This is a genomic window from Thermoclostridium caenicola, from assembly GCF_900142095.1.
Classification (GTDB): Bacteria; Bacillota; Clostridia; order DSM-8532; family DSM-8532; genus Thermoclostridium_A; species Thermoclostridium_A caenicola.
This window is the reverse complement of record NZ_FQZP01000002.1, coordinates 1-115,343: the sequence shown is the minus strand read 5'-3', so window position 1 is coordinate 115,343 and position 115,343 is coordinate 1. Positions and strand designations below refer to the sequence as shown.

General features: G+C 52.3%; 101 protein-coding genes, 1 tRNA gene, 1 pseudogene and 2 other annotated features (1 of these 105 running past the window's edge). Of the genes and pseudogenes, 66 read left to right on the top strand and 37 right to left on the bottom strand.

All coding sequences use genetic code 11. The features are described 5' to 3' along the window. The 7 genes from F3H12_RS01185 to F3H12_RS01155 form a co-directional block, all read right to left on the bottom strand. Nucleotides 1-184 carry the start of a sensor histidine kinase gene (locus F3H12_RS01185; protein WP_188118303.1) on the bottom strand. 617 nt of this gene lie to the left of the window's left edge, so only the first 184 of its 801 coding nucleotides appear in the window; its start codon is at nucleotides 182-184; its stop codon lies off the left edge, out of view. After that, nucleotides 154-1,035, bottom strand: coding sequence for a PAS domain-containing protein (locus tag F3H12_RS01180; RefSeq protein WP_149677505.1), 882 nt, complete (start codon nucleotides 1,033-1,035; stop codon nucleotides 154-156). Before F3H12_RS01180 ends, F3H12_RS01185 begins: the two co-directional genes overlap by 31 nt. Nucleotides 1,036-1,565: 530 nt before the next feature. Beyond that, nucleotides 1,566-1,781, bottom strand: coding sequence for an FmdB family zinc ribbon protein (locus F3H12_RS01175; RefSeq protein WP_149677504.1), 216 nt, complete (start codon nucleotides 1,779-1,781; stop codon nucleotides 1,566-1,568). A 51-nt stretch (nucleotides 1,782-1,832) separates the two neighbouring features. Then, complete coding sequence (locus F3H12_RS01170) at nucleotides 1,833-3,317, bottom strand: DUF1846 domain-containing protein (RefSeq protein WP_149677503.1); 1,485 nt, start codon at nucleotides 3,315-3,317, stop codon at nucleotides 1,833-1,835. Between the two features lie 199 nt (nucleotides 3,318-3,516). Further along, complete coding sequence (locus F3H12_RS01165) at nucleotides 3,517-4,746, bottom strand: aminopeptidase (protein ID WP_149677502.1); 1,230 nt, start codon at nucleotides 4,744-4,746, stop codon at nucleotides 3,517-3,519. 80 nt (nucleotides 4,747-4,826) lie between these two features. After that, the gene (gene mscL, locus F3H12_RS01160) at nucleotides 4,827-5,237 is read right to left on the bottom strand and encodes a large conductance mechanosensitive channel protein MscL (protein ID WP_149677501.1); all 411 of its coding nucleotides are present in this window, start codon (nucleotides 5,235-5,237) and stop codon (nucleotides 4,827-4,829) included. A gap of 38 nt (nucleotides 5,238-5,275) precedes the next feature. Next, nucleotides 5,276-6,151, bottom strand: a complete 876-nt coding sequence (locus F3H12_RS01155) for a hypothetical protein (RefSeq protein WP_149677500.1) — start codon at nucleotides 6,149-6,151, stop codon at nucleotides 5,276-5,278. Between the two features lie 167 nt (nucleotides 6,152-6,318). Here F3H12_RS01155 and F3H12_RS01150 point away from each other — a divergent pair, with 167 nt between their 5' ends. Beyond that, the gene (locus F3H12_RS01150) at nucleotides 6,319-7,509 is read left to right on the top strand and encodes a cation:proton antiporter (RefSeq protein WP_149677499.1); all 1,191 of its coding nucleotides are present in this window, start codon (nucleotides 6,319-6,321) and stop codon (nucleotides 7,507-7,509) included. A gap of 80 nt (nucleotides 7,510-7,589) precedes the next feature. On the opposite strand, the gene F3H12_RS01145 is transcribed toward F3H12_RS01150, so the two are convergent. Further along, nucleotides 7,590-8,399: a C40 family peptidase gene (locus F3H12_RS01145; RefSeq protein WP_149677498.1), complete on the bottom strand. Its 810-nt coding sequence runs from the start codon at nucleotides 8,397-8,399 to the stop codon at nucleotides 7,590-7,592. A gap of 668 nt (nucleotides 8,400-9,067) precedes the next feature. On the opposite strand from F3H12_RS01145, the gene F3H12_RS01140 reads away from it, so the two are divergent. The 11 genes from F3H12_RS01140 to mmsB all read left to right on the top strand — a co-directional run bounded on the left by F3H12_RS01140 (nucleotide 9,068) and on the right by mmsB (nucleotide 20,587). Continuing rightward, nucleotides 9,068-9,496 carry a Fur family transcriptional regulator gene (locus tag F3H12_RS01140; RefSeq protein WP_149677497.1) on the top strand — a complete coding sequence of 143 codons (429 nt, stop codon included), beginning with the start codon at nucleotides 9,068-9,070 and terminating at the stop codon, nucleotides 9,494-9,496. A 37-nt stretch (nucleotides 9,497-9,533) separates the two neighbouring features. Further along, nucleotides 9,534-9,956 (top strand): DUF86 domain-containing protein, encoded by a 423-nt coding sequence (locus F3H12_RS01135; RefSeq protein WP_188118302.1) that lies wholly within the window; start codon nucleotides 9,534-9,536, stop codon nucleotides 9,954-9,956. A gap of 43 nt (nucleotides 9,957-9,999) precedes the next feature. After that, entirely contained in the window at nucleotides 10,000-11,004 is a 1,005-nt protein-coding gene (gene pdxA, locus F3H12_RS01130) for a 4-hydroxythreonine-4-phosphate dehydrogenase PdxA (protein ID WP_149677495.1), read from the top strand. 172 nt (nucleotides 11,005-11,176) lie between these two features. After that, nucleotides 11,177-12,211: a substrate-binding domain-containing protein gene (locus F3H12_RS01125; protein WP_149677494.1), complete on the top strand. Its 1,035-nt coding sequence runs from the start codon at nucleotides 11,177-11,179 to the stop codon at nucleotides 12,209-12,211. Further along, nucleotides 12,208-13,221, top strand: coding sequence for a sensor histidine kinase (locus F3H12_RS01120; protein ID WP_149677493.1), 1,014 nt, complete (start codon nucleotides 12,208-12,210; stop codon nucleotides 13,219-13,221). The genes F3H12_RS01125 and F3H12_RS01120 overlap by 4 nt, the downstream gene beginning before the upstream one ends. Continuing rightward, nucleotides 13,152-13,751 (top strand): sensor histidine kinase, encoded by a 600-nt coding sequence (locus tag F3H12_RS01115; protein ID WP_149677492.1) that lies wholly within the window; start codon nucleotides 13,152-13,154, stop codon nucleotides 13,749-13,751. The genes F3H12_RS01120 and F3H12_RS01115 overlap by 70 nt, the downstream gene beginning before the upstream one ends. Continuing rightward, on the top strand, nucleotides 13,729-15,315 hold the full coding sequence (locus F3H12_RS01110; RefSeq protein ID WP_149677491.1) for a response regulator: 1,587 nt from the start codon (nucleotides 13,729-13,731) through the stop codon (nucleotides 15,313-15,315). Before F3H12_RS01115 ends, F3H12_RS01110 begins: the two co-directional genes overlap by 23 nt. A 57-nt stretch (nucleotides 15,316-15,372) precedes the next feature. Next, nucleotides 15,373-16,446, top strand: a complete 1,074-nt coding sequence (locus F3H12_RS01105) for a sugar ABC transporter substrate-binding protein (RefSeq protein WP_243133156.1) — start codon at nucleotides 15,373-15,375, stop codon at nucleotides 16,444-16,446. A gap of 214 nt (nucleotides 16,447-16,660) precedes the next feature. Further along, the gene (gene chvE, locus F3H12_RS01100; RefSeq protein WP_149677490.1) at nucleotides 16,661-17,731 is read left to right on the top strand and encodes a multiple monosaccharide ABC transporter substrate-binding protein; all 1,071 of its coding nucleotides are present in this window, start codon (nucleotides 16,661-16,663) and stop codon (nucleotides 17,729-17,731) included. Nucleotides 17,732-17,890: 159 nt separating this feature from the next. Then, entirely contained in the window at nucleotides 17,891-19,408 is a 1,518-nt protein-coding gene (gene mmsA / locus F3H12_RS01095) for a multiple monosaccharide ABC transporter ATP-binding protein (RefSeq protein ID WP_149677548.1), read from the top strand. 3 nt (nucleotides 19,409-19,411) lie between these two features. After that, nucleotides 19,412-20,587 (top strand): multiple monosaccharide ABC transporter permease, encoded by a 1,176-nt coding sequence (mmsB, locus tag F3H12_RS01090; RefSeq protein WP_149677489.1) that lies wholly within the window; start codon nucleotides 19,412-19,414, stop codon nucleotides 20,585-20,587. Nucleotides 20,588-20,640: 53 nt separating this feature from the next. Here the strand turns inward: mmsB and F3H12_RS01085 are convergent, their stop codons facing one another. Then, nucleotides 20,641-21,531 carry a hypothetical protein gene (locus F3H12_RS01085; RefSeq protein WP_149677488.1) on the bottom strand — a complete coding sequence of 297 codons (891 nt, stop codon included), beginning with the start codon at nucleotides 21,529-21,531 and terminating at the stop codon, nucleotides 20,641-20,643. Between the two features lie 320 nt (nucleotides 21,532-21,851). Here F3H12_RS01085 and F3H12_RS01080 point away from each other — a divergent pair, with 320 nt between their 5' ends. Further along, nucleotides 21,852-22,643, top strand: a complete 792-nt coding sequence (locus tag F3H12_RS01080) for a hypothetical protein (protein ID WP_149677487.1) — start codon at nucleotides 21,852-21,854, stop codon at nucleotides 22,641-22,643. A 42-nt stretch (nucleotides 22,644-22,685) separates the two neighbouring features. On the opposite strand, the gene zwf is transcribed toward F3H12_RS01080, so the two are convergent. Beyond that, a complete protein-coding gene (gene zwf, locus F3H12_RS01075; RefSeq protein WP_207706779.1) occupies nucleotides 22,686-24,173 on the bottom strand; it encodes a glucose-6-phosphate dehydrogenase in 1,488 nt (495 codons plus the stop codon). A gap of 243 nt (nucleotides 24,174-24,416) precedes the next feature. On the opposite strand from zwf, the gene F3H12_RS01070 reads away from it, so the two are divergent. Beyond that, complete coding sequence (locus F3H12_RS01070) at nucleotides 24,417-28,703, top strand: 2-hydroxyacyl-CoA dehydratase (RefSeq protein ID WP_149677486.1); 4,287 nt, start codon at nucleotides 24,417-24,419, stop codon at nucleotides 28,701-28,703. A 49-nt stretch (nucleotides 28,704-28,752) separates the two neighbouring features. Here the strand turns inward: F3H12_RS01070 and F3H12_RS01065 are convergent, their stop codons facing one another. Continuing rightward, nucleotides 28,753-29,397, bottom strand: a complete 645-nt coding sequence (locus F3H12_RS01065) for a LysE family transporter (protein WP_243133153.1) — start codon at nucleotides 29,395-29,397, stop codon at nucleotides 28,753-28,755. 178 nt (nucleotides 29,398-29,575) lie between these two features. Here F3H12_RS01065 and F3H12_RS01060 point away from each other — a divergent pair, with 178 nt between their 5' ends. Beyond that, a complete protein-coding gene (locus F3H12_RS01060; RefSeq protein ID WP_188118301.1) occupies nucleotides 29,576-30,322 on the top strand; it encodes a nitroreductase family protein in 747 nt (248 codons plus the stop codon). 65 nt (nucleotides 30,323-30,387) lie between these two features. Beyond that, a complete protein-coding gene (locus F3H12_RS01055) occupies nucleotides 30,388-31,152 on the top strand; it encodes a MerR family transcriptional regulator (RefSeq protein WP_149677484.1) in 765 nt (254 codons plus the stop codon). A gap of 58 nt (nucleotides 31,153-31,210) precedes the next feature. On the opposite strand, the gene F3H12_RS01050 is transcribed toward F3H12_RS01055, so the two are convergent. Next, nucleotides 31,211-31,780, bottom strand: coding sequence for a hypothetical protein (locus F3H12_RS01050; RefSeq protein WP_149677483.1), 570 nt, complete (start codon nucleotides 31,778-31,780; stop codon nucleotides 31,211-31,213). A gap of 260 nt (nucleotides 31,781-32,040) precedes the next feature. On the opposite strand from F3H12_RS01050, the gene F3H12_RS01045 reads away from it, so the two are divergent. The 6 genes from F3H12_RS01045 to F3H12_RS01020 all read left to right on the top strand — a co-directional run bounded on the left by F3H12_RS01045 (nucleotide 32,041) and on the right by F3H12_RS01020 (nucleotide 38,650). Then, a complete protein-coding gene (locus tag F3H12_RS01045; protein ID WP_149677482.1) occupies nucleotides 32,041-32,322 on the top strand; it encodes a metal-sensitive transcriptional regulator in 282 nt (93 codons plus the stop codon). A gap of 171 nt (nucleotides 32,323-32,493) precedes the next feature. Next, nucleotides 32,494-32,724, top strand: coding sequence for a glutaredoxin family protein (locus F3H12_RS01040; protein ID WP_149677481.1), 231 nt, complete (start codon nucleotides 32,494-32,496; stop codon nucleotides 32,722-32,724). Nucleotides 32,725-32,851: 127 nt separating this feature from the next. Next, a complete protein-coding gene (locus tag F3H12_RS01035) occupies nucleotides 32,852-33,286 on the top strand; it encodes a metal-dependent transcriptional regulator (RefSeq protein ID WP_188118300.1) in 435 nt (144 codons plus the stop codon). A gap of 203 nt (nucleotides 33,287-33,489) precedes the next feature. Next, nucleotides 33,490-35,907 carry a beta-glucosidase gene (locus tag F3H12_RS01030; protein WP_149677479.1) on the top strand — a complete coding sequence of 806 codons (2,418 nt, stop codon included), beginning with the start codon at nucleotides 33,490-33,492 and terminating at the stop codon, nucleotides 35,905-35,907. 109 nt (nucleotides 35,908-36,016) lie between these two features. Further along, nucleotides 36,017-37,597, top strand: a complete 1,581-nt coding sequence (locus F3H12_RS01025; RefSeq protein ID WP_149677478.1) for a glycosyltransferase family 39 protein — start codon at nucleotides 36,017-36,019, stop codon at nucleotides 37,595-37,597. 141 nt (nucleotides 37,598-37,738) lie between these two features. Beyond that, entirely contained in the window at nucleotides 37,739-38,650 is a 912-nt protein-coding gene (locus F3H12_RS01020; RefSeq protein ID WP_149677477.1) for a ribonuclease Z, read from the top strand. 4 nt (nucleotides 38,651-38,654) lie between these two features. Here F3H12_RS01020 and F3H12_RS01015 read toward each other — a convergent pair whose 3' ends face one another. Both F3H12_RS01015 and F3H12_RS01010 read right to left on the bottom strand, forming a co-directional pair. Then, the gene (locus F3H12_RS01015) at nucleotides 38,655-39,278 is read right to left on the bottom strand and encodes a redoxin domain-containing protein (RefSeq protein WP_149677476.1); all 624 of its coding nucleotides are present in this window, start codon (nucleotides 39,276-39,278) and stop codon (nucleotides 38,655-38,657) included. A 67-nt stretch (nucleotides 39,279-39,345) separates the two neighbouring features. Then, nucleotides 39,346-40,011 (bottom strand): cytochrome c biogenesis CcdA family protein, encoded by a 666-nt coding sequence (locus F3H12_RS01010; protein WP_149677475.1) that lies wholly within the window; start codon nucleotides 40,009-40,011, stop codon nucleotides 39,346-39,348. A gap of 194 nt (nucleotides 40,012-40,205) precedes the next feature. Here F3H12_RS01010 and F3H12_RS01005 point away from each other — a divergent pair, with 194 nt between their 5' ends. Beyond that, entirely contained in the window at nucleotides 40,206-40,835 is a 630-nt protein-coding gene (locus F3H12_RS01005; RefSeq protein WP_149677474.1) for a cyclase family protein, read from the top strand. Between the two features lie 34 nt (nucleotides 40,836-40,869). On the opposite strand, the gene trxB is transcribed toward F3H12_RS01005, so the two are convergent. Next, on the bottom strand, nucleotides 40,870-42,153 hold the full coding sequence (trxB, locus tag F3H12_RS01000) for a thioredoxin-disulfide reductase (protein WP_243133152.1): 1,284 nt from the start codon (nucleotides 42,151-42,153) through the stop codon (nucleotides 40,870-40,872). Nucleotides 42,154-42,381: 228 nt separating this feature from the next. Here trxB and F3H12_RS00995 point away from each other — a divergent pair, with 228 nt between their 5' ends. From F3H12_RS00995 to F3H12_RS00960, 9 genes are all read left to right on the top strand, one after another. Beyond that, the gene (locus F3H12_RS00995; RefSeq protein ID WP_243133151.1) at nucleotides 42,382-43,491 is read left to right on the top strand and encodes a mechanosensitive ion channel family protein; all 1,110 of its coding nucleotides are present in this window, start codon (nucleotides 42,382-42,384) and stop codon (nucleotides 43,489-43,491) included. 88 nt (nucleotides 43,492-43,579) lie between these two features. Continuing rightward, nucleotides 43,580-44,101 carry a nitroreductase family protein gene (locus tag F3H12_RS00990; protein ID WP_149677473.1) on the top strand — a complete coding sequence of 174 codons (522 nt, stop codon included), beginning with the start codon at nucleotides 43,580-43,582 and terminating at the stop codon, nucleotides 44,099-44,101. Nucleotides 44,102-44,256: 155 nt separating this feature from the next. Next, nucleotides 44,257-44,832: a methyltransferase domain-containing protein gene (locus F3H12_RS00985; RefSeq protein ID WP_243133150.1), complete on the top strand. Its 576-nt coding sequence runs from the start codon at nucleotides 44,257-44,259 to the stop codon at nucleotides 44,830-44,832. A 20-nt stretch (nucleotides 44,833-44,852) separates the two neighbouring features. Beyond that, a complete protein-coding gene (locus tag F3H12_RS13440; RefSeq protein ID WP_243133149.1) occupies nucleotides 44,853-45,029 on the top strand; it encodes a hypothetical protein in 177 nt (58 codons plus the stop codon). A gap of 27 nt (nucleotides 45,030-45,056) precedes the next feature. Then, the gene (locus F3H12_RS00980) at nucleotides 45,057-45,746 is read left to right on the top strand and encodes a PHP domain-containing protein (RefSeq protein ID WP_149677472.1); all 690 of its coding nucleotides are present in this window, start codon (nucleotides 45,057-45,059) and stop codon (nucleotides 45,744-45,746) included. Between the two features lie 156 nt (nucleotides 45,747-45,902). Further along, nucleotides 45,903-46,430, top strand: a complete 528-nt coding sequence (locus tag F3H12_RS00975) for a cupin domain-containing protein (protein ID WP_149677471.1) — start codon at nucleotides 45,903-45,905, stop codon at nucleotides 46,428-46,430. 386 nt (nucleotides 46,431-46,816) lie between these two features. Further along, entirely contained in the window at nucleotides 46,817-47,398 is a 582-nt protein-coding gene (locus F3H12_RS00970; RefSeq protein WP_149677470.1) for a TetR/AcrR family transcriptional regulator, read from the top strand. Nucleotides 47,399-47,497: 99 nt separating this feature from the next. Continuing rightward, on the top strand, nucleotides 47,498-49,591 hold the full coding sequence (locus F3H12_RS00965; protein ID WP_149677469.1) for an efflux RND transporter permease subunit: 2,094 nt from the start codon (nucleotides 47,498-47,500) through the stop codon (nucleotides 49,589-49,591). Next, nucleotides 49,588-51,300, top strand: coding sequence for a hypothetical protein (locus F3H12_RS00960; RefSeq protein ID WP_149677468.1), 1,713 nt, complete (start codon nucleotides 49,588-49,590; stop codon nucleotides 51,298-51,300). Before F3H12_RS00965 ends, F3H12_RS00960 begins: the two co-directional genes overlap by 4 nt. Nucleotides 51,301-51,406: 106 nt before the next feature. On the opposite strand, the gene F3H12_RS00955 is transcribed toward F3H12_RS00960, so the two are convergent. Continuing rightward, nucleotides 51,407-52,993, bottom strand: coding sequence for a multicopper oxidase family protein (locus F3H12_RS00955; RefSeq protein ID WP_243133148.1), 1,587 nt, complete (start codon nucleotides 52,991-52,993; stop codon nucleotides 51,407-51,409). A gap of 206 nt (nucleotides 52,994-53,199) precedes the next feature. Here F3H12_RS00955 and F3H12_RS00950 point away from each other — a divergent pair, with 206 nt between their 5' ends. Both F3H12_RS00950 and F3H12_RS00945 read left to right on the top strand, forming a co-directional pair. Beyond that, nucleotides 53,200-53,919: a YetF domain-containing protein gene (locus tag F3H12_RS00950; protein ID WP_188118299.1), complete on the top strand. Its 720-nt coding sequence runs from the start codon at nucleotides 53,200-53,202 to the stop codon at nucleotides 53,917-53,919. Nucleotides 53,920-53,924: 5 nt separating this feature from the next. Next, nucleotides 53,925-54,284, top strand: coding sequence for a DUF4363 family protein (locus F3H12_RS00945; RefSeq protein ID WP_149677466.1), 360 nt, complete (start codon nucleotides 53,925-53,927; stop codon nucleotides 54,282-54,284). A gap of 26 nt (nucleotides 54,285-54,310) precedes the next feature. Here F3H12_RS00945 and F3H12_RS00940 read toward each other — a convergent pair whose 3' ends face one another. From F3H12_RS00940 to F3H12_RS00930, 3 genes are all read right to left on the bottom strand, one after another. After that, the gene (locus F3H12_RS00940; RefSeq protein WP_149677465.1) at nucleotides 54,311-54,865 is read right to left on the bottom strand and encodes a hypothetical protein; all 555 of its coding nucleotides are present in this window, start codon (nucleotides 54,863-54,865) and stop codon (nucleotides 54,311-54,313) included. 700 nt (nucleotides 54,866-55,565) lie between these two features. Then, nucleotides 55,566-56,999 carry an ABC transporter substrate-binding protein gene (locus tag F3H12_RS00935; RefSeq protein ID WP_149677464.1) on the bottom strand — a complete coding sequence of 478 codons (1,434 nt, stop codon included), beginning with the start codon at nucleotides 56,997-56,999 and terminating at the stop codon, nucleotides 55,566-55,568. 17 nt (nucleotides 57,000-57,016) lie between these two features. Then, the gene (locus tag F3H12_RS00930; RefSeq protein WP_188118298.1) at nucleotides 57,017-58,534 is read right to left on the bottom strand and encodes an extracellular solute-binding protein; all 1,518 of its coding nucleotides are present in this window, start codon (nucleotides 58,532-58,534) and stop codon (nucleotides 57,017-57,019) included. Between the two features lie 223 nt (nucleotides 58,535-58,757). Between F3H12_RS00930 and F3H12_RS00925 the strand changes: the two genes are divergently transcribed. From F3H12_RS00925 to F3H12_RS00910, 4 genes are all read left to right on the top strand, one after another. Beyond that, on the top strand, nucleotides 58,758-59,684 hold the full coding sequence (locus F3H12_RS00925; protein WP_149677462.1) for an NUDIX hydrolase: 927 nt from the start codon (nucleotides 58,758-58,760) through the stop codon (nucleotides 59,682-59,684). Between the two features lie 98 nt (nucleotides 59,685-59,782). After that, nucleotides 59,783-61,222: a nicotinate phosphoribosyltransferase gene (locus tag F3H12_RS00920; protein ID WP_149677461.1), complete on the top strand. Its 1,440-nt coding sequence runs from the start codon at nucleotides 59,783-59,785 to the stop codon at nucleotides 61,220-61,222. A 140-nt stretch (nucleotides 61,223-61,362) separates the two neighbouring features. Further along, a complete protein-coding gene (gene zupT, locus F3H12_RS00915; RefSeq protein WP_149677460.1) occupies nucleotides 61,363-62,181 on the top strand; it encodes a zinc transporter ZupT in 819 nt (272 codons plus the stop codon). Nucleotides 62,182-62,380: 199 nt separating this feature from the next. Then, entirely contained in the window at nucleotides 62,381-64,489 is a 2,109-nt protein-coding gene (locus tag F3H12_RS00910; RefSeq protein WP_188118297.1) for a methyl-accepting chemotaxis protein, read from the top strand. Between the two features lie 92 nt (nucleotides 64,490-64,581). Here F3H12_RS00910 and F3H12_RS00905 read toward each other — a convergent pair. The 5 genes from F3H12_RS00905 to uxuA all read right to left on the bottom strand — a co-directional run bounded on the left by F3H12_RS00905 (nucleotide 64,582) and on the right by uxuA (nucleotide 69,863). Further along, nucleotides 64,582-64,657 (bottom strand) — tRNA-Val (locus F3H12_RS00905). A 113-nt stretch (nucleotides 64,658-64,770) separates the two neighbouring features. Next, nucleotides 64,771-66,171: a glucuronate isomerase gene (gene uxaC / locus F3H12_RS00900; protein ID WP_149677458.1), complete on the bottom strand. Its 1,401-nt coding sequence runs from the start codon at nucleotides 66,169-66,171 to the stop codon at nucleotides 64,771-64,773. A 103-nt stretch (nucleotides 66,172-66,274) separates the two neighbouring features. After that, nucleotides 66,275-67,888 (bottom strand): mannitol dehydrogenase family protein, encoded by a 1,614-nt coding sequence (locus F3H12_RS00895; protein ID WP_149677457.1) that lies wholly within the window; start codon nucleotides 67,886-67,888, stop codon nucleotides 66,275-66,277. A 14-nt stretch (nucleotides 67,889-67,902) separates the two neighbouring features. Further along, nucleotides 67,903-68,640, bottom strand: a complete 738-nt coding sequence (locus tag F3H12_RS00890) for a GntR family transcriptional regulator (protein ID WP_149677456.1) — start codon at nucleotides 68,638-68,640, stop codon at nucleotides 67,903-67,905. Between the two features lie 125 nt (nucleotides 68,641-68,765). Further along, entirely contained in the window at nucleotides 68,766-69,863 is a 1,098-nt protein-coding gene (gene uxuA / locus F3H12_RS00885) for a mannonate dehydratase (protein WP_149677455.1), read from the bottom strand. 236 nt (nucleotides 69,864-70,099) lie between these two features. Between uxuA and nifJ the strand changes: the two genes are divergently transcribed. Continuing rightward, nucleotides 70,100-73,633, top strand: coding sequence for a pyruvate:ferredoxin (flavodoxin) oxidoreductase (nifJ, locus tag F3H12_RS00880; protein WP_149677454.1), 3,534 nt, complete (start codon nucleotides 70,100-70,102; stop codon nucleotides 73,631-73,633). A 199-nt stretch (nucleotides 73,634-73,832) separates the two neighbouring features. Here the strand turns inward: nifJ and F3H12_RS00875 are convergent, their stop codons facing one another. The 4 genes from F3H12_RS00875 to F3H12_RS00860 all read right to left on the bottom strand — a co-directional run bounded on the left by F3H12_RS00875 (nucleotide 73,833) and on the right by F3H12_RS00860 (nucleotide 76,843). Further along, on the bottom strand, nucleotides 73,833-74,000 hold the full coding sequence (locus F3H12_RS00875; RefSeq protein WP_149677453.1) for a CDIF630_02480 family spore surface protein: 168 nt from the start codon (nucleotides 73,998-74,000) through the stop codon (nucleotides 73,833-73,835). A gap of 23 nt (nucleotides 74,001-74,023) precedes the next feature. Then, on the bottom strand, nucleotides 74,024-74,236 hold the full coding sequence (locus tag F3H12_RS00870) for a DUF1328 domain-containing protein (protein ID WP_149677452.1): 213 nt from the start codon (nucleotides 74,234-74,236) through the stop codon (nucleotides 74,024-74,026). A gap of 193 nt (nucleotides 74,237-74,429) precedes the next feature. Next, nucleotides 74,430-76,580, bottom strand: a complete 2,151-nt coding sequence (gene feoB, locus F3H12_RS00865; protein ID WP_149677451.1) for a ferrous iron transport protein B — start codon at nucleotides 76,578-76,580, stop codon at nucleotides 74,430-74,432. 38 nt (nucleotides 76,581-76,618) lie between these two features. Next, nucleotides 76,619-76,843, bottom strand: a complete 225-nt coding sequence (locus tag F3H12_RS00860) for a FeoA family protein (RefSeq protein WP_479694060.1) — start codon at nucleotides 76,841-76,843, stop codon at nucleotides 76,619-76,621. A 249-nt stretch (nucleotides 76,844-77,092) separates the two neighbouring features. Between F3H12_RS00860 and mutY the strand changes: the two genes are divergently transcribed. The 3 genes from mutY to F3H12_RS00845 all read left to right on the top strand — a co-directional run bounded on the left by mutY (nucleotide 77,093) and on the right by F3H12_RS00845 (nucleotide 80,974). Next, on the top strand, nucleotides 77,093-78,130 hold the full coding sequence (mutY, locus tag F3H12_RS00855) for an A/G-specific adenine glycosylase (protein WP_149677449.1): 1,038 nt from the start codon (nucleotides 77,093-77,095) through the stop codon (nucleotides 78,128-78,130). A 137-nt stretch (nucleotides 78,131-78,267) separates the two neighbouring features. After that, nucleotides 78,268-78,891, top strand: coding sequence for an HD domain-containing protein (locus F3H12_RS00850; RefSeq protein ID WP_149677448.1), 624 nt, complete (start codon nucleotides 78,268-78,270; stop codon nucleotides 78,889-78,891). Nucleotides 78,892-79,060: 169 nt separating this feature from the next. Then, nucleotides 79,061-79,298, top strand: a binding site (T-box leader). Nucleotides 79,299-79,411: 113 nt separating this feature from the next. Beyond that, nucleotides 79,412-80,974 carry a 2-isopropylmalate synthase gene (locus F3H12_RS00845; RefSeq protein WP_243133147.1) on the top strand — a complete coding sequence of 521 codons (1,563 nt, stop codon included), beginning with the start codon at nucleotides 79,412-79,414 and terminating at the stop codon, nucleotides 80,972-80,974. Here F3H12_RS00845 and ligD (F3H12_RS00840) read toward each other — a convergent pair. The 3 genes from ligD (F3H12_RS00840) to ku all read right to left on the bottom strand — a co-directional run bounded on the left by ligD (F3H12_RS00840) (nucleotide 80,971) and on the right by ku (nucleotide 84,334). Next, on the bottom strand, nucleotides 80,971-81,876 hold the full coding sequence (ligD, locus tag F3H12_RS00840) for a non-homologous end-joining DNA ligase (protein WP_149677446.1): 906 nt from the start codon (nucleotides 81,874-81,876) through the stop codon (nucleotides 80,971-80,973). The two genes, F3H12_RS00845 and ligD (F3H12_RS00840), sit on opposite strands and share 4 nt — an antisense overlap. A gap of 663 nt (nucleotides 81,877-82,539) precedes the next feature. Beyond that, nucleotides 82,540-83,481 carry a non-homologous end-joining DNA ligase gene (gene ligD, locus F3H12_RS00835; RefSeq protein WP_149677445.1) on the bottom strand — a complete coding sequence of 314 codons (942 nt, stop codon included), beginning with the start codon at nucleotides 83,479-83,481 and terminating at the stop codon, nucleotides 82,540-82,542. 4 nt (nucleotides 83,482-83,485) lie between these two features. Next, nucleotides 83,486-84,334, bottom strand: a complete 849-nt coding sequence (ku, locus tag F3H12_RS00830; protein WP_149677444.1) for a non-homologous end joining protein Ku — start codon at nucleotides 84,332-84,334, stop codon at nucleotides 83,486-83,488. 256 nt (nucleotides 84,335-84,590) lie between these two features. Here ku and copZ point away from each other — a divergent pair, with 256 nt between their 5' ends. From copZ to F3H12_RS00790, 8 genes are all read left to right on the top strand, one after another. Next, nucleotides 84,591-84,800: a copper chaperone CopZ gene (gene copZ, locus F3H12_RS00825; RefSeq protein ID WP_422822190.1), complete on the top strand. Its 210-nt coding sequence runs from the start codon at nucleotides 84,591-84,593 to the stop codon at nucleotides 84,798-84,800. Between the two features lie 369 nt (nucleotides 84,801-85,169). After that, entirely contained in the window at nucleotides 85,170-86,396 is a 1,227-nt protein-coding gene (locus tag F3H12_RS00820; RefSeq protein WP_149677443.1) for a DUF438 domain-containing protein, read from the top strand. A gap of 100 nt (nucleotides 86,397-86,496) precedes the next feature. Beyond that, nucleotides 86,497-86,688 carry a DUF1858 domain-containing protein gene (locus tag F3H12_RS00815; RefSeq protein ID WP_149677442.1) on the top strand — a complete coding sequence of 64 codons (192 nt, stop codon included), beginning with the start codon at nucleotides 86,497-86,499 and terminating at the stop codon, nucleotides 86,686-86,688. Between the two features lie 201 nt (nucleotides 86,689-86,889). Then, a complete protein-coding gene (locus F3H12_RS00810) occupies nucleotides 86,890-87,831 on the top strand; it encodes a metal ABC transporter substrate-binding protein (RefSeq protein ID WP_207706778.1) in 942 nt (313 codons plus the stop codon). Next, entirely contained in the window at nucleotides 87,828-88,592 is a 765-nt protein-coding gene (locus F3H12_RS00805) for a metal ABC transporter ATP-binding protein (RefSeq protein ID WP_149677441.1), read from the top strand. The genes F3H12_RS00810 and F3H12_RS00805 overlap by 4 nt, the downstream gene beginning before the upstream one ends. 5 nt (nucleotides 88,593-88,597) lie before the next feature. Next, complete coding sequence (locus F3H12_RS00800; protein WP_149677440.1) at nucleotides 88,598-89,446, top strand: metal ABC transporter permease; 849 nt, start codon at nucleotides 88,598-88,600, stop codon at nucleotides 89,444-89,446. Nucleotides 89,447-89,485: 39 nt separating this feature from the next. After that, nucleotides 89,486-89,941, top strand: coding sequence for a Fur family transcriptional regulator (locus F3H12_RS00795; protein WP_149677439.1), 456 nt, complete (start codon nucleotides 89,486-89,488; stop codon nucleotides 89,939-89,941). Nucleotides 89,942-89,994: 53 nt separating this feature from the next. Further along, complete coding sequence (locus tag F3H12_RS00790) at nucleotides 89,995-90,696, top strand: Crp/Fnr family transcriptional regulator (RefSeq protein WP_243133146.1); 702 nt, start codon at nucleotides 89,995-89,997, stop codon at nucleotides 90,694-90,696. An 8-nt stretch (nucleotides 90,697-90,704) separates the two neighbouring features. On the opposite strand, the gene F3H12_RS00785 is transcribed toward F3H12_RS00790, so the two are convergent. Genes F3H12_RS00785 through F3H12_RS00770 form a run of 4 tightly spaced genes read right to left on the bottom strand, consistent with a single transcriptional unit; the run spans nucleotide 90,705 to nucleotide 95,087 of the window. Then, nucleotides 90,705-91,823 (bottom strand): GerAB/ArcD/ProY family transporter, encoded by a 1,119-nt coding sequence (locus tag F3H12_RS00785; protein WP_149677438.1) that lies wholly within the window; start codon nucleotides 91,821-91,823, stop codon nucleotides 90,705-90,707. 3 nt (nucleotides 91,824-91,826) lie between these two features. After that, nucleotides 91,827-92,006 carry a hypothetical protein gene (locus tag F3H12_RS00780; RefSeq protein WP_149677437.1) on the bottom strand — a complete coding sequence of 60 codons (180 nt, stop codon included), beginning with the start codon at nucleotides 92,004-92,006 and terminating at the stop codon, nucleotides 91,827-91,829. Then, the gene (locus tag F3H12_RS00775; RefSeq protein ID WP_188118295.1) at nucleotides 92,003-93,295 is read right to left on the bottom strand and encodes a Ger(x)C family spore germination protein; all 1,293 of its coding nucleotides are present in this window, start codon (nucleotides 93,293-93,295) and stop codon (nucleotides 92,003-92,005) included. Before F3H12_RS00775 ends, F3H12_RS00780 begins: the two co-directional genes overlap by 4 nt. Continuing rightward, nucleotides 93,288-95,087: a spore germination protein gene (locus F3H12_RS00770; RefSeq protein WP_243133145.1), complete on the bottom strand. Its 1,800-nt coding sequence runs from the start codon at nucleotides 95,085-95,087 to the stop codon at nucleotides 93,288-93,290. The genes F3H12_RS00775 and F3H12_RS00770 overlap by 8 nt, the downstream gene beginning before the upstream one ends. A gap of 265 nt (nucleotides 95,088-95,352) precedes the next feature. Here F3H12_RS00770 and F3H12_RS00765 point away from each other — a divergent pair, with 265 nt between their 5' ends. The 12 genes from F3H12_RS00765 to F3H12_RS00710 all read left to right on the top strand — a co-directional run bounded on the left by F3H12_RS00765 (nucleotide 95,353) and on the right by F3H12_RS00710 (nucleotide 109,377). Next, complete coding sequence (locus tag F3H12_RS00765; RefSeq protein WP_149677434.1) at nucleotides 95,353-95,580, top strand: hypothetical protein; 228 nt, start codon at nucleotides 95,353-95,355, stop codon at nucleotides 95,578-95,580. A gap of 94 nt (nucleotides 95,581-95,674) precedes the next feature. Next, nucleotides 95,675-96,955, top strand: a complete 1,281-nt coding sequence (locus tag F3H12_RS00760) for a glycoside hydrolase family 18 protein (RefSeq protein ID WP_149677433.1) — start codon at nucleotides 95,675-95,677, stop codon at nucleotides 96,953-96,955. Nucleotides 96,956-97,088: 133 nt separating this feature from the next. Further along, entirely contained in the window at nucleotides 97,089-98,219 is a 1,131-nt protein-coding gene (locus F3H12_RS00755) for a zinc-dependent alcohol dehydrogenase (protein ID WP_149677432.1), read from the top strand. A gap of 75 nt (nucleotides 98,220-98,294) precedes the next feature. Further along, entirely contained in the window at nucleotides 98,295-99,116 is an 822-nt protein-coding gene (locus F3H12_RS00750; RefSeq protein WP_149677431.1) for an MBL fold metallo-hydrolase, read from the top strand. Between the two features lie 325 nt (nucleotides 99,117-99,441). Further along, nucleotides 99,442-100,392, top strand: a complete 951-nt coding sequence (locus F3H12_RS00745; RefSeq protein ID WP_149677430.1) for an acyl-CoA dehydratase activase-related protein — start codon at nucleotides 99,442-99,444, stop codon at nucleotides 100,390-100,392. Continuing rightward, a complete protein-coding gene (locus F3H12_RS00740; RefSeq protein WP_149677429.1) occupies nucleotides 100,334-101,431 on the top strand; it encodes a 2-hydroxyacyl-CoA dehydratase in 1,098 nt (365 codons plus the stop codon). The genes F3H12_RS00745 and F3H12_RS00740 overlap by 59 nt, the downstream gene beginning before the upstream one ends. Further along, nucleotides 101,412-102,392: an acyl-CoA dehydratase activase gene (locus F3H12_RS00735; protein ID WP_149677428.1), complete on the top strand. Its 981-nt coding sequence runs from the start codon at nucleotides 101,412-101,414 to the stop codon at nucleotides 102,390-102,392. The genes F3H12_RS00740 and F3H12_RS00735 overlap by 20 nt, the downstream gene beginning before the upstream one ends. A 152-nt stretch (nucleotides 102,393-102,544) precedes the next feature. Then, nucleotides 102,545-102,748, top strand: a binding site (T-box leader). Between the two features lie 78 nt (nucleotides 102,749-102,826). Next, complete coding sequence (locus tag F3H12_RS00730; protein WP_149677427.1) at nucleotides 102,827-103,945, top strand: phosphoserine transaminase; 1,119 nt, start codon at nucleotides 102,827-102,829, stop codon at nucleotides 103,943-103,945. A gap of 392 nt (nucleotides 103,946-104,337) precedes the next feature. Continuing rightward, entirely contained in the window at nucleotides 104,338-105,792 is a 1,455-nt protein-coding gene (locus F3H12_RS00725; RefSeq protein WP_149677426.1) for an ABC transporter substrate-binding protein, read from the top strand. A 96-nt stretch (nucleotides 105,793-105,888) separates the two neighbouring features. Beyond that, entirely contained in the window at nucleotides 105,889-106,866 is a 978-nt protein-coding gene (locus F3H12_RS00720; protein WP_149677425.1) for a carbohydrate ABC transporter permease, read from the top strand. Then, the gene (locus F3H12_RS00715) at nucleotides 106,863-107,714 is read left to right on the top strand and encodes a carbohydrate ABC transporter permease (RefSeq protein ID WP_149677424.1); all 852 of its coding nucleotides are present in this window, start codon (nucleotides 106,863-106,865) and stop codon (nucleotides 107,712-107,714) included. The genes F3H12_RS00720 and F3H12_RS00715 overlap by 4 nt, the downstream gene beginning before the upstream one ends. Before the next feature lie 289 nt (nucleotides 107,715-108,003). After that, on the top strand, nucleotides 108,004-109,377 hold the full coding sequence (locus F3H12_RS00710; protein WP_149677423.1) for a sodium-dependent transporter: 1,374 nt from the start codon (nucleotides 108,004-108,006) through the stop codon (nucleotides 109,375-109,377). 66 nt (nucleotides 109,378-109,443) lie between these two features. Here F3H12_RS00710 and F3H12_RS00705 read toward each other — a convergent pair whose 3' ends face one another. Both F3H12_RS00705 and F3H12_RS00700 read right to left on the bottom strand, forming a co-directional pair. Beyond that, on the bottom strand, nucleotides 109,444-109,710 hold the full coding sequence (locus F3H12_RS00705; RefSeq protein ID WP_243133144.1) for a PepSY domain-containing protein: 267 nt from the start codon (nucleotides 109,708-109,710) through the stop codon (nucleotides 109,444-109,446). A 96-nt stretch (nucleotides 109,711-109,806) separates the two neighbouring features. Beyond that, nucleotides 109,807-110,547, bottom strand: coding sequence for a class I SAM-dependent methyltransferase (locus F3H12_RS00700; protein WP_149677422.1), 741 nt, complete (start codon nucleotides 110,545-110,547; stop codon nucleotides 109,807-109,809). 234 nt (nucleotides 110,548-110,781) lie between these two features. On the opposite strand from F3H12_RS00700, the gene F3H12_RS00695 reads away from it, so the two are divergent. From F3H12_RS00695 to F3H12_RS00675, 4 genes and pseudogenes are all read left to right on the top strand, one after another. Then, complete coding sequence (locus F3H12_RS00695; protein ID WP_243133143.1) at nucleotides 110,782-111,627, top strand: DUF368 domain-containing protein; 846 nt, start codon at nucleotides 110,782-110,784, stop codon at nucleotides 111,625-111,627. 75 nt (nucleotides 111,628-111,702) lie between these two features. Then, nucleotides 111,703-112,188 (top strand): annotated as a pseudogene (locus tag F3H12_RS00690) (M20/M25/M40 family metallo-hydrolase); the annotation flags it as partial. An 831-nt stretch (nucleotides 112,189-113,019) separates the two neighbouring features. Next, complete coding sequence (locus tag F3H12_RS00685; RefSeq protein WP_149677419.1) at nucleotides 113,020-113,337, top strand: hypothetical protein; 318 nt, start codon at nucleotides 113,020-113,022, stop codon at nucleotides 113,335-113,337. Between the two features lie 477 nt (nucleotides 113,338-113,814). Then, entirely contained in the window at nucleotides 113,815-115,194 is a 1,380-nt protein-coding gene (locus F3H12_RS00675) for a glycosyltransferase family 2 protein (protein WP_243133142.1), read from the top strand. Nucleotides 115,195-115,343 lie beyond the last annotated feature (149 nt).

Below are 115,343 nucleotides of genomic sequence, written 5' to 3'. Positions count from 1 at the left end.
GGTTATTGACCAGGCGAAGCTGCCGGTATGCGTTTTGCCGGATCCTCTGGATATAGTTTTTTATCCGCGTGTCGAGCTGTCCGCCGAATAGGGCTTCCATGGCCTGGACGGCCGCAATGATGACGCTGATAGGCGTTTTGAACTCATGGGAGATCAGGGAAAGGAACTCGTCCTTAAGTGCCATGGCCTTTCTGAGGGCTTCGTTTTTTTCCTGCTCAGCCCGAAACAATGCTTCCTGATGGGCCTTGACCATTTGATGACGTTGGCCTGGTTGTCGGTGATGATCAGGCCGTCATTCATGTTCTCAAGGATGAATTCGAGCTGTGTTTTTCTCTCCCTGCTCTTTTCCATCTCCAGAACAAATTCTGAGATATCCCTGATGACTCCAAGTATATACCTGTTCTTCCGGCTGTCGCTGATAGGGAACAGATCGATGCTGCAGTATTGGTTTCTGGACTTGCTGATCAGCTGAAATGAGCGCTGGGATTCATCCTTCCCGATGACCTTCGTCAGCTCGCTTTTTATGCCGGGCAGCAACTCTCTGTCGATGAGTTCATCCAAACGGCGACCCAAAACCTCGTGATGCTCCTGAACAGCTTCACATTCCAGGAGATTCAGGAAGGCATCATTTGCCCTCAGCAGAATCAGTTCGGGTGACGACAGCATACACACCCCAAGCTTGCTGTCTGCAAACAGCTTTTTCAGACCGCTGAATCTTCTGTCGAAACGGATGCCGGGTGTCTCCTCAATCCTGTAGTTTATGCATGCCGGATCGGAACCTATGCTTGCGGAGACGTTTACTTCCCTGGCCTCAAAGTCCCTGGTGAATATGAAACAGGTGACCGGATCGGCTCCCGGGCTGATCTGCTTGATTTCGACGGTCGCTTTCAATAGCTTTCTGAAAACAGGATCAAACCTTTTATTGAGGAAATCCTTCCTGGTAAAGCCCGTTATCTGATAAAAGGCGCCCCTTACGTCGGATATGGTTCCACGGCGGACCGTAAACTGCGCCTGATATACCTGAAAATGACCCATTCCATCAAGCCTCCCGGTTTTCGACAAATATCAACCAATTTTAATATAACTTTTATCTGATTACAATATTAATATAATATAACTGGATCAAAAATTAAATATTGGTGGCAAATTGGTAAAGCCTGTCCGGCTGGAATATTTTACTAAATTATGCAGGCTAACATGGAACGGAAGGCAACCGCTTCGGCAAATGCCGGCAAACGGCTATGCAGGCAGTGCCAGTTTTATGGTTTTGGAGTTGACTTTGCAAGGGGGATTGATATTTTTCAGGTGGGACGGCTGCTTAATGGGATACGCAGGGGGAGTGACCAAAAGCCGGTTGAATACGCATAGGTCTGGATGGCTCAGCGGATCCGATCGTCATATATCCTGCCGGAAGGCAAATGAATGGAGATTGTGTTTATGGCACGACAAAATGGATTTGCTGGCTGAAAAAAGGCAAGATTTTTCTTGTTTTGCGGATGTATCGGAAAAGTGACTGGCGGAAATGAGGCTCGTTCATGGCGATTTGAAATGGGAAAGGGGGTGTGTTACCCCCTGTGGCAGCATCCTCCGCAACGATCAATATGGGGGCATTCATTCCTGTTTGTCCCCCTTGATTGTATGACATTCACGTTGGAAAACACGGTTTCCAGTTCATTACTGCCGCATTTGGGGCATGTAATCCGCCTGTTTTCCTTATCGCTGATGGAGGCCATGATATTGAACACTTCACCGCATTTGCATCTCAAATCATAAAAAGGCATATGGATCACCTCGTGCATGTGCGCCAGGGGCTTGGGAGCCCCTGGGATAGTTCATTTATGGTACAGCTTCTTGGTCTGGTACTGGGGCTCGCATGTCAGACGGATCCCCAGCTTCTGGAAGACGTTTTCATCAACCTTGGACAGGATGACCGTTGAATGGGCTTCGCAGTCCCGGAGCTTGGGAAGCTGCTCCAAAGCCAGCGCCGCAGTGGGGTTGGTGGCGGCGCAGATGGACAGGGCGATCAGGATCTCATCGGTATGCAGACGGGGATTCCTGTTGCCCATGTGGTTGATTTTCAGAACCTGGATGGGCTCAATGACGATGGGCGAAATCAGATGGATATCATGATGGATACCGCCCAGTTCTTTCAGTGCATTGAGCAGGGCAGCCGCTGAAGCGCCCAGGAGCGAACTGGTCTTACCCGTGACGATGCGCCCGTCATGGAGCTGGATAGCCACCGCAGGGCCGCCGGTTTCCTCCGCACGCGCGAGTGCAGCGTCAACAACGGGCCTGTCCTTTGAGGATATGCCCAATTGCTTCATCAAAAGCTCAAGCTTATATACCTCGGCCTTATCGGCAAAACCCTGGCGCAGAGCGCAATAGGTATTGTAATAGCGACGTATGACTTCCTGCTCGGATGCCCGGCATACCACTTCATCGTCGATGATGCAATAGCCCGCCATGTTTACACCCATGTCGGTAGGGCTTTTATAGGGGGATTGCCCCTTGATTTTTTCCAGGATGGCGTTGAGAACCGGGAAAATATCCACATCCCTATTGTAGCTTACGGCTGTTGAGCCGTAGGCCTCAAGATAGAAAGGATCGATCATATTCACGTCGTTAAGATCGGTAGTTGCCGCCTCATAGGCCAGGTTGACCGGATGCTTCAATGGGAGGTTCCAGATGGGGAAGGTTTCAAACTTCGCGTATCCGGCCTCTATGCCACGCTTATGCTCATGGTACAGCTGGGAAAGGCAAACGGCCATCTTTCCGCTTCCCGGCCCCGGAGCGGTAACCACCACCAGGGAACGGGAGGTTTCAATATAGTCGTTTTTGCCGTAGCCGTTATCGCTGACAATCAGCGGAACATTGGACGGATAATCGGGTATGGGATAATGCCGGTATACCTTCATCCCCAGATTTTCAAGGCGCTTTTGGAACTGATCGGCCGAATACTGGGAACGGTATTGGGTGATGACCACGCTCCCCACGTAGAGCCCGATTTCACGAAAAGCATCGATCAGACGAAGCACGTCCATATCATAGGTGATTCCCAGGTCGCCGCGCCGCTTGTTTTTCTCTATATCATCGGCATTGATGGCAATGACGATCTCTGCCTGCTCCTTGAGCTGCAGGAGCATTTTGACCTTGCTGTCGGGCTTGAATCCCGGGAGGACTCTGGAAGCATGATAGTCGTCAAACAGTTTTCCGCCGAACTCAAGATAAAGCTTGCCGCCAAACAGAGCGATCCTCTCGCGTATCTTCTGTGATTGCAAACTTAGGTATTTCTCGTTATCAAATCCTACTCTTGTCATGATGGACCCCTAAAAATGCATATTAAATTAAATCAACAAAAAGGACTCTTTTTTTACCCTTACAAACAATAACATAATGGTTCCATCCGGTCAATCGCCTGGCCGGTGAAAACCATCTTGTTTCTCAAAACGTACTTTGCTGCCCGAGGAACGGCTGCCGCCATGGCTCTGCTCCCATCAGGGCGCAATATGCCCATGTTCAGAAAGCAAAGCGGCCGTTCCTGAAAACAGGGATTTCTCCGCCGTCAGGGAGAATGCCGGTGATATCCATGTCGGGCGTTCCGATCATGAAATCCTCATGGACAATGGAATCGTTTACGCCGGCTTCATCCAGCTCTTCCTGGCTCATTTGGATTCCGTTTCTGAGATTGGTGGGATAGGCCCGTCCGATGGCCAGGTGACAGGATGCGTTTTCGTCGAAGAGCGTATTCAGGAACAGAATGTTGGATTTTGCGATGGGTGAGTCTGCCGGAACCAGGGCTACCTCTCCCAGGTAGCGGGAGCCTTCATCAGTCTCAATCAGTGTTTTAAGGGAATCATAGCCTTCTCCGGCTTTGAAGTCGACGATCCTTCCCTCCTTAAAGGTCAATGAAAAGTCCTTGATCAGCCGGCCATTGTAGCTTAATGGCATGGAGGCCACTGCCGTGCCGTTGACTCCTGTCCGCAGAGGCAGTGTAAAGACCTCTTCCGTGGGCATATTGGCAATAAACTCCACACCCTCTGGAGTATAGTCGGCCCCGCCGGTCCAGAGATGCTCCTTTGGCAGTTCAATGGTCAGGTCGGTCCCGAGGGAATTATGGAACTTCAGGAACCTGAACCTGTGACCGTTGAGAAAATCCAGACGCTGCTTCAGGCTTTTCAGATGGTCTTTCCATACAGCAACCGGGTCGGCGGCATCAAGGCGCACGGCTTTGATGATGGCATCCCAGAGCTTTTCAATGGCCTTGTCGGGCGCATCCTCCGGGAACACCCGTGATGCCCATGACATGGTTGGTAAAGCGATGATGGACCAACTGTTTCTATTGCTCATGATCCTTTCGTAGTACTCTTTCAGAGCGGTGTTCTTGGCCTTGTTTGCCCTTGCCAGCCTTTCCGGGGATACTTCCCTCATCAATTCCGGATCGTCGGCATATATGCTCAGGAAAGCAGCCCCTTCCCTTGCGTGATCCACATAAAGCATCCGCCGCCATTCGGGAAAGCTGTCAAAGACCTGGTCAGGAGCGTTCAGATACCGGATTTTCTGGAAAAGCTCATCATACCAGTTGATTACAACATCCCCGGCACCCTCGCGATAGGCGGTTTCGGCTGCAATTCTTGCGAATTCGGCACAATCCAGGGGAGCGTTGATGACAACGATCTGTCCCGGTTGAATATTGATTCCTGTCTTAATGGCCAGCCTTGCGTATTTCTCCAGAATGCTGCGGTTCATTGACTGTACTCCTTTCTGCATACCAGGTCATGCTTCAGCACCGGTACAAGCCCGGTTCGTCCGATATATCCAATCCGTCCTCATGCCCTTAAGTCCTGCGTTTCGTCCAGCATGGAAGTGCAGTGGGGGCACCTGATGGCCTTGATGTCGATGTCGGAGCAGCAAAAACGGCATTTTTTGGTTGCGGGCTCTTCCTTCCTGTCCTTTCCGGTGATCCTGTTCATCCTTTTGATCACAAAATAGATGGAAAAGGAGATGATCAGAAAGTCCACCACATTGTTGAAGAAAAGACCATAGTTGATGGTGGCGTCACCGACCTGAATGGATAGGTTTGAAAAATCGATCTTCCCGAGAAACAGTCCGATAACGGGCATAATGATATCGTTGACCAGGGATGTTACGATTTTGCCGAAGGCTCCGCCTATGATAACACCTATGGCCAGATCGAGGACATTGCCCCTGATGGCAAATTTTCTAAAATCGTCCAGCATGATAAGACACCCCCCGCTCAGAAAACAGCTCAACCGGCTTATTGCCTGAGAGCTTTCCGGCATTTTTCCAGAAAGTCATCCGTCCAACGATGCAGATCCTGCGGGTTATCTATGCTCAGCACCTCATGCACCAGTTTTTCCGGTTTTTCGAGGTAGGCTTCGGCAACAAGCCCCCTCTCCCGGAACAGGGAAACGACATTGACCACGATCTCCAGTGTGAGATGGTACAACAGCCCAAATGTATCCTGTCCGCTTTCCGAAAGTGTTTTATAGGTATCCGCAAGCCATTTGCAGTGCAATCCGGCGTCATCGGCTTCCAGGCATTTCTTCAGGCGATCAAAGTTGAATTCAACGCCCAGGGGATATCTCTGTCTTCTGGAAACGATATCCGAATAGGCGATGATTTTGCCCTTGGGTTTGACATAGCGGTAATCCTGAAGACCGATGGCCGTTTTATAGGACCTCCGCCAGGCTGGCTCTCCCTCACGTACATACTCCTCGAGGGTACCAAGGGTGATGCAGAGGCTGTCCTCCGGCCATTTTTCTAGAAAAGCCTTCTTCAGGTCTTCCAGGATATCCCGGGCTTGCTCCTCCCAGATCGTATCCCTGAAAAACAGCAGGATAACCTGATTGCATCCGTCGCTGACGGGCAAAACCTCGTCGGAATCGCTGATCTCGGTACAGTATTTCAGCATCATATGCAATTTTTCCGGCTCGCATGCGATATCGCCTACACGGACCACAGCCACCTGGACAGGCCGCTTGGCTATTTCCAGATCGCAGGCGATTTCTATATCCTCGGTGGACGGCAGGTTTTCGACCCGCCCATACAGGAGTTGATAAAGATCAGCCGAAGGGATTACCTCTCTGGGCTGTTTCCAGCTTTTTATCTTTTCTCTGAGCTTTTCAAACACCTTGTCCACCTCTGTATATTGTTTCGCTTATCTTATTATTATACACGAAAGCAAATCGGCCTGAGCGGAAAAAATTTAAAATATTACCTGATGCAATCATGTTTTTTTTATGATACACTTGTCCATTGGTTATATTTATATACAAGGGTTCGCGGAGGACTAATGCAATGGGACACGACAACTTTTATGAGTTTCTTTTGGATTTGGCATTAATTTTGCTGTGTACCAAAATATTCGGAATTTTCTCGAAACGTGTCAGAATGCCGCAGGTGGTAGGGGCCCTGGTGGCCGGTGTCATCATGGGGCCGGCGGTTCTTGGCATCGTCAGCGAGTCTGAATTGATTAAAAAGCTGGCGGAACTTGGTGTCATTGTGCTCATGTTCTCTGCCGGTATGGAGATGGATTTGAAGGAACTGAAGCGAAGCGGAAAGTCGGGCATACTGGTGGCTTCCCTTGGTGTCATCATACCCCTGGCCGGTGGCTTCACATTGGCTGCCCTTTTCAACGGCGGGTTCTCGAATATGGACCAGAAGGCCTTCCTGCAGAATGTTTTTATGGGTACGGTTCTTACGGCAACCTCGGTCAGCATCACGGTTGAAACGCTTAAGGAACTGGGACATCTGAATTCAAAGAGCGGAACGATTATTGTCAGCGCCGCGCTCATCGACGATGTGCTTGGCATCATCCTCCTGACCATTGTATCCGGTACTGCCGATACCTCGGTAAATGTCTGGGTTATCCTCGGGAAGATCGTGGCCTTCTTCGTACTGGCTGTCGCCGCGGGGTTCGTCTTCTATGTCATTTTTGAAAGACTTACCGGCGGTCAGAAGGAGCGAAGACGCTATGTGCTCATAACATTTTCCTTCTGCCTGATTCTGGCCTATGTTGCCGAGCATTATTTCGGTGTGGCTGATATCACAGGCGCATTTATTGCAGGCGTGGTCCTGTCCAATACCAGGCAGGTGCATTTCATCAACAGGAGATTTGATATCCTGTCCTACATGCTGCTGGCCCCGGTGTTTTTTGCCAGTGTGGGAATATCCATCAGCAAAGTTAATCTGAACGGCACCATGCTGCTCATGACTTTGCTGCTTATAGTGGTGGCTGTTATCAGCAAAATCGTCGGCTGCGGCGTTGGAGCCAGGCTGTCGGGATGCGATGGCAGGGACTCTCTCAGGGTGGGAATTGGCATGGTTTCCCGTGGTGAAGTGGCGCTGATCGTTGCCAACAAAGGACTGGCGCTGGGGCTTATGCCGGAAGTTTTTGTCGCGCCCCTGGTGGTAACGGTTGTGGTCACGACCATCATTACGCCCATTCTGCTCAAGATTGTTTACCAGAACAAGCATTCCATTGCATAATGCGGTATGGTACCGATGCCTGATTGAATATGGGACAGATATGAATATGCTCCGTCCTGTGTGAGGACGGAGCTTTGCTGTTACGGCTGGTTCAGCACCCTTCGGGAACCGATGTAGTGCTCGGTATAATACGAGGAGGTCAGGTTTGACAGCATGACTTTACCGCTGCCGGAGCTGGCATGGATGAACTGGCTGTTACCCAGATAGATGCCTACATGGGACGGTCCGGGTTTGTAGGTTTCAAAAAAAACCAGGTCTCCCGGCTTCAGGTCGGCCTTGGAAATGGACTTGCCCGCTCCATACTGTTCCGCTGACGTCCTGGGCAGCGTAACGCCGTTCTGGGCGTAAACATACTGGATGAATCCCGAGCAGTCAAATCCGGAAGGTGAGGTGCCGCCCCAGACATAGGGAACCCCAAGATATTTTTTGGCCGTGATGATCACTTTCCCTGCCAATCCTTCGGAATTGGCCGGCGGTGTGGTGACAGTGCTGGTTGCTGTGCCTGGTTTGGGAGTGGAAGCAGGCGTGGACGCGGTTTTCTGAGTGGTCTTGGCCGTGTTCTTGGCTGTAACTTTGACCGTGGCATTGGCTGAAGCCTTGGGCGTCGCGCTGGGGGTCGGCTTTTCCGGTGCCTCCGGGGTGATTTCTGAAACTGTTGCCTCCGCGACTGATGCTGCTTTGAGCAGCTGATGCTCCGCCTGATGGTCTGCCACTGCCGGCGGGAAAGGCTTCAGGTTGGTGCCGGGACCTTCATGAACGGTTGCTTCAAACCTTACGCTGTCATCTGCCGTGAGCACTTTTCCTCCCGGGGAGGAACCCAGGGCCGCGACAATGTATATAAGGCCTGCACCCAACAGGGCGCAGGTTCCGATAATGATCTTCCTTTTCATGGTATACTCTCCTTTCGGTTTTCCGGGGGAATCACCGTGATGGGGCTTCCGCCCGGTGCCTGTCTGCGCCGGTCCGTCCGATTGGGATCCGTTACCTAATCGTGCCGTCAACAGTGCACGGTACCGTATGAAGCCGCCCCGAAGGCTCCACCATTTTAAGGGGCGGATGAAGGCCTGATCAACCTGTAAATTCTGGGGATGCAAATGTCCGGCAGCGTGGTTCAGGCCTGTCGGTCTTATGCCGTAAGGGTTCTGCAAGACCGTCCCCACCGTGAACCCTTGCAGAAATTGTCAGGAAAAATCGAGGGTGTGCATTGTCAAATATGCTCCATGAATGCGCGTTTTTATTCATCCATGCGGATTTTTTGCAAAATGGGACAAAAAGTATCTAAACCGATTACATTTACAGACAAAGATCACTATATTATAATAGGTGTATCTTATGCCCAGATGCTGTCGGCTGTAGGGGTACGGCGGCAGGGCGCACATCTTTGCAAGCGATTTCTGTTGGTATGAACTGAAAAAATTATGCTGTCCGGCAGCAATGGCTCGAAAGGGTATTGACAGAAGGACGGCGAGAGAATAGTATAAATGTAACTAAATTAAAATTGTAACTAATACAAGTGTGGTATAATGATATATATAAGAGTGCAAAGGATGTGAGTCAGGTGAGCAATAAGGTAGAGATCATCGGAGCTATGCTGCTGAAGGAGAACATCAAGCCGTCCTATGCCAGGATCAGGATCATGGAATACCTGCTGACCAAAAAGAGCCATCCAACAGTGGATGAGATCTATACCGCGCTGGTGAAAGAGATACCTACCCTGTCCAAAACAACGGTTTACAACACGCTGAACCTTTTTGTCAAATCCAAAATCGCAAGGGTCATTACCATCGAGGAAAATGAAACCCGCTATGATGCCGATATGAGTTACCATGGGCATTTCAAGTGCGATTCCTGCGGGATGATCCGAGATTTTGAACTGAAAGGTTCCGCCCATGACACCAGCGATCTGGATGGATTCCTGATCCACGACAAAAATGTTTACTATAACGGTATCTGCCCGGAATGCCTGGCAAACGGAACACAGGATTGATATCCGGGGTATTCGCCAGGAAGAGGAGTTGTTCAGTTTGGGATCCAAAGCTGAGATAGCGGAAAAACTCGATGAGATGGTTAAGCTTTTCGGCCGGTTCAGGAAGTTTGCTTCCGAGGTCACGCACAAGACCTACCGGGAGAGTCCGCCCATCAGGCATATCCTGAAGCAGGAAATCCGGCAGATCGTGGAGAGCGCCACAGAGATAAACAACCTGATACTGGCAGGCATCAGACCCAGCCCGGAGAGGGACTATTTCAACTCCTTCATGGAGCTTGCCGAGAACGGGATCATCGACAAGAGCTACGCCCTGCAGATTGCATCGTCCACCGGCATCAGGAATCTCCTGGCGCATGGCTATGACAAGGCGGACGATGAAGCCATTTACCGTTCGATACCCGACATGATAAGCAGTTATGAACGGTATTTCGAACAGATCGCAGCCTACCTCGGCCGTTGAAACGCCTAACCGAAAAGCGCTGTCGATGCAAGGAGAAAACAGCATGAACAGACCATGCATAGCGATACCGCTGGGGGATCCGGCGGGAATAGGACCAGAAATTGTGGTGAAAGCCCTGACCGACAAGGAACTTTATGATATCTGCAGGCCTCTCGTGATAGGCGATCGGGAGGTTGTCAGGCAGGCTATGGATTTTTGCGGCCTGAAGCTGGAGATCCACGGGATTGACGAACCGCAGGAAGGCCTTTACAAACCGGGTACAATCGATTTGATCGATCTGGCCAATGTGGATATCGGAAGACTTCAGATGGGCAGGGTTCAGGCCATGGGGGGAAGGGCGGCCTATGAATTCATCGGAAAATCCGTGCAGCTTGCGCTGGATCAGAAAGTGGATGCGATTGCCACAACCCCCATCAACAAGGAATCCCTGAAAGCCGCAGGGGTAGAATACATCGGGCATACCGAGATCCTGGCCGGGCTTACCGGAACACAGGATCCGCTCACACTGTTCGAGGTAAAAAACCTGAGGGTGTTTTTCCTGACGCGCCATGTTTCCCTGCGTAAAGCCTGCGACCTGATCACCAGGGAAAGGGTACTCGATTATATCAAAAGATGTACGGATGCGCTTCGCCGGCTGGGCATCACCCGTGGCACCCTGGCGGTGGCAGGTTTGAATCCCCACTGCGGGGAGCATGGCCTTTTTGGTGATGAAGAAGTGCGGCATATTGAACCGGCCATTGAGGAAGCCAGAAGGCTTGGCTATGATGTGGCCGGCCCGATTGGCGCCGATTCGGTGTTCCATCTGGCCCTGACAGGACGCTTCAGCGCCGTGCTGTCGCTGTACCATGATCAGGGCCACATCGCCACAAAAACCCTGGATTTCGAGCGGACCATTGCCCTGACCGTCGGATTACCTTTTCTGCGCACTTCTGTGGACCATGGAACGGCTTTTGATATCGCGGGAACGGGAAAGGCAAGCGCGGTCAGCATGGCGGAAGCGGTGAGGGTGGCGGCAAAATACGCGCCTCATTACAACAGGAGCATATAGCAACGGAAAACGCAGCCTCGGACAGAGGCTTTTTTTTATGTCTGCGGCGTTGGAAAAGCCTGGAGGCCGCCTGAAAGGGAAGATCAGGAAACAGGGCATCCGGTTTAAATCTTGTGTCAACTTTATGCTATAATTATTCTGACAAGCAACGTATCCGGCGGGAGAGGCTGCCATGAAAAAGGCTTTTGCCATAGGAATTATCATCATGCTCCTGGTTTCTGGGCTCCTGGTTATTTTTTTAGTCAGCTATTTCCAGAGCCAGGGATTCAACCTGCTCAATGTCAAGAACACGCTGCGGAATAATGGCTACAAACCGGAATACCATTTTGCCGTCATCGGACAGGCAGACGATACTTTCTGGCAATCTGTCAGGGAGGGCTGCCTTGCTGCCGCCGAAGAATACCATGTCGCCGTTGAATTCAACTTTCCGCCATTTACCAACCTGGAAGAGCAGATGATGTATCTGGATATCGCCATTGCATCCAAGGTGGACGGCATTGTGACCCATGTGCTGGACGAGGAGAAGTTTACGCCGCTCATCGACAAGGCCGTTGAGGCGGGCATCCCCGTCATTACGGTAGAAGCGGAGGCAAAGAACAGCAAGCGAAGCGCCTATGTGGGCACCAATACCTTCAATCTGGGCCGCGAATCGGGCAAGCTGGTGCTGGAAGCCAAGGGCGAGAAGGCCAATATTGCCATCATCCTCAGCGATTATGTGGACGGCACCGAGAACGTTCCCCAGAACCTCCGCATTGCCGGTACCAAGGATGCCCTGAAGGACATGCCCGGTATGACTATCAGGACCTTTTCGTCCAGCACGGGTTTCTTCAGCGCGGAAGAGGTAACAAGAAGAATTCTCATCAATTATCCCGAAGTGGATACCATTATCTGCACCAGCGCCAGGGACACCATCAGCGCAGCCCAGGTCATCGTTGATCTGAATAAGGTGGGAAAGATTACGGTTATTGGTTATGACGATGCACCCGAGATCCTCCGATACATTGAAAAGGGCGTCATATACGGTACCGTTGTGGCCAACCCGTATATGATCGGCTATGAAAGCATCCGTTCACTGGTTGAAATAAAGCAGAACAGGCTGACGTCCACCTATGTGGATACAGGGGCAAAGGTCATCACGTACGACAATATCCAGGACTATCTCCACACATTGCCGGAGAACATGGAAAAGGATCAGGCGGAGCGATGAAAAGGCTAATCAGGTTCCTGACATTGAATCGGATCAGAAGAAAACTGATTCTCTATTTTATGGTGACGACACTGCTCATGGCGGTAGCGTGCTTTTTTTCCTATTTCAATGCCCGGATGCTGGCCTCGGGCATGGATGCCATTTTTGAGAACAACCAATACCTGAGCGAAATCAGCGATAACGTGGCCAATGTTCAGAGCACCCTGGAAAGCTACCTGTCAACCAGCCATTCCGAAAGCCTCAAGAATTATTACCGCTATTCCGCCAGCCTCAGGGAGACCGGTGAGAATATCAGGGGGATGGCCTACGGTACCGAGAGCGGTTTATTGCTCCACGATATCGGCAATATGATAATCACTTACCTGGACTTCAGCGACAATGCGGTCAATGCCAAGCGCGGCCGGGATATTGAAGGGTACATACAGCATTATACCGAAGCCAGTCGTGTTTACGACTATATCAACCTCTATATCAACCGGCTGATGCATAACCAGTTCCAGGAAAACACCAAGGTCTATACCCTGATATCCGGACGGCTGGGATACATCTTCCTGATCAATCTGCTGCTCATCCTGGCCATCATCGTTTTCAACATCATCTTTATTCTGCGGATGACCTTCAAGACTACCCAGCCCATTATCAGCCTGGCCAGGGCGGCCGATGATATTTCGAAAGGGAATTATGATGTTGAGCCGGTATCGGTTCACAGCGACGATGAGATCGGCATCATGGCCGATGCTTTCAACCGCATGGCTCAGAGCATTAAGGAACAGGTTGCCGCCATCAGGGAAAAGGCTGAGCTGGAGAGCCGGCTGAAGGAACAGGAGATGCAAAACCTCCTGATGAAAAGCCACCTGAAGGAAACAGAGCTTCAGGCCCTGCAATCGCAGATCAACCTCCACTTCATCTTCAACACCCTCATGCCGGCGCGCAGCTGGCCATGTTCGAGGAAGCCGACAGGACCTATCTGTTCATCGAATGCTTTGCAAACCTGTTCCGCTACAATCTGAGAAGACTGGACTCCCCCGTAACCCTGAGGGATGAGATTGAGAACATCAATAACTATATTGCGCTTCTGAAGGTGCGGTTTGCGGACAGGATCCATTTTGTGCAGGAAGTGGACGAAAGCGTGGTGGGTATCCCGGTGCCCTGCATGGTGCTTCAGCCCCTGATTGAGAACGCGTTCATCCATGGCATCAGCGAGATGGAATCGGGCGGTACCATCAGCCTGAGGGTCCGGCAGGACAGCGACAATTACATCGTCGAAGTTGAGGATAACGGTGTGGGGATGAGCCAGGAAAAAATCCGGCAGATTCTTGGCGATGATGCCGAAGACAACAGACCGTCAGGTTCCGCGGGCCATACCACGGGAATCGGTACCAGGAACGTGATGCAGCGGCTCAGGAACTTCTTTGACTATGATCAGGTTATGGATATCCAAAGCAGCAAACCCGGCGGGACAAAAGTTGTGATCAGCATACCCAAAATCTGCGTGCAAAGAAAGAAGGAATGCATACATGCTTCGAATCCTGGTGGTTGATGACGAAAATATCGTGCTGGATTCCATCCGATATATTGTGGAAAAGCATTTCGACCAGGTTGAGGTTGAAACTGCCCGATCGGGGCGGGAGGCCATTGAAAAGGCCGAAACGGTCAAGCCGGATCTGATCTTCATGGATATTCGCATGCCGGGCATCAACGGCATCGACGCCATCCGCGAGATCAAGGCGGTCTATCCCCAGGTCCAGATCGTGATCCTGTCGGCCTGCGAGCAGTTTGAATTCGCGAAGGAAGCGGTCAACCTGGGCGTGGTGGAGTATCTGCTCAAGCCCGTCAACCGCATGAAGATCGTTGAGATCATCCAGCAGGCGGAGCAACGGATTGCCGAAGCCAGGGAAAAAAAGAAGCTGGAACTGGAGATGAAGGAAAAATTCGAAAAGGTTCTGCCCGTACTGGAGCATGGTTTCATCTATTCCATCCTCCTCTACGAGGACTATAACCAGGAACTGGAGAATTACAGGCGCCTGCTGGATCTGCCGGATGGCCCAGGCTATGTGATGACTCTGGAATTTGGGGAGGAAAGGCAGTCGGGAAGGCTGGGCAATGTGATCGGCTCCAATGTGCTGAGCCAGTCCTTTTATCCCCAGCTCAGGGACATCATCAAAAGCCGTCTGAACTGTGTCGTGGGCCCTGTCATGCTCAATCGCATCATCTGCTACGTTCCGGTTCCAGAGCAGCATGACGATTATGAAGAGAGGCTGGAGGCCGTGGAGGCCGGTCACTACATCATCGAAAAGATTACCCGGAAGGTTGCCGCATCCTTCCGCATGGGCATTGGCAGCATTCAGAGAAGCGAAAACATTCTGACATCCTATACAGAATCCATGCGGGCGATCAAGCATGCCAAGGAAAGCGAAATCGTTCATATACGCGATATCCCGGAGGAGGCAAGTTCCAGCCAGACCTTCTTCAATATCAGGGAAAAGCAGCTTCTGGAGAAGGCTGTCATGGGTGAGACGGCGGAATGCCTGACTCTCTTTTCGCAGATCTTCGATGAGCTTGCCGCAAACACCCAGTACACGATCGAGGATATCAGGGGAAGGCTTCTGGAACTGGTGGTACTGCTTCATAGGCAGGCCCTGGAATATGATATCGAGGATAGGGATGTCCTGCGTGGACGGAGCTACCTGAAGGAGTTTCTCAGCCTTGATGAACCCATGATACTGAAGAACTGGTGCAAGGAACTGATTGAAACCATCACCGCAGGCATCCGCGCTGTGCGGGCCAAGCGGTGCCATCATCTGATCAGCCTTGCCAAGAACTATATTGATGCCAATTATCACAGGGATCTCTCCCTGGAAGAGGTGTCCAGGGAAACAGGCTTAAGTCCACAGTATTTCAGTCGCTTTTTCAAGGAGGAAACCGGAGAGAACTTTATCGACTATCTTACCCGGATCCGCATCACGGAAGCCAAGAGGCTTCTCAGGGACCAGAAGCTCAGCGTCAAGGAAGTCTGCTACCAGGTTGGCTACAATGATCCCAATTATTTCAGCAAGCTGTTCAAGAAGGCGACCGGATTCAGCCCGTCCGAGTTCAGGGAATGACATGAATCATGGCGCGCATTGCGCTTCTTGAGGAATGAGGGGGTGACTTTATTGTTTGTGAAGCGGTTTATCAGGACTGCGCTGGCCATGCTTTGCCTGAGCCTGCTGGCGTTTTCCGGGTGTTCGGCGGAAAAGGGGATCCCATCGCCGCCATCCGGAAAGGAGCAGGGAGCATCCATCAAGATCGGCTACTCCATGGGATCGACCGTCCAGGAACGCTGGCTGAGGGACAGGGATATCTTTGTGGCACGGGCCAAGGAGCTCGGCGCCGAGGTGCTCATTCAGAACGCCAATAATGACAATGAAGAGCAGATGAAGCAGGTCAGATACCTGATCGAGCAGGGTATCGACATCCTGGTGATCACCCCCCATGATGCCGAGGCAAGCGCCGAATCGGTAAGACTGGCCAAAAGGGCCGGCATCAGGGTGATTTGCTATGATCGCCTGATCAGGAACGCCGGGGCGGATCTGTATATCTCCTTTGACAATGTAAAGGTCGGGGAGCTCAAGGCCAAAGCCCTTTTAGAAAAGGTTCCCAAGGGTAATTACATGATCATCAAGGGAGCGCCCACCGACTACAACAGCTTCATGTTATACCAGGGATATATGAACGTGCTTCGTGAACCTGTCAACAAGGGCGATATCAAAATAATCTACGAAACTTCTGCCCGCGACTGGGCATATGAAGAAGCCTTCAGCTATGTGGAGCAGATTCTGGAAGAAGGTGCCGATATCCACGCTATCATCGCGGCCAACGATACGCTGGCCCATGCAGCCATTGAGGCCCTTTCGGAAAAAAGGCTGGCAGGAGAAGTGGCCGTGGTTGGCCAGGATGCGGACCTTTCCGCCTGCCAGCGGGTTGTGGAAGGCACGCAGCTGATGACCGTCTACAAGCCCATAGACAAGATTGCCAAGGCAGCGGCTGAAGCGGCGATCAGGATGGTCCAGGGGGAAGACCTGAAGGTGGAGGAAACCATTTTTGACGGAACCTTTCAGGTGCCCTATCTCAGACTTGACCCAATCGCGGTGACAAAGGATAATATGATGGATACCATCATCAAGGACGGCTTTCACCGCCTGGAGGATATTTTTATCAATGTGCCAAGGGAGAAGTGGCCGCAAATCCCTTAGGACCTGAGCATAAGGGAAGGCGCTGCGTGTTGTCCCGGCAGTAATATAACAGGAAATTTTTAATCTTAAGATTTTACCCATTGCTCTGCAAAACCGAAAGACGGGTTTAAAAAGGTACAGCATTTCCTTAATTCAGTCCAGTGAGTTCGAAGGCTCCTCCATATACAATGTAAACAGGTTTAAGGCCTAATACATTGGAATGGAGGAGTCAATCATGAGAAGGAAACTGTCACTGGTTCTTATTCTGACCCTGCTTATCAGCATGTTCGCCATGACGGGTTGCGGTCAGGGCGGAGGCAATCTTATCGGCGTGGCCATGCCGACCCAGTCTCTCCAGAGATGGAATCAGGATGGCGAAAACATGAAGAAACAGCTGGAAGCAAAGGGCTACCAGGTAGATCTCCAGTATGCCAACAATGACGTCAATATGCAGATCCAGCAGATTGAGAACATGATCACCAAGGGCTGCAAGGTTCTCGTTATCGCTTCCATCGACGGTTCAGCCCTTACTGATGTGCTCAAGAAGGCTGCCGATGCCAAGGTTAAGGTTATCGCTTATGACCGCCTCATCATGCAGTCTGAACACGTGGACTACTATGCTACCTTTGACAACTTCAAGGTTGGTGTGCTTCAGGGATCATATATCGAAGAAGCCCTTGGCCTGAAGGACGGAAAAGGCCCCTACAACATCGAGCTGTTCGCCGGATCCCCCGATGACAACAACGCCTACTTCTTCAATGACGGTGCGATGAGCGTCCTTCAGAAGTACATAGACAATGGGCAGCTCAGAATTCCCAGTGGGCAGACCGAATTTACCAAGATCGCTATCCAGGGTTGGGACTCCGCTAAAGCGCAGGCCAGGATGGATAACCTGATCACGGCATTCTACTCCGGCGGAGAAAAACTGGATGCCGTCCTGTCTCCCAACGACAGCCTTGCCATCGGTATCATCGCTTCACTTGACAGCAACGGCTACGGCACAGCTGACAAGCCCTATCCCGTCATCACCGGTCAGGACTGTGACAAGCCCAATGTGAAGGCCATGATTGAAGGCAAGCAGTCCATGTCGGTCTTCAAGGATACCAGAACTCTTGCCGCAAAGGTTGTTGAGATGGTTGACGCACTGCTCCAGGGCAAGGAGGCTCCGGTCAACGACACCAAAACCTATAACAACGGCGTGAAGATTGTTCCCTCCTACCTTTGCGAGCCTGTTTTCGCGGACAAGAACAACTACAAGCAGCTCCTCATCGACAGCGGGTACTACACCGAGGCTGACATCCAATAACAGGCTTGCCGGGCACCCTGACGGGTGTCCGGTTTGGAGACGGCAGGACTTCGGTTTTGCCGCCTCCAAACCCGTTTTTCCTATTCGTAAAGAGTCGAAGGGACTTTTCTGATTTATAAAAGGACAGGGGGAGGAGAGGACTTGGGAACAATCCTGGAGATGCGGAATATCACGAAGGTCTTTCCCGGCGTCAAAGCCCTTGACAATGTGAATTTCAAGGTTGAAGCCGGCGAGATCCATGCCCTGGTCGGTGAGAACGGGGCAGGGAAATCCACTCTGATGAATGTCCTCAGCGGCATCTATCCACATGGCACTTACAGCGGTGAGATCATCTTTGAAGGAAAGGTTTGCGCCTTCAGGGATATCAAGGACAGCGAGAGAATGGGCATCGCCATCATCCATCAGGAACTGGCCCTTGAGCCCTACCTGTCTATCGGGGAAAACCTGTTCCTGGGAAATGAGCGCCATAAGCGTGGTTTTATCGACTGGAACAGGACCCACATGGAGGCCAGGGAACTACTCAAAAGGGTGAAGTTGAACGAAAGTTCCCACACCCTGATTAAGGATATCGGCGTGGGAAAACAGCAGCTGGTTGAAATCGCCAAGGCCCTGGCCAAAAAGGTCAAGCTCCTGATCCTGGACGAACCGACGGCTGCATTGAACGAGGAGGATTCCAACAACCTGCTGGAACTGATCCTGCAGCTGAAAAGCGATGGCATTACCTGCATCCTGATCTCCCACAAGCTCAACGAGGTCATGCGGGTGGCTGATTCCATCACCATCCTGAGGGACGGGGCAACCATTGAAACCCTCAAGGTCGGTACGGATGTCATTGACGAGGATCGGATTATCAAGGGTATGGTCGGACGAACCATGGTCAACCGTTTCCCAAAGAGGGAGCCGAAGGTCGGGGAAGTGGCCTTCGAGGTCAGGAACTGGACGGTATACCATCCGGTGATCCCCGACAGGAAAGTGATCAAGGACGTCAGCATCAAGGTTCGCAAAGGCGAGATTGTCGGCATATCCGGACTGATGGGAGCCGGAAGAACCGAGTTTGCCATGAGCGTTTTCGGCAAGGCTTACGGCAGCCGTATCTCGGGGCAGATCATCAAGGACGGAAAGCCGGTGGAGCTTAACTCGGTCCGCCAGGCCATCGAGCATGGCATAGCTTACCTTACCGAGGACCGGAAAAACGCCGGCCTTATCCTGATTGACGATATCCGGCACAATATCACGCTGCCCAGCCTGAAAAAGATCAGCAGGCGGATGTTTATTGATGAGAACAAGGAGATCATGGTGGCCGAGGAATACCGCTCCAAGCTGGCTATCAAATCGTCCAGCATTCTGCAGAAAACGGGCAATCTATCGGGCGGAAACCAGCAGAAGGTGGTCCTTAGCAAGTGGATATTTGCCCGGCCCGACGTCCTGATCCTGGACGAACCCACCAGGGGCATCGACGTGGGCGCCAAGTACGAGATCTACACCATCATCAACCAGCTGGCCGATGAAGGAAAATCCATTATCTTTATCTCATCCGAGCTCCCCGAAATCCTGGGCATGTGCGACAGGATCTATGTGATGAACGAGGGGCGCATCGTGGGAGAACTCAGCCGGGAGGAAGCCTCTTCGGAAAGCATTATGAAATGCATTATGCAGAGTAACAGGGAGGTAGTGTGACTCATGGAGAAAATAGGCACAACCATTAAGAACAACATGCGACAATATGCCATGCTTATCGCGCTCGTGGTCATCATGATCTTCTTCCAAATCGCCACCAACGGAGTGCTCCTCTACCCCATGAACGTGACGAACCTCGTTCTCCAGAACAGCTATGTGCTGATTCTGGCCATCGGTATGACGCTCTGCATCCTGACGGGAGGCAATATCGACCTTTCTGTGGGCTCTGTGTGTGCGTTTGTCGGCGCGATTTCGGGAACCCTGATGATCAATATGAAAATGCCCATGCTTCCGGCGCTTCTGATCACGCTGGGAATAGGGTTTATCATCGGGCTCTGGCAGGGATTCTGGATTGCCTATATCCGGATTCCGGCGTTCATCGTCACACTGGCCGGCATGCTGATATTCAGGGGGCTCACCAACACCATCCTGCAGGGACTCACTCTGGCGCCGTATCCCAAGGAATACCAGATGATCAGCGGCGGATTCATTCCGGACTTCCTGAATTTCTTCGGTGCAGGCTTCAATGTGACCACCATTGTGGTGGGTGTGGTCCTGTCCCTGCTGTATGTCTTCATGGCCCTCAAAAAGCGCAAGGAACGCGCCGGATATGGCTTTGAGAATACGCACTTCCTGTTCTTTATCATCCAGTGCGTCGTGGTTGTAGGCGGCATCATGCTTCTGGCTTACTGGCTGGCCGCATACAAAGGTATTCCCATTATCTTCGTCATCATCGGCACACTGGTGTTTGGCTATACCGTGTTTACGCAAAAAACCGTTCCCGGGCGCTATATCTATGCCATGGGCGGCAATGAGAAGGCTGCGCAGCTTTCGGGCATCAACACCAACAAGGTGCTGTTCTTCACCTATGTGAACATGTCCGTCCTGGCGGCAATTGCCGGAATCAGCTTCTCCTCGCGCATCAACTCGGCCTCTCCTGTGGCGGGCCAGAACTTTGAGCTGGATGCCATTGCAGCCTGCTTCATCGGCGGCGCATCCGCCTACGGCGGCGTGGGAACGGTAATCGGCGCCATTATCGGAGCCCTGGTCATGGGCGTACTGAACAACGGTATGAGCATCATGGGTGTGGGCATCGATATGCAGATGACCATTAAGGGCCTGGTACTCCTTGTCGCCGTTGCATTTGACGTTATCTCAAAGAGGAAATCCAGGACATAATCCATATGTAGCCCCAAATCCCCACTAAAGGCGGCCGGAAGTTTCCGGCGCCTTTATTTTTCTTCAAGGCTTTTTTCCAGTTCGGCGATATTCTGGAGGACGATAAGCCCTTTTATGGCTACCAGGTTCTGGTTTTGCTCAGCCACGACGCCCACAAGGTTTGAAACCGAAAGGTCCAGCATGGCGACAGCGTCCTTCTGCTCATCGCCATAAGCGGTCTTCTGAGTGTTCCAAAGTTCTTTCATCGCATTGGCGGCTGCGTCAGCGGTCTGCCAGTCCCCCAGCCTGGAGGCCAGCATGACCCGCCGTGCATGGAACAGGAGGAGTTTGGCAGGCGCTCTTTTGTCCTGGTGCAGGACAAAATAGTCGCAAATGGCCTTATGGAGGTTGTTGGCCTCATTCAGCACCTCGTTGTGGTTTCTGGTCTCAGCCATTTTGGTCAGCTGGTTGAGGGTATTGTTGGCGTTGACGCTTAGATCGGCGCTTGCCCCCAGCTTGGCCGCTACAGGGATGTATTCGTTGAACAAGGAATGAAGCTCAATGATATTCTTGTTGACTTCATCCCAAATCTTATCCTGGGGCTTTTCCATCTGTTTTTCATTGCCTTGTTGCTGACCCTGCTCCTGCGGCTGGCCTTGTTGACCGCTCTGCTGTTGTCCTTGCTGTTGACCCTGTGACTGCTGCTGACCTTGTTGCTGCCCCTGCTGTTGATCATGCTGCTTCTTGCCTTCACTCTTTCCCGGATTTGACGGGCCGTCCAAAAGCTGAATGATGGTTTCGTTCAGGGCCTCTATCTCTTCAAGGGCTTTTATGGCTTTCTCCTGTTCCTGCTGTTCCTTTTTCTTGCTTTCTTCCTCCTTATTGTTTCCGCATGACGTAAGGAACAGGCACAATGCTGCCGTTATCAGGATGGTTCTATGAAATAATCCATTGGATGGCTTCATGATGGTCACTCCTCCATGTCTGCCATGTACGGGGCATGGGCTGCAGGCAAGCATGCCGTGTCAATCGGGACATTTGTTAGTGTCACCTTGTTGATTGCATTTATGCATGAAGACGCCCTTTGAAAATGGACGGCCCGGAACGCTTGCGCAGTTTGCCGCATTGCAGGATTCGGTTTTCATATTAAAGACCTTTGGAAATTTGATAGAGTTATTGGTTCCCGATGGCAAACAGATGGATCAATATGGTAATATGTTAACAAGCGGCAGGATAACCACCGGCTGGGTTCAATGAAATGATTTGATTCCGGGAGGATCTGCTCATGAAAAAGTCTAAAAGGTTCATGACCATTCTGTCCGTTATACTGATGACTGCCATGCTCTCAGGGTGCATCGCTGTGGAAATGCGGGTCAACGGTAACGGTTCCTGCGATATCACCTACACGATTGATACGTCTGGCCTGTTGTCCAAAAGCGAAGTGGAAAAAACCATAAAGGAAATCGTTGAAAAGCAGAATCAGAGAGCAGGCAAGAACGTGGCCATACTGAAAAGCATAAAGGAAGATAAGGAAAAGGGGATCATAACGGCACTCCTTTCCATTTCCAATATCAACGACATGGGCGATGGCTCCTTCTTCGGGACGGTCCGGCATTACCGGATGAAGGATGGCATCGGGTTGGACGGCCTGGTTGACAAAAAGGGCAGGGCCGTGAACGAAAAAGATATCCCGGAAGATCTGTATGTGGTTTATACTCCCGGATTTGAACAGGAGTCATACGGCATTATTAAGCTGACCATCATCGTTCCGGGAGATATTCAATACCTCACCGGCGGCGCAGAGATCCAAAAAAGCAATGTGGCTTATTTCAGCGGCGAGACGGCGCTTGTGGTATTCAAGAAGGGTGGAGGCGGATTTCCATACTGGATCCTGCTCCTTGCGGGGGCCATCTTCATCATCTGCCTTATCATGAAGAGAAAGCCGACAATTGCTCCCGTTGTCAGCCCGCCGGTTACGACCCATGCCCCGGAGTCTGTGGCGAATTTCCCGACGGAACCCAAGACCGGAAGCGTATCGGCGGTGCCGGGCGTCCGTCGCTCTTCGGAAGAAGTATAAGTTGCAGGCCCTGAAGCATGCTCCAGGGCCTCTGAATACCTGTCATAAATTCCACCAATGATGCCCGTACCTGGCCAGAAGCTCGTCGGATGCGGGCGGCCCCCAGGTCCCGGGTGCGTAATTGGGAAAGTCAACCGCTTCCTTGTCCCAATACCTGGTGATATTATCCACAAAGCTCCAGGAGGCTTCGATCTCCTCCCAGCTTGCAAAAAGGGTCTGATCGTTGCGCAGCGCATCGGCTATCAGGCGCTCGTAACTCTCGGGCGAATTGCTTTCGTAGTCGCAGTTCTGGCAATAGTCCATCGTGACGGTGGTGATTTCATTTCCGGATCCTGGCTTTTTGGCATTGAACTGCAGGGAAATGCCTTCCTTGGGCTGTATGTGTATCTCAAGCAGGTTTGGCTGCATGCCTTTGTACTCCTTGAAGTACAGGATTTCCGGCATGGATTTGAACTCCATGACCACATAGGTTGATTTCTTGGGCATGCGCTTGCCTGTCCGGAGATAAAAAGGCATGCCTCCCCAGCGGAAATTGCCTGCCAGGATTCTCATGGCGATGAAGGTTTCGGTGTTGGATGCGGGATGGATTCCCTTTTCCTGCCGGTATCCCCTGACGGTCTGGCCGTTCATGATGCCTGGCCCATACTGCCCGCGGACAATATGGCTCCTGAGAAGCTCGTCGTCCATTTTCAGAAGGCTCCTTAAGAATTTCACCTTTTCATCCCTGATGGATTTGGCATCCAGGCTGATGGGAGGTTCCATGGCCACCAGGGCAAGAAGCTGGAGCAGGTGACTCTGCAGCATGTCCCTGAGGGCGCCGGAATGCTCATAGTAGCCTGCCCGGGTTTCCACCCCCACCGTCTCACCGGCGGTGATCTGGATATTCTCGATATAACGGCTGTTCCAAATGCTTTCAAACAGTGCGTTGCCGAAGCGTATCACCATCAGGTTCCTGAGCATTTCCTTGCCCAGGTAATGATCGATCCGGAAGATGTTCTCCGGCGGGAAAACGCTTTCAATGACCTGATTGAGATAGGCGGCAGATTTGAGATCTCTGCCGAAAGGCTTTTCGATCATGACCCGCTGCCAGGCACCCTGGTTGGTCACCATGCCGAACCTGTGCAGGTTCAGGACGATGGGCTCAAAGAGGGTGGGGGCTACCGACAGGTAGAACAGCCTGTTTCCCTGGGTGCCCGCTGTCCTGTCCAGTTCGTCCAGCCAGTTCTTCAGAGAGGAAAAATCCTCGGATTCGGACAGGTTCATTCTGAAATAATGGATCCTTTCCTTGAGCCTGTCCCAGATATCGGTCCTGAGGGGAAACCGGGAATGCTTCATGACCGACGCCAGGAGATTATCCCGGTACTCCTCTGTGCTCAGGGGTCGCCTTCCCACGCCCACAATCATCATCCCGGGATGCAGCAATCCTTCCAAGGTCAAGTTGTATATGGCCGGAATCAGCTTCCTGTGCGTCAGATCGCCGGTTCCGCCGAATATGGTGAAAATGCAGGGAATACGAATGCTTTCCATCATCTGCCAACCTCCTGCCAGCACTGGACAGTATGCCCGCAATATGCGGTCTTCATCCGTGATGGGAATACCTTAACCCCATTATATCACCCGGCAGGCAGGGAGACCATTTGCGTTATTTTTATAACATGGTTTGGGCAGAATGGGCCGGTTTTCCAAAAGGCTGGACTTCTTAAATACTTTTTTCGTTTGTATTATAATAGATGACGAATATGAATAGATATTACAGGTGAGGTCGGTTCGGTTATGTATCGTATAGGCGTTGATATTGGCTCGACCACCATCAAGGTGGTTATCCTTGACCACACCGGTGCAATGGTTTTCAGCCGATATGAGAGGCATTATGCCGACATAGGGAACAAGCTGAGGGATATCTTTACTGATATCAGCCGCCTGATTGGGAACGCCGAAGTGACCTTAAGCATAACCGGTTCGGGTGGAATGAACTGCGCCAGGCAGATGGAGGTCCCGTTTACCCAGGAAGTCATAGCCGCAGCCAGGGCTATCGAGGCCTTCCACCCTGAAACCGATGTAGCCATCGAACTTGGCGGAGAGGATGCCAAGATAACCTATTTCAGCGGAGGCCTGGAGCAGAGGATGAACGGTACCTGCGCCGGCGGGACGGGCGCATTCATCGATCAGATGGCCTCCCTGCTCAAGGTGGACGCAGCCGGGCTTAACGAGATGGCCCGGCATCATAAGGTGATTTATCCCATAGCGGCGCGGTGCGGCGTGTTTGCAAAAACCGATGTCCAGACGCTTCTGAACGAGGGTGCCGACAGGAACGATATTGCCGCTTCCATATTCCAGGCCGTTGTGATCCAGACCATCAGCGGCCTGGCATGCGGAAGGCCCATACGGGGCAGAATCGCTTTCCTGGGGGGACCTTTGCATTTCCTGCCCGAACTCAGGAAACGTTTTGTGGAGACTCTGGCACTGGCAGAGGAGCAGGTCGTCATCCCCGAGCATGCCCAGTTGTTTGTGGCCATCGGTGCCGCTCTTTCCGCTTCCAACCAGCAACCGGTAAGGTTTAAGGCTCTGTTGGACAGGCTTGACCGGAACGCAGGAAAGGTCTTTACGGAAACCAGCCGTCTGCCTGCCCTTTTCAAAAACAGGCAGGAATATGAGGCTTTCAAAAAACGCCATGACGCCCACAAGGTATTGAGGCGCAAGCCCGAAGATGCCGTCGGGAAATGGTTCCTGGGGATCGATGCGGGTTCCACCACCACAAAAATAGCCCTCATCGACGAGGATGGCGCGCTCCTGTACACCCATTACGGCAGCAATGAGGGTAGTCCGCTGGAATCCACCATAAAGGCTCTGAAAGCCATGTACCGCCAGCTCCCGGCCGGAAAGGAGATCGCCTGGTCGGCGGTTACCGGCTATGGGGAAGCGTTGCTGAAGGCTGCCCTCAGGATTGACACGGGCGAGATTGAAACCATTGCCCATTACAAGGCTGCGGAGCATTTCTGCCCCGGTGTTGATTTCATCCTGGATATCGGCGGGCAGGATATGAAATGCCTGAAGGTGAAGGATGGCAATATTGAGAGCATCCTGCTCAACGAAGCCTGCTCGTCGGGCTGCGGATCGTTTCTGGACACCTTTGCCGGATCCCTTGATATGGATGTCGATGCCTTCTCCAGGGAAGCGCTGCTGGCCGAGAGCCCGGTGGATCTGGGATCAAGGTGTACGGTCTTCATGAATTCCCGGGTCAAGCAGGCCCAGAAGGAAGGCGCAAGTCTCGGAGATATTTCGGCGGGCTTGTCCTATTCCATCATCAAAAATGCCCTGTTCAAGGTCATCAAGCTGAAGAACCCGGAGGAACTCGGGGAAAGGATAGTCGTTCAGGGCGGCACCTTCCATAATGATGCGGTGCTCAGATGCTTTGAACTGATTACGGGGAAAGAGGCCATACGCCCCGATATTGCCGGGATCATGGGCGCATACGGTGCGGCCCTCATCGCCAGGGAAAGGTATCGGGAAGGCGCCCGGTCGCAGATGGCAAAGGCCGGGGAACTGGATGCCTTCCATTTGTCCAGCCGCATCACGCGATGCCGGCATTGTGCCAACAGATGTCTTTTGACCATCCATGATTTCGGGAACGGCGAACGGTTCATATCCGGCAACCGGTGCGAGAGGGGTTCCGGAAAGGATGCCGGGGACAGCAAACTTCCCAACTTGTTTGCCTATAAGTACAACAGGCTTTTCAGCTACAAGCCCTTGCCCCTTTCCGAAGCGCGCCGGGGAGTGGTAGGCATTCCCAGGGCCCTGAACATCTATGAAAATTATCCCTTCTGGTTTACCTTCTTCACTGAACTGGGCTTCCGGGTGGAACTGTCGGAACGGTCAACACCTGAGCTGTACAATAAGGGGATGGAGACCATTCCGTCGGAGTCTGTATGCTATCCGGCCAAAATGGTCCACGGGCATATCATGGACCTGGTGGACAAGGGCGTCGGTTTCATCTTTTATCCTTGCATCGTGAAGGAAAACCGGGAGCAAAAGGATGCGGACAACCATTTCAACTGCCCCATAGTCTCTTCCTATCCTGAGGTCATCAAGAACAATGCGGATGCGCTGAGGGAAAGAAATATCCTTTATATGAAGCCCTTTTTGCCCTATGACAACAAGAGGAGGCTGATGAGGAGACTTTTCCGGGAACTCTCGCCTTTCGGCATCAGCAGGCAGGAGATCGCCAAAAGCGTGGAAAAGGCGTACCGTGAGCAGGAATCCTTCAGGAAAGAGATACGGAAGGCAGGGGAGGAAGCGCTTCAGCAGATCCGGGAAGCAGGCGTGAAGGGGATCGTACTTGCCGGCAGGCCCTATCACCTCGATCCCCAGATCAACCACGGGATTCCCGAGCTGATCAATGCATTGGGCATGGCGGTCTTCACCGAGGATTCGTTAGCTCATCTTGGCAGGGTAGAAAGGCCGCTGAGGGTGGTGGATCAGTGGGCGTATCATTCCAGGCTGTATGCGGCGGCATCCTTTGTAGCGACCCAAAAGGATCTGGAACTGGTGCAGCTGAATTCCTTCGGATGCGGACTGGACGCCGTCACCACCGACCAGGTTCAGGAGATCCTGAATGCCCACGGAAAGCTGTATACCGTGCTCAAGATCGATGAGGTCAACAACCTGGGAGCCGCAAGGATCAGGCTGCGTTCCCTGAAGGCCGCCATCCTGGAAAGGGAGAAGAGGCAGACCGCCAGGCCCGAAGGATCTGCCAGGTTCGTCAAGGTGCCGTTCCTGCCGGAACACAGGGAAAAGCATACCATCCTGGCTCCCGAAATGTCCCCGATTCATTTTCAGTTCCTGGAAGAAGCCTTCAACCTGTCGGGCTACAGGGTAGTGGTGCTCCCCGCCATTGACCACCAGGCCATCGATGAGGGTTTGAAATATGTCAATAACGATGCCTGCTATCCTTCCATCCTTGTCGTCGGCCAGATCATCAAAGCCCTGAAGTCGGGAGCCTATGATACGAGCAATACCAGCGTCATGATCACCCAGACCGGAGGATGCTGCCGGGCGACCAACTACATCGCATTTCTCAGGAAAGCCCTTAAGGATGCCGGTTTTGGTCATGTTCCCGTCATTTCCCTCAATGCCAACGGCATGGAGAAGAATCCCGGGCTCAAGCTTTCCTACGGGCTTCTGAAGCGGGCTGCCATGGGCCTTGTTTATGGTGATCTGCTGATGAATGTCCTGTACCGGGTAAGACCCTACGAGAAGATCAAGGGGTCGGCCAACGCCCTCTATGAAAAATGGACTGAAATCTGCAAGCGTTCATTGGCACGGGCTGATTATGCCGAATTCAGACGCAATATCGAAAGCATCGTGGAAGAGTTCGACCGGCTGGAGATCGTCAATGACGTCAAGCCCAAGGTGGGCCTGGTGGGTGAAATACTGGTCAAGTTCCATCCGACGGCCAACAACAACGTGGTCAGGACAGTGGAGGAAGAAGGAGCGGAGGCCGTCGTGCCGGGCCTGACGGATTTTCTCCTGTACTGCGCCTATAACCAGGATTACAAGTACAGGTACCTTTCCGGAAGAAAATCGGCGCAGCTTCTGGGCAAGGCCGCCATCCGGATCATCGAGCAGTTCAGGAAACCCTACCGGGAAGCGCTTGCCGCCAGCGAACGCTTCTATGAGCCTGAAACCATTGAGAACATCGCAAAGGGAGCTCAAACCGTGCTGGACATCGGGCATCAGGCGGGTGAAGGATGGCTTCTCACAGGCGAGATGGTGGAACTGATTCAAAAAGGGGTCAGGAATATTATCTGCATGCAGCCTTTTGCCTGCCTGCCCAACCACGTCACCGGCAAGGGCATGATCAAGGAACTCAGAAGGGTTTATCCCGGAACCAATATCGTGGCCGTGGACTACGATCCCGGCGCCAGCGAAGTGAACCAGCTCAACCGGATTAAGCTCATGCTGTCCCGGGCTTTTGAGGAATTGCAGCATGGCAAACCGGACAACCGCCCGGTCCAGGGCCCATACGGCCACAAGGCCAAAAAGGCGAGCGGCATGGTATAACGACGGCTTCCGGCAAAGGATACGGATGGGTCGCTGAGAAACCTAAGGTTCAGGAAACAGGCCCTAAAAGCATTTTCACCGACGAAACCAGGAAACCGGCGCCGAAAGCGATGAGCACAGCTCCCAGAACGACGATGATGATCCTGTAGATCTTCATGTTGATGAACTTCCGGGTCTTGCCGATGATAAAAGACACCAACGTGTACCAGGAAAAATCGGACAGGATATGGCCCGTGTAAAACAGCACAACACCGGCCACCCCCATAAGGTTATAGGCTTCCATCATGAGTCCCAGCCCGACGGCCGCCCACCATACTGCAAAATAGGGATTGGAAGCGCTGACCAGCATGCTTCCCAGGATAATCCCACCGCTTTTGGCGGCTGACGCGCTCTTCATGTCAATCTGGAGTTTCCCTTTCGCCGCATCCCTGATCATACTGCCGCCAAAAAAGATCAACACGGCGCCACCCAGGAATCCGATGATCATCTGGGCCAGGGGTGTTTCAAGATATTGGCCGACTCCGATGAACAGCAGGATGACCAGCACCAGTTCCAGGAGCGCATGGCCCAGGGAAACCAGCGGACCGGCCTTCGGACCGATCTTCAGACTTTTTTCGACGGTATAGGTGAGCAGGGAACCGGGCATCATGGCCCCGGAAAACCCGATGATAAAAGACCGTATAAAAGTATACAAGACGGATCACCCTTCTGGTATCCTGTGGTACCACAGGTTCGGTTTGGCATTGCCGATTGTCCCTTATTATCTCATATTTCTGGCGCCGTGTGAATCCGGGCACATAAACTTCATCGTCCGGATAAGACTTTCGGCGGCGTCAAACGTATATATGACGTACGGAAAAGGAGATGGGATTATGGATTTTGAAAGGCTCTACCAGTCTATTTTCAGGAGAAAATCGGTTAGGAAATATGAGATGACGCCCCTGGATGCTTCGGTGACGGATGAGGTATCCAGGCTCCTTCCTTCCCTGAAGCCGCTCTTTGATATCCGGACCGATATCAGCCTTGTACAGGGCGATACCATACGCGGTCTGCTGGCCCTCAAAGCTCCCCACTATCTCGTGATGTCATCGGAAAACAGGGAAGGGTACCTGGTTAATGCGGGTTTCATTCTGCAGCAGATGGACCTTGCCCTGTCTGCCATGGGGCTTGGCTCCTGCTGGGTGGGTTTAGCCAAGCCTTCGGGAAATATTGCCATCAAGCCCGGGATGGAGTTCGTCATCGCGATGGCTTTTGGGAAAGCTGCGGGTTCTTTGTATCGGGATAGTCTGTCGGAGTTTAAGAGAAAACCCCTCGGCAAGATAGCCAATGTCCCTGAGGATCCCTTGCTGGAAGCAGCCAGACTGGCTCCATCTTCGGTCAACAGCCAGCCCTGGTATTTCAAAAAGGAGGCCGATCGGATACATGCCTATTGTATCAGAACCGGCGGATTGAAAGCCCTGATCTATGAAAGGCTCAATCAAATCGATATGGGTATTGCGTTATGCCATGTTTGGCTGGCCGGGCTTCATCTTGGGAAGGACCCGGTTTTTGCCAGGCAGCCTGAGTTTCCGGAAGCACCTGCGGGCTATGAATATGTGATTTCTGTCTCCGGGATCTGATTTTACGAAAAAGCTGTTGACTTTGACGTTGCGTAAAGGTGTAAGGTGGTTTCGGAGGCGATATCATGGAATACACCGTTCAGCAGCTGGCACGTCTGGCAGGCGTGAGCCCCAGGACACTCCGGTATTATGACGAGATTGGTCTTCTGAAGCCGGCCAGAATCAATCCGTCGGGATATCGGATTTATGGAACAAGGGAAGTTGACAGGCTCCAGCAGATCCTCTTTTACAGGGAGCTGGGCGTCAGCCTGGAGAAGATCATGGCGATCCTCTCCTCACCCAACTTTGACAGGATGCAGGCGCTGATGGAACACCGTGAGAAGCTTCTGGAAAAACGGGCCCAATTGGATCTGCTCCTGGCCAATGTGGAGAAGACCATTGCGGCATGCGGAGGGAGAATGGAAATGAGCGATCAGGAAAAATTCATGGGTTTCAAACAGCAGCTTGTTGAGGAGAATGAGAGAAAATTCGGAAAGGAGGCCCGTGAGAAATACGGTGATGAAGCCGTGGACCAATCAGGCCGGAAAGTGCTGAACATGACCAGGGAGCAGCATGCGCAACTGGAGGCGCTGTCCAATGAGCTGACAGAGGTTCTGCGGGAAGCGTTCAAGAGCGGCGATCCGGCCAGTGAGCTTGCCCAGGAGGCTGCCGACCTGCACCGGCAGTGGCTGTGCTTCTTCTGGGACGATTACTCCAGGGAGGCCCATGCGGGATTGGCGGAGATGTATGTGGCTGATGAGAGGTTCAGAGCCCATTACGACAAGGAACAGCCGGGTATGGCCGCCTTCCTGCGAGATGCCATCCTGATATACACGGGCCAAAAAAGCTGAAAGAAAGAGGGCTGCTTTGCTGCAGCCCTCTCAATTTCTGCATAGCCAGCGGTCAGTCTTACTGAACCTTCTGTTCGCCGGTAATCTTGCTGGCTTCGTCCATCTTGAAGCTGTTCTTGATGGCATCCGAAGCGAAGTAAACATTACCCTCCACTGTGGTATCCACCAGCTGGAAGTTCTCAGCATTAACGTACAGATCGCCTTTGAATGTACCATGCTGGATGCTGGCGTTGGGGCTGTTGATGGTCAGCTTGGGAACGGCGAGTGTGTATCTGGCCGTGATGTTGCGGTTCTGATCCTGCTCATAGAGGGCGATCTTCCTCTGGATGATATCATTACCCTTGTCGTCCTTCTTGCCGTTGGTGAAGGTACCATCCAGAACAAGCTCCTTGTTGATGGTCAGGTCGTTCAGAAGGCAGATAATCCACACACCGTCCTTGCTGATGGCCTTTTCAAATCCTGCAGCGTCGGTTACCATGGATGGTGTTGAGTAGGCATCAGGGCTGCTGGTAGAACCACCGGTATTGGCAGGAGGAGTTGTGACATTGGGAGCGGGTTCTGCGCCGCATCCTGCCAAAACGAATGCGCAAAGCATGAGAATCATCAATGCAGCATATCTATGCTTCATTTGATTTCCTCCTTTTTTATTTTCAGATTCAAATATTATAATACCCATTTTCTTACCAATTATCAATCAGAAAATATTCAAATACTAAGATGGTTACAACATAATAGAAATATTCTTCCAGTATTATAACTGTTACATATATTGTAACAGGTATCAATCTTATTGGCAATAACGGATAAATCAAACCGGAAACGGCCGCACATTGAAGGAGCAGGCTGAATCCTATAAAATAATGACATCCTGGATCTGGAGGAAGGTTTATGCCGACTCGGCACAAAACGTCAGGGGAAGACCTTATCAAAAGGCTCAGCCGTATCGAAGGGCAGAACAGGGGCTTGCGGATGATCGCTGAAGATAAGCCCTGCATGGATATACTGACCCAGATTGCGGCAGCCAGGGCGGCGCTTCAAAAGGTGGGCAGCCTGATCCTGGAGCGGCATGCCGTATCATGCCTGGAGGACATGGTTTCGGCGCAGGACAGGGAAAAAGCGGCGGAAGAGCTGTCCAGAGCCATAAAAAGCCTTACGCACCTTACGGACTGATTTTTGCCTCTTTTGCGCATCCATGAATTGTCTGGATTGGACCGGCAGTATCAAGCCAAGATAGGTGGGGAACCAAAAAGATTTGTGGAAATTGTAGAATTTTGCTATAATATACCCATAGGGGGTATATCACGGCTGGGTTGTCACCGGATGTGCAAAGGAGGGAATGAGATGACTGTAAAGGTTTATTCCACGCCTACATGCCCGTGGTGTACCATGGCAAAAAACTATCTGGCCTCCAAAAACATCGCTTTCGAAGATATCGATGTATCCAGAAACCCCCGGAAAGCCATCGAAATGATCGAGAAATCCGGTCAGAGAGGAGTTCCGGTAATCGACATCAACGGGCAGATTATTGTCGGATTTGACCAGAAGAAGATCGACGAAATGATTGGGTCTTAAAAAAGAGGTACGGCATCGTACCTCTTTTTTGACAGCCTGATGACAGTCTGTGTCTTCCTGGCTTGACTTCTGGCAGGGTTGGGCTATAATGATAATGTTAGATAAAGCTAACATGAGAGGCCTAAGTATGGGGGTGGCTCACATTTCAGAACTGAAAAAGCTTTCCGCATCCATGCAGGACTACCTGGAAGCTATCCTGGAACTTGAGGAAAGCGGAGAAGCGGTTCGGGTAACCGATATAGCCAACAAGCTCCAGATCGCCAAGGCCAGCGTGAACCAAACGCTCAGCAAATTCAAGAAACAGGGCCTTGTGCGCCAGGAGATGTATGGGCCTGTGGAACTGACCAATGAGGGACGCCATATGGCTGAAAAAGTCAGGCAGATCCATCGGCAGATCAAGCGCTTTCTCATCGAGGTGCTGCAGGTGGATCCGGACATAGCGGAGGAAGATGCCTGCCGGATGGAGCATGCCGTCAGCGCGCATACCATGGAGCGTCTGACTGAGTTTCTGAGCCGGTATGGCTATTCCCAAAACCATAACGAACCGGCGGCAGAGGATTGATGGGTTCAAAGCGCTGTCATGCCTGTTCCCCGGTAACTGCGAATTTTTAAAGGCCTTGGCGGCCTTTTTCTTATGCCTGTCAGGGACATCCCTGCGCTTAAGACAGAGGCGTTCGGCTTACGGTGAGCGGCATGCTTCGTTGGCTATAAGGAAGGGTATGATATAATTGGAATAAAGACTTGGCTACAGATGAGGGGGTCGCTATGGAAGAACAGATCAGGGAGATTGTTAACAGGCTGACACTTCAGGAAAAAGCTTCGCTATGCTCTGGCGAGGACTATTGGCACACCAAGGCCATCGAGAGGTTGGGGTTGCCGTCCGTCATGCTTACCGACGGTCCCCATGGCTTGAGGAAGCAGAAGCAGTCGAAGGATTTTTCGGGTGGAAGCTATGAGGCAACCTGTTTCCCGACGGCATCATGCCTGGCCGCTTCCTGGGACAGGGATCTGCTGCGCCGGGTCGGAGAGGCCCTGGGTGAGGAATGCCTGCAGGAAGATGTGGGTGTGTTGCTGGGGCCGGGAGCCAATATCAAGCGTTCGCCCCTTTGCGGACGCAACTTTGAGTATTTCTCCGAGGATCCCTTTCTTTCCGGCGAACTGGCGGGCGCCTTGATCCAGGGTGTTCAGTCCAAAGGCGTTGGAACTTCGCTGAAGCATTTTGCCGTCAACAACCAGGAAAGCAATCGCATGACCATCGATGCCTTTGTGGATGAACGGGCCATGCGGGAGATTTACCTGGCCGGTTTTGAACGGGCTGTTAAAAAAGCCGGTCCGCGCACCGTCATGTGTGCCTATAACAAGGTCAATGGCACCTATGCCAGCCAGAATCGGCTGCTCCTGACCCAGATTCTCCGGGAAGAATGGGGCTATGACGGTGTCGTGGTGTCGGACTGGGGCGCTGTCAGCGACCGGGTGGCTGCCCTGAAGGCCGGGCTGGATCTGGAAATGCCTGGCGTATTTCCGGAGAACGACCAGGCCATCGTGGATGCCGTACGGTCAGGAGAACTTGATGAATCGGTTTTGGATGAAGCCGTGGCAAGGCTTATAAAGCTTATTCTCCAATATATGGCCAATAAAGCGGATGGCTACCGTTTTGACAGGGAGGCCCATCATCGGCTGGCCGTAGAAGCCGCATGTGAAGGCGCTGTCCTGCTTAAGAACGAGGATGGCATTCTTCCGCTGAAAAAGGGGATGCGCATCGCTTTGATCGGTGAGTTTGCCAAACATCCGCGCTACCAGGGGGCCGGAAGCTCCATGGTGAATCCGTGGCGGCTGGACAATGCCTATGATCAGGCCATGACGCTGCCCAATGCTTCCGATATCACCTATGCGCGGGGATATGACATCCGAACCGACGCACCTGACAGGCAACTCATTGAAGAAGCCTGCAATGCGGCCAAAGCAGCGGATGTGGCGGTGATCCTGGCCGGGCTCACCGATGACTATGAATCGGAAGGGTTTGACAGGATCCACATGCGGATGCCCCCTGCCCACAACGTGCTCATTGCGGAGGTGGCCAGGGCAAATCCCAATGTGGTCGTTGTCCTGTGCAACGGTGCACCGGTGGAGATGCCGTGGATAGGCAGCGCCAAGGCGGTGCTGGAGCTCTACCTTTCCGGTCAGGGGGGCGGAACTGCTCTCTGGAAGCTTCTTTACGGAAAAGCGAATCCCTGCGGGAAGCTGGCCGAGACCTTCCCTGAGAAGCTGGAGGATTGCCCGGCAACCGCCTGGTTCCCCATGGGCCCCAAGGGCGTTGAATACCGTGAAAGCATCTATGTGGGCTACCGTTTCTATGATAAGGCCGGTGTGAAACCGCTGTTCCCCTTTGGACACGGCCTGTCCTATACAAGCTTTGCGTACAGCGATCTGGTTATTGAACCTGAAAAAACGGACGAAAACGGTATCCTGAACATCAGCTTCCGGATCAGGAATACCGGCTCCATGGCCGGAAAGGAGATCGTCCAGGTTTATGTCCGCGATGTTGAAAGTACCATCTTCAGACCCGACAAGGAACTGAAGGAATTCGCCAAGATCAGCCTTGAGCCCGGAGAGGAGAAGGAAGTCCGTTTCCGGTTGGACAGGCGGGCCTTTGCCTTTTACGATACTCATTCAAAAAGCTGGCAGGTGGAGTCCGGAGAGTTTGAGATCCTGGTGGGCGCTTCTTCCCGGGATATCAGGCTGAGCGGCCGTGTCCGGATTGAAGGCACGGGTGAGGTGGATCCCGCCGTCTGGGACAAAAGGGAACCGCTGCCCTCCTACTATCATCCGAAGCCCGGCTGCAACATTCCCAAGCAAGAGTTTGACGCCCTGTACGGAAAACCCGTCGTGCATCCGCCGATCCACCGGAAAGGGACGTTTACCCCTGATTCCACCATCAACGAGATCCGTCAGGTGTTGGCCGGCAGGATCTTTTACAGGATTCTGGCAGCAGCGGCGAGAAGGATGAACCGGGATACCGATGAAAAGACCCTGCGCATGATCATGCAATCCCTTGATGAGGCGCCGCTCAGACAGCTCAATCAGAACACCGGCGGCCGGATCGGCAAAAAAATGATCGAGGGTCTGGTTCTGCTGTGCAATGGAAAGCGGCTTAAAGGCCTGGCGAAGATGCTGTCGCGCTGAAAGCGGGATGATTGCTGGCAACAACAGGCTGTATAGCGGAATCCGGCGAAAGCCAAATTAGGAACATGGCAGCTTTGTCAAGAATCATGCAGTGAAGAGGGATTCCGCATTGAAAGCCGGAGATGCCAGAAGAAAGCCTACTGTCATACACAGATTGCTCGTCATGCTCCTGACGCTGTTTCTGTTCGGCGTCCTTGCATGCACACTGATTAGTCGTGCCGAGTATTGCGCCTACAAACACGGGGACAACCCGGCCTGGATACGGCAGAACGTCCCGCTCCTGCTGTTCACCGCCGGGTTGTCTTTTGCTGTTTCGGTGCGGATATACAGGCTGGGTGCCGGTATGAGCCGCACGGGCAGAAAATATGTCACCGGAAACATCCTTTACCTTTCTCTGGCCGTGCAGGTGCTGTATATTTTGCTCCTTCCGGCCAACCAGTTTGCCGATCAGAGCATCGTCAACAGGATTGCGCAGGATCTCATCAATGGCAATTACAGGGCCTTCCAGAAAGGCGGCTACCTGTACCAGTATCCCAACAATATCGGCATATCCCTGGTGCTTTCTTGGGTGTACAGGCTTTTTCCGCAATCCATGCTGGTGCCCAAGTTCCTGAACGCCATATCCTCCACCATTACGACTTACCTCATCATGAGAATCTATGAGGAATCCAACCCGGGCAGACGAAACAGGAGCTATGGCATCCTGCTCTTCTCCGGGTTTTTTCTGCCCATGATCCTTCTGAACAACCTGGTCTACAATGACATTTTCGCCACAACCTTTTTTACGGCCGCAATTTACTGGGCCATCCGGTTTTCCAAAACGGGAAAATGGGGGCATTTGCTGTGGAGCGCAGTTTACATTTCGTTGGGACATTTCCTGAGGCACTTGGGTCCCATCTTCCTGATCGCGGTGGCCCTGTTCCTGGTGCTGAAAAGGGCGAACCTTCCCAAAATCCTTGTGTTCGTCGGGCTGACGGCGTTGCTGGCCTGGCTTCCGCTGCAACTGATCAACGGCTGGCTCCTTAACGAGCAGAAGATAAAGGAGCCCCTTGGGAAGAACGCCATACCCATACATATGTGGATCCACATGGGCATGAACGAGGAAAAGTTTGGCTACTGGGATGACGGTAAATCCTATAATATCTACCAGCGTGAAGGTTTCCAGAACAGGCAGAGGAGCATACAGATCTATTCCGAGCGCATCAGGGAAAAACTGAAGGGCGAGCGGCTGCTGAAAACAGCGGAGGTCTATCTCACCAAGAACCTCTGGCTCTGGTCGGAAGGCACCTTCCAGGCGGAGTATTACGGAATCGGCAGTTGGGGCTATCTTTATCCCACCTTTGCCACCGGCTTTTTTGAGAAGGATACCATTGTGAGGGACTGGGTGAGGTGGCTCATGCATGCCGCCAATTTTCTGATGCTCATCCTGGTGCTTTATGGGCTTGTATCCACGCTCAGGGAGAAAAAATCCTATCCGCTCATCCTGCCGGCCATTGTCCTGCTTGGTTTTATCGGTTTTTACACGCTGTGGGAGATCAAACCGCGTTATATCTATCCCACCTATCCCTGTCTGCTTCTCATGTCCTACTATGGTCTGAGCCGCCTGGTAAGCCGGTATCTGAAAAATACCGGACCATCGGAGGATCCGGTTTTCGAAAGGGAAGAGCAGCTTTTTGCAGGAGATGCATGACGCCTCCGGCCCGGTTTGGCCGGCTGGTGTGATCAAGAGGTCAGGATGCGCAGAAAAGTGATAAGATAGAAAAAGAGTAATTGCCGGGACCATAGCGGTTCGTTTACGCTCAGCCCGGCCGATTTATGGGTGGGAATTATCATGGTGGACGTATGCCTTCTGGGAACGGGCGGGATGATGCCCCTGCCGGAACGCTGGCTTTCATCCCTGCTTGTGCGGTGCAACGGACGAATGATGCTGATCGATTGCGGCGAGGGGACCCAGATCCCGATGAAAATGGCCGGCTGGGGGTTCAAAAACCTGGACGCTATCCTGATAACCCATTACCATGCCGACCATGTGGCCGGGCTTCCAGGCCTGCTTCTGACCCTGGCCAATTCCGGAAGACAGGAGCCTGTCCGTCTCATCGGACCTCCCGGCCTTGCGGAAGTGGTATCCGGGCTTTTGACCATAGCGCCTGGACTGCCGTATCCCATTTACCTGTATACCTGTCCTGCAGATGGTATTTCCCATCTGGAGATGGACGGGCTTCTCATCCGGTGCTTTCCGGTGGATCATTGGATTCCCTGTCTGGCCTACAGCATCGAGCTGAGAAGACCCGGACGTTTTGATGCGGAAAAAGCCAGGGAACTGGATATTCCCGTCCGGTATTGGAAGCAGCTCCAGAAGGGGGAGACCGTCGAATGGAAGGGCAGGAGTTTCCGTCCGGATCAGGTAATGGGTGAACCGCGCCGGGGCATTAAGATCTGCTACTGTACGGATACCCGGCCAGTGGATGGCTTGTGCGATTTTGTGAGGGAAGCCGATCTGCTGGTTTGCGAGGGCATGTATGGGGATGAAGGGGATGCCGAAAAAGCGATTCTCAAAAAGCATATGCTTTTTGCGGAAGCTGCCCGGGTGGCGCGGGAGGCAGGGGTCTGCGAGCTCTGGCTGACCCATTTCAGCCCGGCGCTTGCGTGTCCCGAAGACTGGCTGTCCCATGCAAAGGAGGTATTTGAACCCACGATTGCAGGTCATGATCTGATGAGAAAAACCCTGACTTTCCCATCGTGAGGGATTATTCCGATTCCAGTATCAAGGCGATGCCGCGCCTGAGGATTTCCTCCCTGAGCGCGCCTTCAACACCGGCAACGATATACCCGTCCTTATCGATGAACAGCGTGCTGGGGATGGAACGAATCCCGTAGGTATATGCCGCATCCTGGGTGGTGTCGTACAATACCCTGAAAGTGAAACCGTTCTCCTCGATATAGGCTCTGCCTGTTTCAACCGTTTCCCGCTGGCCGTCCACCAAATCCACCATCAGAAAAACGAGCTCATCCTCGCTATATTCCTGGGAAACCTTGTTGAAGGCGGGCATCTCCGACCGGCATGGTCCGCACCAGCTGGCCCAGAAATTGAGGACCACCGGTGTTCCCCGGAAGTCGGAGAGCCTGACCTCATTCCCCTCGTCGTCGACGGCGGTAAAGTCCGGCGCCTCCAGTCTGGCTTTTTCAGTGGTGCCTGGTTCCGGGCTTTCCGAAACCCCTTGCACCGGCGGTTCCTGTGTTCCCGGTTCGGGGGTGCCCAGTGGATTCTCGGCGGGATACCGCTCCGACAGGTTGTTGTAGAGGATGACCGCACCTGCCAGAAATACGGCGAATACCGCTATGGCAAGCAAAGTCTTTGTGGTTTTGGTCATAGAATGCCTCCTGAATTATGATATTTACTCCCCCCGTGCCGCATCAGGCCATAAAGAACCGGGAGCCTCATTGCAGGGAGAGATAGGCCAGAAGCCTGTTCAGCATTCCCGTCATCATGGCCAGGCCAACAAGCACAAGCAACAGGCCTGATACGGTGTTGATGGTGCCATGATGACGCCTGAGAAAATCGAAGGTTCCTTTCAGCCTGTCCAGCAGCCAGGCGGATATGATGAAAGGGATGCCCAGCCCTAAGGAGTAAAGCAGCAGCATCAGGATGCCCTTTGCAGCATTCCGGGAATTGGCCGCCAGCATGAGGGCCGAACCCAGGAATGTGCCGACGCAGGGTGTCCAACTGATGGAAAAGATCATGCCGAACAGTATGGATGAGAAAAAACCCGGATTTTTGGGCGTACTTCCAATCCCGGATACCTTGTTGAGCAGGGGGAGCCTCAGAAGCCCAAGGTAATTGAGGCCGAACAGCACGACCACTGCGCCGGTTACCAGGTTGATAGCCAGGGCATATTCCCTGAGAAGATGCCCGACCGATCCGGCAAAGGCTCCCAGCGACACAAACACCAGCGTAAAACCCAGCACAAAACCAAGGGCGCCGAGCATTCTCCTTTTGCTGTCCTGCCCTCCGGCAAAGTAGGAAACATAGATGGGCAGCATGGGCAGCAGGCAGGGCGACACAAATGTGACAATGCCTTCGATCAGGGCAAGAATATAATCCATAGTCCGCTCCTTTTCGCTAGTATAACCTGATTATAGTATAGCAAGCCATATCCTGCGCAGGATGTGACCAAGTCACAAATCCGGGAAACCGGTTGGCCTTTATGGGGAGCTTTGGCATGATTATATGATATAATGAAAGTCCGGTAAATGGTTTTGCGCATTGCCCGAAAAACTGTCCGACAGGAGGCCTCAGCATGAGAATCCTGGATATTTCCATGACCATTCATCCTGAAATGATGGTTTATAAGAACAGGGATGAAAACAGGCCTGTGTTTACCGTAACCAGGGATCATTCAGGCGGCTCCGCCTATGAAACCCGGGTAACCCTGAACCTGCATACGGGTACCCATCTGGATGCGCCGCTCCATATCCTGGAGAACGGGAGTACCATCGATCAAATGGCGTTGGACAGGCTGGTCACCAAATGCCGTGTGCTGGATCTGAGCCATGTGGAAGACCGAATCACGGAGCAGGACCTGGCGGGTCAGCCCATTGAAGCCGACGATTTCGTCCTCCTTAAGACCCGGAACTCACAGAGCGAGACTTTTGAATACGACTTCGTCTATCTGGAGGAATCCGGGGCCAGGTACCTGAGGGATTGCAAGGTCAGGGGTGTGGGCATCGACGCGCTGGGCATTGAGAGAGGGCAACCCGGACACCTGACCCATCGGATCCTGATGGAAGCAGGTATCATCATCCTGGAAGGGCTGCGCCTGGCCCATGCGGGTGCCGGCCAATACACCCTCATCGCGCTGCCTCTGAAGTTGAAAGGCCTGGAAGCCAGCCTGGTGCGGGCTGTGCTGATTCACCCGTGCCTTTTTTGACGTCGTCCGGAAGGAAAGTCTCATCCTTCCAGTTTCATTGCGCCTCTTTTGACGCATGGATGTATTTTTCCGCCATGATGCCAGCGATGGTACCGTCGCCCACAGCGGTTGCGATTTGGCGCACCTCTTTTTCACGCACATCCCCGGCGGCGAAAACCCCTGGTATGTTTGTGGCCATGTCCTCGCCGGTGATGATATAACCCCTGTCGGATAGGTTCAGCCAGGGCCTGAAAAGCTGCGTGTTCGGTTGGGAGCCGATATAGACAAAGATACCGTCCAATTTCATCTCTGAAGTCTCGCCGGTCTTTGTGTTCTCCAGTACGGCGCCATGGACGAAATCATCGCCCAGGACCTTCGTTATGACAGTATTAAAGCGTATCGCGATCCTGGGATTCTTCAGGGCATCCTCCACGTAGGAGCTGGGGGCCCTGGGGGTGTCGGAGCGGATCAGGATGGTCACCTTCCTGGCAAACCGGGTCAGGAATACGGCCTCCTCAAACGCGGCAACGCCGCCCCCCACTACGGCCAGTTCCGCGTTCTGGTAGAAAGCGCCGTCGCAGGAGGCGCAATAGTGGATGCCGCGGCCCCTGAATACGCTTTCCTGGGCGACAGGAAGCTTTTTCGGCTCAGCCCCGGTGGCAATGATGACGGCCTTGGCATAATAATCGCACGCTTTGGTCCTCACATGCTTTTCGTTTCCCTCAAGCCGGACTTCCTCGATCTCCTGCATGTCGTCGATCCGGGCCCCGAATTCCCGTGCCTGCCTGATCATGTTTTCCATCAGGTCAAAGCCGCTGATGGCGCCGCTGGTTCCGGGATAGTTTTCCACCTGGTAGGTAGTGATGACCTGCCCACCCGGGACACCTGATTCAAGAACCACGGTAAACAATTTGCTCCTGGCGGCATAGATGGCAGCCGTCAGCCCGGCCGGGCCTGCCCCTATGATGAGCACGTCGCAATGAACCACGGCCCTGTCATCAGGCGGGCAAATCCGGGCATCCAGCATATCCACAGCTTCCCTGAATTCCTGATAGCTGATATATCCGGTCAAACGCCGGCAAACCTCTTTTCCGTCGCTGAAGAACAGGAGGGTAGGAAAGGATTTGATCCCATACTGCTCGGCCAGTTGCCGGTTTTCGGGTGTGAATATCTTCACAAAGCGGATCGACTCCCTGGAAGGCGCGACCCGCTCGAAAATGCCGTCAAATGTTATGCACGGCAGGCAATCATCGGACCGGAAATAGACCACAACCGGACAGGTAGATTTCAATACCTGTTGCTCAAAATGTTTGCTGTCAACGGACAGGATATTCATCATCAGGGCACCTCCAACTCCCCGCTGTTCCTGCACGGGTTAAGTTCATTCCCTTGCTGTCTGGGCGGGTTCCTTGTAGTTTTATTCGACAGAACTATTTTACCACTTGCCGGTAAAAAACACATCCTGAGCGCACAGGCATGCTTTTTAACGGTGGTTTGCCTGCTGTAGTATGTGATCCCGGGTATGGCAATAATATGGTACAATAAGCCAATGGAGGTGTTTGGTGCATTGGAAGATATCAGAATCCTGTGGGGGCAGTTTACGGCCATCTTTACCCATACTTTTCTGGAGGTTGAAGTCTGGAGGATTGTGGCTGCGTGCGTCGTTATTGTCTTCACCATTTTGCTGCGCAGATTTTTTGTCAATCTCATTATAGCCCTTCTGAAGAAAATTACCCGGAGGACAAAAACGACATTGGATGATGCGCTGGTCCAGGTCATTGCTCCGCCGGTCAGGTTATTGGTGGTTTCATTCGGTTTTTTCATCGCCCTGCTGCTCATCCGCATCCCCGTTACCGGCCAGTTCTTTGCCGGGCATATTCTTCGGAGCGTGGTAGCTTTTTCAGTGTTTTGGGCCCTTTACAGGGCGGGGGATATCCTGGCCAGGATTTTTGAAAAGGTTGCCAACAGGACGCGCACCACGCTGGACGAGCTGCTGGTTCCGTATATTGCCAAGGGTATTAAGCTGATAGTTGTCATTGTCGGTATCAGCGTGATTGCCAGGGAATGGAATTATGATCTTGGCGCCCTGCTGACCGGACTTGGACTGGGAGGTCTTGCGTTTGCCCTGGCGGCCCAGGAAACCCTGGCCAATTTCTTCGGCGGGCTGACCATTATGGTGGATAAACCCTTTCAGCTCGGCGACTGGATCCAGACGCCTGACATCGAAGGTACAGTGGAAGACATAGGCTTTCGAAGCACCCGAATCCGCACCTTTGCCCAGGCTCTGGTGACCGTGCCCAACGCCGGTTTGGCCAAGTCCAACATCACCAACTGGTCCAAAATGGGGAAGAGAAGAGTAGACTTCTCCCTCAGCGTTACCTATGACACAAAGGCTGAACAGCTGGAAGAACTGCTTGCCAGGGTAAGAAGTATGCTGGGAAACCATCCAGGGATCCACCCTGAGACCATCTTTGTCAATTTTGATTCATTTGGCCAAAACGGGTTTGAGATCATTTTTTACTTCTTCACCAGGGACACCGATCGAAAGAAATACCTGGAGGTTAAGGAGGATGTCCTTCTCAAACTCATGCATATACTGGATGAGTTGGGTGTAAAACCGGCCTATCCGTCCATGAGCGTTTATATGGAAAAACTGCCGGATAAAGAAAAAGGATGATATCGGTGTTTTCTTGTGGGCCTGGAAAAATCTGTACCTGTTCAGGATACTAATAGAGATATCAATACAGAAAGGGAGGATGATTCACATGGATGTTATGGAAGCTCTGTTTACGCGAAGAAGCATCAGAAGATATACGGGTGAGCCGGTGAGTGAGGAAAACCTGAAGCTCCTGCTGAAGGCCGGGTTCTGTGCGCCCTCGGCCCACAACAAGCAGCCCTGGCAATTTGTGGTGGTACGTAATCGGGATACCCTGGAGGAGATAGCCAGGCTTCATCCTTATGCCAAGATGCTCCCGCAGGCGGGATGCGGCATCATTGTCTGTGGGGACACCGACAGGGAGAGTAATATTGGCTATCTGGTGGAAGACTGCTCGGCTGCCATAGAGAACATTCTTCTGGCCGCCCATGGCCTGGGTCTGGGTTCCGTCTGGTGCGGTTTGTATCCTGTACAGGAACGGGTTGACGCTGTGGCAAAGCTGTTGAGTATGCCGTCCGATATGATTCCCATCGGCCTGGTTGTGGTGGGACACGGCCAGGATAAGGGCAGAGAAGTGGACCGTTTTGACGAGTCAAGGGTTCATTATGAGAAATGGCGCTCGGATGGCTGATATCGCCGGCATTGGTTTGATTTTTTAGCATGATTGCCGGGAGTGATCCTATGGATAACAGCAATCTTGCCGGAAGGAATTTCCACCTGGTTTGATTTTTTCGGTAAAAAAGGTTAGAATGAGGAATATTACTGAACCTGAAGGAGTGAGAGCACATGCCCAGCTGGGCTGCGTCACAGTATCTGAAATTTCAGAGCCAGCGAACTCAGCCGGCCATCGATCTGGTCAACCGCATCAGGCTTTCCAACCCGGAAAGGATCCTGGATGTGGGGTGCGGGCCGGGCAATAGCACGCGGGTGCTGAAAGATCGGTTCAGCCATGCCAGGGTTATCGGCATAGACAATTCCGAGAATATGATTGAAAAGGCAAAAGCAGATCACCCCGACATGGAATTCAGACTTTGCGATGTCAGCGGTGATCTGGCTGAACTGGAAGGCGACTACGATATCGTGTTTTCCAATGCCTGCCTCCAGTGGGTTCCCAACCATCACCAGCTGCTGAAAAAGCTGATGGAGCTTTTGAGGAAGAATGGCGTGCTGGCTGTTCAGATTCCCTATAACATGAGGGAACCCATCCATCGCATCCTGGAAGAACTCAGCGCCTCTGCCGGGTGGAGGGCATACTTCCCCCAGGAGCGCGTGTACAATACCCTGACGCAGAGGAATATTTCGATATCCTGGCCGATATCACGCCTGAATTTGATATTTGGGAGACGACGTATTATCACGTGATGCAATCCCATGAAAGCATCATGGATTGGTACCGGGGTACCGGGCTGCGCCCGTATCTGGATGCGCTTCCTGAGGAAAAAAAGGCCGACTTTGAACAGGAAGTACTGCAACGGGTGATGGCAGCCTATCCGAAACAGAAGAACGGGGAGATCATATTCAGGTTCCCAAGGCTGTTTTTCACAGCTGTTGCACGATAAAACAACATGGGTTGAGACGGAATAGTTATGAGAGAGTACCTTTATGAAACACACATGCATACTGCCGAAGCCAGCGCCTGCGCCACGGGGAGCGGCGCGGAGATGGTACGGGCTTACAAGGCCCTGGGCTATTCAGGTGTCATCGTTACCGACCATTTCTTTAACGGCAATACGGCAATCCCCGGGTATCTTCCCTGGAAGGAGCGGGTGGAGCTCTTTTGCCGCGGATACGAAAACGCGCTGGAAGAAGGGAAAAAATGCGGCTTCCATGTTTTCTTCGGATGGGAGAGTACATACGACGGAACGGACTTTCTCACCTATGGCCTGGGCAAGGATTTCCTTCTGAAACATCCGGATATGCTTGAATGGCCTCTTGAGAAATATCTTAGAGTTGTGCGCGGGCATGGCGGATTCGTCGTCCATGCCCATCCTTTCAGGGAGGCGTACTACATACCCGAAATACGCCTGTATCCGCAGGAAGTGGATGCGGTGGAGGTCTTCAATGCCAGCCACCGGAACCCCAGGTTCAACGAAAGGGCCAGGGAATATGCTGAAAAACATGGCCTTTTGATGCTGTCCGGCTCGGATGCCCATCATACCGACTCAATTTACCGGGGTGGCATGGCCTTCGACCGGGAGATCCGCACCATCCAGGAGTTTATTGAAACTGTGAAAAGCAAAAAAGGATACCGGTTGCTGCCGGGGATCTTCGGATAAAGTCCTGGGGCGCAAACAGTTTCAATGTTCACGACGATCATCGCCATATACTGCTCCATCGCCCGTTCGCCGGCAAATTTGCCCTGTCCGCCGACAGCAACAGGACAGACCGTAAAGTGTTAACAAGTCCATTCGTAAATAAGGGAGGGCTGCAAGATGCCAAACGTGTTTAATCTGAAGGATTTACCGCTTATGCAATTGCGATCACCCATTCCTGAATATGTGTGGCACACAAGCCCCAATTTATCCAAGATCGCAAACGCACAGCATATCCAGTTCCATGTCAGGTCCCTGGACAGCGGCAAATTCTCATTTCCCTATCATTTTCACAGAAATGCGGAGGAACTGTTCATTATTATTTCCGGCAGCGCCATGCTCCGCACGCCGGAAGGATTCAGGGAACTGGTTGAAGGGGATATCGTATTCTTTGAAATGGGAAGCAGCGGCGCCCACCAGCTCTACAACCATACGGATAAACCCTGTGTCTTTATCGACATACGGACAACCGTGGGCATAGATGTCTGCGAGTATCCGGATTCCGGGAAGATCAATATTTTACCGTACCGGGAGATTTACCGGAGTCAGGATCAGGTGGAGTATCATTTGAATGAAGATAAGGTAACGGATAAATGGCCACCGGAGATCATCCGGAATAACACTGAAGAGGATGTTGAAGGAAGCTGACAGCATGGGACGGTTCAAATGCAGGTAAACTGAATAGGTAGGAGGATATTGCGTTGAGTAATACCAACTTAACCAGGGATTTGGCGGTGAAACTCATTAAATCGCAAAAAGTCATCTGTCCCAAGTGCAACCAAAGCTGCTGGTTTCAAGGTACACTTACAAAGACCAGAATGTGGAATACAAATGCCCTGCCTGCAAAGAGATCTATCATCCGTACAAATTGATTTAGCCAGGGCGTAAAGGAACCTGACAGGGGCAATGTGATTGTTTTGATTTTCCGAAGGCACCACGGTGCCTTTCGTATATAGGGGAATTCTTTACCGGATTGTTGACGGTATATATTGGAAGGCGTTATAATATAATTAATAATAAACAGGGGTTTATTAATGCAGTACCTGAAGGATGAAGTTAAGGCCGCCATCAAGCAAGCGGCGCTGGAGGAGTTCAGCAAAAAGAGCTACAATGAGGCATCCATGCGTGCCATAGCCATGAAGGCCCATATCACCGTGGGCAATATCTACAGGTATTTCCCGAGCAAGGATGCCTTGTTCAATGAGCTCATGGACCCGGTTTGGAAGGCTGTTACCCAGGCAATATTTGACCAATACAATGAGGCGGAGGACCCGCTCCTCATATCGGGCATCATCACGGCCATCATGGGGATCTACAGAAAGTACAGCACGGAGCTGTACATCCTGTTCCACAACAGCAAGGGATCCAAGTACGAGAACATCAGGAACGGATTGGTTGAGCTGATTGCCGGGCGCATTGAAAAGGAAATGCTCGTCCAGCTGGCGCAAAACGGAAGGAAGGTAAAAGACCCTTTTATTTTTCAGATAATTGCAAATGCTATTGTTGACAGCATCTACATGATCATCCGGGAGGTAGGGGATGATTTCGACAGGGTGGAGAACCTGATGGAAAAGACCATGACAGTATTCGTAAAGGACCTGCCTAAGCGGCTGTAAAAGGGAACGACGTGGTAAGCTATTATGGTTTCATAATAGCTTGTCTTTAAGGAGAAAAATGAACGATTGTTTATTAATGTTCAGTTTTTGGAGGAGGTTATGGACAGATTAGCTGATGTCATTGTCAAGAAAAGAAGACTCATTTTTTGGATATTTGTCCTGCTGACTGTGCTCAGCGCCTGCTTTATCCCCGAGGTGGATATCAACTACAATCTGGCCAAATACCTTCCTTCTGAAATGAGAACAAGCAAGGCGCTGGAAATCATGGAGAAGGAATTTTCCCTGACCGGATCGGCGCGTGTCATGGTGGAGAATATCTCCCTCCCTGAAGCCGTTGCCATCAAACAGCGTCTGGCAGGGGTGGATGGCGTTAAGTCGGTTATATGGCTGGATGATGTGGCAGATATCCATAAGCCCCTGGAATATCTGGATTCCAAAACGGTTGAGAGCTATTACAAGGATGGGGCAGCGCTTTTCATGGTTGAATTTGATGAGGGTGACTACAGCCTGAACACCGGAAAAGCTGTGTCCGATATACAGGCCATTATTGGAGAGAAGGGAGCTGTCGGAGGTTCGGCTGTAACCACCAAATTCATGAGGGAAAGCACCATCAGGGAGGTTGTTTCGGCTGCCATCATCGCAGCGCCCATCATTTTCATCATTCTGCTCCTGACCTCCCATTCCTGGTTTGAACCATTCATTTATGTTGTGGTCATGGGGGTTTCTGTTGTCATCAATATGGGCACCAACGTGGTGTTCGGCAGCATCTCATTCATCACCCAGGCCAGTGCCGCCCTCCTGCAGTTCGCCATATCCATGGATTATGCCATCTTTCTGCTCCATCGATACAGGGAGGAAAAGGCGCGAGGCGTGGAACCCGAAACAGCCATGAAAAAAGCCATAATCAGCTCGTTTTCTTCCATTGGGGCAAGCTGCCTGACCACAGTCGCGGGGTTTGTGGCGCTTATGTTCATGCGCTACAAAATCGGTTTTGATATGGGTGCGGTCCTTTCAAAAGGGGTGCTGATAAGCCTGCTGACGGTCATCTTCCTGCTGCCCGGCATAACCCTTTTTACGGACGGACTGCTGGAACGGACACAACATAAGCCTTTGCTGCCGTCACTTTCAAAACTCGGGAGCGGGATAGTGCGTTATGGAGCCGTGGTGATTGTCCTGCTTGCCATAATCATTGTGCCGGCCTATCGTGCCCAGGCGTCCAATGCGTTCCTTTACGGGGAGAACGCCATGATTTCGGTTGAGGACTCCGAATTTGGTAAGAAGGTTGAACGGATAGATGAAAGGTTTGGCATCTACAATCCGCTGGTCCTGCTTGTGCCCAGGGGGAGCATTCCCGATGAGATCAGCCTTGCCGATGCTCTGATGGAAAAGGATTATGTTTCATCGGTCCAGACCATTGTTACCCTGGCAGATCCGGCCATTCCCAGGGAAATTCTGCCTGAGGCATTACTTGAGAACTTTACCTCACCAAACTATACCCGCATGATCATCAATCTGGACCTGCCGGTGGAAAGCGCAGCCACCCTCCGGGCGGTGGAGGAAATCGGACGGATGTCGTATGGGCATTATGGCGATGCATATTTCCTTTTGGGTTCATCCAGCAGCGTGTCCGATGTCAAGCAGGTGGTGGACCGGGACTATTCAACGGTCAGCCTGATATCCATCTGTGCCGTTGGGCTCATCATCCTCCTGACTTTCCGATCACTGACCATCCCTGTGCTGCTGGTTCTGGTCATCGAGACTTCCATATGGATGAATATGGCAGTTCCTTATTTCATGGATGAAAACTTGTCGTTTATCGGTTACCTGGTGGTCAGTGCCATCCAGCTGGGAGCTACGGTTGATTACGCCATTCTGATGACCAGCCGGTACATGGAAAACAGAAAGGCTTACAGCAAGAAGGAAGCAGCCATTAAAGCCCTGACCGATTCCGGATGGTCAGTCATCACATCGGCCATGATCCTGTTCGTGGCCTGCATGGGGGTTGGCGTGGCATCTTCCATCCGGGCGGTTTCAGAAATGATCCTGCTGCTGGGCAGAGGTGCCGCCATCAGCTGCGTGCTCGTACTCGTGCTGCTTCCGCAGCTTCTGATAATATTTGACGGCGTGATCGGGAAAACAACCCTGAAGGCAAAGGAGCGGGATAAGTCTGTAAAGGAGGGGACATCCCTATGAGAACCAGAAGCAGAATTATGATTGTGACGGCAGTCATCATGGTTTTCATCATGCTTGCCGGTTTGAAGTCATCCGGCATTCGTGATGGCAGTGACCTTACGATTAACGCAGCGGGCGTTTCAGGGAATGCGGCCGTCGCGGGAGACATGATTGAGACCATAAGCAAGGATGAAACCGTGTATGCCCTTCTGAATGAGGACGGCTCGGTACGTTCCATCTATGTGGTCAACCATGTTAAGGTGCCCAGGGATGGGCTATATGTTGATTTCGGTGATTACGAGAAAATTGAGAGCCTGACTGAAGATATCCGACCCCAGGTTGAGGGCGACAGGATTCTCTGGGACCTCAAGGCATCCTACGGTGATTTCTTTTACCAGGGCAAACTGCGCGGGGGAGAACTACCCTGGACCTTCCGGATCCAATACTATCTTGACGGCAATCGCATCGAGGCCGGCGATTTGGCGGGCAGGAGCGGAAGAGTGGAGATGGAACTTCTGGCCATTCCCGACGAATCCGCACAACCTTACTTCAGGGAAAGGTTTGCCATGCAGATACAGGTACCGGTGAATCTGAACCGGATGACCATCGTCTCAGCCGAAGGTGCAACCCAGGTGATTGCAGGGCAGACCAATACGCTCACCTATACAGTCCTTCCGGGGGCTTCCGCTAGCTTCCGTATCGTAGTGGATGCCCACGGTTTTGAAATGGACAGCATTAATATCGGCATATCAGCCGTTGATTTTGGGAATACCCTTTCAGCCGGTATCTTCGGTCAAGGAATAGAAGATCTGAGCCAGGGCCTGGAAGACTGGGTTAAAGGGGCGGAATCCTTCAGAAATGGCCTTGTGGAACTGTCAAATGGCACGGGTAAATTGTCTTCCGGGCTCCATGAGCTGTCCTCGGGTAGCACCGAACTGTCAAAAGGACTGGAAGGGCTGGCGCAGGGCATGCGGCAATTGGATGCTTCCCTGGAAAGCCTTTCAGGAGGTTCGGGAAGCATCCGGGATGGGCTTTCTGAAATGGCATTAAGCGGTGAATCCATACTTGCCGGGTATCAGCAGCTGGCCCAGGGGATCCAGGCCGATCTCCCAGGAGAAGCTGAAAAGGCACAGCTTCGCATGCTGGCCCAATATGCTGCAGCCCCGGACAGCCCATACGCCCAGGCGGGCAGGCTGGCCCAATCCCTGCTCGACCAGATTGCCGGAATGGAACAACTATATCAGAACCTGACGGCGCTTAATGCCGGGCTTTCCCAGTATACCGAGGGCGTGTCAAAATTGTCTGAGGAATATAAAGGGCTTGACCAGGGGGTTTCGACACTTTCCCAGGCTTCCCGGCAGCTTCAGCAGGGTGTTTCCGGACTGGAGGAAGGCGCCAGGCAGTTGTCCGGCGGGTTGTCTGCCCTTGTAACCGGCATGGACAGGATGAATGAAAACGTAAAAAGCCTTCCCGGCCATGCCCAGGAACTGCTCGACGGCGGACTGGCCATAAAGCAAGGCATCGATACCGCCCTCTCCGGCCTGACGGGCCGGAATGGCAAGGAAGAAAAAGTTTTATCCTTTGCTTCACCTGACAAAGGGGTGGCCCATTCCGTGCAGTTCGTGCTAAGAACACCCGCTGTAAAGGTGCCTGAAAAAGAGAAGGATTCCACCCCGGAGACGGCAGCGAAAAAAAGCTTCTGGGAAAAGCTTATCGCCTTGTTTTCCTGAACCTGTACGCGTTAAGGTATATGACCTTTTCATAATTGGCAGCCCATAAAGAAAAGGAGAGGCATGATTACGAATCACAGCCTCTCCTGCCTTTTTGGCTAATCCTTTACTTCTTGCATTCATCCCTGACCGGCGGGCATTTCCGGGCAACCACATCGAAGGGACGCATCATGTCGTGGTCCTCATGCTCGAGGATGTGGCAATGATAGACATACCTTCCGGTATAGGGACCGAAGCGCATGATGAGGCGGGTCACATACCCGGGGTATGCCTGGATCGTGTCCTTCCAGCCCCTTTCGCCCGGCGAAGGCAGCTCGGGTTCACCGGTATACCGGATGTACCCGGTCTGGGCATAGAGCGCCGTATCAAAGGGGATCCTGTCCAGAACCTGGAACTGGATCTGGTGGACATGGAACGGATGGACACCCAATCCGGGGTTGATGAGCCTCCAGATTTCCGTTTCTCCCACAACCGGATCTTCTGTAACCCCGTCCATGTAGTCATGGTTGTTCAGAAGGAACAGGAACCGGTTGTAGCGGTCGGTTGTCACGTCGAATGAAATATCCCTCGTCCTGGTGGCGGCAAACTCGTCCATTCTGGGGATGCTGCTCAGGAACTGCGGGACAGTGCTGGTGTCCTCGGATGTCCTCTCAATCACCCTGAACTGCATGATCCTTCCGTCCGTGAACGGGTCGGGCTCCGCGCCGAAGTCAAAGGGCGTCCTGGCTGTGTTCAGGAGCGTGATGGTAGTACCAGCCGGCTGGCTGGAGAAGTCAATCACCAGGTCGCAGCGCTCTGCGGGCCCTATCACGATTTCATCGGTTGTGTAAGGTCTCTGGAGAAGCCCGCCGTCCGAACCGATCTGGATGAATGGCTGACCGTTGTCCAGTTTCATGCGGTAGAACCTCTCATTGGAAGCATTGAGCACGCGGAAGCGGTATTTCCTCTGCTCCACCTCAAGGTATGGCCAGGCCTTTCCGTTGACGATGATGGTGTTGCCCGCAAAACCCGGCGTGATGGATGGATCGGGAAAATCGGGCGGAGGATCCTGCACATCAACCGTTGAGGGATAGAACAGCGAGCCGTCGCTGTTAAAGCTCTTGTCCTGAATCACCAGGGGTATCTCATAGATGCCCGACGGGAGATTCAGTGCGCGTTCCGCTTCATTGCGGATGATGTACAATCCCGCAAGCCCGGCATAAACATTGAGGCGGGTGATGCCAAGGGCATGGTCATGGTACCAGAGCATGGCCGGACGCTGTTTGTTGGGGTAGGTGTAAACCTTCTGGGAGAACCTCGGCCCGCATTTTTTAAAACCGTTGGTGTACCAGGCGTCCGGGTATCCGTCGCTTTCAGGCTCAACCGACGCGCCATGAAGATGGACCACGGTGCGCACCTCCGGCATATCGTGACCGGATCCGTGAAGCGTTCTGTCAACGGGCAGGAAATGCTTGTCCGGCAGTTCGTTTATCCAGAGTACCTGTGTGCATTCGCCTTCCTCCACTTCTATAGTGGGACCGGGGACTTGTCCCTCATAACCCCAGACCCTGGTGGGCGGAAGCTGGCTGTGGAACTGGTGGAAGAATTCTTTCATCCTCACCTCATAGTATGTTTTATCTTTACACCTTTCCAGGGGCTGCAGCACCCTTGGAATGGGCAGCGGATCCACAAATGGCCTTAAACTTATTCGCATTGATTCCCCTCCTTAATCGTTTTTCTGCTACATCCTATGCATTGTGGGACAAGTCTGTGCAGACCGGAACCCCTTGCAAAATACGCTTTGGCTTCAGGAAAACCATCCTGCGATACATAACCCGGGGACTTATTATGAATCCTATAGTTTGGCATTGAAATGTCTGGAATGCCTTTCGGCTGATGACAGAAAAGAGGGGTAGTACAGTGCCGATCATCCTTGTGGTAACCATACGCTCGCTGTTGGCTTTCCTGATACTCCTGGTGCTTATACGCATCATCGGGAAGCAGCAGGTCTCCCAACTGACCTTCTTCGATTATGTATTGGGCATCACCATCGGTTCCTTTGCCAGCACTTTGTCGGTACAGTTGAATGAGAATTCGCTGGCCACCATATGGGGCATGGTCATCTGGGCTCTGTTGGCCCTGCTTCTGGCTTTTGCCGATATCCATTGCCCATGGCTGCGTAAACTTGCCGAGGGCAAACCTTCGGTGGTGATTGAGAACGGCCACCTGAGGATCAGAAACCTGAAGAGACTGAGGATTACCATAGATGAGCTGATGTCACAGCTGAGGATTCAGGGTGTTTTCAATATCAGCGATGTGGAATATGCCATTTTTGAACCCAACGGACAGCTCAGCGTGCAAAAGAAATCCCAGAAGCAGCCGCTGACACCGGCGGACCTCAAATTGGATACCCAGTATGACGGACTGCCCGCCAACCTCATCGTGAATGGGCGCATACGGCAGGATACGCTTAATGCCTTGAAGCTTTCCAGGTCATGGCTGATGTTCCAGTTGGGCAGGCGGAATATCCGGGAGGTTGAACGGGTCATCCTGGCTCAGTTGGACACCAGGGGCAATCTGTTTGTTGATTTGGTGGATGACGAGAAGCCTTATGTCATCCATACCAGGGAAGAGGGGTGAAGAGCTTGAAAAAAGCAGTTTTTTATATGGCGATGTTCCTGATGCTCTCCGTTTTCCTCAGCTCCTGCACGCTCTTTATCGGCAGCATTGATAAAAAGAACGGGTTCAGCGAACATCTTGACGCCATGGAAAACCATATCAGGGACAACAATTGGGAGAAGGCGTTGGTTGAGCGGGAAGAGGCCTTTAAGGTATGGCAAAGGATAAAGCCCCTGCTGCAGCTCGATGTAGATCACGATTATGTGAACGACATTGAGGATTACTTCGTCATGCTGGGAGCCTATTTGGAAACACAAAACAAGTCCCAGGCTCTGGCCATGGTTTATCTGATCCGAGAAACCTGGGACAATCTCAGTGTCATGTGAGGTCCTTTTACCATGGTTTCAAGGCTTTATTCCACGGTTATATCCAGGTTGTCCTTTACGGCCTGCTTGAAGTCTGCGATGGCCTGCGCCCTGGTCTTCCGGCCTTCCGCGTATTCACCGACCTGCTGAAGCCAATAGCTGTTGATCAACACGTCGTAATGTGTGGCGTTATCACCCCTGGCGAGCCTGGCAGCCCGGTCAAAGACATCAAACATATCCTGGTAACCGAGAATATCTGTTTCTGCGGAAACCTTCCGCATGACCGTGCCGGACACTGCCGCCATCTGCTCGCCCTGCCGGTCGATTTGGCCATTGGCCCATAAGTATTGCAGGCCGGTCTCAGAAGTATCCAGGGTAATCCACCTGATGATTACGCCTAAGGCTTCCTTGTGCGGAGAGTGCTTATTGGCAAAGATCCATTCACCACCCCAGAAGAAGCCCACCGGAGGCTCACATACCGCCCAATCGCCATAGGTTCCTTCGCCGATTGCTTCACCGCCGCAGTTCCCCTTCAATACATAGTCCACAAACCATGATGGCCCCAGGTATCCAAAGACCTTCTTCGGACCGGCGTCTTTCATACCGGCATACCAATCATCGGTCCAACTGAGGGTATTATTGGTGTATCCCTTGTTATGGAGCTGTTTTGCCAGATCCAGGAAGGCCGCGCGCTTGGGTCTATGGTCAGTTTGCCGTCAACGATCCAGGGTATTTCCGCGCTGTTATATACAGCGTACCAGATATCATCGTATCCGGACACGATGCTGTAACCCCTGGCTTTCAGCTTGGCCGCCGCTTCCAGGAATTTATCCCAGTCCGGTCCAATTTTATCTTTGATGGTCTCCGGGTCGTCGGTGCCCCAGACATCCTTTGCGATGGAACGACGATAGATGAAAGCGCCGCCGGTTCCTTCATAGGAAAGGGCTACGATCTCCCCGTCCGGATTGGTCCAATATCCAGGACGTAACGGGCAATGTCGGCTTCTTTGACGAGAGTATCCATATCGAGGCCAAGGTCTTTGTACGGCGCCGCGTACCGGGCCATATCCCCTGCGGCATATTTTCTTATGTCTGCGGATTCGACAACGTAAATATCCGGCGCGTCATCACGCCCGGCGGTGAGGCTTTCGTCAAGCGCCACCGTATAGCTGCATGAGAAGCAGAAAACATGTAAACAAGACTGCAAAGCGTTTCATGAAAGAACCTCTTCAAGTTTGAATGATAACCTTCATCAGCAAACTGGTAAAGATAGGGCTCCGCTCTGGGTGGGAGTGTGTGGTTTCTATTCCACATCTATGCCCAGATTGTCCATTACGGCCTGTTTAAAGTCCGTTATAGCCTGCTTCCTGGTTTTTCGCCCTTCCGCATATTCTCTTACCTGTTCACGAAAATACGCATTGATGAATTCATCGTATTGAGTTATGTTTTTACCGTTTGCGAGCTTTGCTGCCTTGCCGAATACCTGAAACATATCCTGATAACCGACAAAATCCGAGGTTCCGGAGACTTTCTGCATCACAGCGCCCGATGTGACCGCATTCCGTATCCCATCATCGAATAAGCCATTAGCCAGGAAATACTGAAAACCGGTCTCGGAACTGTCCAGGGTAATCCATTTGATTAAGTCGCCCAGCTCCTCTTTAAGCGGCGAGTTTTTATTGACAAAAACCCATTCGCCGCCCCAGAAGAAGCCCATAGGAGGTTCGCAAACAGCCCAGTCGCCGTAGGTGCCTTCACCCAGCTTTTCCCCGCCGCATGCCCCTTTTAAATTCAAAACATAATTGACGAACCATGAAGGCCCGAAGTAACCGAAGATTTTTTTCCCGCCGGCATCCATCATATCCGCAACCCATTCTCCCATCCAGGGTTCGGTGTTATTGGTGTACCCGTTGTCATGGAGCTGCTTTGCCAGGTCAAGGAAGGCCTCGCGCTTCGGATCAATGGTGAGTTTGCCGTCAACGACCCATGGTACTTCCGCACTGCCTATTACAGGCGGCCAAATATCCTCATATGAGGATAGGATGCCATATCCCCTGGCTTTCAGTTGGGCCGCAGCTTCCAGGAATTTATCCCAGCCCGGACCGATTTTGTCTTTGATGATTTCCGGATCGTCGGTGCCCCAGACATCCTTTGCAATGGAGCGACGATAGATGAAAGCACCGCCGGTTCCCTCATAACCGAGGGCAACGATCTGCCCCTCGGCATTGGTGCCCATGTCGATGACATACTGGGGGATATCGGCTTCCTTTATGAGATTATCCACATCGATCCCCAGCTCTTTGTATGGCAGCGCATAGTGGGATTGCTCCCCTTCGACATATCGCTTCACCTGTACGCTTTTTATGAAGTAGATATCGGGTGTCAGGTCATTGTTCGCTTTAAGACACTCATCCAGCGCCACATGGAAGTCGCCATCCATAGTGGCAAAGGTGTTAAACTTTAGATCATAGGGGAATTCAGGATGGAGTTCCTTATATTTTTCTACGATCCTAAACGAATCATATGATGCGCTGTAAACGTTGAGATGTTTTCTCGCAGGCGCATCCGGCCTGTTATCAGCATCTTTATCGGCACTATCTGCCGGTTCAGAAGGCACAGCATCCTCGGTTAGGGCAGGAGTTGTATCAGGGCTTCCCGGAACCTGGCTTGCTGTGTTGCATGCTGACAAGGGTATGAGGATAAGACAAGAAAGCAATAGGGCTTTAAAACGTTTCATACGGGAACCTCCTTCTTTTATTCAGCTTTAATGCCAAGTTCGTTTTCTACCGCTCGCTTAAAGTCTGCTATAGCCCGTTCCCTTGTTTTCCAGCCTTCCACATATGTACGGACAGCAGTAAGCCAGTGATAGTTGATGGTTTCATCATACGGGCTTTTGTTCCTGCCGTTTGCAAGCCTGGCACACTTGTCAAGCATATCAAACATATCCTGGTTGCCCAGAAAATCCATAACGCCTGATACATTCCTCATAACAGTACCGGAAGGAACCGCCTCCAGATACCCATAATTGCCAGGGAAAGTGCCGCTGGCCCATGCATACTGGAATCCGTTTTCTGAACAGTCAAGGGTAATCCATTCGACCAGGCGGGCCAAATCCTCCTTAAAGGGTGAATGCTTGTTGACGAAGATCCAGTTGCCACCCCAGAAGAAACCCGCCGGAGGTTCGCACACCGCCCAGTCGCCATAGGTTCCTTCCCCGGGCTTTTCGCCGCCGCATGAATTTTTTATGACATAGTTAATCAGCCATGCCGGGCCGAAGTACCCGAAGACTTTCTTTGGTCCGGTATCCATCATGTCGGCAAACCAGTCGTCTCTCCATGGGATCGTATGGTTAATGTATTCGTTATCATAAAGACGCTTGGCGATGTCAAGGAAGGCTTCTCGCGCAGGGTCTATATATAACTTGCCGTCAATAACCCAGGGCTTTTCCGCACTGCCTTCGACGCAATACCAAACGTCATTGTATCCGGACACGATGGCATATCCCTTATTTTTTAACTCGGCTGCTGCTTTGAAAAACCTGTCCCAGCCGGGACCGATTTTGCTTTTGATGATTTCAGGGTTGTCGGTACCCCAAACATCCTTGGCGATGGAGCGGCGATAGATGAAAGCGCCGCCGGTTCCCAGATAACCGAGGGCAACCACCTCACCGTCAGCGTTTGTACCCATATCAATGACATACTGAGGAATATCTGCCTTTTTCAAAAGATTATCCACGTCAAGCCCAAGTTCCTTATAGGTTGCCGCATACCGGGATTTGTCCCCCTGAGTATATGCCTTCACATATGAGCTCTCAATGCAATAGATATCAGGCATATCATCATTGTCGGCCTCAAGCAGTTTGTCAAGGGCCGGATAATATTCATCAGGCAGGACGCTTAATTCTTTTGCCCTGATTTCATAGGGAAAATCGGGATGCAGTTCCTTATATCGCATAACGATTTGATAGAGTTCCTCTGTTGCCCAATAGACATTGATGAAATTTCTGCCGGGGGAATGCGGGGCTGTTTCGGAATCCTCATGAGGATCATCCGCAGCATCGTTGCTATCGTTAGCGTTATCATTGATGATGCCGGGATCAATAACTGTGTTTTCAGCGGTATGTTTGATGGGATCATCAAGCAATTCTGCCGGGACAAAGTCTTCGGATGCCACCGGAATATCCGGGTCTTCCGGACCGGCATTCATCCTGCCGCATCCTGACAGCGATATCATGATCATAAAACCCAGTAACACGGCTGCAAAACGCTTCACGACGGAACCTCCTTGTGGGTGGTATGCCTGTCCCGTGCATCGATCCCTGGAACAAGGCATCGTGTATGGTTAATGATATTATAGCATTATTTGTAAGTCTTTTAAAAGACTTATAACGCGTCCGTCATTGATTAGGCTATTGACGGATGTATCAGGGAAAGGTATAATCCATATTAATAAATTGATATTATCATTATAATAACAAGTGAGGGTATACGGAGCCATGAGCCGTAATCAAGCTGTGAACAAGATGGGCCTCACCGAAGAAGAGTTTTTGGCCAGTTACGATCCTGCAAAGTACGACAGGCCTTCAGTAACAGTTGACATGCTTATTTTCACGGTAACCAACGAAGTGAGCGACAATTACAGAAAGCTCCCGGAAAAGGCGCTGAAACTTCTGATGATCAAGAGGGGAGATCACCCCTGCATTGGTCAATGGGCTCTGCCGGGAGGTTTTGTCGGCATGCACGAGAGCCTGGAGGAGGCCGCCTACAGGGAGCTCAAGGAAGAAACCGGTATTGAAAATGTCTATCTGGAACAACTGTATACCTGGGGTGATCCCAACAGGGACCCGAGGACCAGGATCATCAGCACCTCGTACCTGTCGCTGACCGACAGCTCCGTGCTGGACATCAAAGCCAGCGATGATGCCGATGATGCCCGGTGGTTTACGGTAACCTACAGGGTCTTCAAGGAAGAAAAAACGATGGACGGAGACAATACAACCTGTGAGCGCTATTGCCGGCTGACCCTCCATCATGAAAATGAGACCCTGACGGCTGTGCTCAAGCAAACCCTGAAAACCGAAGGGAAGATCAGCCGGTGGGAGACCACCATTGAGGATCCGGGAGGAATCGCCTTTGATCATGCGCGGATCATTGCGTACGGGATTGAGCGCCTGAGGAACAAGGTGGAGTATACGGATATTGCCTTTAACCTGATGCCGCAGTACTTCACCCTGACCGAGCTCCAGCAGGTATACGAAGTCATCCTGGACAGGGAGCTTCTCAAGGCCAATTTCCGGAGAAAGATAGCCGACCGGGTTGTGGAAACCAATCGGTATAAAAAGGATGCGGGACACAGGCCGTCCAAGCTCTATATGTACCGGGGAATTCTGAATGCTGAAGACTGGGAGAGAGGGAGCGGCTGAACCAATATCCCGGTTGACGTGTATGGCCGGCAGGATATCGGCCGGTGTCGCTGAAATACTTATCAAAAACTGAAATCTGACAGAAAGAGGCGCAAATCATGGAAGGAAAAAACCTGACAATGCTGACTGACTTTTACGAACTCAGTATGGGAAACGGCTATCTGAAGAATGGCCTCGGGGAACGGACGGCCATATTCGATATGTTTTTCAGAAAAGTGCCGGATAACGGTGGTTTTGCCATAATGGCCGGCGTGGAGCAGCTGATCGAGTATCTGAAAAACCTTGAGTTCAAGGATGAGGATATCGCCTTTCTTCGCCAGAAGGGGTGCGACGAAGCCTTCCTGGACTATCTGAAGAACTTCCGTTTCTCCTGTGATGTATGGGCAATCCCGGAAGGTACGCCCATATTTCCCAACGAGCCCATCGTGGTGGTCAGGGGGCCGGTTATTCAGGCACAGCTCATTGAAACCATGATCCTTTTGACCATCAACCACCAGTCGCTGATTGCCACCAAGGCCAACCGCATCGTGCGCGCCGCCAAGGGACGTCCGGTGGTTGAGTTCGGCTCCAGGAGGGCCCAGGGCTACGACGGGGCCATCTATGGAGCCCGGGCTGCCTATATCGGCGGATGCATCGGAACTTCCTGCACCATCTGCGAGAGGGAATTCAATATTCCCGCCATGGGGACCATGGCCCACAGTTGGATCCAGATGTTCGATTCCGAGCTGGAGGCTTTCAAGGCCTATGCCAGGGCCTATCCGGATAACTGCGTCCTGCTGGTGGATACCTACAATGTCCTGAAATCAGGGGTCCCCAATGCCATCCGCACCTTCAACGAGGTGGTTGTGCCCATGGGCTACAGGCCGAAGGCCATTCGGATTGATTCGGGCGATATCACCTACCTGTCCAATGTAGCCAGGAAAATGCTGGATGAAGCCGGTTTCCCGGATTGCAGGATCATGGCCTCAAACTCGCTGGATGAGTATATCATCCGTGACATCCTGATCCAGGGAGCGAGGGTGGATATGTTCGGCGTCGGCGAACGCCTGATCACATCACGCTCGGAGCCGGTATTCGGCGGGGTTTACAAACTGGCCGCCATCATCGAAGGGGACAAAATCATCCCCAAGATCAAGCTGAGCGAGAATGTGGGCAAGATAACCAATCCCGGTTTCAAGCAGGTCTGGCGGCTTTACGACAGGGAAAGCGGCAAGGCCCTGGCCGATGTTCTGACCCACCATGACGAGGTCATTGATGATACACGGCCTTACGAGATTTTCGACCCCGACTATACCTGGAAGCGCAAGACCCTGGTGAATTTCCGGGCCAGGAAACTACTGGAGCCTATCTTCATAAACGGCGAGTGCGTCTACCAGAGCCCGCCGCTCAAAGCTATCCGGCAATACTGCATGGAGCAGATTGATAGTCTTTGGGATGAAGTGAAGCGCTTCGAGAATCCTCATGAGTACTATGTGGACCTGTCCAAACCCCTGTGGGATACCAAGAATAAGCTGCTTGAAAAATACTCGGTCGTTTGAGCGGACAAAAGAGCAATGATTACCGGCAGGGCTTCCCGAAAAACGTTTCCAAACGCAGGGAATCGACCCTGCTGCGATGTTTCAGATAATTGCATGCGTGTTTGGGGCGACTGATGCTCCGTGGTGAAAGGGGGATGTCCATGGATCTCAACTTTGAAAACCTGCTGTACGCTTTTGGTCTGACGCTGCTTGCGGGTTTGTCCACAGGAATCGGAAGCGCACTGGCCTTCTTTGCCAAAAAGACGAATACCCGGTTCCTTTCGGTGGCATTGGGTTTTTCGGCCGGCGTCATGATCTATGTGTCCATGATAGAAATCTTTTTCAAGGCCAAGGATTCCCTGATCAGGGTGTATGGGGAGAAAACGGGGTCATGGATAACCGTGGCGGCATTCTTTGGCGGAATGCTTTTGATCGGGCTGATTGACAAACTGGTTCCGTCCACTGAAAATCCTCACGAATGCCGCATGATCGAGGACATCAACTCGCCTGAGGCGGCCAAATGCCAGGGTGTCCTGATGCGGATGGGGCTGTTTACGGCGCTGGCCATTGCCATTCACAATTTTCCCGAAGGCCTTGCCACCTTTACCTCCGCCGTCAAGGATCCCACGCTCGGCGTTGCGATAGCGGTGGCCATAGCCATCCATAATATTCCCGAGGGAATAGCGGTTTCCGTGCCTGTCTACTATGCAACGGGCAGCAGAAAAAAAGCTTTTTCCCTCTCGTTCCTGTCAGGCCTGTCGGAACCCCTGGGTGCCATCATCGGCTACCTGATCCTGTATCGGTTCTTCAATGATGCGGTTTACGGAATTCTTTTCGCCGGCGTTGCAGGCATCATGGTCTTTATTTCTCTGGACGAACTGCTGCCAACGGCACGCGAATACGGCGAGGCCCATCTGTCCATTTATGGCCTGGTGGCAGGCATGCTCGTCATGGCTGTCAGCCTGTTGTTGTTCATCTAGCCCAGGAAAACCGAAAAAGGTTTTATACAGCCATTATACCCGGGAAGCCCATATGGGGAACGTTCCTGGGTATACTATTTTTTGACAGATTATCCGCGAGAATTCCTAATTTTTTGATTCAACCTGGTCAGGAGTTGGTAAATAGGATCAGGCATCTAAAGCCCGCTCACTATGTATACAGAAAGTAGGTTGACGGATGATGAACGTTTTCAGGGAACTCAAGAAATATTTCAAGACCGGAGGCGGCATGTCGCAATGGTTTTACAGCATACGGACCCGGTTGCTTGCGGCAGTGCTGTTCATGATTATTCCCATTGTTTTCCTGGGCTTGTTTTCGTATAACCGGGCTTTTAAGTCCATCAGGCAGACTGCCGAGGAATCCACCTTTCAAATCATTGAGCAGGTCGGAAAATACCTGCAGCTTTCCTATTCGGGCGTGGAAGCCGATTGCAACCAGATTATCATGAATACCAATTTCATAAAGTATGTCACCGCCAAGGAGGACGATGCCAATCTCCAGATGAACCTGACTGAATTCATGTCAAGCATCAAGCTGGAGAATGCGCTGATCGATGACATCATTCTCCTGCTGGAAGGGAAAAAACCTGTATCGGCCTCCTTCAGGAAGGTGGAAAAGGCAGCCCTGGAAAACATAAAGGATGGGCAACTGTTCAGCCTGGCAAAGGAGAAGGACGGTTATGCCTTCTGGGTCGGATCCCTTTATGAACTTGAGGGCCAGGTGCCCGACATGGCATCCTATGCCATGGCGCTGGCAAGGCTCATCAAGAATCCCTATACCTCTGAGATACAGGGAATCCTTGTTATTACCGTGAAAACCAACCTGGTTTCCAATGCGCTCATGGACGTCCAGCTGGGAGACGGCAGCGAACTGCATCTCATCAGTCCGGACGGCCGGGATATAGCCTATATGATGAAAGACGGTGCCAGCGAGGTTATGGACACCTCCGTCCCGGAGAACCAGGTGGTCAACACTGCCCTTTATGCTGATATTGTTGCCAATGAAGCCGGAAAGGGTTCCGAAGTCACTGCATACAAGAACGGCGAGTATCTTACCGTATACAGTACCATTGGAGAAACCGGATATAACCTGGTCGGCCTGATACCCACGTCGAATTTCTCAGCCAGGGCGGCGGACATCCGCCAGATCACCCTGATTCTGACCGTCCTGGTTTCGGCTTTCGCTGTTGCCGTCGGCCTCCTGATGGCAATAGGGATAAGCCGGGCTGTGAGCCATGTCTTGCAGGTATCCAGGCAAGTCTCCGAGGGTGATCTGACCGTAAGGTTTAACGGCGGGCGCAGGAATGAGTTTGGCACCCTGGCCAAGGCATTCAATGTCGTGATAGAGAATATGAGGCACATGATCGGGAATGTCACCGAATCGGCCTCACAGGTGAATGCGTCCGCCCAGACCATAGCCGACACTTCCAGGGAAGCGGCTGTTGTGTCCCGGGAGGTTGCCAAGGCCGTGGAGGAGATTGCTGCCGGAGCTGCGGATCAGGCCGGGGATGCGGAACAGTGCAATAAGAAAATGGGGGATCTCGAAGAAAGGATCAACGCTGTTTCGGGATATGCCAATGAAATCGGCACTTTCACTTCGGAAACCATTCGCCTGACAAAACAGGGACTGGCTGCCGTGGAAAATCTCGAAAACGCCTCGAAGGAGACCACAGAAATCGGACAGGCGATCATATCGGATATCCAGGTGCTGGATAAGAACTCACAATCCATCGGCAAGATCATCGCGGTGATTGATCAGATTGCGGACCAGACAAACCTGCTTGCCCTTAACGCTGCCATTGAAGCGGCAAGGGCCGGAGAATCGGGAAGAGGATTCGCAGTTGTTGCCGATGAGATCCGGAAACTGGCTGAGCAATCGGTAACCGCTACCGGCGAGATCGCCAGGATTATCGAAAGCAATCGCAGTCAAACAGCTCAGTTGGCTAAAAGAGCCCTCTCGGCCAACGAAACTATCAGTTCCCAGAATAAAGCGGTCAGCGATACCACGGAAACGTTCAACAGGATATCGGCCTCCATGGATCAGCTTGCCGCCAAGGTTGAGCAGATCCTCAACGGAATTACCGACATGAACCTCTACAAAACGGACGTGCTGCTGGCCATTCAAAATATTTCCTCGGTATCCCAGCAGATCGCCGCTTCCACCCAGGAGGTGACCGCATCCTCACAGGAACAGCTTTCGGCTATCGAGCAGCTGTCCAGGTATGCGGAGCAGCTTGAAACAGTTGCCAGGGTACTGAACGATTCCATCAGCAAGTTTAAAATGGAATAGGAAAAAGTCCGGTCTTTTGGACGAAGATGCGAAAAAGGGGCTAAAAGCAGAGCTAACCCCTCCGGAACAGGTGTTCCGGAGGGGTTAGCTTATGGTGGGACTTACTGGACTCGAACCAGTGACCCCTACAATGTGAGTGTAGTGCTCTCCCAGCTGAGCTAAAATCCCGACAAAGCGATTATACAGCAACCGCCGGTAAAAATCAATCTGGGGTTTTTGGCTGTTTTGGGCTGCTTTCTGCTGATAAAGGCCATCACAGTATAATGATGCCTTCAGAAGCCTTATAGCTGAAAATAGCGCCTGGCGTTGTAGTAGGAAATATCCTGTACCATTCTTCCCAGCAGCGTCATATCGTTGGGGGCCTCTCCGTTTTCTACCCAGGTTCCCAGGAGGTTACAGAGGATTCTCCTGAAATATTCATGCCTGGTGTAGGAAAGGAAGCTTCTTGAATCGGTGAGCATGCCCACAAAACGGCTTAACAGTCCCATACTGGCCAGCGCGGTCATCTGGCGTACCAAGCCGTCCTTCTGATCATTGAACCACCAGCCCGATCCAAACTGAATTTTGCCCGGTATGCCATCCCCCTGGAAACATCCTGCCAGGGTGGTTATCATCTCGTTATCCCTCGGGTTGATGACATAGAGGATGGTCTTCGGCAGAAGGCCGTTTCTGTCCAGGGCGTCCATGTACCTGGCCAGGGGTCGTGAATAGATATCATCCGACATCATGTCATACCCGGTGTTCGGGCCCAGCTTTTCGAACATCCGGGTGTTGTTGTCGCGCTGGGTACCGATATGGAGCTGCATGACCCATCCCCACTCGGCATATTGCCTGCCCAGAAAGAGCATGATCCTTGTCTTGAACAGGGCAATCTCATGCCCGGTCAGTTCCTCGCCTGCCAAGGCCTTCCGGAAAACCGTTGCGGCTTCCTTCTCGGTTCCCGGAATGAATACAGGGGGTTCCAGGCCGTGGTCCGACAGCCTGCACCCGTTTTCGTGGAAGTAGACGATCCGGCTTTCCAGGGCAGCCAGAAAGTCTTCAAAGGAACGAATCGGTATGCCGGATGCCGCCGAAAGCAACTGCACGTAGTCCCTGAAATCCGGCTTTTCAATGTTCACAGCCCGGTCCGGCCTGAAGGTAGGTAGCACCTTGGCATCAAAGGTCGGATCGAATTGGAGCTGCTTGTGGTATTCCAGGGTATCCACAGGGTCATCGGTGGTGCAGATGACTTCAACGCGGGATTTTCTGATGATACCGCGCGCGGAGAAATCCGGCTCACTGAGCCTTTTATTGCAGTGTTCCCAGATGGCCTCGGCGGTGTCAGGACCGAGAAGCAGGTCGATATCGAAATAGCGCTTGAGTTCCAGATGGGTCCAGTGATAGAGGGGATTGCCGATAAGGTAAGGCACGGTTTCCGCCCATTTGAGGAACTTCTCCTTGTCCGGAGCGTTTCCGGTAACGGCGTTTTCCTCAACGCCATTGGTGCGCATGGCCCGCCATTTGTAATGATCTCCGCCGAGCCAGACCTCGGTGATATTGCGGAAACGTTTGTCCCGGGCGATCTCTCCGGGATCCAGGTGGCAATGGTAATCGATGATGGGAAGATGCGCTGCGTATTCGTGGTAGAGAATCCTGGCCGTTTCGTTCTGCAGAAGGAAATCTTCATGGATAAACCGGGACATGCCAACCCCTCCAAATCTCACAGGAATAGAAGTGCCAGAAACCGGGGATAATAAGGATTTTCCCGAATGCGATGCGCACAGGAATGACTCATATAAACCGGTATCATGCGTCAAACAGTTCGGACAGCAACGCGGCTACTGCTCCCGGCCCGGAAACCATGCGGGCAAAATACTGCAGGACCTTATCCGCCAGGCCGGCGTCATAAAGGCTGACGCCGAAAAGTTTTGGATCGTTCAGGATGGGACGCAGCCGGTCCTCAAAAGGACCCGTTGCGCCCAGGGCAATGCCTTCCAGGTGCTGCTTCACCTGATCCAGAAGCGGATCAGGGCTTGGCTCAAAGGTCCGGCCGCTATCGTCGATTCCCATCAGGTAACGGCACCATCCGGCAAAGACCAGGGGAATATAGGTGAGGTGGGAAGCACCCTCGCCGGACTGCATATAGGCCTTGAGGGTTTCGCCGAAGCGGATGGGCAGTTTCTGGGAAGTGTCGGTGGCGATACGCTGCGGCGTATCGGGGACAAAGCGGTTGGGCAGCCGAATCTGGATGACTTCCCGCAGGAACTCGCCGGGATTGATGATGCCCGGATCCACTACCACCGGCAGGCCCTCGTCGTAGCCAATCCTTTCCACCAGCCTTTTTAGCCTTGGATCCGCCATCTCCGCAGAAATGGAGGTATAGCCAAGCAGGCAGCCGAATATGGCCAGGGCGGTATGGAGCGGATTCAGGCAGGTACAGACCTTCATCTTTTCCACCCGGTTTACCGTATCCCGGTCGGTGAAGATGACACCGGCCTTTTCCAGGGGCGGCCGTCCGTTGGGGAAGATATCCTCAATGACGAGGTACTGGGGCTCCTCCGCATTCACGAAGGGAGCCGCGTAGGTCTTTTTGTCGGTGCAGATGATCTCGGTGCTCTCAAAGCCTTCCTTTTCCAGCTGGTTCTTGATATTTTCATCAGGGCGCGGCGTGATCTTGTCGATCATGCTCCAGGGGAAGGCTGCCTTTCCGGGGTCATCCACGTATTCGGGAAAGCCGGGTTCCACCAGGCCGCGATTCGCCCATTCACGGGCAAAGGTGCTTATGGCATGGTAAAGCTTTTCGCCATTATGGGAGCAATTGTCCATGCTGACCCAGGACAACGGCAGTTCGCCGGCCTTATATCTTTCGTAACACAGGGAAGCAATCTTGCCCATGAAGCTGACAGGGGATGCGGGTCCTGCGCTGAAGTCCTCCAGAACTTCGGGATAATACCGGCCTTGTGGATCGGATACACTATAGCCCTTTTCGGTAATGGTAAAGCTGGCCATCTGGAGGGATGGCTTACGGAAGATTTCCTTCAGTCTTTGCCAGTCGGATGCGGCGTCTGTGTCCGCCACCAGCGATTCTGTCACGCTGGCGACCACCCGCTTTTCGATCCGTCCGTCGGGCTTCAGCACCACAAGGAGGCTCAGATCATCGTAGGGTTTGTACAAACGCCGGATGATTTCGTAATCATATCCCTCGCAGACGATGATCCCCTTCCGGCTTAAGCCGGCATCCAAAAGCTGTTGCTGCAGTACGGCCGGAAAAGCCCTGAAAATGTTGCCTGCACCAAAATGAACCCATATGGGTTCATCGATTGTGGCTTTCCTGATTTTTTCACGATCAAAGGCAGGCAAAACATAGCCTGCCTTCTGCCAGACAGGCCGGTTTTTCAGTTCGGAGTCACACAGTTTCAAAGCCCTCATCTCCGTTACATCATGCTCAGGAAATCCTTGATAAGGAAATTATCTTCGGACTGCAGCCTGAAGTACTCAGGATATTTCTGCATCAGTTCCTTCTCCTCAACGATGATCCTTGAGGAATGGTCTTTAAATAAGGAAATTGCCTCCTGCACATCGCCCTTGACAATGCTGTCCAGAATCTTTTTGTGTTCATCAATGACCTTCGTGATAATGGGTCTCTCCCAAAGGGATATCAGTCGTATGCGCCTGTAATGACCGGACATGCTTTGAATGATCTCCCAACAGGTGTTCTTCTCAGTGGTGGTGAAGAAGACCTTGTGGAACTCGTCGTCATATTCCTGGAGTGCGATCAGATCGTTGTTTATGACGCATTCCTTCTGCATGTCCAGGATGCTCTGCAGGCGGACAATATCGCTCTCCTTCTTGATGCCCATGAACATCTCAATAGCCCGTAGCTCCAGGCTTTCCCTCAAAAACCTTTCTTCTTCAACGCGCTTGAGATCAATCTTCGAAACACTGGTACCTTTTTGGGGAACAACATCCACCAAACCCTCCTTGGCCAGCTTGATCAGCGCGTCCCTCACGGGAGTCCTGCTCACGTTGAGCTTTTCTGAGATCGTTTTGATGTTCAGAGGCTCACCCGGCTTCAGGTTGAGGGTGATAATGTTCTTGCGGAGACTGTAATAGACGCCGTCCCCAATATTAAAGGATGAGTGCTTTTGCAACAGGGCCCGATCAGATATCATGGCAAATCTCCTCGCTCGTAAGAATTGGTCGAATGTTCACTAATATAGTAACATGTCAGTAATAATTATACTATATCTTTTTAGTCCGGGCTGAACCAATTCCAGGTGCAGGGAGAAAGCATGCCTTACCTGTTACCCGGGAAGGAAGCCCTGCTGAGCCTATCCATCTTTGAGATGGCTTCCCAAAGACCGTTCAGATATGTCGCACCCAAAGCCCTGTCGAAAAGCCCGTATCCCGGCATGGCTTTTTCGCCCCAGATGGCTCTTCCGTGATCAGGACGGAAAGGACCATCAAAACCGATGTCATAGAATGCTTTCATGATCTCAAACATGTCCAGGGAGCCGTCTTCCGACAGATGTGCCGCCTCATCGAAGCTGCGTGGCCCCTGATGTTTGAGATTCCTGACATGGGCGAAGAAAATCCTTCCCTTGAGCGATCGGATGATTTCGGGAATATTGTTCTCCGGATTGGAGCCAAGGGATCCGGTGCAGAGGGTTACGCCGTTGCAGGGGCTGCCAACGGCATCAAAAAGCTTGTTCAGGTTTTCCAGGTTGGTGACGATTCTGGGAAGCCCAAATACGGGCCACGCCGGATCATCGGGATGGACAGCCATCATGATGTCGTATTTTTCGCAGGTGGGCATGACGGCTTTCAGGAAGTATACCATATGCTCAAAGAGCTTCTGATCGTCCACATCGCTGTATAGTTCGAACAGTTTGCGGATATCGGCCAATCGCTCAGGCTCCCAGCCGGGGAGGATGAATCCGTTGGATCCCGAGTCCATCCTGCTGAATATCCGCGTTGGCTCGATCCTGTCTATGACCGACTGCTCATAGGACAGGACGGTGGTTCCATCCTCGCGGGGCTTGGCCAGATCGGATCTTACCCAGTCAAATACCGGCATGAAATTGTAGCATACAAGCCGGATATCACAGGCTGCGAGCCTTTCCAGGGTTTTGATGTAGTTTTCTATGTACCGGTCCCTTTCGGGAAGCCCAGCCTTGATGGCATCATGGACGTTAACGCTTTCGATGCCCAGAATTTTCAATCCGTAAGATTCCACTTCCTCTTTCAGTGCCTGTATGCGCTCAAGGGGCCACTCATCTCCTGCCGGAACATCGTACAGGGTTGTGATGACGCCCTTTACTCCGGGGATTTGTCTGATCTGTTCCAGCGTAACGCTGTCATAACCGGTACCAAACCATCTCAAAGTCAGCTTCATACACAATTCTCCATTCCTGCAGCAATCCTGTACGCGCTGCCATATGATGCGGAGGCATTTCCAGGGTAAAGAAGCCTTCCTTTGTATATTAACATACTAATATATCTGAGGCAATGGTTTTGGCCGAATTTATGCAGAAAAAGTTTCGCCGACGCCCATTTGTGAATATTGGTATCAATTATAGCAATAATAGTATGTTGTATCAAACTACCCAAAACACAAAGGAGACTTGACATATGGCAAGACTGGAAACCATGGACGGCAACCAGGCTGCTGCCTATGCATCCTATGCTTTTACTGAGGTAGCGGCCATCTATCCCATAACTCCCTCGTCTCCCATGGCGGAAACCGTTGATGAATGGTCGGCCCATGGGAAGAAGAACCTGTTCGGACAACCTGTGAAAGTGGTGGAGATGCAGTCGGAGGCCGGCGCTGCCGGTGCCATGCACGGCTCCCTTGCCGCAGGCTCCCTCACCACCACCTATACGGCCTCCCAGGGACTTCTTTTGATGATACCCAACATCTACAAGATGGTCGGAGAGCTCCTGCCCGGTGTATTGCATGTATCGGCCAGGGCCATTGCGACCCATGCCCTGTCCATCTTTGGTGACCACCAGGATGTGATGGCCTGTCGCCAGACCGGCGCGCCCATGCTGGTGTCCTCCAACGTCCAGGAGGTTATGGACCTGGCCTGCGTGGCCCATCTGGCCGCCATCAAGTGCAGGCTTCCCTTCATTCACTTCTTTGACGGTTTCAGGACCTCCCATGAGTACCAGAAGATCAGTGTCATCGATTACGAGGATCTGGAGCGGATCCTGGACTATGATGCCATCAAAGCCTTCAGGGAAAGCGCGCTGAACCCTGAGCATCCCAAGATCAGGGGAACGGCCCAGAACCCGGACATCTACTTCCAGGGCCGGGAAGTCCAGAACCGGTTCTTTGATCAGGTGCCCAAAATCGTGGACAAGGTGATGCAGGATATCCACAGCATTACCGGGCGGCTATACAGGCCTTTCGACTATTACGGCGCCAGGGATGCCGAATACGTGATCGTGGCCATGGGCTCGGTTTGCGACACCATTGAGGAGACGGTGGATTACCTGATGAACCGGGGCGAAAAGGTAGGCCTCATCAAGGTCCGCCTGTACCGGCCCTTCTCTGCAAAGCACTTCTTTGATGTGCTGCCCAGAACCGTCAAACGCATCGCCGTCCTCGACAGGACCAAGGAACCTGGCGCAACCGGAGAGCCCCTCTATCTGGATGTGGTCAAAGTGTTCTACGATAAGGGCGCAAAGCCCCTTATCGTTGGCGGGCGCTACGGACTGGGATCCAAGGACACAAGGCCCTCGCAAATCCTGGCCGTGTTTGAAAACCTCAAGCAGAAGATACCCAAGGATCATTTCACCATCGGCATCGTAGATGATGTGACAGGAACATCCCTGCCTGAGGGCGAACCGATAGAGACCACACCTGCGGGTACCATCAGCTGCAAATTCTACGGCCTGGGTTCGGACGGAACGGTGGGGGCCAACAAGAGCGCCATCAAGATTATCGGGGACAATACCAACCTGTATGTTCAGGCTTATTTCTCCTATGACAGCAAGAAATCAGGCGGAACCACGGTCTCCCACTTAAGGTTCGGGCCCAAACCGCTGCGATCACCCTATCTGGTTTACAGAGCCGATTATATCGCCTGCCATAATAAATCCTTTATTTATAATTATGACATCCTGAAAGGCCTGAAGCCGGGCGGCACCTTCGTGCTGAACTGCCCCTGGACGCCGGAGGAGCTTGACAAGGAGCTGCCGGCGTACCTGAAGCGCTTTATCGCCAGGGAGAAAATCAGGTTCTATATCGTCGACGCCATCAGCATTGCGGGTGAAATCGGCCTGGGCAACAGGATCAACATGATCATGCAGGCGGCCTTCTTCAAACTGGCCAATATCATTCCCGTGGAGGACGCGGTCAGGTACCTGAAGGATATGATCGAAAAAATGTACGGCAAAAAGGGCCAGAAGATCGTGGACATGAATAAAAAGGCAGTGGATATGGGCATTGAAAGGCTTGTTGAAGTGGAGGTTCCCGAGTCCTGGAAAGATGCCGAAGATGAGCAACAGCCCGTCAAGGATGAGCCCGAATTCATCAAGCGGGTCCACAAGGTTATGTCCAGGATGGAAGGCGACGAGCTGCCCGTCAGCGCCTTCAAGGGCATGGAGGACGGTTCCTGGCCGTCGGGAACCACGGCCTATGAAAAGCGCGGCATAGCCGTGATGATCCCTGAATGGCAGATCGATAACTGCATCCAGTGCAACCAATGCTCCTATGTGTGCCCCCATGCCACCATCCGTCCGTTCCTTTTGGACGAGGAGGAAAAGAAACGGGCGCCGGAAAGCTTCCTGACCAAGCAGGCCACCGGGAAAGGCCTTGAAAGCTACCAGTACCGCATCCAGGTGGCCCCGCTGGACTGCACGGGATGCTCCAACTGCGCCAATGTCTGCCCGGCCAAGGAAAAGGCGCTTATCATGAAGCCGGCGGAGGAACAGATCCTCGCCCAGGCGGAGAACTGGGAGTTTGCCATGACGGTGAGGGCCAAGGAGAACGTGATGAACCCCAGGACCGTGAAAGGCAGCCAGTTCTTAAGGCCGTTGCTGGAATTCAACGGCGCATGCCCCGGTTGCGGCGAAACGCCCTATATCCGCCTGTTGACGCAGCTTTTCGGAGACAGGATGATGATCGCCAATGCCACCGGCTGCTCATCCATCTGGGGAGCCAGCGCTCCTTCCATTGCCTATACCACCAATGCGGAGGGCAAGGGTCCGGCCTGGGCCAACTCCCTGTTTGAGGACAACGCCGAGTATGGCTACGGCATGTATCTTGGCGTCAGGCAGATCCGTGAGAAGCTGGCAGAGTTGATGCAGGAAGCCCTGAAGACCGATCTGCCGGAGGATGTTAAGGAGGCCTTCAGCAGATGGCTTGAGGCAAAAGACGATGGCGAAGCCTCAAAAGCGGCTTCCAGGGCTGTTCTGGATGCCATCAAGGATAAATGGAAAAAGAGCGATCTGTTACGGCAGATCATGGAGCGAAAGGATTTCCTGGTCAAGCGATCCTTCTGGATCATCGGAGGGGACGGCTGGGCCTACGACATCGGGTTCGGCGGCCTGGACCATGTCCTTGCCATGGGGGATGACGTCAACCTGTTCGTGATGGATACCGAGATCTACTCCAACACCGGCGGACAATCCTCCAAGGCGACGCCCGCTTCTGCCGTGGCAAAATTTGCCGCAGGCGGCAAGAAGGTCCGCAAGAAAGATCTGGGCATGATGGCCATGAGCTATGGCTATGTCTATGTGGCCCAGATCGCCATGGGCGCCGATATGAACCAGACCATCCGGGCCATCACCGAGGCCGAGAGCTACCCCGGACCGTCGCTGATCATCGCTTATTCGCCCTGTGTCAGCCACGGTATCAGGAAGGGCATGGGCAGCAGTATTGAGGAAGAAAAACTGGCTGTGGAATCCGGGTACTGGCATCTTTACCGGTATAACCCGGCCCTCAAGGAGCAGGGTAAGAACCCGTTCCAGCTTGACTCCAAGGATCCCAAGATCCCTTACCAGGACTTCCTCCATGGCGAACTGCGTTATGAAGCGCTGTTCAATGTGTTCCCGGACATTGCCCAGCAGATGTTCGAGGTTTCCGAACAACATGCGAAGGAGCGCCTGGAGAATTACAAACGCCTGGTCGGCGTGACTGCGGGCAGTTCTGAGCAATAGACCGGATAATGAACGCACTGTTTCGGTAAAACTGTGCTAGCCAAGCTGACAGGGGGTAAATCGAAGCAGGCAAACTGTAAATGGCCTGGTTTCGGCATTCGGCCGAAGCCGGGCCATTAGTCTATCTTCAGTAAATATGGAGGGTGCCTCAATCAACCTTGAGGCACCCTCCCTGGTCAAGAATCAAAAGGGGGATTATTTACTTCTGGTTGGCATCCACGTAGTCCTTGGCGTTTCTGACCTGGAATTCACTGGGCTCTGTCACGCCTGATTCCGGCTTTTTCCTCTCAATATTGGCCCATGCGGCGGTATCATGTTTTTCTATGGGCATGGCCATATGCTTTTCCTTATATTTATTCTTTGCCACTGTCAGCACCTCCGAAAACAGTGTTATTCACGCATTTCACGCATCTCATCCGTTTCACCACGGTCATCTCTGGTGCTGAACATGCGGTTTCCGAAAATGAGGCTAAGCACGCCAAGCACAAGGAAAACATAAAACAGTATCTTGGCGATTCCGAAAGTCAGGTTGGCGATAAGACCAAATCCGAACAAGGCGGATATGATGGCTAAAACAAAAAAGGCGACCACCCATTTAAACAAAACCATTACCTCCTTTCAGCCTAAAAATTGGCGATAAACGGCGAAAACTGCCAACACATCGCCTTATTCTTAGCTTCTCCTGTTGATTCGGCAAATATTTTGCATCATTCGGGATGAAATTGAATTTCCTTGGGGGAATGAAAAAACGATCCTGAACAAAATTTTCCAGGATCGTGGCCCGAAAGTGCTAAAATCAGGCAAGACCCAGAAGCCGTGCGCCGTTGGCCACAACGAAACACACACAAAGTCCGGTCAGAGTGGGAACGAGAATGGAAACCAGCGTCCATTTCCAGCTTTGGGTTTCCTTCCTGATGGTCAGGCAGGTGGTGCTGCAGGGCCAGTGCATCAGGGAAAACAGCATCACGCATATGGCTGTGAGCCAGGTCCAGCCGTTGGCCACCAATAGTTCCCGCAACTGGATGAGGCTTTCAAATTCCATCATGCTTCCTTCGGCCATGTAGCTCATAATGAGGATGGGGATGACGATCTCATTGGCCGGGAACCCCAGGATGAAGGCCATCAGGATGTAGCCGTCCATGCCGAACAGCCTGGCGAAGGGATCCAGGAAGTTGGCCGAGTGGGAAAGAAGGCTCATGCCTCCCGCGTGAATATTGGCCATTGCCCATATGATCAGGCCTGCCGGAGCAGCCACCATGACGGCCCTTCCCAGCACAAACAGGGTCCTGTCTAAGATGGAACGGACGATGATTCTTCCCGCCTGGGGCTTCCTGTATGGTGGAAGTTCCAGCGTGAAGGAGGAGGGAAGCCCTTTAAGGATGGTCCTGGAAAGCAGCCTGGAGATCACTAGGGTCATTATAATACCTAGTATTATCACCCCGGTCAGTATCAGCGTGGAGACGATGCTTTGGAAAGGCCCGCTCAGCATGCCGGCAAAGAACATGGTGATAATCGCGATGAGGGTGGGAAACCGCCCGTTGCAGGGAACAAAATTATTGGTAATGGTGGCTACAAGCCTTTCTCTTGGGGAATCAATGATCCGGCATCCCACAACGCCCGCTGCGTTGCATCCAAAGCCCATGCACATGGTGAGGGCCTGTTTGCCGTGGGCGCAGGCCTTCTTGAAAAAATTGTCCAGGTTGAAAGCGACCCTGGGCAGGTACCCCAAATCCTCAAGGAGCGTGAACAGCGGGAAGAAGATGGCCATGGGCGGCAGCATCACCGAGACCACCCAGGCCAGGGTCCTGTACATGCCGGCTACCAAAAGGCCATGCAGCCAGGCCGGGGCGCCGATGGCCATAAATAAGTCCGTCAGTTGCTCCTCCACCCAGAACAGGCCGTCTGCCAGAACCGAGGATGGGTAATTGGCCCCGGTGATGGTTATCCAGAAGATGATGCCCAAAAGCCCGATCATGATGGGAATACCATAGATCCGGGATGTGAGTATCCTGTCAATGCGCTGGTCCCGCATATTGTAGCCGGGCTTTTCAACGGTTACCACCCGGCGGCTGATCGCCTCAGCCTTGCGGACAATCCCTGAAACGATCATGTCTTTGTAAAGGTCCGGTTGAATCCCTGCGGCATCGAGGGTTTCTTTAGCTTTCCGGAAACCATCGGCAATGGCTTCGAAGCGCATCAGGTCATAGCCCAGATAGTTATTGATGGCCTTCAGCAACCTCTCGTCGTCTTCCAGAAGCCGTAACGCCACCCACCGCGGATTCAGCCCGCCCTTGACGACACCCTTCAGCGCAGGTTCCAGAAAACTTACCGCCGACTCAATGACTTCAGGGTATTGAATGACCAGCGGGGAACCATCGGTTTTTGCGGATGTAACTTTCCAAACCTCGTCCATGAGTATGTCCAATCCCTTTCCGTTCCTGGCGCTGGTTCCTGCCACCGGTACACCCAACTGGTGCGACAGTTCCTCCAGATCGATGCGTATCTTTTTGCGACGTGCCTCATCCATGAGATTGACACAGACCACCACATTGGAGGTAGCCTCCAGGGTCTGCAGGATCAGGTTCAGGTTGCGCTCAAGACAGGTGGCGTCCGCGACCACGATAACGGCATCCGGATTCCCGAAGCAGATAAAATCACGGGCTACTTCTTCTTCCACCGAGTTAGCCATCAGGGAATAGGTACCCGGAATATCCACGAGGATGAACTGGGTGTCTCCGTGGGTGAAGTTTCCCTGGGCGATAGTGACGGTTTTTCCAGGCCAGTTGCCGGTATGCTGCCGCATACCGGTCAGGCTGTTGAACACAGTGCTTTTTCCCACATTAGGATTACCCGCCAGTGCGATGACTTTCTGTCCGGGTGACACACGTTCCACATGCAGTGCATCAGAAAGAACGCAGCACCCGGTGGATTGGTTTGAAAGACCCATCTTGCCTTGCCCTCCTTATGCGTTCATGAGTCGTGGTTTTATACAGCTTCTACGATGATTTGTGATGCCTCTTCGGAACGGAGCGCAATAACGGCTCCCCGGATAAGGTAAGCCACGGGGTCGCCGGACGGGCTTTTTTGAAGCGCTTCGATGATCGTATCCGATATCAGGCCAAGATCCAGCATCCTTCGCCTGGAAATGCCGTTGGACATCAGAGCCTTCACCCTTGCTTTCCTCCCGGTGGGCAGAAAACTGAGGGGCATGATATGTCCCGGACTGATGAGTGAATCTGTCTTCTGCTTCATTGGAATGACCCCTTTTTGTCCGGTTTTAGCCGGGGTTAAAAATTTTTCCCTAAACCAACATATGAGGATCCCTGTATATTGGTTACGGCTACCTTGTGCCGGCGGAAAGCCGGAGATCTGGCGTTTGGGTTTCCAGTATTTGATTTGCCTTGGGAACGGCTCTTTGGGTATAATCCGAAAAGAATGAACGGCAAGGCGGTATACCATATGGATTTTGCAGATCGGCTGTGCTCATGGTTTTCGGAGAATATGCGGGACATGCCCTGGCGTCATACCCGGGATCCGTACAGCATCTGGGTTTCCGAGATCATGCTGCAGCAAACCCAGGTGGATACGGTTATTCCCTATTATGAGCGCTTTATGAAGCGTTTTCCGAGTGTTGAGGCCCTGGCCCGGGCAAGCCTGGAGGAGGTTCTTGCCCTGTGGCAGGGATTGGGCTATTACAAGCGCGCAGAGAACCTGCACAGAGGCGCCAGGTATATTATGGAGCAGCATGGCGGGCATTTTCCCGTTGATCCGGCTGCCTTGCGGAAAATCCCCGGAATCGGTGCCTATACCGCAGGCGCGGTCCTGAGCATTGCCTTTGGCATACCGGCTCCGGCAGTGGACGGGAACGTCATGCGGGTTCTGTCCCGCCTGTTCCTGATGGAACAGGATGTCGGGCAGGCAAAATCCAGGCCGGCCTTTGAAGAAAAGGTGATGTCGCTTCTTAAGGGGGATCCGGGAGTATTCAACCAGGCCATGATGGAACTTGGTGCCCTGGTATGCACGCCCAGGAAACCCGATTGCCCGGTATGTCCTGTAAACGGCTTCTGCCAGGCATATAAAAGAAACACCGTTGAGCAATACCCGGTCAAAGCCGGAAGACCCAAGCCCGTTACCGAGCGATACCGGGTCCTGGTCATCTGTCGGAGCGGAAGTTACTGGATGGAAAAGCGCCCTGGCGAGGGCCTGCTTGCCGGGCTTTGGGGCTTTCCGCTCATAGGGGAGGAGCAGTGGAGACTGGTTGAGCCCATGCTGGAAAAAAAGCGCATATTGAAGCGGGTTTGCCACGTGTTTACCCACCGCCGCTGGGAGTTGGAGCCGGTATTGATAGAGGTAAGCGAAAGTTGCGGCACCTTGCCCATTGACTTCAGCGTTCCGGCGGATCTGGGTGGCTTCCAGACACCGGAACAGATGCAGCGGCTGCCCGTGCCCACCGTTTTCCGCAAAGTCATCCGGCAGTTGGATGATGCCGGTGCCTGATGAGCCATTGAGGTATTGATTGAGTCAAAAAGGTATATAACTAAAGCCGGACAGGCACGGTGCCAATGTACGGCAAGGACTGATAACGACGCTGTTTTGTGCCTGACACAAACCTTTCCCCGGGAGGATATATAGCCATGGATGAAGTGCGGGCATTTTTCAACCAAATTGAGGAGCATTTGATGAAGGATGAAAAGCCCTCGGTGTTTTTGGAAGAATCCAGGAACAGGCCTGAGATGCGGAGTTTCCCCTTTGTCTACCTGAAGCGCCTTGAGGATGTGGAGCAATCCCCGGTTCACCACCCCGAAGGCAATGTCTGGAACCATACCATGCTGGTGGTGGATCAGGCGGCCAGGCGAAGAGAAAAGAGCGAGAATCCCCGGGCGTTCATGTGGGCCGCCCTGCTCCATGACATCGGAAAAGCGGTCACCACACGGCTGCGAAAGGGAAGGATCACGGCCTATGATCATGACAAGGCAGGAGAGAAGCTGGCGGTTGAGTTCCTGAAAGCCTGCGGGCAGGAGGAGGCATTCATCCGGGCAGTTTCCGCGCTGGTCCGATGGCATATGCAGGCGCTCTTTGTGATCAATCATCTTCCCTTTGCCGAGATTGAAAAGATGAAAAGCCAGGTATCCATTCGTGAGATCGGCCTGTTGGCCCTCTGCGACCGCCTGGGAAGGCCGGGCCGTGACGAGGCCAGAGAGGAAGAAAACATCAGGCTGTTTATGGAAAAATGCAATTCCGTACCTGCAAAAAGATAGATTCCGGATCAAATGTCCGGAAAAGGTCGGACTGCCTGACGGCCTGGTACCTGGCCTTTCAGGACGGGGGCACCCGGCAGGCACGAATGGAAAAAATAATGGTTGTATGGGAAAAAGTGCTTGACAAGATAGTGGATGGTGTCATAAAATAATATCAAACTATATCGTTTGAAAAGCGATGATTGGAAGTAGTAGATGAATTGCGAAATTCACAGAGAGCCGTGGCAGGTGAGAGACGGTAATTTCAGGTTCATCGAACTCGTCCATGAGCTTCTGCCCGATAATGTAGGGTAAGACGGAGTTCCACCGTTAAAGGGATAGATGGTGATGGCCATCGAAAAAAGGGGATTCATATTATTTATGAATCAATAAGAGTGGTACCGCGGGATATCAACCTCGTCTCTTACACGGAGACGAGGTTTTTTAATTCCAATAAAGAAAATTTCCCCGCAAACAAAGGGGAACTATCTGCGCAGATATAAAAAGAAAATATCATGATTGAAACGGAGGTTGTCAGATCATGCGTAAAATAATTGTGCTGGATACAACTTTGAGGGACGGCGAGCAGGTTCCCGGTGCAAAATTGAATCTTTACGAGAAGCTGGAGATTGCAAACCAGCTCAAAAACCTGAACGTGGACATCATTGAGGCCGGATTCCCGGCTTCGTCGGCCGGAGATTTCAAGGCCGTGGAGGAGATCGCCAAAAAGGTCGGCGACAAGGTGATGATCACCGCCCTGGCCAGAGCGGTAAAAAGCGATATTGACGCTGTTTACCACAGCGTCAAGCATGCCGAACAGCCCTTGATTCATATCGTTCTCGGCACATCCGACGTGCATGTGCAGAAGAAGTTCAGAAAGACCAGGGAGCAGATTCTGGAACAGGGCGTGGAGGCTGTGAAGTACGCCAAGTCCTTGTGCCCGAATGTCCAGTATTCCACCGAGGATGCTTCCAGGTCGGATTTCGAGTATCTCTGGCAGACCATTGAAGCGGTTGTGAAAGCCGGGGCCACCATGATCAACATACCCGATACGGTTGGTTATGCGGTTCCCGAGGAATTCGGCGAGTTGATCAGAAAGATTAATGAACGGCTCAAGAACCTCAATCCCGACGTCATCTTAAGCGTTCATTGCCATAATGACACAGGTCTTGCCACGGCCAACACCCTGGCGGCCATCAAGAACGGCGCCGACAAGGTGGAGTGCACCATCAACGGCATCGGTGAAAGGGCGGGTAATGCGGCCCTTGAAGAAGTTGTCATGGGGCTCTTCCTGAGGAAGGACTATTACCAGGCTACCACCGGCATCAAGACCACCGAACTCAAGAAAACATCCCGCCTCGTCAGCTCGCTGATGGGCCTTGATGTCCAGGTCAACAAGGCGATTGTGGGCGATAACGCGTTTGCCCATTCTTCCGGTATCCACCAGGATGGTCTTCTGAAATCCAGGGATGCCTATGAGGTCATCCATCCTGAGGATGTTGGTGTGGACGACATGGAAATCATTCTTACTGCAAGATCCGGGCGCCATGCCGTTAAGAACGCCCTGGCCCAGGTCGGATTCACCAACTATACCGATGAGGAATTCGAGCAGATCTTTGCCAAATTCCTTGAGCTGGCCGATGCCAAGAAGGAAGTCTACAACCACGACCTGTTCCATATCGTCCAGAGCACCATCAGGCGGGATAACGCAGAAGGTCCCGAACTGAAAGATCTCTACGAGCTTGCGGATATGCAGGTTGTTATCAACAACAACTTCCCGTCCGCCAGCGTGAAGATCAAGAAGGGCGACGAAATTCTCACCGCCAGCAACGTGGGCGATGGTGCTGTTGATGCGCTCTACACCGCTATCCGCGAGGCGACGGGTGTTGAGCTGAACCTCTTGGAATACAAGCTGAACAGCATTTCCAGGGGCAAGGAAGCTTTGGGAAGGGTCAGCATCAAGGTCAGCCGCAACGGCAAGAACTATTCGTCCAAGGCCATTGACACCGATATCCTCAAGGCCAGCGCCCTGGCTTTCGTCAACGCAGTGAACATGGCAGTTGTCGATGAGATGGTTTCAAAACGTGAGCAGGCGGTGGTTTAAGTAACCTTTTCCGCGTAGGCCAACAGGCTGTCCAGGCTTTCCTGGCTCCGGTCTTCAAGAAGGGGGGCGAAAAGATCGCCCTCCTTTTTTAATCTTTCCAGGGCATTGTTGAGCGTAAAATCCTCCGGGCGTACGCCCTTTTTCAGTTCCTCCCACCGGATGGGCATGGAAACGGTTGCCTGTTGGGTGGCCCTCGGTGTGTAGACCATGGCGATGGTCTTGCCCTGCCACATTTGCAGGTAATCGAAATAGACCCTCGTCCCCCTCTTTTCGATCATGCGCTCAATGGTGATCTTATCAGGGTGCTTCTGGCTGAAATAACTACCGAAGAAGGTGTTGATCCGTCGTGCCTTATCGTAATCGTAGCGGCCTCCGACCGGGATGTAGATCTGAAGGCCCGTGGCGCCGGAGGTTTTAATAAAGCTCGTGATGGAGAGGGAATCCAGGGTCTCCTTCACCAGCAGGGCCACTTCCGCCACATCCTCGAACCGTTGTCCTTCAGAGGGATCCAGATCAAAGACGATGGCGGTGGGATGGTTTTCCCGCTGCCAGGTGTTGAAGGAAGTATGGAATTCCAATGCTGCCAGGTTCACCAGCCAGGCCAGGGTGGGCAGGGAGTCCAGCAGGATATAGGAAACATTGTTCCAGGTATGCGTGTTCACCCATTCGGGGGTATGTTCCGGGGCGTTTTTCTGGTAAAAGGATTCGCCGCCGGCTCCGTGGGGGTACCGGATGGATGTGAGGAGCCTGTCCTGTGAATGGGGCAGAATATAGGGGGCCAACTCCATCATCCTGGCCAGGTAGTCGATCTTCCTGATGCCGGCCTCGGGCCAGAGCGGCTTTTCCGGGTTGCTGAACTTGATCTTTTTGCCCTCAACAATAATGATTTCCGCGTCGGGCATAGCATGGACACTTCCTTTTTTATTCTTGCCGCCATTGAGGGGCGGCACTATGCCGTCTTCACCACGTCATTGCAAGGAGGCATAGCCGACGAAGCAATCTCAATCACTCCCATGGTCGCCTTTGAAGTATTAGGAGATTGCCGCGCTTCACTGCGTTCCGCTCGTAATGATACCTGGTGCAGGAAGGGAACCCGTAAAGCCCGGCCGCTGTGCTGCACGGCTGCAAAACAGCAGCTGCTCGAATAGGGGGCGGCTGAACTCGCTGCGCTCAAACAGCAGCCGCCCTCATCCCATTCTCGCAGGCTGTTTTGGCGCCTTATCGCAATGCGGCCTTAACCTTTACGGGTTCCCTTTTTATGCAGGTGTCGTTGCGAGTGAGCATAGCAATCCCTCCATGCCCTGGGATTGCCACGCTCTGCTGCCCTGCGCTCACAATGACACCTATGGATATACTCCGCAAGCCGTACCACCACGTCATTGCGAGGAGGTATAGCCGACGAAGCAATCTCAATCACTCCCATGGTCGCCTTTGAAGTATTAGGAGATTGCCGCGCTTCACTGCGTTCCGCTCGTAATGACATCCGGGTACTGTTTTACGGGCTCCCTGAGATTGCCGCTTTCCTTTGATGCTTCGTTCGTAATCTGACAGACGCAGCGTGGCAATCATTCCACATACTCCGTCCCGTTGGCCTCATCGGGACTGCTGCGGTTGAACCCCAGGATCTTGGGATGCCTGAGGACCCCGTCGTGGGTCCATTCCAGGAAACTGACCCAGCATGTCAGGGCGGGCTTGAACCACACAATGTCTTCCGTGCCTGATGGGACTGCCGGAAACGGGGATGATTCGGAAGCCATATAGCTCATGTTCTCCCGCAGAAGGCGGAAATGCTCCTGGGTCAGTCCTGATGAGGCTTTTCCAATATAGATCCATTCCCTGTCAGGCCTGATGCCCAAAAGGAGGGCGTTGGGGAAACCTGCCTTCATGGAAAGGCCGCATACTGCGGCAAGGAGCTTTTTTTGCAGCTTAGTCTTGTACCAGTCCCTGTGGTTTTTGCCGCCGGTATAAGGACTGTCGGCCCGCTTGGAGACGATGCCTTCCCATCCTTTCTGCTTCATCAGATCGAAAAGGGCGTCCCCGTCGGAGAAATCGTCGGTAATGGCCACATTCCGGCCTGGCATCAGCCTTTCTTCCAGGATGGCCTTCCGCTGCCTTAAGGGGTGTTCTCTTAAGTCTTTGCCGTCCAGGCTCAGGATATCGAATACGATGTACCGGACCGGATTCTGCCTGGCATAGAGGGATGCCCTGGCGGGATTACCCAGCCTCTCCCGGGTGAGCACATGGTAAAAGGACGGCTTCTGGTCCTGGTCAAGGACAATGATTTCGCCGTCCAGCCAGGCACTTGTTGCCTTCAGAAGCCCGGGGACCTCGTCCAGTTCCGGGTAAAAACCCGTGCGCTCGCGCCGGTTCTTTGTAAAAAGCCGCAACTTCCCGTTCTCCACCCGGCAGAGGATTCTTACGCCATCCCATTTGACCTGGTGAATCCACTGGCATCCTGTGACCACATCTGGCCTAAGAATGGGCTCCATGGGCTCAATCCAATCCATGGACTCAACCTGCCTCGATGGGCTGCTTTTTGCCCTTCCTGGCGCGTTCCTTGCCCGGGGGTGTTTTGCCCTGCTTTCTCATTTCCTGGGTTTGTTGCAGGCTGGCCTGAAGGGCTGCCATGAGATCCACCACATTGCGCTGGGGCGCTTCCGGAGCGGAAACGATTTCTTCGCCTTCGGCCTTCTTCCGGATAAGCTCCAGGAGTTCCTCCCGGTATTCGTCCCTGTATTTTTCCGGCCTGAATTCAGTGGTCAGGTTTTCTATCAGTTGTTCGGCCATGGCAAGCTCCCGTTCCTCGATTCTGACATCCTGAGGGATGCCGGGAATGAGGCTTACGGGCCGGACCTCATCGGGATAGAATATGGTCTCCAGTATGAGAATATTGTTGAGCACCCGGATAACGGCCAGGGATTGCTTGTTCCGGATGGTTATTTTGGCCACCGCTATCCTTCCCGTTTTCTGCATGGCCTGGCACAGAAGGCTGTAGGCTTTGTGGCCGCTGTTTTCCTGGGGTGCGAGATAATAGGATTTGTCAAAATAGATGGGATCGATCTCGCGCAGATCCACAAAGTCCAGGATCTCTGCAGTTTTTGCGGTAGCCGGTTTGATGGCTTCCAGGTCTTCATCATCGATGAGTACAAATCTTCCCGGCTCATACTCGAAGCCCCGGACCAGGTCATCGGGGCTTATTGTTTCCTGGCAGGTGGGGCAGACCCGTTCCTGCCTGATGGGGGTCCGGCATTTCTTATGCAGGGTTTTGAACCGGATATCCTTGTCTTCGGTGGCTGCGAACATCTTGACCGGTATGTTGACCAGGCCGAAGCTGATCGAGCCTTTCCACATGGTATGCATGGCTTCCCCTCCTTTTTCCTCCTTATCTTTCGTTGATTGTCCCCGGCTTATGCGTACGAAGCCCTGTAAGTGGCAGAATTATGTAACCGAGGCTACCGACATGGACAGGTCAGCGTGCTATAATGATTTCAAAAGAAAAATTATTGTTGCAGATGAATAATCTGCCTGGCTTTAAGGCTATATAACATAGAAACAGGATTTTCCAGGCGGAGCGACCGGAGGTTGTCGCCCGCTGATGATAAGGGAGGTATGCTTGATGATGGAAACGAGAGCGATAAAGGTCGAGGGCATGTCCTGCAGCCATTGCGAAAATGCTGTCAGGAAAGCGGTAGGCGGCTTGCCCGGTGTTGAGAGCGTTACGGTTGACCTGAAGGGCAAATCGGTAACAGTGGTTTTCGACAATGGAATAGTTTCCCTCGAACAGATCAGGGAAGCCATCGAAGATCAGGGGTATGACGTGGTGTGATGCGCTTCAGAACACTATTCCGGTCTTATGAATAGCATGTACCAGGACAAGTTATTTAAGGGGTGCTGTTGTGTGTGATGAAGTAAGCAGAAAACAGCGTGAGCTTTATTGTCGGCGAGAGCGTTACTGCCGCTGCAAGAAATGCCGCGAATCCTGCTCCAGGTGCCATTGCAACCGGAATAGATGGCTTGCTCTTGCATTGCTGTTTCTGGTCATTTAGACGAAGATGCTGACGCTCACCATGAATTGCATGAGACCGGCCCCGGGCCGGTCTTTTTTAAAAAAACAGCATCCCTTCCATGCATGACTGAAACCGGAAATGATTCATAAAAACCTTTAAAAAAGTGAACAATACAGGGGGTGGTACGATTGAGCGAAATGATCAATAACCGCGAATACAGGCAGAAGGTGCTGAAGGAAATTATTAAGGAACTCCACAACGGTAAGACCGTGGAGGAGGTAAAACCCAGGTTTGAAGAGCTGATCAAGGGTGTTTCATCCAGTGAGATAGCCGAGATGGAGCAGGCCCTCATCATGGAGGGTATGCCCGTAACCGAGGTTCAGAGGCTTTGCGATGTCCACGCATCGGTGTTCAGGGGTTCCATTGAGGATATCCACAGGGAACCGGAAGCGGTTAAGGCGGCAGGACATCCCGTCCAGATATTCAAGCAGGAGAACAGGGAAATAGAGAAGCTGATCGAAGGAAAGCTGGAGCCGCTTCTGGCAAAGCTTCGGACTGCCGATGACCGGGACGCTGCCGGAAGGCTCCTGGAAGGCTTCAGGCAATTGCTTGAGGTGGGCAAGCACTATGCCAGAAAGGAGAACCTGCTCTTCCCCTACCTGGAGAAGTATGGGATAACCGCGCCGCCCAAGGTTATGTGGGGTGTGGACGATGAGATCCGTGCTGCCATCAAGGAAACCATACGGTTGCTGGAAAACTATGACGGCAGCCGGGAAACCTTGCTCCAAAAGGCCGACGAAGCCATCGGCAAGGTCAGGGAGATGATCTTCAAGGAAGAGAATATCCTGTTCCCCATGGCCATGGATACCCTTTCGGAGGATGAGTGGAAGAAGATCCTGGAGGACAGCGATGAAATCGGTTATTGCCTGATCCAGCCGGACACGCCGTGGAAACCTGAGCGGGTCGATCCGGTGCAGCAGGCCAAAGAGGAGGGGGAACCGGCAGAGAATATCGTCCGGTTTGACGCAGGTGCCATGACCCATGAAGAGATTAACGCCCTGCTGAACACCCTTCCCTTTGATATCACCTTTGTGGGCAAGGACGACACGGTGCGCTATTTTACCCAGGGTAAGGAACGCATCTTCGCCCGACCCAGGAGTGTTATCGGACGGAAGGTTCAGAACTGCCATCCACCCGGCAGCGTTCATATCGTTGAGAAGATCGTTGAGGACTTTAAGAGCGGCAAAAAGGATCACGAGGACTTCTGGATCAGGATGGGCGATAAGGTGACGGCTTACATCCGGTATTACGCTGTAAGAAATGACAAAGGCGAGTACCTGGGCGTTGCGGAGATCACCCAGAACATCAAACCCATCCAGGAACTTGAGGGTGAGAAAAGGCTTCTTTCCGAATAAGAGCAAGGTGAGCGACGTTTGCATCAAGTTGTGGGATAACCTGACATTTGCAAGAACCCTGGGATTCATGTATGATACTATAAAAAAGGAGGAACGAGCGATGAAAGCGACCAAGGATATGACCATCGGGGAAGTTATCAGGCAGAACCCCGAAGCTGCGCGAATCCTGATCGGCATGGGTTTGGGCTGCGTCAGCTGCCCCGCTTCGCAGGCCGAGACATTGGAGGAAGCAGCGGAAGTTCATGGCCTCGATATCGATGAGATGCTGGCCAGGCTTAACAATGAGCTTTAATCATTGATGCATGCGGCTTTCAACAAGCCGTTGCCAATAACTATCGGGCCGGCAGCCGAGCTTCTGTCATGAAGCGGCTGCCGGCCTGATGCTGTTTTTCTGCCATATTGCACCGTATAGATCCGGGGTTGAAGATGCCATAATACTGGTGTACAATTACTACATGCAAATGCGAATCAATCCCATTAAGGAGGAATATGCTTGAAATCCATAAAGGCCTTTCTGGGCCTGCTCCTGTGCATTTTGCTTTTGACCGCGTGCGGAGCTTCCAATAAATCGGATATCACGTCCGACCCGGGCAGTACCGCTGGTAAGGCTTTGACTGGCGATACGGGCGACGATTTTCATATCGTGACCTCGTTCTATCCCATCTACGTGCTGACCATCAACGTGGCAGGGGGGATACCGGGGGTGCGCGTCACCAATATGACCGAACCCCAGTCGGGCTGTCTCCATGATTATGAGCTCAGCCCGGCAGATATGAAGACGCTGGAGAATGCCGACCTGTTCCTGATAAACGGCGCAGGTATGGAAACCTTTGTGGATCAGATTCGGGATGTTTATCCCGATCTGCCGGTTGTGGAGGCGGCGAAGGATATTCCGCTCATCATGGATGAACACACCGGGGAGGCCAATCCCCATGTCTGGGTGAGCATCTCAAACGCTATCCGACAGGTTGAAAATATCGAAGAAGCCCTGGCGGAAGCGGATCCGGCCCATGCGGAAGCCTACAGGCGCAACGCAGAGGCATTCAGGAGCAAGCTGGAAGCGCAGAAGGAAAGGATGCACGAGGCGCTGAAAGATATCCGGTCAAGGGATATTGTGACCTTCCATGAGGCTTTTCCCTATTTTGCGCAGGAGTTCGGCCTGAATATCGTTGCGGTCATCGAGCGGGAACCGGGCACCGAACCCAGCGCCGCGGAACTCAGAGAGACCATTGATATCATAAAAACGCTCGGTGTCAAAGCCATATTTGCCGAGCCCCAATACTCGGCGAGAGCGGCCGAGACCATAGCTTCCGAAACGGGTGCCAAGGTGTACTTTTTGGATCCGTTGGTCACCGGGCCGAAGGAAGCCGACCCGGACAGCTATGTGGAAACCATGGAAAAAAATCTGCAAACTTTGATCGAGGCGTTGAAATGAACCATCATGGCATTAATGTGACAAGAGCATGCGAAGGGCCCAACTGCGGCCTGTGCTGCACACGGATTGAAAATCTGGGGGTGACCATTGGCAGTGACACCATCCTGAGCGATGTCAACCTCCACGTCCACTGCGGCGAGCTCACGGCCATCATCGGCCCCAATGGAGCAGGGAAGAGCACGCTGCTGAAAGCCATCCTGGGAGAAGTCAGGCATACCGGTTCCCTGAAGTTCCTGAGAAGCAGCGGCGTGAGAAAGGAACGGCCGATCATCGGCTATGTGCCGCAGCACCTGAACCTGGATGCCACCAGTCCGACCAGTGTGCTGGATCTCTATGCCGTTTGCTGCAGCAAAAGCCCGGCGTGGCTCAGGATTCCGGACAAGGTCAGGCACAAGGCCAAAGAATGTCTTTCCCGGGCTCAGGCGGATCATTTATTGGACAAAAGGCTGGGCGCCCTTTCCGGAGGCGAGCTCCAGAGGGTCCTGGTGGCCCTTGCGCTGGAGCCTGTTCCGGAGCTGCTCCTTCTGGATGAACCGGTATCCGGGATTGACCAGAACGGACTGGAAATGTTCTACAACCTGCTTTCGGATATCAGAAAGGACTATGACCTCTCCATCATCATGGTTTCCCATGATCTCGACCTGGTGGCGCGCCATGCGGACAGGCTTGTTCTGCTGAACCGTACGGTGCTGGCCAGCGGCACGCCCCGGGAGGTTATGGCGAGTGAGAGTTTCAGAAAGATTTTTGCGGGGATGTCGTGATAGCTATGGAACTTTGGTACAACCTGGTGGATCTGCTGCCCTTTGAATGGGCTGAGCCCGGCAGGATGCTCTTTATGAAGAACGCCTTGCTGGCCATTATCCTTTTGGCTCCCATCTTTGGTACCCTGGGAACCATGATCGTCAACAACCAGATGGCCTTCTTTTCGGATGCCTTAGGTCACGGTGCCTTTACCGGGATCGTCATAGGCGGGCTTGCAGGTTTTCTGCAGCCCATGTGGTCGGCTGTTGCTTTTTCCCTTGTTTTTTCGGTAGGCATATCGGTGGTCCATCACAAGACCAGGATGTCCAGTGACACCATCATCGGCGTTTTCTCGTCCTTTGCGGTGGCGGCGGGCATTTTCCTGGCCACTTTGGGCGGGAAGAGCTTCGCCAAGCTCAATTCCTACCTGGTGGGAAGCATCCTGAGCATCACCCCTTCCGAGATCGGGATCATCGCCGTCATCCTGGTGCTCGTCCTGATCTACTGGTACTTTTTCTTCAACAGACTGCTCTTTGCCAGCATCAACCCGGTGCTTGCCAGGAGCAGGGGGGTGCGCACCTTCTGGCTGGAAACCCTGTTCAGCATGGCCATAGCCGTGCTGGTCACCGTGTCCATGTCCTGGATTGGCCTTTTGGTTATCAACTCCTTCCTGGTGCTCCCGGCTGCGGCTGCCCGCAATCTGGCACGCAACCAGAGGCAGTATCACCTGATAGCCGTTGCCATATCCCTGTTTTCAGGCGTTTCGGGCTTGATCGCTTCCTATTATACTGAAACGGCTTCCGGGGCGACCATTGTGCTCATTACAGCCGTTATCTTCCTGCTGACGCTTCTTGCACGGCGTCGGTCGGCATAGCCGCAGGGGGATTTATCGTTTAAATGAAGGTGAAAGGCTTTGGCGGAAAGCAACCGGTACAGAAAGCTGCTGAAAAAGGAAAACCTGCGCAGCACAAACCATCGGCAGTCCATACTGGAAGCCCTTGAGGGCTTTGGTGAACCCGTTTCGGCAGAGAGGCTTTACCTGGCGCTGAAGGACAAGGGCATCTCCATCAGCCTGTCCACGGTTTACCGTGCGCTGGATGTGCTGGTGGAAAAGAATATCATCTCCAAGACCGATTTTACCGATAATAACAGGAGCCTGTATGAAATCAGGCAGGAAGGACACAAGCACCATCTGGTCTGCATCAGATGCAGGAAAATCATCCCTGTGACAGGCTGTCCCTTCCATGATTATGCCAGCAGGCTGGAAGAACAGTTTGATTTCAGCATCACCGGCCACAGGCTGGAGCTGTTTGGGTACTGCCGGGATTGCAGTGTGGATGAAAACAGTCGTTCCGACGGACAGGCCTGAGATGCCTTCAATGCCGGTATGCGGATCTATAGAAACATGAAGGGGGTTAAACCTTGCTGAGGAATTATCTGGCTGTCATCAGCCGTTCGGTCCTGTTCAGGGGGATTAAACCGGAAGAAATAGAAGGGATGCTCCATTGCCTCGATCCCCTTGTCAGGCAATACAGGAAGAACGACCTGATTACCCTTGCGGGAGAGCCTTTTACCGGCATTGGCCTCCTGCTGAAAGGGGAGGCGTCTGTGAGCAAGGAGTCTCCTTCCGGTAGCAGGATCGTCCTTCACATGCTCAAACCCGGGGATATGTTCGGTGAGATCATCGCCTTTTCGGATCAATCGGTCTGGCCGGCAACGGTACAGGCCATGGAGGATGCCGTGGCGCTTTTCATCCCCAGGGAGAAAATCATTGGCGAGTGCCAGCGCTTGTGCCCCTGGCACCGGGCCATTATCCGGAACATGCTTCGAATCGTGTCCAACCGCGCACTGATGCTGAACAAACGGCTTGAGATCCTGACCATCAAGAGCATGCGCGGCAAGCTCTGTGCCTTTTTCCTCGATCAATACCGGAGGGAGGGGCACGCCACCTTTACGCTCAGCATGAACCGCAACCAACTGGCCGATTTTCTGAATGTCTCCAGGCCCTCCATGTCGCGGGAACTGGCCAGGATGAAGGAGGAAGGGCTCATCGACTATCATCTTTCATCCATCCGGCTCCTGGACATACCGGCGTTGGAGCGTGCGCTCGACGAAGGCGGCTGAGGACTTGTTCAGCTGTCCTGCGGCTCGTTTCCGCCGGACTCGGCAGATTTCCTGTGTTTCCGCCGGGCAAGGATCAAGAGCAGGATGGGCATGACAAAAGCGGGAACCCATGACCAGCTTCTGAACAGCTCCACCTCATAGGTCACCACCTCGGCAAAGTCCGAGGGCAGAAAGCTGAGGCTCATGACAATGATGGACAAAGGTATGATGAGGGGCTTGTAATAATCCAGCCGGAAGGCTTTCTGGAAGGTGAACAGGATCAGGTAAAAGTTCACGGTGATGTAGAGCAGGGAGGAAGCAGCCCAGATAAACAGGAACACCGATTCCACCCTCTGAAAGAACCTTCCAAGCTTGATAAGCCGGGCCACATGAAAGATGGGGATAGTGATCTCCAGGGAGCTGGGATAGGGGAAAACGGTGGAGAATACCAACACCGATATCACAAGGAACACCGATGCAAGTACCAGGCTCCAGTAGCCCGTGCTTTTCATGACTTCGTATTTTTTCAGGAATGATGCCAGCAGGAACAGCACGAGTATTTCGGAATAGTCCGATACCTTCTGGGCGCCTTTTATGAAAATGGCACTGAGACCGTTTCCAAGGAGGGGCATAAGGTTTCCCGGATCGATGTAATTGACGGCGCCCAGCATGATCAGCAGGAACCCCACGGTAATGACGGGCACAACAAAGGCATGGAGCCGGGACAGGGCTTCGATCCCAAAGTAGGCTCCTGTTACAAGACACACCACAAAGTACAGTTCCACATAGCTTAAAGGCGATGTGGTGAGGGATATGAGCTTCATGTTTTCGCTGAACATGCGCATATAGGCGACGGTACCCCAGCCCAGGCAAAAGAGGATCACAAACCCGACCAGAATCCTTCCGATGTTACCTGCCGCAAGCTCCGCAACATCCAGCAAATCCTTGCCCTCAAAGGGCTTGTAAAGCTTCTGGATGACGGTGAAGCCCAGGATGGCCAGGATGGCGATATATATTGCAAAAATCCATGCGGCTGTACCGCCTTCTTCAACGGCCATCCGCGGGAAGTTCAGGAATATCTTGGTACAAATCAGGTTCATGATGATGGCTGATGCTTCCCAGTGTCCGAATATGGTTTTCTTCTTCATAGTTCATGCCTCTCTGAACAGCAGGATATAAACGGGAAGAGCCACGACGGTAACGGCGACCAGGAAAATCATGAAGGCGCCGAAACGGTTCTTCCGCTTCCAGGTCCAAACCCCGAAGCTTGCCGTATAAGTGGCAATGCACAGCAATAAACCAATTAAAGCGATATATCCGATTGACATCATTGATCATCTCTCCTGCTTTCCATGGCCTCAGACGTTCCGCTTCTCAGGATTAGGCCAGGCCTTCTGACCTTGAAATTTACAGTCAGGTTAAAGGTGGCATCCTTGTATTTGGTATGCCAGTTATAGGCTTCCCACTCTGCCCATGTCATGAAATGCGCCCGTGCGTATGCCCCGAAACCGCAGATGTCTGACTGGAACTCATTGATGGTCTTGTCCAGGAATTTCTGGACATGGTCTTTGATATAGTCTTCCGCAGCCGATTCCAGGACCAGGGAATTATCGCCGGTCTCATAGTCGATATCGCTCTGGACGGCTACCAGATCGCCTTCCAGATTGAGCATGATATCGATCCTGGGCTTCCCGTCCACAAATTCCACCCGATGCTTGGGTTTTCTGCTCTGCTTGACGTCCATCAACACATATCGTCCTTCGGCCAGAGGATCGGGGAAGGTCCAGTAGGAATGGATATAATCTCCCGTGCACAACAGGTACATGGTCGTATTGGTGCCGTCCAGTTCGCCAACCATTTTGTCGCCTTCAAACACGGCAAGTCCGACGTTCCCCGCCCGTGCGCCGCCAAGGGCGGGAATATCCCCGGCGAAGAAATCTCCTTCAAACGGCATGGAACGATGATGATCCATGTAGGTTGAGTTCTTGATGTCAAACTCTTCGGCGGACAGGAACTTGCCGGCGTCTCCCAGTATGGCCACCGGGTTCCTGCATGGGCTTTTGGATGCAAGGTAAAAATCATGGAATTCCACCTTCGGAATCAGCCCGGTATACTTATAGCTCTGAAACACCAATTCGTAATACTTGGCCGCGTTGGTCACCAGTTTGGGATCAACGCTTTGCAGGTATTCCTCCGCCGTATGCCTTGCCACGACGATGGGCATGTTGGGCCTGAATTCCTTGCCCCGCAGCATGGCGTTGAGATAGGGCTTCAGCCCTTCCCGTGCCAGCTCGCTCGAAAAGACAACCACCTTGAGATGGGTGAGGCTGATTTGCTTGCTGGCGAAGGTATTGATCATGTTAAGGCCCGAAAAAACGGCGGGTGCTTCAACACTGAACTGTTCGTAAGGCAAGTCATCACCGGAGCCTCCGCCGTCTGCGCCCGCCATGGGCTTGGCTATCTGCAGGGTCATCCTCAGGGTGTTGGTTTTTCCTCTGTCCAGGCCCATGGCGATGACAAATCCCAGGTCATCCACCTCTCTGGCATCATAACAGGATGCCAGAAGAGGGCAGATGGCGACCAGCATGATGATTGCGATAAGGCGTTTCCCTCTATCCATTTTGATCACCCGTGTTATCACCGCCGGCTTGGTTGTTTTCATTGGCCAAAGCCCATTTCCGGCTGATTCTGGGTTGCATTTTTTGCTGTTTTGCGTTGATATAGTCCGGGCGTTTCTCCTGCTTCCATGCCGGGCTCTTAAAGATCGCATCGGTGAAACCGCCCGATGTTCTGGGTGCAATCGGTGCGAAATAGGGAACACCAAAGGATTTGGCGCTGACCATCCAAAGCCCGATGAGAATCAGTCCGACAGTTATCCCCAAAAAGCCTGATAATGCGGCGAGCATGATAAAAGCGAAGCGGAGGATTCTGAAGGCGAACCCCGCCGAAAAATTGGGAATGGCAAAGGATCCCAGACCGGTGACGGCCACGACAATGATGAGAATCGGGCTTACGATATTTGCTTCAACGGCCGCCTGCCCTAGAATCAGGGCACCGATGATGCCCAGGGTGGGTCCGATGGGCCCGGGAATCCGGATGCCCGCTTCACGGATGAGCTCGAAGGAGATCTCCATCAGGAACACCTCAACCACCGAAGGAAAAGGAACCTTTTCCCGGGCAGACATAATGGCCAGCAACAGATCGGTGGGTATCATCTCGTGGTGGTAATTGGTGATGGCCAGGTAAATTCCCGGCAGCAGCAGCGACATCAGGATGGCCAGTATCCGGATAAAGCGCAGCAGGTTGGAATAGGGGAAACGCAAAAACTGGTCCTCGGCAGAGTACATGATGTCATTGCTGGTGATGGGCACCACCAGGGCAAAGGGGCTGCCATGCATGATGATGGCCACCCTGCCTTCGGCCAGCATGGTGCAGACCCTGTCGGGCCTTTCGGTGGCAAGTATCTGGGGAGCGGGCAGGGTGGGATTATCCTCGATGAACTGCTCCAGCTCACCGGTATCCATGATGTAATCCACATCGATGTTCTTGAGGCGACGTTTGACCTCGTTTACCAGGGTCTCGTTGGCGATATCTTTGATGTACATGATGGAACAGGGGGTCTTGCTCCTGTTACCGATGATGATGTTTTCTGCGATCAGGTTCTGGTCCATGAGCCGCTTCCGTATCAGTCCCGTGTTGGCCCTCAGGTTTTCGGTGAATCCTTCCTGCGGCCCCCTTATGACAAGCTCATTATTGGGTCTTTCCACGCTTCTGCCGGGAAGATCCTTCACATCGGCGGCAAAGGCCGCGTCCAGCCCGTCGATATACAGGCCGCAGCCCCCGAAATAAACCTCATCGATAAGCTCCTGGTGGGTGCGCACCTCCTTGAGCTGATTATGGGGCAGGATATGGCTCCGGATGTATTTCAGGATGTCATCTCTGTCACCCTTGATGTCCAGATTGGACAAAAGCATCAGAGGCTGAAGGATATCATCGTCGATGACCTTCGTATTGACCAGTCCGTCAAAAAAGACCAGAAACGCTGCGATGGTCGAGTCCTTGACTGTGATGTCGAACTGGCGGATGATCAGGTCTCCGTTGAGGGACGCCGAAAAGCGTTCCTCAATGGTTTTCAGGTTTTCAGACAACTGCCTGCTGATATCAGATTTCTGATCCTTTTGATTACGCTCCCTTCTGTCGGTCAGTTTGATCTTCTCTACTTTTTTCAGCAGCAGGTTCTCATTCTTCTTCCTCCTTGAAGGTTCCTTGTTTTCGCCGGTTTTGGCACTGTCTTCACCGGTGTTGGTGTTGCCGCTGTTTACGTTTCCACTGTCCTCTGTCAGAATAAAGGGCTTTTTCACTTGAGGTTCATGGAAGAGTAACAGGCTTTTTATCATCGATTTGATGTCCACCCAAAACTCACTCTCCAAGGATTGATTTAGCTGAACAAGACTGCACGCTATAGGGTTAGTATGGCAGCTCATGGCTGGGATATACATGTAACGGAAAAAATGCGAGTGGCCTGCAGGACCTGAAACCCGTGCCGGCTGCCATAATACCGGTCTATAAACTTGCGGACGTCCGGGCGTAAAGCACAATCGGATATAGATAGGCGCGGCACAAAACCGCAGCCGCTAAATATAATGTTATTGCTGAATCTGTTCTTGGGTGATGGACATGTATGCCTTCAACAAGCTGCCGCCCAATCAGTTCGCGCTGTTGGCGGCATTCCTCGGGGTGCTTCTCAACTTTGCGCTGAACAGCGAAGAAAAGGCTGCTCTTGGCAATTTCATCATCTCCATCGGACAAACCATGCTCACGGCCAGGCCCAGGAACAGAATCAGGCTTCCATCAGGGAGAAAAAGAACCAGGGGAGGTCCGGCGTTCAGCCGCTGCCCCCGTTAAATATAGATAAGTCATAAACCAGCATTTGCGCATATTGTGTAATAGTGTTTTTTGAACGTATGCAGGCATACAGGAACAGGAGCGTGACTGCCATATGAGAATCCATGTTGTCAGGCCGGGGGAGAGCATCTATTCGATTGCCAGACTGTATGATGTTCCCAGCGAAAGGATTATCAGCGACAACGAACTGGAAAACCCTGAACAACTGGTGCCGGGGCAGACCCTGGTCATTCTTGAGGGGACCAGGCAGTATACGGTCAGGCCCGGGGATTCCATCTTCACCATTGCCAGGCGCTACGGGGTTACCGTGGCCGATCTGCTCGAAGCCAATCCAGGCATTACCAATCCCGCCGTTCTGCAGGTGGGGCAGGAAATTAACATCCCACCGAGAGAAATCAATTTCGGAGAGATCCTGGTCAATGGCTATGCCTTCCCGGAAATCGACCGCGAAGTCCTGCGGAAAACCTTGCCGTCCCTCTCATTTCTCAGCATTTTCAGCTATGAAGTCAGACCCGACGGAAGCCTGAACACCATAGATGACGAACCGCTCATCCAGGCGGCCAGGGCGGCCAGGGTGGCACCCTTCATGGTGATCACCAACATCGAAGAAGGGGGAAGCTTTTCCAGCGATCTGGCCAATCAAATCCTGACCAACGAGCAGGTCCAGGACACCCTGATCGACAATGTGCTGCGCATCATGAGGGAAAAGAACTATTACGGTTTGGATATCGATTTTGAATACCTTTATCCCCGGGATCGGGAGAACTACAACAATTTTCTGAGAAAGGTTTCCGAAAGAATACGGCCGTTGGGCTACTCGCTCACCACGGCGCTGGCGCCGAAAATTTCGGGGGAACAGATGGGACTGCTTTATGAAGCCCATGATTATCCGGTTCACGGCGCATTGGCCGACCATGTGATTCTCATGACCTATGAATGGGGATATACCTACAGTCCGCCGAGGGCGGTGGCGCCCCTGAACGAGGTGAGGCGGGTTTTGGATTATGCGGTGTCCGTTATCCCCAGACGGAAGATTCTCATGGGCATTCCCAATTACGGTTATAACTGGACGCTCCCCTTCAGGGAGGGCTCTGCGGCAACCACCATATCCAATACGGGGGCCGTGGATCTGGCCAGAAGGGTGGGTGCTTTCATTCAGTTCGATGAGCTGGCACAGGCGCCCTATTTCCGGTATTATGACGAATCGGCAAGACAGCATGAGGTCTGGTTTTCGGATGCCAGAAGCATCTATGCCTCGCTGGCCCTGGTCAACGAGTACCGGTTGGGCGGCATCAGCCTGTGGACCATCGGCAGGTATTCGCCCCAGTATTATCTGGTCCTGAACGCAGTTTACAATATCCGGAAGGTGCTTTGACACGGGAGCAATATTTCAGAAATAAAAACATGCCATAAGCCGGCTAACCGGGCTTATGGCTTTTTGCATATTTTCCATGGGGATGGAAATGCTATCTCAGGATAACGCTCTTTGGAAAAGGAATGATTGCGCCTTGAAAGCACTGGTATATGAAGGCATCAGGGATGTCCAGGTGAAAAATGTGGGCGATCCTGAGATACAGAATGACGATGATATCATCGTCAGGGTGACGGCCACTTCCATCTGCGGTTCGGATCTCCACCTGATCCACGGCATGATCCCCAACCTGCCCAAGGGATTCATCCTGGGTCATGAGGCCATGGGCATTGTTGAGGAAGCAGGGAAAGGCGTTACCCGGCTGAAAAAGGGGGACAGGGTCATCATCCCCTTTACCGTTTCATGCGGGCATTGCTGGTATTGCAATCATGGGCTCTGGTCCCAATGCGACAACTCCAATCCCCACGGCGAGTCCGGTGCCTATTTTGGTTACGGCAACACTTTTGGCGGGTATGAGGGCGGTCAGGCCGAATATGTACGGGTTCCCTATGCCAATGTGGGCCCTGTCGTGGTCCCAGAGGAACTGTCCGATGAGCAGGTGCTCTTTTTGACGGACATATTGCCCACTTCCTACTGGGGTGTGGAAATGGGCGGCGTGGGAAAGGACGATACCGTGGTGATCCTGGGCTGTGGGCCTGTTGGCCTTCTGTCGGTGAAGTGGGCGGCCTTCATGGGGGCAAAACGCATCATTGCGGTGGATGCCCTGGACTATCGCCTGGAACATGCCAGAAAGCACTATGGTGTGGAAACCGTGAATATTGAGGCCCATGACAATACCGGCGAGTACATCCGGGAGATTACGAACGGAGGGGCCGATGTGGTGGTGGACTGCGTCGGCATGGATGGTCGGATGAGCCTCATGGAGAAGATTGAAACGGCGCTGAAACTCCAGGGGGGATCCAAATCCGCCATAGAGATTGCCGCCCGGGCGGTCAGAAAGGGAGGTACCGTCTCACTGGTGGGTGTTTACGGCGCCCGCTACAACATGTTTCCCCTGGGTGATTTTTTCGCGCGCAACATCACGCTGAAAATGGGACAATGCCCGGTTCAGAAATACATCAGACCCATACTCTCCCTCATAAAGGATGGCGTCATCGATGCCACCGACATCATCACGCACAGGCTGCCCCTGGACAAGGGAGAACTGGCCTATGAACTGTTTGATGAAAAGAAGGACCATTGCATCAAGGTCGTGCTCAGGCCCTGACATGGGCACAGATTGCCCCGGTGCCTTACCTGTGCTGAAATGGGGCATGACACATGAAAGGCTTTGGAGGTTCAAATGGTCAACAAACTGGTTCAGCTTCTTTCCAAACTCACTGCAAAAACACAGGAAATCCTTCCTGACGTTCTGCTTTTTGATTTCACCATCGTCAACGCCTGTGCTGTGGGCACCAATGACGAATGGGTCATGGTGGATGCCGGCCTGTCCAATTCGGAAGCATTCATCCTGGAAACAACCCTGAAGCGATTCAGCAGGTGCCCGGCGGCCATCATCCTGACCCACGGTCATTTTGACCATGTGGGATCCCTGGAAAGGCTTGCAGAATACTGGGATGTCCCCATCTACGCCCATCCCCTGGAAATGCCCTATCTGTCAGGCAAGAAGGACTATCCGCAGGCGGATGCCTCAACGGATGAAGGGCTGGTTGCCAAAATGTCACCCTGGTTTCCCCACACGGCCATTAACCTGGGTTTCCGCCTGACACCCCTGCCTGAGGACGGCAGCGTGCCCGGAATAAAAGGGTGGAGATGGATCCATACCCCGGGCCACACCGAGGGTCATATTTCCCTGTTCAGGGAGAGCGACAGGACCCTGATTGCAGGTGACGCTTTCACCACCACCAAACAGGAGTCCCTGCTGTCGGCTTTGGCGGGCAGGGAAAAGATTAAGGGTCCCCCGGCCTATATGACCATGGACTGGGAAAGGGCCAGGAATTCTGTCGCTCAGCTGAAGGGGCTCAATCCGGCGCTGGTCATACCCAGCCACGGCAAGCCCATGGGCGGCCGGGAACTGGAAGACCACCTGGCGTATTTGGCTGAAAATTTTGAGGAAGTAGCCGTGCCGCGCAAAGAGGCGGAAGAAGACATGCCGGAGTTGTGAGGCGGAAAGCGCCCGCCATCGCGGGGAGGATTTCCTCCATACTGTTATTCAGTCGTGTAGTGCAATGGCCAGGGTTAACGGGCTTCACGGAGATTGCCGCGCTGCGTTGACGCTCCGCTCGCAAAGACATCCCGGAATGGACTCTACTGCCATATCCCTCATGTCATTGCGAGGAACGAAGTGACGAGGCAATCTCAGTTGCTGTTTTGCAGCCGTGCATCACAGCAACCGGGCTTTACGGCGCCCGGAGACGGCTGAGAGCACGCTGCGCCTGGGTTTTCAATTCCCGTACAACTACTTAATGAAAAGCATCAGGGAGAAGGATATGAAAGTTGGAATACCCAGAGGGTTGCTGTATGATCAATACCACCCCTTTTTCACACGCTTTTTTACTGAACTTGGAGCGGAACTGGCCGTATCGCCCCCTACGAACAGGGCCATCCTGGATGCGGGGATCCAATGCTGTGTGGACGAGGCCTGCCTGCCGGTGAAGGTCTTCCACGGCCATGTATCCTGTCTGAAGGCTCAGTGCGATCTGCTGTTCATCCCCAGGATCATGCGACTGTACAGGGGCGAGTATATATGCCCGAAATTCTGCGGCTTGCCCGAGATGGTGCTCAACAGCATATACGGACTTCCCGAAACCATCACGGAACCCTTTTACGCGGATTCCATGGCCGGGCTCCGAAAGTGGGCTCTGCGAGCAGGAGCGCGGATTACCCGTGACCGGCGAAGGATTAAGGCTGCCCTGGAAGCGGCAATTGCCGAACAGTTGCGTTTCAAAACCGGATACGACGATCAGGGATATCCCATCCGGGTGGCTCTGGCCGGGCATCCCTACAATCTTTATGACACATTTATCAATATGAATGTCCGGAAGAAGCTCAACAGGCTTGGTATCGGAGTCGTTACCGAGGAGAGCATGGATGAGGAAGAGATGGCGCCAGAGGTTGCATCCCTGTTCAAGAAACCCTTCTGGACCTTTGCCAGGAAAACTTACGGTTTCATCTCCGCCTCGGTTGCCGGAAAGCGTGTGCAGGGCATTGTTTACGTCTCGTCTTTTGCCTGCGGGATTGATTCCGTAATCCTTGAACTTGTCCGGGATCGAATAGGGGACTTTCCCATGCTGGTGCTGAAAATCGACGAGCATACCGGGGAGGCGGGGGTGGATACCCGAATCGAAGCCTTTGCGGACATGCTGGAAAGGAGTGGTAGGGTTGAAGATCACCATTCCCCACATGGGCAACGTCTATCTTGCTGCGAAAGCCCTGTTTGACGGGCTGGGCGTGGATTATGTCATCCCGCCCATGAACAGCAAAGCCGCCCTGGAGATCGGCTCCCTCCATTCTCCCGAGGAGATCTGCCTTCCGTTCAAGATCATGGTGGGCAATTACATCCAGGCCATTGAACAGGGAGCGGATACGGTCATTATTACAGGAAGCTGTGGCCCGTGCCGGTTCGGTGAATACTGCGAAATGCAGATGAAGCTGCTCAGGAGGCTGGGCTACCAGGTGGACTTCATCGTGATTGACGCGCCAAAATGCATTGGCTTGAAGGAGCTCATGGCAAGGATCGCCCGGGTTGCTGCTGCAAGCCCCAGGAGCAGGGCACAAAAATGGCGTGCTCTGGCACAGGCTGTTAGGATCATGAACCTGTTGGACGCCATAGAAGCCAAGGCCCATGAAAAGGCAGGCTATGAGAAGGTGCGCGGAACCTGCAAGCGCCTGCTCCATGCATGCAGGCAGGAGACCTTCAGATGCAAAACGCCCCGGGAGATGCTCCGATGCCTTCATGAGTATTCCAGAAGACTGGACCAGGTGCCGTGCGACAATTCGGCAAAGCCCATCAGAATTGCCATCATCGGTGAGATTTATACGGTCATAGAACCCTTTTCCAACCTGTATATCGAGGACAAGCTCATGGATTACGGGATATCCACGAAACGCATGATGACGCCCAGCTGGTGGATGGGCAATACGATCATGTCCCCTCTGAAGATCAACAGCCCGGGCATACGAATGGCTTCCCGGGATTACCTGCCTTACTATATCGGGGGGCATGCCCGGGAATGCGTCGGGGAGGCCGTCCTGTCATGGAAAGAAGGTTTTGACGGGGCCATCCAGATCTTTCCCATGGGCTGCATGCCGGAAATCGTCTCAAAGGCCATCCTTCCTGCCATAGCCAGGGATAAGGATTTTCCCGTCCTGTCCCTGGTGGTGGACGAGATGACCGGCGAAGCCGGGTATGTCACCCGGATCGAGGCATTCATAGACATGCTGGAAAGGAGGCGGTCGCATGCTGTATCTCGGCATTGACGTGGGATCGGTGAGCACCGATCTGGTCCTGCTGGACAATGATTTGCAGGTGGTTGAAAAGCTGTATCTCAGAACCCGGGGCAATCCCATCCGGGCCGTGCAGGAAGGCCTCAGAACCTTGAAGGAGCGGTATCGGGACGAGGATGTGGCCGCCTGCGGTACCACCGGGAGCGGCAGGCAGATCGCCTCCGTCCTGGTGGGCGCCGACGCCGTCAAGAATGAGATTACGGCCCACGCCGTTGCGGCCCTTGAACTGGACCGGGATGTGAGGACCATCATCGAGATCGGGGGACAGGACTCCAAGATCATCCTTCTCAGAAACGGCGTGGTTTCGGATTTTGCCATGAACACGGTTTGTGCGGCGGGAACCGGATCCTTTCTGGACCGGCAGGCCGAGCGGATGGGTATTCCCATTGAAGAGTTCGGGGATTATGCGCTCAAGGCGGGCATGCCCGTCAGGATCGCCGGTCGCTGCGCCGTTTTTGCGGAAAGCGATATGATCCACAAGCAGCAGATGGGTTACAACCCGGCCGATATCATCATGGGGCTTTGCGAAGCGCTGGTCAGGAATTATCTGAACAACGTGGGGAAGGGCAAGGACATCAGGCCGAAGGTGTTTTTCCAGGGAGGCGTGGCGGCGAACAAGGGGATGAAGCTGGCCTTTGAACGGGCTCTGGGCTTTGAGGTGATCGTGCCGGAGCATCATAAGATGATGGGCGCCATCGGGGCCGCCATCCTGGCAAAGGATGCGGTGAGCAGGACCGGCAGCACACGTTTCCGGGGCTTTGCCCTTGCCGAGCACCGGTTTGAATCCAGGGGCTTTGAATGCGAAGGCTGTGCCAATCGCTGCGAGGTTGCCAGGATCCATGAAAACGGCCGGGAGATAGGCTGCTTTGGCGATCGGTGCGGAAAGTGGAGCAGCCGGATCGCGTCTTATCCGGCAAAGGCCGGAAACATGTAACCGGGGATGGCCAAAGGAGCGGCTCAGAAAGCGGCAGTTGCCTTGTTCATTATGGTTAAAGTCCATTCTGCGGCATGATAAATATGCAGCACTTTGTATAAAAATTATCAAAGATCTTGATGAACGGAAAGATATGGTTTAAAATTTAAACTGCAAAGTCAATGAAGGAGCAAGTAGCCCTTCTTAAGCCGAAGCAGAGAGCTGGTGGATGGTGCAAACCAGCCGGCCGGAGGGTCGAAATCCACTCCGAAGACGCTGGCGACGAGCCAGACCGGAGCACCGGTTATCGTGCATCAAGTGAGCTGGTTTTCCGGCTAAAATGGGTGGCACCGCGGGTTTGTTCTCTCGTCCCTGAACGTTTCAGGACGGGGGTTTTTTATTATATCTAGTCAAGCAGGGTAAAGCGTCATATAAGGAAAGTGAGGTATGGTCCTATGAAACCGAACAAGAAGCCTGTCAATCCATGCTTTTCTTCAGGTCCGTGCGCCAAGTACCCCGGCTATACCCTCGATGTGCTGAGGGATGCTCCGCTGGGCAGATCACATCGCAGCACCCTTGGAAAGGGCAAGCTGCAGGAATCCATCGAAAGGACGAAGAAGATCCTTGGCATTCCCGACGACTATCTGGTTGGCATCGTGCCCGGGTCCGATACGGGAGCTTTCGAAATGCTGATGTGGAACGTATTGGGCGCGAGGGGCGTTGATGTCATCGTTTTCGAGTCTTTCAGCAAGGGCTGGGCGTATGACATTGAAAAGGAACTGAAGCTGGAGAATGTCAACAAGCACACAGCCGAATACGGCGAGCTGCCCGACCTTTCAAAGGTAGATTTCAGGAACGATGTGGTCTTCACATGGAATGGCACCACCAGCGGTGTCAAGGTACCCAACGGCGACTGGATTCCTGATGACAGGGAAGGTCTGACCCTTTGTGATGCCACTTCTGCTGTTTTTGCGATGGAGATCCCATGGCACAAGATTGATGGCCTCACCTTCTCCTGGCAGAAGGTGCTCGGCGGAGAGGCTGCCCACGGCATGCTGATTCTTTCACCGCGGGCTGTTCAGCGCCTTGAGACCTATAACCCGCCATGGCCCTTGCCGAAAGTATTCCGGCTTAAGAAGAAGGGCGCCCTCGACATGGGCATCTTCCAGGGTTCTACCATCAACACGCCTTCCATGCTTTGCAATGAGGACTACCTGAAGGCTTTGGACTGGGCGGAATCCATTGGCGGCCTCAAAGGCCTGATTGCAAAGAGCGAAGAAAACCTGAAGGTCCTGGAGGCCTTTGTGGAAAGTCATCCGTGGATCCGTTTCCTGGCAAAGGACAAGGCTATCCGCTCCAACACCAGCGTATGCCTCAGCGTGGATCTCTCCGCTGACCAGATCAAGGCCATGGTCAAACTGCTCGCCGAAGAAAAAGTGGCCTATGATATCAACTCATACAGCGAGGCGCCTGTGGGGCTGAGAATCTGGTGCGGTGCCACCGTGGAGAAGTCGGACCTGGAAATATTGTGCCAATGGCTTGAATGGGCCTATGAAGAGGTCAAAAACCGATAGACTTTAATAGAAACGCAGATTCCGCAATATGCGCAGGGATCTGCGTTTTTTTATGCCAGTTTATCGCAGTGATTTCCAATATTATGAAATCATTCGGCATAATTACCAATGATGTTACCGGACAGGGATTCCTCGGGTATTTCCCGGCGGCATCCCATGCCGGCCGTCTGCTTCAGTATCCAGAGCATAAAAACAGTGCATGAAGCCTTCATATTGCTGTTTTGCAGCAACACTACAAAATATTCCCGGGGGTTGGCGGCAGCTTATACAATAAAATCAATTAAAGCGATTGAGGTATTTTTGCTGTACGTTGAACAATATGCACTTGACATTATTGTGCAATCTGCTATAATGAATTCAGCCAAAACATATAAAAAAAAAGGAGGATAACTATGAAACGTATTCTCGCTCTAGTCCTGTCTGTTGCTATGCTCTTTACGCTGGCAATCGGTATTTCCGGCTGCGGCGGCAACGAGCAGACACCTGCTTCTCCGGACTCCAGTGCTCCGGCACAGCAGACCAGCTCCGCTCCTGCTGATACCAGCACTCCCGCTCCGGAAGTAAGCGATGACCCCAACGTCAAGGTTCTGAATCTGTGGAGCTTCACCGATGAGGTTCCCAAGATGATGGACAAGTACAAGGAAATCTACAAGCAGAGAACCGGTCAGGATTTCCCGTACGAAATTAAGACCACCATCATCGCTACCACTGACGGTGCTTATCAGCCCGCTCTGGACCAGGCTCTCGCTTCCGGCGGTGCTGACGCTCCTGACATCTACTGCGTTGAGTCTGCTTTCGTTCTGAAGTACACACAGGGCGACGCTGCCAACTATGCCGCTGCTTACAAGGATCTCGGCATCGATGTTGACAGGCTCCTGAAGGAATCTGAAATTGCTCAGTACACTGTTGACATCGGTACAAGGCCCAGCGACGGCAAACTGGTAGGTCTCGGCTATCAGGCTACCGGCGGTGCGTTCATCTATCGTCGTTCCATCGCCAAGGATGTATGGGGCACCGATGATCCTGCCGTTATTAAGGATAAAATCGGTCCCGGCTGGGAGAAGTTCTTCCAGGCTGCTGAGGAAGTTAAGCAGAAGGGCTATGTAATGCTGTCCAGCGACGGCGATCTGTGGAACCCTGTAAGAAACGCTGCTGAGAAGCCTTGGATCGTTGACGGCAAGCTGTACATCGATCCTGCCCGTGAGGCCTTCTTCGACTATGCTAAGAGGCTGAAGGACAACGGTTACAGCAACGACACCACTGCTTGGACAGACGCTTGGTATGCTGACATGAAGGATGCCGGTCCCAAGAAGGTGTTCGGATTCTTCGGTCCTGCATGGTTGATCAACTACGTAATGGCTGGTAACTCCGGCGGTTCCAAGCCCGGCGAAGGTACATATGGTGACTGGGCTATCTGCGAAGCTCCTGTAGGATTCTTCTGGGGCGGCACATGGGTACTGGCCAACAAGGATACCAAGATTCCTAAGACTGTCGGTCAGATCATCGAATGGATCACCCTCGACAGCTCCGAGACCGGTCTCCAGTACTTCTGGGCTAACGGTACTCTCGAAGGCCCTGGCGGAACCAAGGACACTGTTGCTTCCGGTGCTGTTATGAAGAAGTCTGACGGTAAGCTCGACTTCCTCGCAGGCCAGAACATGTTTGATGTATTCGTTCCCGCTGGTGAGTTCGCTAGGGGCGACAACATGACCCAGTACGACGAAACCATCAACACCTACTTCACCGATCAGGTTCGTGAGTATGTAAACGGCAACAAGACCAAGGAGCAGGCAATTGCTGACTTCAAGCAGTTGGTTGCCGACAACCTCGACGTTATTGTTGAATAATTTTGGCAAGTAAAGAGGGGCGGGCGGATGCCTTTCCGTTCGCCCCAACTTTTTATCAACAAGGCGCCAGTGACTCTTTGCCGGAGGTGAATGCTTATGGGACCAAAGAAACTTAAGAGTGTCAGCTATGCCAAATACGGATACATATTTTCCATACCCTTTGTTCTCGCGTTTTTGATCTTTACGGCATATCCCATCTTTTACACCGCGGTAATTGGTTTTACCGATCTGAAAGGCTTGGGAAAGACGGATTTCAAGTTTTTGGAAAACCCGCTCCAGAACTTTGAAGCCGTTTGGAAAAACCCATCCTTCCAGAAATCGCTGGAGAATACCGCTATCATATGGATATGCAACTTTATACCCCAGATCCTTCTGGCTCTCCTGCTTACAGCATGGTTCACCAACCAGCGTCAGAAACTGAGATGCCAGGGAGCGTTCAAGGTTCTGTTCTATATGCCCAATATCATAACGGCTGCTACCATAGCCATCCTGTTCAATTCGTTGTTCGGGTATCCTTTGGGGCCGGTTAATGATTTGTTCCAGATGCTGGGTATTGCAGATGGGCCAACAGAGTTCCTTCGTGACAAGTGGACGGCAAAAGGTATCATATCATTCATTCAGTTCTGGATGTGGTATGGACAAACCATGATTGTGCTTATTGCCGGTGTGCTGGGTATCAACCCTGCTCTCTTTGAGGCGGCGGAAATCGATGGCGCTACGAGCCGGCAAGTCTTCTTCCATATAACCTTGCCGAGTTTGAGAACCATTATGCTCTTTACGCTGGTTACCAGCTTGATCGGTGGTATGCAGATGTTTGACATACCCAAACTGTTCCTGAATGGCGGTCCGGACAGCGCTACGTTGACCGTTAGCGTTTTCATATACAACCAGGCCTTCAGTGGAAGCTATCTGTACAACCGTGCAGCAGCAGCATGTATGATCCTGTTTGTTATCATCGCTATCTTGTCGGGTATCCTCTTCTATCTGTTGCGTGACAAAGATGCAGGTAAGCTCAAGAAACAGATGAGAGAGCTCAAAAAAGCCCAGAAGGCAGCAAGGAGGGCAGAGGCATGAGACGTGAATCTACACTTGTAGGCCGTACGGTTTCAAAAACCATCAAATACATTGTCTGTATTTTTCTGGCTATACTCAGCATTATGCCATTCTGGATCATGATGATGAACGCCACGCGCGGAACATATGAGATCCAGCAGAATTCAATTTCTCTGTTGCCTTCCACTTATCTGATAAGCAACTTCAAAGTTTTTGAGGGTAAAGCGTTCAATCCTTTGGTTGGCTTTAAGAACTCCCTTATCATAGCCGGTGGTGCTACGGTCCTGGGAATCTATTTCTCATGCCTTACCGCATATGCCCTGGTAGCCTACCAATGGAGACTGAGACAGCCGTTCTTTACATTCATCATGGCTGTTCTGATGATTCCTGCTCAGGTTTCCGGTATAGGATTTTATCAGTTCATGTATCGTATCGGCTGGACAAACAGCTACCTCCCGCTGATTCTTCCTGCGATCGCCGCTCCGGCAATGGTGTTCTTTATGAGGCAGTACCTGTTGGGCGCATTGTCCATTGATATCGTTAATTCCGCCAGAATAGACGGAGCCAATGAATTCTATATCTTCAACAGAATCGTGCTTCCAATTATGAAACCCGCAATGGCAACCCAGGCCATCTTCGCGTTTGTTGGAAGCTGGAACAACCTGTTTATGCCCATGATCCTGCTGACCGACAAGGCAAAATACACCATGCCGATCATGGTCAGCTTGCTGAGAGGCGATATCTATAAAACAGAGTATGGTGCTATTTATCTTGGCCTGACTCTGACAGTGCTGCCACTGTTCATTGTTTACTTTGCTTTGTCCAAATACATTATTGCCGGTGTTGCTCTGGGAAGCATGAAGGAATAAGCATCGAGCCGGTAATGCCTGAAACAGGCTATTGGCTTGTATCCTTGACAGGAAAGAACCAACCAGAAGGTTTTAAGAGCTCTTGCCGTAAGCGTTTTCGGCAGGAGCTTTTTAGTGCCGGAAGCTTTCCGGATATCAGGCTTCGAATGCAATACGTCAGCGTTAATGGCTGACAAAATAAACTGGACAGATACTGCTGCTTTAGCGGTATAATATCTGAAATTCCTATTCTATTACTGGGGAAAATACTGTACAATATGGTTAAAATGCTATGAAGGCGGGTGTTAATATGCAACAAGACAGAGAAACCTTCAAATCACGTCTTGGGTTCATCCTGATCTCTGCCGGGTGCGCCATCGGCCTGGGAAATGTCTGGCGGTTCCCGTACATAACGGGGGCCTATGGGGGAGGCATATTTGTCCTCATATACCTGCTCTTCCTTCTGATTTTTGGCCTACCCCTCATGGTCATGGAATTCTCCGTGGGACGTGCCAGCAAGCGAAGTGTTGCCATGTCCTTTGACGTATTGGAACCAAAGGGGAGCAAATGGCACCTTTTCAAATGGGCTGGAATGGCCGGTAATTATCTGTTGATGATGTTTTATACCACCATATCCGGTTGGATCCTGGCTTATCTCTTTTATATGATAAAGGGGGATTTTGCAGGGGCATCACCGTCGCAGGTGGAGGCTATTTTCGGCGGACTGGTTTCTGATCCGGGAGCGAATGTATTATGGATGGCCGTCATATGCATCCTGGGATTCCTGGTTTGTTCCCTGGGCTTGCAAAAAGGTGTTGAGCGGATCACGAAGGTCATGATGTCCTGTCTCTTAATTATCATGATCGTGTTGGCCATCCGTTCCCTGACGCTGCCCAATGCCGGGGAAGGCCTTAAGTTTTATCTTACCCCCAACCTGGAGAACTTCACGAAGAACGGCATATGGACGACCATTTATGCAGCCATGGGGCAGGCTTTCTTTACCCTGAGCATTGGCATAGGCAGCATGGCCATATTTGGAAGTTATCTTCCCAGGGAACGCAGCCTGCTGGGTGAAAGTATCAACATTATTATCCTGGACACCTTTGTTGCCTTTACCGCAGGGCTTATCATCTTTCCGGCCTGCTTCTCGTTCGGTGTGAATCCCGGCAGCGGCCCGGGCCTGGTGTTCCTGACGCTGCCCAATATATTCAACGCGATGCCGCTTGGGCGGCTTTGGGGTGTGCTGTTCTATGTCTTCATGGTTTTTGCCGCCCTTTCCACGGTGATTGCGGTCTTTGAGAACATCATCTCATTTGCTATTGACCTGCTTGGCTGGTCAAGGAGGAAAGCTGTGCTGGTCAATTTGGTGCTGATCATCATTCTCTCCCTGCCATGCGCGTTCGGCTTTAATATCTGGAGCGGTATTCAGCCCATGGGAGAGGGCTCCACGATCCTGGACCTGGAGGACTTTATTGTCAGCAACAATATCCTGCCATTAGGGGCCCTGTTCTATGCCCTGTTCTGCGTCAGCCGGTATGGTTGGGGTTGGGAGAACTTTATCGCTGAAGCCAACAGCGGAGAAGGCATCAAGTTCCCGCAGAAAATGAGATTTTATCTTACCTACATCCTGCCGGTCCTCTTAGCTATTATCTTCATTCTGGGGTATATCGAAAAATTTATGTAAGGATCAGATATATCATCTCAAAGAAAAGAAGGACGCCGGAGCAATTTGGCTTCGGCGTCCTTCAGTTTAATACCGATCGTCTTCTCTTTCGATTTTCAGTATCTGTCCGGTCACCGCATGGACATGAACTTCAAATATGCCCGAAGGTGTGCGTATGTCGATTTCATAAACCAGTACACCATTTTCGTCATCCAATTCAACCTTTATGACTTGTCCGGGCACTTGCTGCAAAGCGATCTGAATGGCTGCTTCGCTGTTGATGCGCTGACATCTCCAGTAACCATCCCAAAGGGTATAATAATACGGATAACCCGCTGCCCCAAAATGCATCATTTTTTAGCCTCTCGGCTGAAAGCTCATGTTATCATAATATTGATGAACATACCATGTGTTACAAATTTGAATACGGCAAATACATGATACGCAGGATCACAGAAGCCGCAGCCATATCAATGTTTCCCCGGAGTGCCTGGATTTTTTCAGGCGACCGGTGCAAACATCGTCCTCCAACTGCTTTAGGCCGGCTTGATATTCATCCTCAGGTATCAGATGAAACATGGAATACCCCTTATTTCTGACAAGCTCTACAAAATCGATTGTTACCGGAATCTCCATGCCCTCACCTATAATAACGTTCTTGACGTGTTGAAAGGACTGTTCCTGAGCCTTGCCAATGATTTCATCAATATCGGGATATCTTCCTTTATCAACGGTTGCAGTGGTGGGAAAGTATTTCACATAGAACCTGTTGTCAATCTGTTCGTGGGATTCGGTCACGATGCACAGCAGCCCGCCGTTCTTCAGCACCCTTCCGATCTCTCTGAACATCATCCCCAGATCCGGAACATGGTGGATAACATCTGTCATGTAGACAAAATCAAAGGTATTATCTGCAAAAGGAATATGTTCATGGTTCCCTTTCACAACGGTAAGATAGGGATTCTTTGCTGCAGCCTTTTCCCTCATACCATCTGACGGTTCCACACCATAAACCTGAGCCTTTGTACGCTTCTGCAGGGTGTTGGCATAATTGCCTGTTCCGCAGCCAAAATCCAATACCTTTGATTGATCTGAAATTCTGACTTCGTCGATGAATAAATCAATCACATCCCTGTTCTCTGCCCTGACCTGATCATAGGTCTTGGAAATTTCGTTGTAATTAACCTGCATACCCGTTCACCTCTCAATGAATCAATTTGTATAATTATACATATAAACGAATAATAATTCAACAACTGGATAAGTTCCGGTTGTCGCTAAAGCAATACTGGCGGGCAATAATGCGGATCCTTTAAAGATGAAATAATTTACATATCCCAAGTGTGATGTTATAATTTTCGTCAGTGAGCAAAAAAGAGAAGGAGGGGCGCACCTCAAGGTGTGTTTGTACAAATGAAGGGCAAGTTGAAAGATGATTTGATGATCATGCTAAAGGGGTACATCATCGGCTCGTCCATGAGCGTTCCCGGCGTGAGCGGCAGTACCATGGCAATCCTGCTGGGCATCTATGACAGGCTTATCAGCTCCATCAGCAGGTTTTTAAAGGACATCAAAGGCAATGTTTTATTCCTTTTGAAGTTTTGCATTGGGGCCGGCGCCGGAATTTGCACCCTTTCATTTTTGATCAAATGGCTGCTGGAGAAGTTCCCGATACCTGTATCGGTGTTTTTCCTGGGTGCGGTTGTGGGAGGCATACCTGCGCTGTATAAGAAGACAAAGGAATCTCCCTTCAGGTTTTCTTCGGGATTATATTTCCTGCTTGGTTTCATTATTGTGATATCCATTGGCTTTATTCCGGCAGGAAGCATAGATATCAGCTTTGATTCAGGCCTGACGCACTATCTGATGCTCCTGGTGACAGGGGTGGTGATTGCTCTGGCCCTGGTGCTTCCGGGCATCAGCACCTCCCATATGCTGCTTGTGCTGGGGATGTATGATGCCATGCTCGATGCCATCACGAAGTTTGATGTGGTTTATATCGGGATATTGGGTGTTGCAACGCTCATCGGCGTTTTCCTGATCACAAAGCCCATCGAATGGATTCTCAACAGCTTCCCCCATCAGACCTATTGGATGATCATCGGGTTTGTTCTTGGATCCACATACGAGATTTTCCGGGACAAAATCGTGCCCGCAATCCCTGAAAGCGCAGATGTGCTATGGTGGATCGGCACCGTCGTAATGGCCGTCGCGGCACTTATCCTGGGATTTATGGCCATCAAGGCTTTGTCCAGATTCCAAAACGATTAATCAGGGAAAAGGGTTGTAAAAGCAGCATCGGGAAGAATCCCGGTGCTGCTTTTTGCAAGAGCCCGTCATGATGATGAGTTTGACCGTCTGGACAGCAGGCTGGTGTATACCACCGGCAAGATCTCCGCGCACCCCAATATCCATACCATCATCCCGGAAGAAGTCAGGTTCACTCTTGATGCGAGGCATCAGGATCCGACGGTTATCCGGCAGGTCCTGGAGATCATCAACAGGATCCCCGAAGAGGTGGAGAAGTGCCAGGTTTCCTGGAAGGAAGCCTGGTCGCGCAAGACCGTCAGGTTTACGCCCGAACTGGTGGATTTTGTTGAGAAAAGCGCCGGGGATTATGGTTACACGCACATGAGGATGTTCAGCGGTCCAGGCCATGATGCCCAGTACGTGGTAGACGTGATTCCCACCGCCATGATTTTTGTTCCCAGCCTGGGAGGACACAGCCATTGTGAGCTCGAGTATACACCTGCCGAGAATTGCCTGAAGGGGACCAATGTTCTTCTGAGAACACTCCTGTATATCGATCAGCAGCAGGATTTGAGCAATTGATAAAGACCTCCAAACCGTAACGGCGGTTTGGGGGTCTTGCCACGTCACCCGTTAATTTTTCTGCCATTCGGTCATTAAAATCAATGCTTCATATCGCAAAGCCTGGCGGCAGGACGCATGCCGCTAAGCGTTCTGTGGCAGATTGGCGCGCCAGGAATATATTGTACTGTAAAGCTTGTTCATGTTTCTTTTGAAAGGATGTGTCCGGATGGCAGTAATCATAGGGCGTCGTTCTGGGAGAGGGAAACAGTACGGTGGCCATCGGTAATAAGATTCAAGGCTGCAAGTCAGATGCTTTTACGATAAATGCCGGCTACAGGAATCACTTCACCGGGGAAAACCGTATCACATGCAGTCGCCAGGCAGGATTGTTCGATCAGGGAGAAGCCGGAATACACCTGGGCAACACCATCTCTTACAACGGAAATTCAGGTTTTTTCCTCGTTTCGGACCGCAGCCTTGCCATGGATAATACCCTGGCATGCAACCTTCCTGAGAATATAACCGATATAGGCAACGGCAATCAATTTGTCAATAATACGGAGAAGCCGTGCGAACCCTGTGAAGCGCCAGACGCTGTTTGCGGCGGGTGTTCCGATACGCCGGACAATTGCTCCGTGCGAAAAGAAAAACTGATGCTGTCTCCGCCCGCCAACATAAAACACTTCCCTCATCAATGACCTGGATTCGGGGAAAGTGTTTTTTTACTTTGGCAGATATTATTGCTTATTGGACACGATATATATTAACATTATAAACAAAAACTGTTATATTGCTGTGCTGGTTTGAGGTATGACCATGAGAAGTAAAAGCATCAGGATTATCTTGCGCATGTCAATCATCATTTTAATATTTATTTTAGCTATTGGTTATGCTTTGCCGGTTTCTTTTGATGCCGCCACCTGTGCCACCGGCTATAAAAAGTGGCTGATTGATACCAATCAGAATCAATTTAACGCATTGCTCCAGGAGAAATACCCCGATTTTCATGCTGATTTTGCGTCGGCTGTTGACAAGATCTCCTGGGACTACCATACCGTTTTTATCCCGGTGCGCATCATACGGGACGATGACAAAATTGATCTGGTCATCACAGGCCGCAGGTATTGGTTTGACAAATACATCTGGAGTATTGGCAAACAGGAGTAATATAAAAAAGGCTCTGCATATTCGATGCAGAGCCCTGAGAAGGAACTTGAGCTGTACTGTCGAAGCATTATGCAATGGACAGTTCAGGGAACTTGAAATCGCCCAAATCGCAGCGTACGCCTCTGACGAACAGCGGGTCCTTTTCATATTCCTGCATGGTGTAATGGATATCAGGCCAGCAGGGCATAAAGCCAAACTATCCTTTTCACATTGGCAAACGGCAGATGCCTGACCAGGTCCGAGAAGCAAATCTCTTTCAGAGAGAAAACCCCGATTAGCTTCAGGAGATCTCCTTTTAGCAGTAAATATCTGTATTTGAAATGCCATGCACAATGGGGTATAATGAATCAACTATAGTCGAAATCAGGCGAGTGTGTTAATTTCCTGTCTTTTAATGACAGAATCAGATGATTGCACGTCAATTGGAAATATGCAAGCTCCTCTTGAGTGAAATCCAATGTTCATGAAGCATTCACCTTGCAAATCAGACTGGAAAGGCGGATTATCAAGATTTTGAGACACGATGAAATGGCTATTCGAGCAAATGTACATACAAAAAGCCGCTATATTCCGGTTATAGCGAAGTTTTCGCTCAGTCACCTGGTGGCTTTGGTATGGACAGGATTTTCAATATATGTATCCATCCCGTGGGTGAATGATCTGGCAGAGGTCGTTTCTTTGCCCCTGGCATTGCTTATCATCGCGGGAATCGCCTATATACCCGGCTATGTGAATGCCTTCCTGGTGGTCAGCCTGATTTTTGACAGGCAGCCTCCTTTCAAGGATGAAAACCCGATAAGAGATATCACCATCCTTATTGCGGCCAGAAATGAAGCGGAGAATATTGGGAATACGCTGTCCTATATTGCAAAACAGGATTATGGCGGTCACCTCAAGGTTTTCGTCATTGACAATGGTTCAAGCGATGAGACTTCCCATGTTGCTCTGACATCGGGCAAAAAGCTGGATCTGGATATCACGGGCATTCGCGAAGAGAACCCGGGAAAATTCAATGCCTTAAATACCGGATTGCAACACGTCACCACCGAACTGGTCATCACATTGGATGCTGACACCTTGCTGCATCCATCTGCTGTGAGGTATCTTGTGGCACGTATGGAAAGCGCGCCTGAAAATGTTTGCGCCGTTGCCGGTTCGGTGCTGGTCCGCAACAGCCGTGAAAACATTATCACAAAGATACAGGAATGGGATTACTTTCTCGGTATTGCTTCCATCAAAAGGCTACAGGGGCTGTACCAGGGGACCCTGGTGGCCCAGGGGGCCTACAGCTTATACAAAACGGATTGTGTGAGGGCAATCGGCGGGTGGCCCGATGCAATAGGGGAGGACATCGTGCTGACATGGAACCTGCTGAAGCGTCACTGGAAGGTGTACTTTGAGCCGTTGGCTGTTGCATTTACCAGTGTGCCGAATTCCTTCCGTGCCTTTGCAAGGCAGCGATCCCGCTGGGCCCGGGGCATGATTGAAGCCCTTAAGGAAATCAAGCCATGGCAGCAACCTCAGGCTTATACGAAATACCTGACGGGCGTAAACCTGCTCATTCCATACATGGATGTGTCCTATACTTTCTTTTGGTTGCCCGGGCTAATCCTGGCATGCTTTGGCTTCTTCTGGATTGTTGGGCCTGCCACTTTGCTGGTGCTTCCGCTGACGTTTGCCAGCTATTCCATTCTATACAAATATCAGAAGTATGTGTTCAGAAAGCTCAATTTAAGAGTCAGGAAGAACTTGTCCGGATTCATACTGTTTATGCTGAGCTACCAGATGATCATGTCCCCGGTTTCGGTTTGGGGTTATGCGCAGGAGGTTTTCAGGCTCAAAAGGGTATGGAAGTGAAACCTGCGGAAGCTTTAAGTTGCGGTTATGCGCCATGCATAGCCGCTTTTTTGCGGCTCTACGTCAAATGTTGGGGTTGAACCAAGTAAAATGAAGTAGCATATGTATTGTTGGCAGATGATCATCATAGATCATCTGCTTTTTTACAC

Excerpts from the sequence above, each read along its gene's own strand:
- F3H12_RS01180 (WP_149677505.1), bottom strand. The coding sequence starts at position 1,035 with ATGGGTCATTTTCAGGTATATCAGGCGCAGTTTACGGTCCGCCGTGGA.
- F3H12_RS01175 (WP_149677504.1), bottom strand. The coding sequence starts at position 1,781 with ATGCCTTTTTATGATTTGAGATGCAAATGCGGTGAAGTGTTCAATATC.
- F3H12_RS01170 (WP_149677503.1), bottom strand. The coding sequence starts at position 3,317 with ATGACAAGAGTAGGATTTGATAACGAGAAATACCTAAGTTTGCAATCA.
- F3H12_RS01165 (WP_149677502.1), bottom strand. The coding sequence starts at position 4,746 with ATGAACCGCAGCATTCTGGAGAAATACGCAAGGCTGGCCATTAAGACA.
- mscL (WP_149677501.1), bottom strand. The coding sequence starts at position 5,237 with ATGCTGGACGATTTTAGAAAATTTGCCATCAGGGGCAATGTCCTCGAT.
- F3H12_RS01150 (WP_149677499.1), top strand. The coding sequence starts at position 6,319 with ATGGGACACGACAACTTTTATGAGTTTCTTTTGGATTTGGCATTAATT.
- F3H12_RS01145 (WP_149677498.1), bottom strand. The coding sequence starts at position 8,399 with ATGAAAAGGAAGATCATTATCGGAACCTGCGCCCTGTTGGGTGCAGGC.
- pdxA (WP_149677495.1), top strand. The coding sequence starts at position 10,000 with ATGAACAGACCATGCATAGCGATACCGCTGGGGGATCCGGCGGGAATA.
- F3H12_RS01125 (WP_149677494.1), top strand. The coding sequence starts at position 11,177 with ATGAAAAAGGCTTTTGCCATAGGAATTATCATCATGCTCCTGGTTTCT.
- F3H12_RS01120 (WP_149677493.1), top strand. The coding sequence starts at position 12,208 with ATGAAAAGGCTAATCAGGTTCCTGACATTGAATCGGATCAGAAGAAAA.
- F3H12_RS01115 (WP_149677492.1), top strand. The coding sequence starts at position 13,152 with ATGTTCGAGGAAGCCGACAGGACCTATCTGTTCATCGAATGCTTTGCA.
- F3H12_RS01110 (WP_149677491.1), top strand. The coding sequence starts at position 13,729 with ATGCTTCGAATCCTGGTGGTTGATGACGAAAATATCGTGCTGGATTCC.
- chvE (WP_149677490.1), top strand. The coding sequence starts at position 16,661 with ATGAGAAGGAAACTGTCACTGGTTCTTATTCTGACCCTGCTTATCAGC.
- mmsA (WP_149677548.1), top strand. The coding sequence starts at position 17,891 with ATGCGGAATATCACGAAGGTCTTTCCCGGCGTCAAAGCCCTTGACAAT.
- mmsB (WP_149677489.1), top strand. The coding sequence starts at position 19,412 with ATGGAGAAAATAGGCACAACCATTAAGAACAACATGCGACAATATGCC.
- F3H12_RS01085 (WP_149677488.1), bottom strand. The coding sequence starts at position 21,531 with ATGAAGCCATCCAATGGATTATTTCATAGAACCATCCTGATAACGGCA.
- F3H12_RS01080 (WP_149677487.1), top strand. The coding sequence starts at position 21,852 with ATGAAAAAGTCTAAAAGGTTCATGACCATTCTGTCCGTTATACTGATG.
- zwf (WP_207706779.1), bottom strand. The coding sequence starts at position 24,173 with ATGATGGAAAGCATTCGTATTCCCTGCATTTTCACCATATTCGGCGGA.
- F3H12_RS01070 (WP_149677486.1), top strand. The coding sequence starts at position 24,417 with ATGTATCGTATAGGCGTTGATATTGGCTCGACCACCATCAAGGTGGTT.
- F3H12_RS01060 (WP_188118301.1), top strand. The coding sequence starts at position 29,576 with ATGGATTTTGAAAGGCTCTACCAGTCTATTTTCAGGAGAAAATCGGTT.
- F3H12_RS01055 (WP_149677484.1), top strand. The coding sequence starts at position 30,388 with ATGGAATACACCGTTCAGCAGCTGGCACGTCTGGCAGGCGTGAGCCCC.
- F3H12_RS01050 (WP_149677483.1), bottom strand. The coding sequence starts at position 31,780 with ATGAAGCATAGATATGCTGCATTGATGATTCTCATGCTTTGCGCATTC.
- F3H12_RS01045 (WP_149677482.1), top strand. The coding sequence starts at position 32,041 with ATGCCGACTCGGCACAAAACGTCAGGGGAAGACCTTATCAAAAGGCTC.
- F3H12_RS01040 (WP_149677481.1), top strand. The coding sequence starts at position 32,494 with ATGACTGTAAAGGTTTATTCCACGCCTACATGCCCGTGGTGTACCATG.
- F3H12_RS01035 (WP_188118300.1), top strand. The coding sequence starts at position 32,852 with ATGGGGGTGGCTCACATTTCAGAACTGAAAAAGCTTTCCGCATCCATG.
- F3H12_RS01030 (WP_149677479.1), top strand. The coding sequence starts at position 33,490 with ATGGAAGAACAGATCAGGGAGATTGTTAACAGGCTGACACTTCAGGAA.
- F3H12_RS01020 (WP_149677477.1), top strand. The coding sequence starts at position 37,739 with ATGGTGGACGTATGCCTTCTGGGAACGGGCGGGATGATGCCCCTGCCG.
- F3H12_RS01015 (WP_149677476.1), bottom strand. The coding sequence starts at position 39,278 with ATGACCAAAACCACAAAGACTTTGCTTGCCATAGCGGTATTCGCCGTA.
- F3H12_RS01010 (WP_149677475.1), bottom strand. The coding sequence starts at position 40,011 with ATGGATTATATTCTTGCCCTGATCGAAGGCATTGTCACATTTGTGTCG.
- F3H12_RS01005 (WP_149677474.1), top strand. The coding sequence starts at position 40,206 with ATGAGAATCCTGGATATTTCCATGACCATTCATCCTGAAATGATGGTT.
- trxB (WP_243133152.1), bottom strand. The coding sequence starts at position 42,153 with ATGATGAATATCCTGTCCGTTGACAGCAAACATTTTGAGCAACAGGTA.
- F3H12_RS00990 (WP_149677473.1), top strand. The coding sequence starts at position 43,580 with ATGGATGTTATGGAAGCTCTGTTTACGCGAAGAAGCATCAGAAGATAT.
- F3H12_RS00985 (WP_243133150.1), top strand. The coding sequence starts at position 44,257 with ATGCCCAGCTGGGCTGCGTCACAGTATCTGAAATTTCAGAGCCAGCGA.
- F3H12_RS13440 (WP_243133149.1), top strand. The coding sequence starts at position 44,853 with ATGGATTGGTACCGGGGTACCGGGCTGCGCCCGTATCTGGATGCGCTT.
- F3H12_RS00980 (WP_149677472.1), top strand. The coding sequence starts at position 45,057 with ATGAGAGAGTACCTTTATGAAACACACATGCATACTGCCGAAGCCAGC.
- F3H12_RS00975 (WP_149677471.1), top strand. The coding sequence starts at position 45,903 with ATGCCAAACGTGTTTAATCTGAAGGATTTACCGCTTATGCAATTGCGA.
- F3H12_RS00970 (WP_149677470.1), top strand. The coding sequence starts at position 46,817 with ATGCAGTACCTGAAGGATGAAGTTAAGGCCGCCATCAAGCAAGCGGCG.
- F3H12_RS00965 (WP_149677469.1), top strand. The coding sequence starts at position 47,498 with ATGGACAGATTAGCTGATGTCATTGTCAAGAAAAGAAGACTCATTTTT.
- F3H12_RS00960 (WP_149677468.1), top strand. The coding sequence starts at position 49,588 with ATGAGAACCAGAAGCAGAATTATGATTGTGACGGCAGTCATCATGGTT.
- F3H12_RS00955 (WP_243133148.1), bottom strand. The coding sequence starts at position 52,993 with ATGCGAATAAGTTTAAGGCCATTTGTGGATCCGCTGCCCATTCCAAGG.
- F3H12_RS00940 (WP_149677465.1), bottom strand. The coding sequence starts at position 54,865 with ATGAAAGACGCCGGTCCGAAGAAGGTCTTTGGATACCTGGGGCCATCA.
- F3H12_RS00935 (WP_149677464.1), bottom strand. The coding sequence starts at position 56,999 with ATGAAACGTTTTAAAGCCCTATTGCTTTCTTGTCTTATCCTCATACCC.
- F3H12_RS00925 (WP_149677462.1), top strand. The coding sequence starts at position 58,758 with ATGAGCCGTAATCAAGCTGTGAACAAGATGGGCCTCACCGAAGAAGAG.
- F3H12_RS00920 (WP_149677461.1), top strand. The coding sequence starts at position 59,783 with ATGGAAGGAAAAAACCTGACAATGCTGACTGACTTTTACGAACTCAGT.
- zupT (WP_149677460.1), top strand. The coding sequence starts at position 61,363 with ATGGATCTCAACTTTGAAAACCTGCTGTACGCTTTTGGTCTGACGCTG.
- F3H12_RS00910 (WP_188118297.1), top strand. The coding sequence starts at position 62,381 with ATGAACGTTTTCAGGGAACTCAAGAAATATTTCAAGACCGGAGGCGGC.
- uxaC (WP_149677458.1), bottom strand. The coding sequence starts at position 66,171 with ATGTCCCGGTTTATCCATGAAGATTTCCTTCTGCAGAACGAAACGGCC.
- F3H12_RS00890 (WP_149677456.1), bottom strand. The coding sequence starts at position 68,640 with ATGATATCTGATCGGGCCCTGTTGCAAAAGCACTCATCCTTTAATATT.
- uxuA (WP_149677455.1), bottom strand. The coding sequence starts at position 69,863 with ATGAAGCTGACTTTGAGATGGTTTGGTACCGGTTATGACAGCGTTACG.
- nifJ (WP_149677454.1), top strand. The coding sequence starts at position 70,100 with ATGGCAAGACTGGAAACCATGGACGGCAACCAGGCTGCTGCCTATGCA.
- feoB (WP_149677451.1), bottom strand. The coding sequence starts at position 76,580 with ATGGGTCTTTCAAACCAATCCACCGGGTGCTGCGTTCTTTCTGATGCA.
- F3H12_RS00860 (WP_479694060.1), bottom strand. The coding sequence starts at position 76,843 with ATGCCCCTCAGTTTTCTGCCCACCGGGAGGAAAGCAAGGGTGAAGGCT.
- mutY (WP_149677449.1), top strand. The coding sequence starts at position 77,093 with ATGGATTTTGCAGATCGGCTGTGCTCATGGTTTTCGGAGAATATGCGG.
- F3H12_RS00850 (WP_149677448.1), top strand. The coding sequence starts at position 78,268 with ATGGATGAAGTGCGGGCATTTTTCAACCAAATTGAGGAGCATTTGATG.
- F3H12_RS00845 (WP_243133147.1), top strand. The coding sequence starts at position 79,412 with ATGCGTAAAATAATTGTGCTGGATACAACTTTGAGGGACGGCGAGCAG.
- ligD (WP_149677446.1), bottom strand. The coding sequence starts at position 81,876 with ATGCCCGACGCGGAAATCATTATTGTTGAGGGCAAAAAGATCAAGTTC.
- ligD (WP_149677445.1), bottom strand. The coding sequence starts at position 83,481 with ATGGATTGGATTGAGCCCATGGAGCCCATTCTTAGGCCAGATGTGGTC.
- ku (WP_149677444.1), bottom strand. The coding sequence starts at position 84,334 with ATGCATACCATGTGGAAAGGCTCGATCAGCTTCGGCCTGGTCAACATA.
- copZ (WP_422822190.1), top strand. The coding sequence starts at position 84,591 with ATGATGGAAACGAGAGCGATAAAGGTCGAGGGCATGTCCTGCAGCCAT.
- F3H12_RS00815 (WP_149677442.1), top strand. The coding sequence starts at position 86,497 with ATGAAAGCGACCAAGGATATGACCATCGGGGAAGTTATCAGGCAGAAC.
- F3H12_RS00805 (WP_149677441.1), top strand. The coding sequence starts at position 87,828 with ATGAACCATCATGGCATTAATGTGACAAGAGCATGCGAAGGGCCCAAC.
- F3H12_RS00800 (WP_149677440.1), top strand. The coding sequence starts at position 88,598 with ATGGAACTTTGGTACAACCTGGTGGATCTGCTGCCCTTTGAATGGGCT.
- F3H12_RS00785 (WP_149677438.1), bottom strand. The coding sequence starts at position 91,823 with ATGAAGAAGAAAACCATATTCGGACACTGGGAAGCATCAGCCATCATC.
- F3H12_RS00780 (WP_149677437.1), bottom strand. The coding sequence starts at position 92,006 with ATGATGTCAATCGGATATATCGCTTTAATTGGTTTATTGCTGTGCATT.
- F3H12_RS00775 (WP_188118295.1), bottom strand. The coding sequence starts at position 93,295 with ATGGATAGAGGGAAACGCCTTATCGCAATCATCATGCTGGTCGCCATC.
- F3H12_RS00765 (WP_149677434.1), top strand. The coding sequence starts at position 95,353 with ATGTATGCCTTCAACAAGCTGCCGCCCAATCAGTTCGCGCTGTTGGCG.
- F3H12_RS00760 (WP_149677433.1), top strand. The coding sequence starts at position 95,675 with ATGAGAATCCATGTTGTCAGGCCGGGGGAGAGCATCTATTCGATTGCC.
- F3H12_RS00750 (WP_149677431.1), top strand. The coding sequence starts at position 98,295 with ATGGTCAACAAACTGGTTCAGCTTCTTTCCAAACTCACTGCAAAAACA.
- F3H12_RS00745 (WP_149677430.1), top strand. The coding sequence starts at position 99,442 with ATGAAAGTTGGAATACCCAGAGGGTTGCTGTATGATCAATACCACCCC.
- F3H12_RS00735 (WP_149677428.1), top strand. The coding sequence starts at position 101,412 with ATGCTGTATCTCGGCATTGACGTGGGATCGGTGAGCACCGATCTGGTC.
- F3H12_RS00730 (WP_149677427.1), top strand. The coding sequence starts at position 102,827 with ATGAAACCGAACAAGAAGCCTGTCAATCCATGCTTTTCTTCAGGTCCG.
- F3H12_RS00725 (WP_149677426.1), top strand. The coding sequence starts at position 104,338 with ATGAAACGTATTCTCGCTCTAGTCCTGTCTGTTGCTATGCTCTTTACG.
- F3H12_RS00720 (WP_149677425.1), top strand. The coding sequence starts at position 105,889 with ATGGGACCAAAGAAACTTAAGAGTGTCAGCTATGCCAAATACGGATAC.
- F3H12_RS00715 (WP_149677424.1), top strand. The coding sequence starts at position 106,863 with ATGAGACGTGAATCTACACTTGTAGGCCGTACGGTTTCAAAAACCATC.
- F3H12_RS00710 (WP_149677423.1), top strand. The coding sequence starts at position 108,004 with ATGCAACAAGACAGAGAAACCTTCAAATCACGTCTTGGGTTCATCCTG.
- F3H12_RS00705 (WP_243133144.1), bottom strand. The coding sequence starts at position 109,710 with ATGATGCATTTTGGGGCAGCGGGTTATCCGTATTATTATACCCTTTGG.
- F3H12_RS00700 (WP_149677422.1), bottom strand. The coding sequence starts at position 110,547 with ATGCAGGTTAATTACAACGAAATTTCCAAGACCTATGATCAGGTCAGG.
- F3H12_RS00685 (WP_149677419.1), top strand. The coding sequence starts at position 113,020 with ATGTCAATCATCATTTTAATATTTATTTTAGCTATTGGTTATGCTTTG.